The 113768-nt window shown below is 71.8% G+C and carries 106 protein-coding genes, 1 tRNA gene and 1 pseudogene; 38 read left to right on the top strand and 70 right to left on the bottom strand.

Features of this window, described 5'->3' with window-relative positions; translation table 11 throughout:
- Positions 1–7: 7 nt before the first annotated feature.
- The 3 genes from OG259_RS22940 to ssd are packed head-to-tail and all read right to left on the bottom strand — an operon-like array spanning position 8 to position 3260.
- Positions 8–898, bottom strand: coding sequence for a type II secretion system F family protein (locus tag OG259_RS22940; protein ID WP_328943968.1), 891 nt, complete (start codon positions 896–898; stop codon positions 8–10).
- Positions 895–2064: a TadA family conjugal transfer-associated ATPase gene (locus OG259_RS22935; protein WP_328943967.1), complete on the bottom strand. Its 1170-nt coding sequence runs from the start codon at positions 2062–2064 to the stop codon at positions 895–897. Before OG259_RS22935 ends, OG259_RS22940 begins: the two co-directional genes overlap by 4 nt.
- A complete protein-coding gene (gene ssd / locus OG259_RS22930; protein ID WP_328943966.1) occupies positions 2061–3260 on the bottom strand; it encodes a septum site-determining protein Ssd in 1200 nt (399 codons plus the stop codon). The genes OG259_RS22935 and ssd overlap by 4 nt, the downstream gene beginning before the upstream one ends.
- Before the next feature lie 451 nt (positions 3261–3711).
- On the opposite strand from ssd, the gene OG259_RS22925 reads away from it, so the two are divergent.
- On the top strand, positions 3712–4578 hold the full coding sequence (locus tag OG259_RS22925) for an HAD family hydrolase (RefSeq protein ID WP_328943965.1): 867 nt from the start codon (positions 3712–3714) through the stop codon (positions 4576–4578).
- Positions 4579–5036: 458 nt separating this feature from the next.
- Here OG259_RS22925 and OG259_RS22920 read toward each other — a convergent pair whose 3' ends face one another.
- Positions 5037–5855 (bottom strand): oxidoreductase, encoded by an 819-nt coding sequence (locus tag OG259_RS22920; RefSeq protein ID WP_328943964.1) that lies wholly within the window; start codon positions 5853–5855, stop codon positions 5037–5039.
- A 102-nt stretch (positions 5856–5957) separates the two neighbouring features.
- On the opposite strand from OG259_RS22920, the gene OG259_RS22915 reads away from it, so the two are divergent.
- On the top strand, positions 5958–6941 hold the full coding sequence (locus OG259_RS22915) for an ATP-binding protein (RefSeq protein ID WP_328943963.1): 984 nt from the start codon (positions 5958–5960) through the stop codon (positions 6939–6941).
- A gap of 79 nt (positions 6942–7020) precedes the next feature.
- On the opposite strand, the gene OG259_RS22910 is transcribed toward OG259_RS22915, so the two are convergent.
- Positions 7021–8355, bottom strand: a complete 1335-nt coding sequence (locus OG259_RS22910) for a hypothetical protein (RefSeq protein WP_328943962.1) — start codon at positions 8353–8355, stop codon at positions 7021–7023.
- Positions 8356–8656: 301 nt separating this feature from the next.
- Here OG259_RS22910 and OG259_RS22905 point away from each other — a divergent pair, with 301 nt between their 5' ends.
- The 6 genes from OG259_RS22905 to OG259_RS22880 all read left to right on the top strand — a co-directional run bounded on the left by OG259_RS22905 (position 8657) and on the right by OG259_RS22880 (position 16792).
- Complete coding sequence (locus OG259_RS22905; protein ID WP_328943961.1) at positions 8657–11020, top strand: SulP family inorganic anion transporter; 2364 nt, start codon at positions 8657–8659, stop codon at positions 11018–11020.
- A gap of 299 nt (positions 11021–11319) precedes the next feature.
- Complete coding sequence (gene acs, locus OG259_RS22900) at positions 11320–13275, top strand: acetate--CoA ligase (RefSeq protein ID WP_328943960.1); 1956 nt, start codon at positions 11320–11322, stop codon at positions 13273–13275.
- Positions 13276–13514: 239 nt separating this feature from the next.
- Entirely contained in the window at positions 13515–14912 is a 1398-nt protein-coding gene (gene nhaA / locus OG259_RS22895; RefSeq protein ID WP_443052001.1) for a Na+/H+ antiporter NhaA, read from the top strand.
- A gap of 36 nt (positions 14913–14948) precedes the next feature.
- Positions 14949–15446, top strand: a complete 498-nt coding sequence (locus tag OG259_RS22890; RefSeq protein WP_328943959.1) for a phage holin family protein — start codon at positions 14949–14951, stop codon at positions 15444–15446.
- Positions 15443–16381 carry an alpha/beta fold hydrolase gene (locus OG259_RS22885; protein ID WP_328943958.1) on the top strand — a complete coding sequence of 313 codons (939 nt, stop codon included), beginning with the start codon at positions 15443–15445 and terminating at the stop codon, positions 16379–16381. The genes OG259_RS22890 and OG259_RS22885 overlap by 4 nt, the downstream gene beginning before the upstream one ends.
- A 213-nt stretch (positions 16382–16594) precedes the next feature.
- Positions 16595–16792, top strand: coding sequence for a hypothetical protein (locus tag OG259_RS22880; protein ID WP_328943957.1), 198 nt, complete (start codon positions 16595–16597; stop codon positions 16790–16792).
- A 46-nt stretch (positions 16793–16838) separates the two neighbouring features.
- Here the strand turns inward: OG259_RS22880 and OG259_RS22875 are convergent, their stop codons facing one another.
- The 3 genes from OG259_RS22875 to nth all read right to left on the bottom strand — a co-directional run bounded on the left by OG259_RS22875 (position 16839) and on the right by nth (position 19806).
- Positions 16839–18038 (bottom strand): MarP family serine protease, encoded by a 1200-nt coding sequence (locus OG259_RS22875; RefSeq protein ID WP_328943956.1) that lies wholly within the window; start codon positions 18036–18038, stop codon positions 16839–16841.
- Between the two features lie 84 nt (positions 18039–18122).
- Positions 18123–18827 (bottom strand): NUDIX hydrolase, encoded by a 705-nt coding sequence (locus OG259_RS22870; RefSeq protein WP_328943955.1) that lies wholly within the window; start codon positions 18825–18827, stop codon positions 18123–18125.
- A 73-nt stretch (positions 18828–18900) separates the two neighbouring features.
- Positions 18901–19806 carry an endonuclease III gene (gene nth / locus OG259_RS22865; RefSeq protein ID WP_443052000.1) on the bottom strand — a complete coding sequence of 302 codons (906 nt, stop codon included), beginning with the start codon at positions 19804–19806 and terminating at the stop codon, positions 18901–18903.
- A 254-nt stretch (positions 19807–20060) separates the two neighbouring features.
- Here nth and OG259_RS22860 point away from each other — a divergent pair, with 254 nt between their 5' ends.
- A complete protein-coding gene (locus tag OG259_RS22860; protein ID WP_015034542.1) occupies positions 20061–20735 on the top strand; it encodes a Crp/Fnr family transcriptional regulator in 675 nt (224 codons plus the stop codon).
- Between the two features lie 89 nt (positions 20736–20824).
- Here OG259_RS22860 and OG259_RS22855 read toward each other — a convergent pair whose 3' ends face one another.
- The 5 genes from OG259_RS22855 to OG259_RS22835 form a co-directional block, all read right to left on the bottom strand.
- On the bottom strand, positions 20825–21709 hold the full coding sequence (locus OG259_RS22855; protein WP_328943953.1) for a prohibitin family protein: 885 nt from the start codon (positions 21707–21709) through the stop codon (positions 20825–20827).
- Between the two features lie 278 nt (positions 21710–21987).
- Positions 21988–22818, bottom strand: coding sequence for an MBL fold metallo-hydrolase (locus tag OG259_RS22850; protein ID WP_328943952.1), 831 nt, complete (start codon positions 22816–22818; stop codon positions 21988–21990).
- Complete coding sequence (locus OG259_RS22845) at positions 22815–23681, bottom strand: NUDIX hydrolase (protein ID WP_328943951.1); 867 nt, start codon at positions 23679–23681, stop codon at positions 22815–22817. Before OG259_RS22845 ends, OG259_RS22850 begins: the two co-directional genes overlap by 4 nt.
- A 113-nt stretch (positions 23682–23794) precedes the next feature.
- Positions 23795–24265, bottom strand: coding sequence for a RidA family protein (locus tag OG259_RS22840; protein WP_328943950.1), 471 nt, complete (start codon positions 24263–24265; stop codon positions 23795–23797).
- Positions 24262–24420 carry a DUF4177 domain-containing protein gene (locus tag OG259_RS22835; RefSeq protein WP_015034547.1) on the bottom strand — a complete coding sequence of 53 codons (159 nt, stop codon included), beginning with the start codon at positions 24418–24420 and terminating at the stop codon, positions 24262–24264. The genes OG259_RS22840 and OG259_RS22835 overlap by 4 nt, the downstream gene beginning before the upstream one ends.
- Positions 24421–24542: 122 nt before the next feature.
- Here OG259_RS22835 and OG259_RS22830 point away from each other — a divergent pair, with 122 nt between their 5' ends.
- A complete protein-coding gene (locus OG259_RS22830) occupies positions 24543–25505 on the top strand; it encodes an ArsA family ATPase (protein WP_266893480.1) in 963 nt (320 codons plus the stop codon).
- Between the two features lie 80 nt (positions 25506–25585).
- Positions 25586–26956 carry an ArsA family ATPase gene (locus OG259_RS22825; RefSeq protein ID WP_443052139.1) on the top strand — a complete coding sequence of 457 codons (1371 nt, stop codon included), beginning with the start codon at positions 25586–25588 and terminating at the stop codon, positions 26954–26956.
- A gap of 27 nt (positions 26957–26983) precedes the next feature.
- Here OG259_RS22825 and OG259_RS22820 read toward each other — a convergent pair whose 3' ends face one another.
- On the bottom strand, positions 26984–27328 hold the full coding sequence (locus OG259_RS22820; protein ID WP_015034550.1) for a WhiB family transcriptional regulator: 345 nt from the start codon (positions 27326–27328) through the stop codon (positions 26984–26986).
- A 552-nt stretch (positions 27329–27880) separates the two neighbouring features.
- On the opposite strand from OG259_RS22820, the gene OG259_RS22815 reads away from it, so the two are divergent.
- Positions 27881–30124 (top strand): transglycosylase domain-containing protein, encoded by a 2244-nt coding sequence (locus OG259_RS22815; RefSeq protein ID WP_328943949.1) that lies wholly within the window; start codon positions 27881–27883, stop codon positions 30122–30124.
- A gap of 76 nt (positions 30125–30200) precedes the next feature.
- On the opposite strand, the gene OG259_RS22810 is transcribed toward OG259_RS22815, so the two are convergent.
- Positions 30201–30665, bottom strand: a complete 465-nt coding sequence (locus tag OG259_RS22810; RefSeq protein ID WP_328943948.1) for a GatB/YqeY domain-containing protein — start codon at positions 30663–30665, stop codon at positions 30201–30203.
- A gap of 74 nt (positions 30666–30739) precedes the next feature.
- Between OG259_RS22810 and OG259_RS22805 the strand changes: the two genes are divergently transcribed.
- The 4 genes and pseudogenes from OG259_RS22805 to OG259_RS22790 all read left to right on the top strand — a co-directional run.
- Complete coding sequence (locus OG259_RS22805) at positions 30740–31678, top strand: metallophosphoesterase (protein WP_328943947.1); 939 nt, start codon at positions 30740–30742, stop codon at positions 31676–31678.
- Between the two features lie 43 nt (positions 31679–31721).
- Positions 31722–31970 carry a hypothetical protein gene (locus OG259_RS22800; protein ID WP_328943946.1) on the top strand — a complete coding sequence of 83 codons (249 nt, stop codon included), beginning with the start codon at positions 31722–31724 and terminating at the stop codon, positions 31968–31970.
- A 38-nt stretch (positions 31971–32008) separates the two neighbouring features.
- Positions 32009–32082 (top strand) — tRNA-Pro (locus OG259_RS22795).
- A gap of 87 nt (positions 32083–32169) precedes the next feature.
- A pseudogene (locus OG259_RS22790) lies at positions 32170–32475 on the top strand (SpoIIE family protein phosphatase); the annotation flags it as partial.
- 72 nt (positions 32476–32547) lie between these two features.
- On the opposite strand, the gene OG259_RS22785 reads toward OG259_RS22790, so the two are convergent.
- The 4 genes from OG259_RS22785 to OG259_RS22770 form a co-directional block, all read right to left on the bottom strand.
- Positions 32548–32718: a hypothetical protein gene (locus OG259_RS22785; protein ID WP_328943945.1), complete on the bottom strand. Its 171-nt coding sequence runs from the start codon at positions 32716–32718 to the stop codon at positions 32548–32550.
- A gap of 30 nt (positions 32719–32748) precedes the next feature.
- A complete protein-coding gene (locus OG259_RS22780) occupies positions 32749–33105 on the bottom strand; it encodes a PRC-barrel domain-containing protein (protein ID WP_328943944.1) in 357 nt (118 codons plus the stop codon).
- Positions 33106–33847: 742 nt separating this feature from the next.
- Positions 33848–36079 carry a VCBS repeat-containing protein gene (locus tag OG259_RS22775; protein WP_328943943.1) on the bottom strand — a complete coding sequence of 744 codons (2232 nt, stop codon included), beginning with the start codon at positions 36077–36079 and terminating at the stop codon, positions 33848–33850.
- Positions 36080–36187: 108 nt separating this feature from the next.
- The gene (locus OG259_RS22770) at positions 36188–37066 is read right to left on the bottom strand and encodes a glycosyltransferase family 2 protein (protein WP_328943942.1); all 879 of its coding nucleotides are present in this window, start codon (positions 37064–37066) and stop codon (positions 36188–36190) included.
- 202 nt (positions 37067–37268) lie between these two features.
- Between OG259_RS22770 and OG259_RS22765 the strand changes: the two genes are divergently transcribed.
- Entirely contained in the window at positions 37269–38432 is a 1164-nt protein-coding gene (locus OG259_RS22765) for a serine/threonine-protein kinase (protein ID WP_328943941.1), read from the top strand.
- Between the two features lie 36 nt (positions 38433–38468).
- Here the strand turns inward: OG259_RS22765 and OG259_RS22760 are convergent, their stop codons facing one another.
- The 3 genes from OG259_RS22760 to OG259_RS22750 all read right to left on the bottom strand — a co-directional run bounded on the left by OG259_RS22760 (position 38469) and on the right by OG259_RS22750 (position 41416).
- Complete coding sequence (locus tag OG259_RS22760) at positions 38469–38750, bottom strand: hypothetical protein (RefSeq protein ID WP_328943940.1); 282 nt, start codon at positions 38748–38750, stop codon at positions 38469–38471.
- A gap of 282 nt (positions 38751–39032) precedes the next feature.
- Entirely contained in the window at positions 39033–40052 is a 1020-nt protein-coding gene (locus OG259_RS22755; protein ID WP_328943939.1) for a YdcF family protein, read from the bottom strand.
- Between the two features lie 20 nt (positions 40053–40072).
- Positions 40073–41416, bottom strand: coding sequence for a tetratricopeptide repeat protein (locus OG259_RS22750; protein ID WP_328943938.1), 1344 nt, complete (start codon positions 41414–41416; stop codon positions 40073–40075).
- Positions 41417–41777: 361 nt separating this feature from the next.
- Between OG259_RS22750 and OG259_RS22745 the strand changes: the two genes are divergently transcribed.
- Complete coding sequence (locus tag OG259_RS22745; RefSeq protein ID WP_328943937.1) at positions 41778–42812, top strand: Lrp/AsnC family transcriptional regulator; 1035 nt, start codon at positions 41778–41780, stop codon at positions 42810–42812.
- Between the two features lie 20 nt (positions 42813–42832).
- On the top strand, positions 42833–43117 hold the full coding sequence (locus OG259_RS22740; RefSeq protein WP_328943936.1) for a DUF6191 domain-containing protein: 285 nt from the start codon (positions 42833–42835) through the stop codon (positions 43115–43117).
- Positions 43118–43169: 52 nt separating this feature from the next.
- Here the strand turns inward: OG259_RS22740 and OG259_RS22735 are convergent, their stop codons facing one another.
- Entirely contained in the window at positions 43170–44000 is an 831-nt protein-coding gene (locus OG259_RS22735) for a class I SAM-dependent methyltransferase (protein ID WP_328943935.1), read from the bottom strand.
- 62 nt (positions 44001–44062) lie between these two features.
- On the opposite strand from OG259_RS22735, the gene OG259_RS22730 reads away from it, so the two are divergent.
- The gene (locus OG259_RS22730) at positions 44063–45907 is read left to right on the top strand and encodes a prolyl oligopeptidase family serine peptidase (RefSeq protein WP_443051999.1); all 1845 of its coding nucleotides are present in this window, start codon (positions 44063–44065) and stop codon (positions 45905–45907) included.
- A gap of 56 nt (positions 45908–45963) precedes the next feature.
- On the top strand, positions 45964–46704 hold the full coding sequence (locus OG259_RS22725) for an SURF1 family protein (RefSeq protein ID WP_328943933.1): 741 nt from the start codon (positions 45964–45966) through the stop codon (positions 46702–46704).
- 96 nt (positions 46705–46800) lie between these two features.
- Here OG259_RS22725 and OG259_RS22720 read toward each other — a convergent pair whose 3' ends face one another.
- The 10 genes from OG259_RS22720 to OG259_RS22675 all read right to left on the bottom strand — a co-directional run bounded on the left by OG259_RS22720 (position 46801) and on the right by OG259_RS22675 (position 57910).
- On the bottom strand, positions 46801–48141 hold the full coding sequence (locus OG259_RS22720; RefSeq protein ID WP_328943932.1) for a hypothetical protein: 1341 nt from the start codon (positions 48139–48141) through the stop codon (positions 46801–46803).
- On the bottom strand, positions 48138–48866 hold the full coding sequence (locus tag OG259_RS22715; RefSeq protein WP_328943931.1) for a SigE family RNA polymerase sigma factor: 729 nt from the start codon (positions 48864–48866) through the stop codon (positions 48138–48140). Before OG259_RS22715 ends, OG259_RS22720 begins: the two co-directional genes overlap by 4 nt.
- Before the next feature lie 262 nt (positions 48867–49128).
- Positions 49129–50187: an aspartate-semialdehyde dehydrogenase gene (locus OG259_RS22710; RefSeq protein ID WP_328943930.1), complete on the bottom strand. Its 1059-nt coding sequence runs from the start codon at positions 50185–50187 to the stop codon at positions 49129–49131.
- A complete protein-coding gene (locus tag OG259_RS22705) occupies positions 50184–51455 on the bottom strand; it encodes an aspartate kinase (RefSeq protein WP_189832074.1) in 1272 nt (423 codons plus the stop codon). The genes OG259_RS22710 and OG259_RS22705 overlap by 4 nt, the downstream gene beginning before the upstream one ends.
- 115 nt (positions 51456–51570) lie before the next feature.
- Positions 51571–53544 (bottom strand): tetratricopeptide repeat protein, encoded by a 1974-nt coding sequence (locus tag OG259_RS22700; RefSeq protein ID WP_328943929.1) that lies wholly within the window; start codon positions 53542–53544, stop codon positions 51571–51573.
- 19 nt (positions 53545–53563) lie between these two features.
- The gene (locus tag OG259_RS22695; RefSeq protein ID WP_328943928.1) at positions 53564–54046 is read right to left on the bottom strand and encodes a hypothetical protein; all 483 of its coding nucleotides are present in this window, start codon (positions 54044–54046) and stop codon (positions 53564–53566) included.
- Positions 54047–54114: 68 nt separating this feature from the next.
- Positions 54115–56139, bottom strand: a complete 2025-nt coding sequence (locus OG259_RS22690) for a tetratricopeptide repeat protein (protein WP_328943927.1) — start codon at positions 56137–56139, stop codon at positions 54115–54117.
- Between the two features lie 36 nt (positions 56140–56175).
- Positions 56176–56835, bottom strand: coding sequence for a DUF5063 domain-containing protein (locus OG259_RS22685; RefSeq protein WP_328943926.1), 660 nt, complete (start codon positions 56833–56835; stop codon positions 56176–56178).
- A gap of 35 nt (positions 56836–56870) precedes the next feature.
- Positions 56871–57470, bottom strand: a complete 600-nt coding sequence (gene recR / locus OG259_RS22680; RefSeq protein WP_328943925.1) for a recombination mediator RecR — start codon at positions 57468–57470, stop codon at positions 56871–56873.
- Between the two features lie 104 nt (positions 57471–57574).
- Entirely contained in the window at positions 57575–57910 is a 336-nt protein-coding gene (locus OG259_RS22675; RefSeq protein ID WP_015034576.1) for a YbaB/EbfC family nucleoid-associated protein, read from the bottom strand.
- Positions 57911–58178: 268 nt separating this feature from the next.
- Between OG259_RS22675 and OG259_RS22670 the strand changes: the two genes are divergently transcribed.
- The gene (locus OG259_RS22670) at positions 58179–58883 is read left to right on the top strand and encodes an SLATT domain-containing protein (RefSeq protein WP_266900822.1); all 705 of its coding nucleotides are present in this window, start codon (positions 58179–58181) and stop codon (positions 58881–58883) included.
- Positions 58884–58950: 67 nt separating this feature from the next.
- Here OG259_RS22670 and OG259_RS22665 read toward each other — a convergent pair whose 3' ends face one another.
- From OG259_RS22665 to OG259_RS22655, 3 genes are all read right to left on the bottom strand, one after another.
- A complete protein-coding gene (locus OG259_RS22665) occupies positions 58951–59601 on the bottom strand; it encodes a hypothetical protein (RefSeq protein WP_328943924.1) in 651 nt (216 codons plus the stop codon).
- A gap of 175 nt (positions 59602–59776) precedes the next feature.
- A complete protein-coding gene (locus OG259_RS22660) occupies positions 59777–60484 on the bottom strand; it encodes a GntR family transcriptional regulator (RefSeq protein WP_328943923.1) in 708 nt (235 codons plus the stop codon).
- A 79-nt stretch (positions 60485–60563) separates the two neighbouring features.
- Positions 60564–61928: an aspartate aminotransferase family protein gene (locus OG259_RS22655; RefSeq protein ID WP_328943922.1), complete on the bottom strand. Its 1365-nt coding sequence runs from the start codon at positions 61926–61928 to the stop codon at positions 60564–60566.
- Positions 61929–62094: 166 nt separating this feature from the next.
- Here OG259_RS22655 and OG259_RS22650 point away from each other — a divergent pair, with 166 nt between their 5' ends.
- Positions 62095–62706, top strand: a complete 612-nt coding sequence (locus tag OG259_RS22650; protein WP_328943921.1) for a DJ-1/PfpI family protein — start codon at positions 62095–62097, stop codon at positions 62704–62706.
- Positions 62703–63158 (top strand): MarR family winged helix-turn-helix transcriptional regulator, encoded by a 456-nt coding sequence (locus OG259_RS22645; RefSeq protein WP_328943920.1) that lies wholly within the window; start codon positions 62703–62705, stop codon positions 63156–63158. Before OG259_RS22650 ends, OG259_RS22645 begins: the two co-directional genes overlap by 4 nt.
- Positions 63159–63301: 143 nt before the next feature.
- On the opposite strand, the gene OG259_RS22640 is transcribed toward OG259_RS22645, so the two are convergent.
- The 3 genes from OG259_RS22640 to OG259_RS22630 form a co-directional block, all read right to left on the bottom strand.
- Entirely contained in the window at positions 63302–64222 is a 921-nt protein-coding gene (locus OG259_RS22640) for a glycoside hydrolase family 19 protein (RefSeq protein WP_328943919.1), read from the bottom strand.
- A 198-nt stretch (positions 64223–64420) separates the two neighbouring features.
- Positions 64421–65281, bottom strand: coding sequence for an FG-GAP repeat domain-containing protein (locus tag OG259_RS22635; protein ID WP_328943918.1), 861 nt, complete (start codon positions 65279–65281; stop codon positions 64421–64423).
- A gap of 202 nt (positions 65282–65483) precedes the next feature.
- A complete protein-coding gene (locus OG259_RS22630; RefSeq protein ID WP_328943917.1) occupies positions 65484–66425 on the bottom strand; it encodes an NADP-dependent oxidoreductase in 942 nt (313 codons plus the stop codon).
- 158 nt (positions 66426–66583) lie between these two features.
- Here OG259_RS22630 and OG259_RS22625 point away from each other — a divergent pair, with 158 nt between their 5' ends.
- A complete protein-coding gene (locus OG259_RS22625; protein ID WP_328943916.1) occupies positions 66584–68140 on the top strand; it encodes a substrate-binding domain-containing protein in 1557 nt (518 codons plus the stop codon).
- Between the two features lie 26 nt (positions 68141–68166).
- Positions 68167–70074, top strand: a complete 1908-nt coding sequence (locus OG259_RS22620) for a serine/threonine-protein kinase (RefSeq protein WP_328943915.1) — start codon at positions 68167–68169, stop codon at positions 70072–70074.
- 9 nt (positions 70075–70083) lie between these two features.
- On the opposite strand, the gene OG259_RS22615 is transcribed toward OG259_RS22620, so the two are convergent.
- Positions 70084–70992, bottom strand: coding sequence for a LysR family transcriptional regulator (locus OG259_RS22615; protein ID WP_328943914.1), 909 nt, complete (start codon positions 70990–70992; stop codon positions 70084–70086).
- Between the two features lie 95 nt (positions 70993–71087).
- Between OG259_RS22615 and OG259_RS22610 the strand changes: the two genes are divergently transcribed.
- Complete coding sequence (locus tag OG259_RS22610; RefSeq protein WP_328943913.1) at positions 71088–71918, top strand: oxidoreductase; 831 nt, start codon at positions 71088–71090, stop codon at positions 71916–71918.
- 54 nt (positions 71919–71972) lie between these two features.
- On the opposite strand, the gene OG259_RS22605 is transcribed toward OG259_RS22610, so the two are convergent.
- Positions 71973–73256 carry an adenylosuccinate synthase gene (locus tag OG259_RS22605; protein ID WP_024760101.1) on the bottom strand — a complete coding sequence of 428 codons (1284 nt, stop codon included), beginning with the start codon at positions 73254–73256 and terminating at the stop codon, positions 71973–71975.
- A 142-nt stretch (positions 73257–73398) separates the two neighbouring features.
- On the opposite strand from OG259_RS22605, the gene OG259_RS22600 reads away from it, so the two are divergent.
- On the top strand, positions 73399–74214 hold the full coding sequence (locus OG259_RS22600) for a diacylglycerol kinase (protein WP_328943912.1): 816 nt from the start codon (positions 73399–73401) through the stop codon (positions 74212–74214).
- Between the two features lie 156 nt (positions 74215–74370).
- Positions 74371–75759 carry a hypothetical protein gene (locus OG259_RS22595; RefSeq protein WP_328943911.1) on the top strand — a complete coding sequence of 463 codons (1389 nt, stop codon included), beginning with the start codon at positions 74371–74373 and terminating at the stop codon, positions 75757–75759.
- On the opposite strand, the gene OG259_RS22590 is transcribed toward OG259_RS22595, so the two are convergent.
- Positions 75723–76238: a GbsR/MarR family transcriptional regulator gene (locus OG259_RS22590; RefSeq protein WP_328943910.1), complete on the bottom strand. Its 516-nt coding sequence runs from the start codon at positions 76236–76238 to the stop codon at positions 75723–75725. The genes OG259_RS22595 and OG259_RS22590 overlap by 37 nt on opposite strands.
- Before the next feature lie 84 nt (positions 76239–76322).
- Here OG259_RS22590 and OG259_RS22585 point away from each other — a divergent pair, with 84 nt between their 5' ends.
- Both OG259_RS22585 and OG259_RS22580 read left to right on the top strand, forming a co-directional pair.
- On the top strand, positions 76323–77228 hold the full coding sequence (locus OG259_RS22585) for an ABC transporter ATP-binding protein (protein ID WP_328943909.1): 906 nt from the start codon (positions 76323–76325) through the stop codon (positions 77226–77228).
- Positions 77225–78799, top strand: coding sequence for an ABC transporter permease (locus OG259_RS22580; RefSeq protein ID WP_328943908.1), 1575 nt, complete (start codon positions 77225–77227; stop codon positions 78797–78799). Before OG259_RS22585 ends, OG259_RS22580 begins: the two co-directional genes overlap by 4 nt.
- A gap of 15 nt (positions 78800–78814) precedes the next feature.
- Here the strand turns inward: OG259_RS22580 and OG259_RS22575 are convergent, their stop codons facing one another.
- Positions 78815–79267 (bottom strand): MarR family winged helix-turn-helix transcriptional regulator, encoded by a 453-nt coding sequence (locus tag OG259_RS22575; protein WP_328943907.1) that lies wholly within the window; start codon positions 79265–79267, stop codon positions 78815–78817.
- A 139-nt stretch (positions 79268–79406) separates the two neighbouring features.
- Between OG259_RS22575 and OG259_RS22570 the strand changes: the two genes are divergently transcribed.
- Entirely contained in the window at positions 79407–80240 is an 834-nt protein-coding gene (locus OG259_RS22570; RefSeq protein ID WP_328943906.1) for an alpha/beta fold hydrolase, read from the top strand.
- Between the two features lie 109 nt (positions 80241–80349).
- Here OG259_RS22570 and OG259_RS22565 read toward each other — a convergent pair whose 3' ends face one another.
- From OG259_RS22565 to OG259_RS22475, 19 genes are all read right to left on the bottom strand, one after another.
- Positions 80350–81546 carry a cytochrome P450 gene (locus OG259_RS22565; protein WP_328943905.1) on the bottom strand — a complete coding sequence of 399 codons (1197 nt, stop codon included), beginning with the start codon at positions 81544–81546 and terminating at the stop codon, positions 80350–80352.
- 143 nt (positions 81547–81689) lie between these two features.
- Positions 81690–82352 (bottom strand): response regulator transcription factor, encoded by a 663-nt coding sequence (locus OG259_RS22560; protein WP_328943904.1) that lies wholly within the window; start codon positions 82350–82352, stop codon positions 81690–81692.
- Complete coding sequence (locus tag OG259_RS22555) at positions 82349–83719, bottom strand: sensor histidine kinase (RefSeq protein ID WP_328943903.1); 1371 nt, start codon at positions 83717–83719, stop codon at positions 82349–82351. The genes OG259_RS22560 and OG259_RS22555 overlap by 4 nt, the downstream gene beginning before the upstream one ends.
- Positions 83720–83796: 77 nt before the next feature.
- Positions 83797–86022 carry an FG-GAP-like repeat-containing protein gene (locus OG259_RS22550; protein ID WP_328943902.1) on the bottom strand — a complete coding sequence of 742 codons (2226 nt, stop codon included), beginning with the start codon at positions 86020–86022 and terminating at the stop codon, positions 83797–83799.
- A gap of 111 nt (positions 86023–86133) precedes the next feature.
- Positions 86134–87003, bottom strand: a complete 870-nt coding sequence (locus OG259_RS22545) for an alpha/beta hydrolase (protein WP_328943901.1) — start codon at positions 87001–87003, stop codon at positions 86134–86136.
- Positions 87004–87105: 102 nt separating this feature from the next.
- Positions 87106–88305, bottom strand: coding sequence for a kynureninase (gene kynU / locus OG259_RS22540; RefSeq protein ID WP_328947152.1), 1200 nt, complete (start codon positions 88303–88305; stop codon positions 87106–87108).
- 10 nt (positions 88306–88315) lie between these two features.
- Complete coding sequence (locus tag OG259_RS22535; protein ID WP_328943900.1) at positions 88316–89173, bottom strand: tryptophan 2,3-dioxygenase family protein; 858 nt, start codon at positions 89171–89173, stop codon at positions 88316–88318.
- A gap of 124 nt (positions 89174–89297) precedes the next feature.
- Positions 89298–90134, bottom strand: a complete 837-nt coding sequence (locus OG259_RS22530) for a DUF3152 domain-containing protein (protein ID WP_328943899.1) — start codon at positions 90132–90134, stop codon at positions 89298–89300.
- Positions 90135–90461: 327 nt separating this feature from the next.
- Positions 90462–90875: a DUF3151 domain-containing protein gene (locus OG259_RS22525; RefSeq protein ID WP_266893592.1), complete on the bottom strand. Its 414-nt coding sequence runs from the start codon at positions 90873–90875 to the stop codon at positions 90462–90464.
- Between the two features lie 171 nt (positions 90876–91046).
- Entirely contained in the window at positions 91047–92501 is a 1455-nt protein-coding gene (locus OG259_RS22520) for an MFS transporter (protein ID WP_328943898.1), read from the bottom strand.
- A 50-nt stretch (positions 92502–92551) separates the two neighbouring features.
- Positions 92552–93724, bottom strand: coding sequence for a MalY/PatB family protein (locus OG259_RS22515; protein ID WP_328943897.1), 1173 nt, complete (start codon positions 93722–93724; stop codon positions 92552–92554).
- Positions 93725–93807: 83 nt separating this feature from the next.
- Positions 93808–94830 carry a class II fructose-bisphosphate aldolase gene (fbaA, locus tag OG259_RS22510; RefSeq protein ID WP_328943896.1) on the bottom strand — a complete coding sequence of 341 codons (1023 nt, stop codon included), beginning with the start codon at positions 94828–94830 and terminating at the stop codon, positions 93808–93810.
- Positions 94831–95053: 223 nt separating this feature from the next.
- On the bottom strand, positions 95054–95593 hold the full coding sequence (gene pyrE, locus OG259_RS22505; RefSeq protein WP_328943895.1) for an orotate phosphoribosyltransferase: 540 nt from the start codon (positions 95591–95593) through the stop codon (positions 95054–95056).
- 35 nt (positions 95594–95628) lie between these two features.
- On the bottom strand, positions 95629–96414 hold the full coding sequence (locus OG259_RS22500) for an aldose epimerase family protein (RefSeq protein ID WP_328947151.1): 786 nt from the start codon (positions 96412–96414) through the stop codon (positions 95629–95631).
- 62 nt (positions 96415–96476) lie between these two features.
- Entirely contained in the window at positions 96477–97319 is an 843-nt protein-coding gene (locus OG259_RS22495; protein ID WP_328943894.1) for an SRPBCC family protein, read from the bottom strand.
- 75 nt (positions 97320–97394) lie between these two features.
- On the bottom strand, positions 97395–99107 hold the full coding sequence (locus OG259_RS22490) for a spermidine synthase (RefSeq protein ID WP_443051998.1): 1713 nt from the start codon (positions 99105–99107) through the stop codon (positions 97395–97397).
- A gap of 75 nt (positions 99108–99182) precedes the next feature.
- Complete coding sequence (locus tag OG259_RS22485) at positions 99183–99701, bottom strand: DUF2617 family protein (protein ID WP_328943893.1); 519 nt, start codon at positions 99699–99701, stop codon at positions 99183–99185.
- Between the two features lie 298 nt (positions 99702–99999).
- Complete coding sequence (locus OG259_RS22480) at positions 100000–100236, bottom strand: hypothetical protein (protein ID WP_328943892.1); 237 nt, start codon at positions 100234–100236, stop codon at positions 100000–100002.
- A 52-nt stretch (positions 100237–100288) separates the two neighbouring features.
- Complete coding sequence (locus OG259_RS22475) at positions 100289–100510, bottom strand: hypothetical protein (RefSeq protein WP_328943891.1); 222 nt, start codon at positions 100508–100510, stop codon at positions 100289–100291.
- 181 nt (positions 100511–100691) lie between these two features.
- On the opposite strand from OG259_RS22475, the gene OG259_RS22470 reads away from it, so the two are divergent.
- Complete coding sequence (locus OG259_RS22470; RefSeq protein ID WP_443051997.1) at positions 100692–101870, top strand: pyridoxal phosphate-dependent aminotransferase; 1179 nt, start codon at positions 100692–100694, stop codon at positions 101868–101870.
- A 102-nt stretch (positions 101871–101972) separates the two neighbouring features.
- Here OG259_RS22470 and OG259_RS22465 read toward each other — a convergent pair whose 3' ends face one another.
- A complete protein-coding gene (locus OG259_RS22465; RefSeq protein WP_266893614.1) occupies positions 101973–102509 on the bottom strand; it encodes a YbjN domain-containing protein in 537 nt (178 codons plus the stop codon).
- A gap of 149 nt (positions 102510–102658) precedes the next feature.
- Between OG259_RS22465 and OG259_RS22460 the strand changes: the two genes are divergently transcribed.
- A complete protein-coding gene (locus OG259_RS22460) occupies positions 102659–103078 on the top strand; it encodes a hypothetical protein (protein ID WP_328943889.1) in 420 nt (139 codons plus the stop codon).
- A gap of 98 nt (positions 103079–103176) precedes the next feature.
- Here OG259_RS22460 and clpB read toward each other — a convergent pair whose 3' ends face one another.
- Positions 103177–105771: an ATP-dependent chaperone ClpB gene (gene clpB / locus OG259_RS22455; RefSeq protein ID WP_328943888.1), complete on the bottom strand. Its 2595-nt coding sequence runs from the start codon at positions 105769–105771 to the stop codon at positions 103177–103179.
- A 122-nt stretch (positions 105772–105893) separates the two neighbouring features.
- Between clpB and OG259_RS22450 the strand changes: the two genes are divergently transcribed.
- Positions 105894–106298 (top strand): pyridoxamine 5'-phosphate oxidase family protein, encoded by a 405-nt coding sequence (locus OG259_RS22450; protein ID WP_328943887.1) that lies wholly within the window; start codon positions 105894–105896, stop codon positions 106296–106298.
- 148 nt (positions 106299–106446) lie between these two features.
- Here OG259_RS22450 and OG259_RS22445 read toward each other — a convergent pair whose 3' ends face one another.
- Together OG259_RS22445 and OG259_RS22440 are read right to left on the bottom strand one after the other, a co-directional pair.
- The gene (locus tag OG259_RS22445; RefSeq protein WP_030323603.1) at positions 106447–106767 is read right to left on the bottom strand and encodes a hypothetical protein; all 321 of its coding nucleotides are present in this window, start codon (positions 106765–106767) and stop codon (positions 106447–106449) included.
- Positions 106764–107027, bottom strand: a complete 264-nt coding sequence (locus OG259_RS22440; RefSeq protein ID WP_266893624.1) for a hypothetical protein — start codon at positions 107025–107027, stop codon at positions 106764–106766. The genes OG259_RS22445 and OG259_RS22440 overlap by 4 nt, the downstream gene beginning before the upstream one ends.
- A 107-nt stretch (positions 107028–107134) precedes the next feature.
- Between OG259_RS22440 and OG259_RS22435 the strand changes: the two genes are divergently transcribed.
- Both OG259_RS22435 and OG259_RS22430 read left to right on the top strand, forming a co-directional pair.
- Entirely contained in the window at positions 107135–108139 is a 1005-nt protein-coding gene (locus tag OG259_RS22435) for a helix-turn-helix transcriptional regulator (protein WP_328943886.1), read from the top strand.
- A gap of 44 nt (positions 108140–108183) precedes the next feature.
- Positions 108184–108657: a hypothetical protein gene (locus OG259_RS22430; RefSeq protein ID WP_328943885.1), complete on the top strand. Its 474-nt coding sequence runs from the start codon at positions 108184–108186 to the stop codon at positions 108655–108657.
- A gap of 78 nt (positions 108658–108735) precedes the next feature.
- Here the strand turns inward: OG259_RS22430 and OG259_RS22425 are convergent, their stop codons facing one another.
- From OG259_RS22425 to dnaK, 4 genes are all read right to left on the bottom strand, one after another.
- Entirely contained in the window at positions 108736–109182 is a 447-nt protein-coding gene (locus tag OG259_RS22425) for a heat shock protein transcriptional repressor HspR (RefSeq protein ID WP_266893630.1), read from the bottom strand.
- Between the two features lie 4 nt (positions 109183–109186).
- A complete protein-coding gene (gene dnaJ / locus OG259_RS22420) occupies positions 109187–110371 on the bottom strand; it encodes a molecular chaperone DnaJ (protein WP_328943884.1) in 1185 nt (394 codons plus the stop codon).
- Positions 110372–110443: 72 nt separating this feature from the next.
- Positions 110444–111088: a nucleotide exchange factor GrpE gene (gene grpE / locus OG259_RS22415; RefSeq protein WP_328943883.1), complete on the bottom strand. Its 645-nt coding sequence runs from the start codon at positions 111086–111088 to the stop codon at positions 110444–110446.
- Complete coding sequence (gene dnaK / locus OG259_RS22410) at positions 111088–112929, bottom strand: molecular chaperone DnaK (RefSeq protein WP_266893635.1); 1842 nt, start codon at positions 112927–112929, stop codon at positions 111088–111090. Before dnaK ends, grpE begins: the two co-directional genes overlap by 1 nt.
- Positions 112930–113184: 255 nt before the next feature.
- On the opposite strand from dnaK, the gene OG259_RS22405 reads away from it, so the two are divergent.
- Complete coding sequence (locus OG259_RS22405; protein ID WP_328943882.1) at positions 113185–113673, top strand: sugar transferase; 489 nt, start codon at positions 113185–113187, stop codon at positions 113671–113673.
- Positions 113674–113768: the final 95 nt, after the last annotated feature.

Genomic DNA, 113768 nt, shown 5'->3' with positions numbered 1-113768 from the left:
TCCCCCATCACGCCCGCTCCCCTCCTCGTACGATCCGTGCGGCCCACCACAGCCCGGCCCCCTCCAAGGCCCCGCCCACGACGAGGCAGCCCAGGCCGGCCGGTGTGTGCAGCAGCACCCGCAACGGGTCCGCCCCGAGGGCCGCGCCGAGCGCGACACCGGCCAGCGGCAGCACCGCGAGGACCGCCACCGTCGCCCAGGCCCCGGCCAGTTCGGCGCGCAACAGCTCCCGCTGCTCGCGGTGGTCCCGCAGGGCCGCTTCGAGCCGGTCGAGTCCGGCGGCCAGGCCCGCGCCACCGTCCACGGCCACCTGCCAGCAGGCCGCCATGCCCGCGAGCCCGTCGGCTCCGTCCTGTGCGGCCGCTCTCCGCAGGGCCTCCGGCACGTCCCCGCCGAACCGGGCCGCCGCGAGCACCGCCGCCTCCTCCCCGCCCAGCGCGCCCGTCCCGCAGGCCGCGTAGGACAGGGCCTGCGCGGGCTGCCACCCGGCTCTCAGCTCCCCGACGACGGCCCCGCACAGGGCCACCACCCGCTCGGCCCGCGCCTCGCGTTCCTTGCGGCGCTCGGCCTCCCGCAGCCGCCGTCCGACCACCGGCACCGCGACCGCCCCGGCCACCAGAGGCAGCGGCGACTCCCCGAGCACCGCGAGAACTCCCGCCACCGGCAGGCACAACCACGCCCGCCGCCCCCGCGCGACGGCCCACCAGCGCGCGGCCACCTCCCGCCACACCACACGGCCGCCGGGGGTCCCGGGGAGACCGGAAGCCCCACCGCCGAGCACCGTCCGGGCCCTGCTCGCGACGCGCCGCCGCTCGACCACCTCCCGCACCGCCAGAACCGCGCAGACCGCCGACGCCGCGTGGGCCACGTCCCGTGCGGACAGCACCGTTGTGATCACGGTCCCCCTCCGATCAGCGAGCTCAGCCGCTCCCAGCCCCGCTCCCGCACGAACCCGGACGCGCCCCACCGGAGCGCGGGAACCGTCCGCACCAGGCCGTCCCGGTCCCGCTCAAGGACGTGCACCTCGGCGATCCGCCGCCGCCCCTCCCGGTCCCGCGCCAGGTGCAGTACGACCGACAGTCCGGCCCCCAACTGGCTGTGCAGGGCCGCCCGGTCGAGCCCCGCGGCCGTCCCCAGGGCTTCGAGCCGCGCCGGTACGTCCGCCGCGGTGTTGGCGTGGACCGTGCCCGAGCCGCCTTCATGGCCGGTGTTGAGAGCGGCGAGCAGATCGACCGCCTCGCCTCCCCGGACCTCGCCGACCACCAGTCGGTCCGGCCGCATCCGCAGCGCCTGCCTGACCAGGTCCCGCAGGGTCACGAGCCCGGCGCCCTCCTGGTTCGCGGGCCTCGCCTCCAAGCGCACCACGTGCGGGTGGTCGGGGCGCAGCTCCGCCGAGTCCTCGGCGAGGACGATCCGCTCCCGCTCCCCCACCAGACCGAGCAGCGAGGCGAGCAGCGTGGTCTTCCCCGTCCCCGTCCCGCCACTGACCAGGTACGACACCCGGGCGTCGATCAGCGCGCGCAGGATCGGGGCGCCGCCCGGCGGCACCGTCCCCGCCGCCGCAAGCTCCTCCAGGGTGAAGGCGCGCGGTCGGACCACCCGGAGCGACAGACAGGTCGAGCCGACCGCCACCGGCGGCAGCACCGCGTGCATCCGGGTGCCGTCGGGCAGTCGCGCGTCCACCCAGGGCCGGGCGTCGTCGAGCCTGCGTCCGGCCACCGCCGCGAGCCGCTGGGCGAGCCTGCGGACGGCGACGGCGTCGGCGAAGGCCACCGGGGCCCGTTCGAGACCGGCGCCCCGGTCCACCCACACCCGGTCCGGTGCCGAGACCAGGACGTCGGTGACAGCAGGGTCGGCAAGTAGCGGTTCGAGCGGTCCGGTGCCGATCAGCTCGCACCTCAACTCCTCGGCCGCACCCAGCACTTCCGCATCGCCGAGCAGCCGCCCCTGAGCCCGCAGCGCCGCCGCGACCCGCGCCGGGGTCGGTTCGGACCCGCTCGCCGCGAGCCGCTGCCGCACGGCGTCGAGCAGCCCCGCGCCGCCGCCACCCACGCCCCCGGTCATGCCTCACCACCAAGGGCGAGTGCATGCGCCCAGAAGGCGTCGCAGAACCGGCCGAGCGGACCACGGGGCTCGGCGCCCGGCGGCATCCCGGCGTCCTGGTCCGCCACGATCCCCGGGTCGTAAGGGAGTTCACCGGCCAGCGGCAGCCGCAGCGCGTCGGCGACCCATCGCTCGTCGAGCCCCGCCGCGTACGGCCCGCGGACCACGGCCCGCAGGTCGCGCACACCCATGGCCAGGGTGGAGGCCACCCGGTGGGCCGCCGCGACGGCCCTCAACTCCCCGGGCACGACGAGCAGTCCGAGGTCCAGCTGCGCCAGCGCTTCGGCCGCCGCCGGGTCGGCCCCGCGCGGCAGGTCGACCACGACGACTCCGCCACGGCGGCGGGCGGCACCGAGCACGGACCGGACGGCCTCGGGCGGCACCGGCGCCGCCGGCTCCCTGCCCCAGCTGAGCACCCGGACTCCCCGCACGGACGGCAGTGACTCCTCCAGGGCGCCGCCGGCCAGACGGCCTTTCGAGGCGGCGAAGTCGGGCCAGCGTCTGCCCTCCTCGCGCTCGCCGCCGAGCAACACGTCGAGTCCCCCGCCCAGCGGGTCGCCGTCGACGAGCAGGGTGCGCCGCCCGGCCCGCGCGGCGGCCAGCGCGAGACCACAGGCCAGGGTGGAGGCGCCGGCGCCCCCTCGGCCGCCGACGACCCCGACGGACAGCGCCTGCCGGCCGACGCCCTCGGCCGCGTCGGCGATGCGGTCGACGAGGAGGCCCTCGGCGTCCGGCAGCCGCAGCACGCACTCGGCGCCGATCTCGACGGCCAGCCGCCACACCCCCGGATCGTCCCGGTCGCGGCCGACGAGGACGGTCCCCGGGCGGCGGGCCGCACCCCGGCAGCGGGCGGCGACGTCGTCGCCGACCAGGACGAGCGGTGGGTCGGTCCAGCTCGCCCGCCGCTCCGGCACCCGGTGGTGCACCTCGGGCTCGACGCCGGCCGCGGCGCAGAGCCGCAGGAGGTCGTCGAGCAGCCCGAGGTCCTCGGTGACGATCAACGGCCCCGCCCGCCGCGGCTCTTCGGCGCCGTGCGGCTCCCGGCCGCCGGGCACCGAAACCCGCGCCGGCCCACTCGGCACCGACGCGGGGCCCGCACCCCTCGGCACCGCGGCCCATGCCGTACCCCTGGCCCCGGAAGTCCTGAACGCCTCCATGGCGCACACCCCTCTCGTGATTCCTGCCGTTCGCGAAGTTCGCGACAGGAATCACCGTGGGGCCGAACCGAAAATCCTGGGGATGTCGCCGAAAAACTGTGGATATCCGAAGCCCTGTGAATATCTTCGTCACCCTTCGGGGGACTGCCCGGAACGCAGCCTGCCGGTTACTGTGAGTGATGAATCGAGGGCCCGGCAGAGCGTCGGCCGATGTGTGGCCGACGGCCGGAAGGAAGGGAGCGGACGATGTCTCACAGCGCCGAAAACGGCTCCGGACATGCGACGACCCCCGCCGGGGGGGAGAGCGGGGGTCGTCTTTCCGGCCGACTCGGGGGGGGAGGAGCCGGACCGGGTTAGCACGGTCGCGAACGATCCGTGACTTCCATGGTGTACCCGAGAGCCTTCTCAGGCAAACCCACGCGCCCCAGCGTACGCCGAATGGCGGGCACCTATGCTCAGGCTTGTGGAAAACCACTCCTTGCCGCGCACAGCCGCCTTCTTTGACCTGGACAAGACGGTCATTGCGAAGTCTTCGACGCTGACCTTCAGCAAGTCCTTCTACCGGGGCGGACTGATCAGCCGCCGCGCCGCCCTGCGGACGGCGTACATCCAGTTCGTCTTCCTGGCAGGTGGGGCCGATCACGACCAGATGGAGCGGATGCGCGAATATCTTTCCGCGCTCTGCAAAGGCTGGAACGTGGCCCAGGTGAAGGAGCTCGTCGCCGAGACCCTTCACGACCTGATCGACCCGATCATCTACGACGAGGCCGCCTCCCTGATCGAGAAGCACCACGCCGCCGGCCGGGACGTCGTGATCGTCTCGACCTCCGGCGCCGAGGTCGTCGAGCCGATCGGCGAGATGCTCGGCGCCGACCGGGTCGTCGCCACCCGGATGGTGGTCGGCGAGGACGGCTGCTTCACCGGTGAGGTGGAGTACTACGCCTACGGGCCGACGAAGGCCGAGGCCGTCCGGGAGCTCGCGAAGTCGGAGGGCTACGACCTCGCCCGCTGCTACGCGTACAGCGATTCGGCGACCGACATCCCCATGCTGGAGGCCGTCGGTCACCCGTACGCGGTCAACCCGGACCGGGCGCTGCGCCGGGAGGCGGTGGCGCGGGAATGGCCGGTTCTCGCCTTCGAGAAGCCCGTTCGGCTCAAGCAGCGGCTGCCCGAATTCCGGATGCCGCCCCGCCCCACGCTCGTCGCCGCGGCGGCGGTGGGTGCGGCGGCCGTCGGGGCCGGACTCGTCTGGTACGCCGCCCGGCGGCGGCAGGCCGCACTCGCCCATCGGCTCGCGGATGACTTTGCCCGAATTTGAGCAATGAGCAGAGAAGTGGAGCCAGCACTTTCGCTTCTACCCCGACAGGAGTAGAAAGGAATCAGGCCCGCGAGACCGAGGACATCCGAGAGGATCACCTGTTGAGCATGAAGGCCCCACGGACCTAGCACAGAAACCGAGCACCCACGCGACGTCGACCCGTCGATTACGGGCCAGCCGCACCAGGCCACGGGCAAAGTTCCCGGCCTGATGGGCACATATTCGAGGACGCATGGTAACTGGGTAGACGTGCCAGCGGCGGTACCAGAACTGGTGCCGCCGCAACCCGTTCCGGGCCCCGCGAGGGGCCCGGATTCGTTTGCCCCCGGCCGCGATTCAGACCGCGCCACAACCGATTCAGACCGCGCCACAACCGATTCGGACCGCGCCGCGCTTGTTCGTACCGAGTCGCGCCGATTCAGTCCGGGTCGCGCTTGTTCGTACCGAGTCGCGCCGATTCAGGCCGCGCCGCGCTGCAGCGCCTCGCAGACAGCCGTCGACTCCCGGACGCCCAGCTCGACCGAGCGCCCGCAGTGCGCGATCCAGCCGCCCACGCCCTCCGGGGTCCCCGACAGGTACCCCTCGAACGCGGCGAGGTACGCGGCCCGTCCCTGCTCCGCGTGCCCCACCTCCGCCGGGCAGATCGCCTTGGGGTCGAGACCGCTGCCGATCAGCGCGATCCGCTCCGCCGCCCGCGCGACCAGGCCGTTGTACGAGGTGAAGGGGCGCAGCGCGAGCAGCTCTCCGTGGACCACGGAGGCCGTCACGAGCGCGGGGGCCTCGCCGCCGGCGACGATCAGTTCCGCCAGGCCGTCGAGGCGGCCCGCGACCTCGGCGGGCGACGGCACCGGAGCCGTGACCAGTGGTTCGTCGACCGTCTCGCCGTCCAGCCGGGGCCGCCCCACCGACTCGCCCGGGTCGCCCGCGGCGACCAGGTGGAGCCGGGCGAGCACCCGCAGCGGCGACTGGCGCCAGATGGAGAGCAGCTGCCCGGCCTCGGCGCCGAGCCGCAGGGCGGCACCGACCGTGCGGGCCTCGGGGTCGGCGCTGAAGTCGCTGCGTCGGCGGACCTCTTCGAGGGCCCAGTCGGCCCCGGACAGGGCGGCCGAGCCGCGCGCGCCGCGCAGGGCCGCCTCGGAGGAGATCTCGTTGCTGCGGCGACGCATCACACGGTGGCCGTAGACCCGGTCGACGGCCTTGCGTACGGAGTCCACCGCGTCGGCGACGCCCGGCAGGGAGCCGAGTGCGGCCAAGGGGTCAGAGGCGTGCGTACTCATAAGTAGGGAGGCTACGCGCCCCGGGGGCCCGCCCCACGTTGGAGTGGTCTTCTTCACGCATCCCGACCACGTGCCGCGTTCATGCCACTACCCTAGGTGAACATGAAGATCGCTTTCGTGGGGAAGGGCGGCAGCGGCAAGACCACGCTGTCCTCGCTCTTCATCCGCCACCTCGCCGCCAACGAAGCCCCGGTCGTAGCCGTCGACGCCGACATCAACCAGCACCTCGGCGCCGCGCTCGGCCTGCCGGACGCGGAGGCCGCCGCGCTGCCCGCGATGGGCGCGCACCTGCCGCTCATCAAGGAGTACCTGCGGGGCAGCAACCCGCGGATCGTCTCCGCCGACACGATGATCAAGACGACACCGCCCGGGGAGGGGTCGCGGCTGCTGAGGGTCCGCGAGGAGAACCCGGTCTACGAGGCCTGCGCGCGGACGGTCCCGCTCGACGACGGCGACATCCGCCTGATGGCGACCGGCCCCTTCACGGAGTCGGACCTCGGGGTCTCCTGCTACCACTCCAAGGTCGGAGCGGTGGAGCTCTGCCTGAACCACCTGGTCGACGGCGCCGACGAGTACGTGGTCGTCGACATGACCGCCGGTTCGGACTCCTTCGCCTCGGGCCTCTTCACCCGCTTCGACATGACCTTCCTGGTCGCCGAGCCGACCCGCAAGGGCGTCTCGGTCTACCGCCAGTACAAGGAGTACGCGCGGGACTTCGGCGTCGCGCTCAAGGTCGTCGGCAACAAGGTGCAGGGCCAGGACGACCTCGACTTCCTGCGCTCGGAGGTCGGCGACGACCTGCTCGTGACGGTCGGCCACTCGGACTGGGTCCGCGCGATGGAGAAGGGCCGCCCGCCCCGCTTCGAGCTCCTGGAGGCGGAGAACCGGATGTCGCTCCAGGCCCTCCAGAACGCGGCGGACGACTCGTACGCCGACCGCGACTGGGACCGCTACACCCGCCAGATGGTCCACTTCCACCTCCGCAACGCGGAGAGCTGGGGCAACGCCAAAACGGGGGCCGACCTGGCTGCCCAGGTCGACCCCGATTTCGTTCTCGGCGAGCCGATGGCCGTACGGCTCGGCTGACGGCCCGGCCGACAGCTCGGCCGACAGCCCGACTGACCGCCCGGCCGACAGCCCGACTGACCGGCGGCCGGCCGAAGGCTCAGTGCCGTTCGGCCTGCTTGGCGCCTGCTGCCGGGGCCGGGGCGCCTGCCGCCGGGGCGCCGGCGGGGGCGGCCGGGGCCGCCGGCTGGGGGGCGAGGAAGGTCTTCCAGCCGGCCGCCGGGGTCTCGCCGACCTTCAGGGTGCGCATCTTGGCGATGACGTCGGGGTCCTGGGCGTCGAGCCAGTCGGCGAGCTGCCGGAAGGAGATGCACTTGACGTCCTTCTGCACGCAGACCGTGGCGATGGTCTCCTCGACGGCCCGCATGTACGTGCCACCGTTCCAGGACTCGAAGTGGTTGCCGATGATGAGCGGCGCGCGGTTGCCCCGGTAGGAGCGCTCGAAGGCCTGCACCAGGCCGTCCCGCATCTGGTTGCCCCAGTACTCGCGCTGGGACGGCGCGCCCTGGGTCGTGCCCGGCGACTGGTTGACCAGGAAGTTGTAGTCCATGGACAGCGTCTGGAAGGCGCGGCCCGGCATCGGCACGAGCTGGAGCGACAGGTCCCACAGGCCCAGGTCCTTCTTGGGCCAGATCTGGTCGTTGACGCCGCTGGTGTCGTAGCGGAAGCCCAGCTCCGCCGCCGCCTGGACGAAGTTCTTCCGGCCTTCGAGGCAGGGGGTGCGGGCGCCGACGAGTTCCTTGTCGTAATCGAAGGGCAGCGGCTGCTCCGCACGCAGGCCCGAGTTGGTCTTCCAGTTCTTGACGAAGGACTTCGCCTGCTTGATCTCGCTCTTCCACTCCTCGACGGACCAGGTCCCGACGCCGCCGTCGGCCCCGCAGAAGTGCCCGTTGAAGTGGGTGCCGATCTCGTTGCCCTCCTGCCACGCCCCGCGCAGTTCGCGGACGGTGGCACGGATGCCCTCGGTGTCGTTGAAGCCGATGTCGGAGCGCCCGGCGCTGTGCTGCGGCGGGTCGTAGAGCTCCCGCTTCTCCTCGGGCAGCAGGTACACGCCACTGAGGAAGTACGTCATCGTGGCGTCGTACTTCTTGCCCACCGTGCGGAAGTGGGAGAAGAGCTTCTGGCTGTCCTCGCCGGCGCCGTCCCACGAGAAGACGACGAACTGCGGCGGGGTCTCGCCCGGCTTGAGTCGCTGCCAGACGGGCTGGTGGGGCTGGGCTCCGGTGAAGGCCGTGGAGCCGTCGCCGATCAGGCGGACCGTGTTCGGCGGGGCGGCCGCCGGTCCCTTCTTGGTGCCCGCACCGCCCTGCGCGCCCTTCGTGGCGTCGCCGTCGGAGCCCGAGCAGCCGGCGAGGCCGGTGATCAGGGCGACGACGAGGGCGCCGGCGGCGAGCGCTTTCGTCTGGGCAGTGGTCCTTCTCCCGGCGGCTGTCATCCGCCCACCTCTCCTCGGTTCCGTACGAGCGGCGTCAACGTCGCACCGCGACGACCGTGGTGATGAAACGACAAGCGGCAATCCGTTCACCCTTCACCGGAACCGGTGAATCTTTGCCCCGTTTGCCCCGAAAATAATGCCGGAGACTTTACTCTCCATTACGATCCATTTACCGAGCGTTGATCCTCGCCCCGCGGGATCCCGCCGGGAATCCCGCCGCTGCACGCCGTGACCCACGGCCGCGAGCCCCCCACGTTCGTTCCGCACGAACCGCGACCGCGCTGCCCCGGAGGAGACGGGAATGACCCTCTGCACCCCTGCCCGCACAACCAACCGACCCCGAGTCCAGCGGCCCCACAGCCCGCCGGAGCCGCCGCGCCGCTTCCGCGTCCCCGGCGCCGACCTGTCCGCCTCCGTCGCCGTCTTCCTGATCGCGCTGCCGCTCTCGCTCGGCATCGCGCTCGCCACCGGGGCCCCGCTCCAGTCGGGCCTGGTCGCCGCCGCCGTCGGCGGTCTGGTGGCCGGCCGGTTCGGCGGCTCCCCGCTCCAGGTGAGCGGCCCCGCCGCCGGTCTCACCGTGGTGACCGCCGAGCTCATCCAGCTGTACGGCTGGCGCACCACCTGCGCCATCACCGTGCTCGCCGGGCTCGTCCAACTCGGCCTGTCCGCCCTCCGGGTGGCCCGCTCGGCACTCGCCGTCTCACCCGCGATCGTGCACGGCATGCTGGCCGGCATCGGCGTCACCATCGCCCTCGCCCAGCTCCACATCGTGCTCGGCGGCACCCCGCAGAGCTCCGCCGTCGACAACGTCCTGGGCCTGCCCGCCCAGTTGGCGCACACCCACCCGGCGGCGCTCGGCATCAGCGCCCTCACCGTGGCCGTACTCCTGTGCTGGCCCCGGCTGCCCGGCCGGGCCGGGAAGCTCGTACGCAAGGTCCCGGCCGCACTGGTCGCGGTGACCGGGGCGACGGCGGTGGCCGCGGTCGCCGGGCTGACCGTCCCGCGCGTCGACCTGCCCTCCTGGAGCAGCCACGCCCTGCCCGGCCTGCCCGAGGGCCCGGTGCTCGGCATCGCGGCCGGGGTGCTGACGATCACCCTGGTCACCAGCGTGCAGTCACTGCTGTCCGCCGTCGCGGTCGACAAGCTGATCGCTGCCCGCCCGGACGGCGGCCGGGGCGTCCCACGCTCCGGACTCGACCGCGAACTCGCAGGTCAGGGCGCCGCCAACGTGGTCTCCGGGGCCCTCGGCGGGCTGCCGGTCGCCGGAGTCGCGGTCCGCAGCGTCGCCAATGTGTCGGCGGGCGCGGTGAGCCGCGCCTCCACGATGCTGCACGGCCTGTGGATCGTGCTCGCGGCCCTGCTCCTGGTGCCCGTGCTCGACCTGATCCCGCTGCCCGCACTCGCCGCCCTGGTCATGGTGGTCGGCATCCAGATGGTCAGCATCACCCACATCCGTACCGTCACCCGGCACCGCGAGGTCGTCGTCTACGCGGTGACGCTGTCCGGCGTCGTCCTCGTCGGCATCCTGGAGGGCGTCGCCCTCGGCATCGCCGTGGCCATCGCGGTCGCCCTGCACCGGCTCGCCCGCACCCGGATCACCCGCGAGGAGCGGGACGGGCGCCACCTGTTGCACGTCCGGGGCCAGTTGACCTTCCTCGCCGTCCCCCGGCTGAGCCGCGCCCTGCACCAACTGCCGCACGGCTCCGATGTGGTGGTCGAGCTGGACGGCTCCTTCATGGACCACGCCGCCTACGAGACGCTGAGCGACTGGACCGCCGGGCACCTCGCCCACGGCGGCACGGTCGAGACGACCGGGCCCTCCGGTGCCCGTATCGCCGAGCCCGCCCCCGCGACCGCCTCGGCCGCCGCCGCGCACGCCTGCTGCCGCCCCTGGACCCCGTGGCACAACCACCAGTGCGGCGAGCAGCCGGCCGACCGGCCCGAGGAGGCCGTGGACACCCCTCGTACGACGGGTCTGAAGCTGGCCAGCGGCATCGGCAAGTTCCAGCGGAACACGGCCCCGCTCGTCCGGGACGAACTGGCGCGGCTCGCGAGGGAGGGCCAGACACCCTCCCAGCTCTTCCTGACCTGCGCCGACTCCCGGCTGGTCACGAGCATGATCACGTCGAGCGGCCCCGGCGACCTCTTCACCGTGCGCAACGTCGGCAACCTCGTCCCCCTCCCCGGCGAGGAGAGCGGCGACGATTCGGTGGCGGCGGCGATCGAGTACGCCGTGGAGGTGCTGCGGGTCGAGTCGATCACCGTCTGCGGCCACTCCGGCTGCGGCGCGATGCAGGCCCTTCTGAACGCCGGACCCGACGACCCGCCGACCCCGCTCCGGCGCTGGCTGCGCCACGGCCGGCCCAGCCTGGAGCGGATGGCCAGCCGGAGACACGCCTGGGCCCGGATCTCCGGGCGGCTTCCGGCCGACGCGGTCGAGCAGCTCTGTCTGACCAACGTGGTCCAGCAGCTGGAGCACCTGCGGGCGTACGAGCCGGTGGCCCGGCGGCTCGCCGAGGGCACGCTCACACTGCACGGCGTGTACTTCCACGTGGGCGAGGCGCAGGCGTATCTGCTCTCCGGGACGGACGAGGTGCACAGCTTCGACGACGTCTTCACCCAGGTCATGCCGACGGAGCCGTTGGAAGCGGCGCGCGCGTCCTGAACACGAGGCCGCCGAGACGGGACCGCGCGTCCTGAACACGAGGCCGCCGGGACAGGACCGTTGCGTCCTGAAACCGGCGCCGCCGAGACAGGGCCGCGCGTCCTGAACCTTCCGTTCCCCCCGTCCGTGAGACTGTGTGGCCCCTTCTCCCACCGCTCGGGAAGAAGGGGCCCCCGCACGTCGGACGGCTCACAGGTCTAAACCAATTGCCTGGAGGCTCTTGTCACCCGGGCCTCCGACTGATGAGCTATGACGCGGGACACATACGCACAGAGGACGCCCTGGGAAAGGGAGATGTCGTGAGCAACGAAAGCCTGGCCAATCTGCTTCGGGAAGAGCGTCGATTTTCGCCGCCCGCCGAGCTGGCCGCGCACGCCAACGTGACGGCGGAGGCGTACGAGCAGGCCAAGGCGGACAGGCTGGGCTTCTGGGCCGAGCAGGCCAAGCGCCTGACCTGGGCCACCGAGCCGACCGAGACCCTCGACTGGTCGAACCCGCCGTTCGCCAAGTGGTTCGCGGACGGCGAGCTGAACGTCGCGTACAACTGCGTCGACCGGCACGTCGAGGCCGGGAACGGCGACCGGGTCGCCATCCACTTCGAGGGCGAGCCCGGCGACAGCCGCTCGATCACCTACGCCGAGCTCAAGGACGAGGTCTCCAAGGCGGCCAACGCCCTGACCGAGCTGGGCGTCCGGAAGGGCGACCGCGTCGCCGTCTACCTGCCGATGATCCCCGAGGCGGCCATCACGATGCTGGCCTGCGCCCGCGTCGGCGCCGCCCACTCGGTGGTCTTCGGCGGCTTCTCGGCCGACGCCGTCGCCTCCCGCATCCAGGACGCCGACGCCAAGCTGGTCGTCACCGCCGACGGCGGCTACCGCCGTGGCAAGCCGAGCGCCCTCAAGCCGGCCATCGACGAGGCCGTCGCCAAGTGCCCGCAGGTCGAGCACGTCCTCGTGGTCCGCCGTACGGGCCAGGAGACCGCCTTCACCGAGGGCCGCGACGTGTGGTGGGACGACATCGTCGCCCGCCAGTCCGCCGAGCACACCCCGGAGGCCTTCGAGGCGGAGCACCCGCTCTTCATCCTCTACACCTCCGGCACCACCGGGAAGCCGAAGGGCATCCTGCACACCTCCGGCGGCTACCTCACCCAGGCCGCGTACACCCACCACGCCGTCTTCGACCTCAAGCCGGAGTCCGACGTCTACTGGTGCACCGCCGACATCGGCTGGGTCACCGGGCACTCGTACATCGTCTACGGCCCGCTGGCCAACGGCGCGACGCAGGTCATGTACGAGGGCACCCCGGACACCCCGCACCAGGGGCGGTTCTGGGAGATCGTGCAGAAGTACGGCGTCACGATCCTCTACACGGCGCCGACCGCGATCCGCACGTTCATGAAGTGGGGCGACGACATCCCCGCGAAGTTCGACCTGTCCAGCCTCCGCGTCCTCGGCTCGGTCGGCGAGCCGATCAACCCCGAGGCCTGGGTCTGGTACCGCGAGCACATCGGCGCGAACAAGACCCCGATCGTGGACACCTGGTGGCAGACCGAGACCGGCGCGATGATGATCTCGCCGCTGCCGGGCGTCACCGAGACCAAGCCGGGCTCCGCCCAGCGCCCGCTGCCGGGCATCTCCGCCACCGTCGTCGACGACGAGGCCAACGAGGTGCCGAACGGCGGCGGTGGCTACCTGGTCCTCACCGAGCCGTGGCCGTCGATGCTCCGCACCATCTGGGGCGACGACCAGCGCTACATCGACACGTACTGGTCCCGCTTCGAGGGCAAGTACTTCGCCGGTGACGGGGCCAAGAAGGACGAGGACGGCGACATCTGGCTGCTCGGCCGGGTCGACGACGTCATGCTCGTCTCCGGCCACAACATCTCGACCACCGAGGTCGAGTCGGCCCTCGTCTCGCACCCGGCCGTCGCCGAGGCGGCCGTCGTCGGCGCCGCGGACGAGACGACCGGCCAGGCGATCGTCGCCTTCGTCATCCTGCGCGGCACGGCCAGCGAGGACGAGAACCTCGTCGCCGAGCTCCGCAACCACGTCGGCGCGACCCTCGGCCCGATCGCCAAGCCGAAGCGGGTCCTGCCGGTGGCCGAGCTGCCGAAGACCCGCTCGGGCAAGATCATGCGCCGTCTGCTGCGCGACGTGGCGGAGAACCGCGAGCTGGGCGACGTCACGACCCTGACCGACTCGTCGGTCATGTCGCTCATCCAGACCCAGCTGCCGGCCGCCTCCAGCGAGGACTGAGCCCGGCCCGTACGACGCGGAACGCCCGCCCCGATCCACTCGGGGCGGGCGTTCCGTTTGCCCTCCCCGGAAGGGACGAAAGGCGCAAACATCCCTAAAGTGAATCTCGCCGGACACACCCCACGCTCGTTAGGTAAAGTAAGGACCGCGTCAACGACGCGACAAGAAAACCTAGGTGCGCCGGGAAGTCTGGTCGGCATGTGCTCAGTCCTGCCCACCCGACCGGAGGTTTTCCCCACGTGGCCGCGCCCGCACCCACCAACCGCAAGTTCCTCGGCCGTCTCTCGCTGCCCGAGCGGCAGTACATCGCCGACGCCCTGCGCACCGAGACCGTCGGCGGCATCCTGCTGCTCGTCGCCGCCGTCGCCGCCCTCGTGTGGGCCAACACCCCGCTGAGCGACAGCTACGAATCCGTCAGCGACTTCCACATAGGACCCGCCGCCCTCGGCCTCGACCTGTCGATCCAGCACTGGGCCGCCGACGGCCTCCTCGCGGTCTTCTTCTTCGTCGCCGGCATCGAGCTCAAGCGCGAGCTCGTCGCGGGCGAACTGCGCGACCCCAAGGCCGCCGCACTCCCCGTCATCGCCGCCCTCTGCGGCATGGCCGCGCCCGCCCTCGTCTACGTCCTGGTCAACGCCGTCGGCAACGGCTCCATGGACGGCTGGGCCGTCCCCACCGCGACCGACATCGCCTTCGCGCTCGCCGTCCTCGCCGTCATCGGCACCTCCCTGCCCTCCGCGCTGCGCGCCTTCCTGCTCACCCTCGCCGTCGTCGACGACCTCTTCGCGATCCTGATCATCGCGATCTTCTTCACCAGCGACCTGAACTTCGCCGCGCTCGGCGGCGCCGTCGCCGGACTCGTCGTCTTCTGGGTGCTCCTCCGCAAGGAGGTCCGCGGCTGGTACGTGTACGTCCCGCTGGCCCTGGTCATCTGGGGCCTGATGTACAACAGCGGCGTCCACGCCACCATCGCCGGTGTCGCCATGGGCCTGATGCTGCGCTGCACCACCCGGGAAGGCGAGAAGCACTCCCCCGGCGAGCACATCGAGCACCTCGTCCGCCCGATCTCGGCCGGCCTCGCCGTGCCCCTGTTCGCGCTCTTCTCCGCCGGGGTGAGCATCTCCGGCGGAGCGATCCACGACGTGTTCACCCAGCCCGTCACCCTCGGCGTCGTCCTCGGGCTCGTCGTCGGCAAGGCGATCGGCATCTTCGGCGGCACCTGGCTCGCCGCCCGCTTCACCAAGGCGGAACTCAACCCCGACCTGGCCTGGCCGGACGTCTTCGCCGTCGCCACCCTCGCCGGCATCGGCTTCACCGTCTCGCTGCTCATCGGGGAGCTCGCCTTCGCCGGGGACGAGGTCCTCACCGACGAGGTGAAGGCCGCGGTCCTCATCGGCTCGCTCATCGCGGCCGTCCTCGCCTCCGTCCTGCTGAAGCTGCGGGTACGGAGGTACCAGGCCCTCGTCTCCGACGAGGAGCGCGACGACGACCACGACGGCATCCCCGACATCTACGAGCAGGACAACCCGGCGTACCACCTCCGGATGGCCGAGATCTACGAGAAGAAGGCCGCCGAGCACCGCGAGCGCGCCCAACTGGCGGGGGCACCGCGCGACGGGGCCGACCGTCCGGCATGATCTGAGTCGGACTGTAGAAGAGGAGAGGGAGCAGCGATGAGCGACCCGTACGACGGAGCCGAGCGCAGCCTCGGCCAGCTGGTCGCCTCGGCGACCGCCGAGATGTCCGCGCTGGTGCACGACGAGCTCGCCCTGGCCAAGGCCGAGATCCGACAGGACGTCAAGCGCGGTGCGATCGGAAGTGCGGCCGGCATCGCGGCCGCGGTCGTGCTGCTGTTCTCGCTGCCGATGCTGAGCTTCGCGCTCGCGTACGCCATCAACACCTGGACCGGCGGGCACAACGGGAACGGGGGCTGGAACCTCGTCTGGTGCTTCCTGCTGTCCTTCGCCTTCAACGTGCTGGTCGCGGGGCTGCTCGGGCTCCTCGCGTACGCCAAGTTCAAGAAGGTCAAGCCGCCGGAGAGGTCCATCGCCTCGGCCAAGCAGACGGCCGCCGTGCTCTCCACGGTCAAGCCGCACCCGCGTCCGGAGGCGGCCAAGGCACTGGACAAGGCGCTGGACAAGTCCTCCGCTGTGGCACGCTCGTCCGTATGACCCTCCCCGAGAGCAGCAACGGCGGGCCCGTCCGACTCGACGGGCCGTGGACCCATCGCGACGTGGCCGCCAACGGCGCCCGTTTCCACATCGCCGAGATGGGCGACGGCCCGCTGGTGCTGCTCCTGCACGGTTTCCCGCAGTTCTGGTGGACCTGGCGCCATCAGCTGCCCGTCCTCGCCGAGGCCGGTTTCCGGGCCGTCGCGATGGACCTGCGCGGGGTCGGCGGCAGCGACCGCACCCCCCGGGGTTACGACCCCGCCAACCTGGCCCTCGACGTCACCGGTGTGATCCGCTCCCTGGGCGAGCCGGACGCGGCGCTCGTCGGGCACGACCTGGGCGGCTATCTCGCCTGGACGGCGGCCGTGATGCGGCCCAAGCTGGTGCGCCGGCTCGTGGTCTCCTCGATGCCGCACCCGCGCCGCTGGCGTTCGGCGATGCTCTCCGACTTCGCCCAGTCGCGGGCCGGTTCGCACATCTGGGGCTTCCAGCGGCCGTGGCTGCCGGAGCGTCAGCTCGTCGCGGACGACGCGGGGCTCGTGGGCGAGCTGATCCGGGACTGGTCGGGGCCGCAGCCCGTCCGGCCCTCGGAGGAGGCGGCGATCGAGGTGTACCGGCGGGCGATGCTGATCCCGTCGACGGCGCACTGCTCGATCGAGCCGTACCGCTGGATGGTCCGCTCCCTGGCCCGTCCGGACGGAATCCAGTTCAACCGGCGCATGAAGCGGCCGGTGCGGGTGCCGACGCTGCACCTGCACGGCTCTCTCGACCCGGTGATGCGGACCCGGAGCGCGGCGGGCTCGGGCGAGTACGTGGAGGCGCCGTACCGCTGGCGGCTCTTCGACGGCCTCGGTCACTTCCCGCACGAGGAGGACCCGGTGGCCTTCTCGACGGAGCTCGTCAACTGGCTGAAGGACCCCGAGCCCGACCGCTGAGCGACCCGGGCCCGAGCGCCGAGCGACCGCGGGGCCGAGCACTGAGCGACCCGGGCCCCGAGCGTCGAGCGACCGCGAGGCCGACGGCTGACGGTCCCTCTGCCCCCTGCGGGACGTACAGACTTCCTTCGAACGGCCATGTGCCCCGCGCATACTCCAATTGGCGGGCCCCCGGGCGGTTACCGACCTTGGGCCACGGGCAGACGTCGAGGTATGGGCTGGACGCACGACTACGGTGACACGACAGCACGCAACCGCCGCTCGGCCGCAGGGCCGGGCTCCCGCGAGGGGTCCGGACCGCCGGACCCGGGCGGAGCGCACGACGCGCAGGGGGTGGGGATCTCGCGCATCCTCCGCCGCCGGGCCCGCTGGGTCTCGGCCCGGCTCCGGCACCCCCGCGACACCCCCTAGGGGTGTCCGACCCTGATCTGCCGGACGGGCCCTGACGGGCCCGCGCCTACAGGGCGCAGGCCTGGGTGTCGACCTGCTGGTCGGCGGTCATGCCGAGCTCGATGTCCTCACGGATCTCGTCGACCGTGAGGGCGTAGCCGGTGTTCGGGTCGTCGAGGGAGCGGGCGAAGATCACGCCGTACACGTCGCCCTCCGCGGTGAGGAGCGGGCCGCCGGAGTTGCCCTGGCGGACCGTCGTGTACAGCGAGTACACGTCCCTGCGCACATCGCCCCGGCGGTAGATGTCGGGCCCGTCCGCGTTGATGCGGCCGCGCACGCGCGCCGAGCGGACGTCGTACGAGCCGTTCTCCGGGAACCCGGCGACGATCGCGCCGTCGCCGCTGTGGGCGTCCTCTTCGGTGAAGGTCAGCGGGGTGGCCTTGAGGTCCGGCACGTCCAGGACGGCGATGTCGCGCTGCCAGTCGTAGAGGACGACCTTGGCGTCGTAGAGCTTGCCCTCGCCGCCTATCTGGACGGTCGGCTCGTCGACGCCTCCGACGACGTGGGCGTTGGTCATGATCCGGCGGTCGGCGAAGACGAATCCGGTGCCTTCGAGGACCTTTCCGCAGCTCTGCGCGGTGCCGACGACCTTCACGATCGAGCGCTGGGCGCGGGCCGCGACCGGGCTCTCGGCGAGCGCCGGGTCGGGCGGGGTGACCGGGGTGATCGGTTCGTTGGCGAAGGGGCTGAAGACGGGCGGGAAGCCGCTGCGGGCCAGGGTGGACGTGAAGTCGTCGAACCAGCCCGACGCCTGATCCGGCATCACTTGCTCGACCCCGAGCAGGACCTTCGAGTTTCGCACCTCCTTGCCCAGGGTGGGCATGGTGGTACGGGCGAGCCCGGAGCCGATGAGCCAGGCCACGAGCAGCATCGCGACGACGTTGACCAGGGCGCCGCCGGTGGCGTCGAGGGCGCGGGCGGGTGACCAGGTGATGTGCCGGCGCAGTTTGTTGCCGAGGTGGGTGGTGAGGGCCTGGCCGACGGAGGCGCAGACGATCACCACCATCACGAAGACGACCGTGGCCGTGGTCGAGACCTCGCTGTTGTCGGTCAGCTGGTCCCAGAGGATCGGCAGCAGCAGAACGGCGACGAGACCGCCGCCGAGGAAGCCGATCACCGACAGGATGCCGACCACGAAGCCCTGGCGGTAACCGATGATCGCGAACCACACGGCGGCGAGCAGCAACAAGATGTCCAGCACGTTCACCGTCAATTGCCTCGCAGATTCGTTTCCGGTCGCCGGGGATCAGCCGGTCCGCCGGGGTTCAGCCATTCCACCGGGTTCAGCCTGTCATGAGCGCCAGTCGAGCGGGACCTGCTTGGACCGGTCCCAGGGGCGCTCCCAGCCGGAGAAGTGCAGGAGCCGGTCGATCACCCCGGCCGTAAAACCCCAGACCACAGCGGAGGCGACCAGGAACGCGGGGCCCAGGTGGCCGCTCGGGTGGACCGTGGTCACCCGGTTCGCGGGGTCCGTGAGATCCGCCACGGGCACGGTGAAGACCCGGGCGGTCTCGCCGGGGTCGACGACTCCGACGGGGCTGGGCGTACGCCACCAGCCCAGGACCGGGGTGACGACGAAGCCGCTGACCGGGATGTAGAGCTGCGGAAGGACGCCGAAGAGCTGGACGCCCGCCGGGTCGAGTCCGGTCTCCTCCCGGGCCTCGCGCAGGGCGGCGCGCAGCAGCCCGCCGTCCTCGGGGTCGCCGTCCTCGGGGTCGAGGGCACCGCCGGGGAAGGAGGGCTGCCCGGCGTGCGAGCGGAGGCTGCCGGCCCGCTCCATGAGCAGCAGCTCGGGGCCGCGCTCTCCCTCGCCGAAGAGGACGAGGACGGCGGACTGGCGCCCGGCGCCGCTCTCGGGCGGCAGGAAGCGGCTCAGCTGCTCGGGCTCGACCGTGCGGGCGGCCCGGTCGACGGGCCCGAGCCAGTCGGGCAGCCCGTCCCTGCTGAGCAGCCCGCCGGTGCCGGGCCCGTGGATCTCTTCGTCAGTGCGCGTCATAGGCACCCCCGAGTTTCACAACGCGATCGATGTACGGGTTCGTTCCCTGTGGGTCCACGCTCACGGACCGTACTCAGCCTCCGGCGCCCAGCGGCGGCGCCGGGCGACCCGGGTAGCCGGGCGGCGGGTCGAGCCGCTGGCCCGGGAAGCCGCCCATCTCGTACTTGAGCAGCTTCTTCGCCTTCTCGGGGTCGGTCTCGCCCTCGCCGTACGAGGGGCAGAGGTGGGTGATCGGGCAGGCGCCGCAGGCGGGCTTGCGGGCGTGGCAGATCCGGCGGCCGTGGAAGATCACCCGGTGCGAGAGCATCGTCCACTCGCTCTTCGGGAAGATCTCGGCGATCTCCGCCTCGATCTTCACCGGGTCCTCCTGCTCGGTCCACTTCCAGCGCCGGACGAGCCGCATGAAGTGGGTGTCGACGGTGATACCGGGGACCCCGAAGGCGTTGCCGAGGACGACGAAGGCGGTCTTGCGGCCGACGCCGGGAAGTTTGACGAGGTCGTCGAGGCGGCCGGGGACCTCGCCTGCGAAGTCGTCCCTGAGGGCGGCGGCGAGCCCCATGATCGACTTGGTCTTGGCGCGGAAGAAGCCCGTGGGGCGGATGAGCTCCTCGACCTCCTCGGGCACGGCGGCGGCGAGGTCCTCGGGCGTGGGGTACTTCGCGAAGAGGGCCGGGGTGGTCTGGTTGACCCGCAGGTCGGTGGTCTGCGCCGAGAGGACCGTGGCGACGAGCAGCTCGAAGGGGTTGCGGAAGTCGAGCTCCGGATGGGCGTACGGGAAGACCTCGGCCAGCTCACGGTTGATCTTGCGGGCCCTGCGGACCATCGCGAGCCGCGACTCGGGCTTCGCGGGCTTGGCGGGCTTCGCGGGCTTGGCCGCCTCGGCGGGCTTGGCGGGCTTGGCGGGCTTGGCGCGCTTCGCCGGCTCGACCGGCTTCCGATTTGTGGCTTTCGCCCGTTTCGACACGCCGCGTTCGCCCACAGCGGAATTACCTTCGGCCGACACTCTTTCAGCCCCCTTGGCCTGCGCTCTCACCGGCGAGTTGGACACCCGGCCAGCCTAGGGGCCACCGCCGACATCCGCCCCGGGCGTGGCCGATCAGAGCCCAATCGGGCCCTGACGTACGGACCGGCGGCTCGGTACGTCAAACTTGTTGTGATTGATCGCACTGTTTTGTACGTCCGGCATCATGGGACGCAGGTCCCCTGAGCAGGTCGACAGTATGGAGAGAACTCGTGGACGACGTTCTGCGGCGCGCCCCGCTCTTCGCGGCGCTCGATGACGAGCAGGCTGCCGAGCTGCGCGCCTCGATGAGTGAGGCGACGCTCGCCCGTGGCGACGCGCTCTTCCACGAGGGCGACCCCGGCGACCGCCTGTACGTGGTCACCGAGGGCAAGGTGAAGCTGCACCGCACCTCCCCCGACGGCCGGGAGAACATGCTGGCCGTGCTCGGCCCCGGCGAGCTCATCGGTGAGCTGTCGCTCTTCGACCCGGGCCCGCGCACCGCGACCGCGACGGCGCTGACCGAGGTCAAGCTGCTCGGCCTGGGCCACGGCGACCTCCAGCCCTGGCTGAACGCCCGCCCCGAGGTGGCCACCGCGCTGCTGCGCGCCGTCGCCCGCCGACTGCGCAAGACCAACGACCAGATGTCCGACCTGGTCTTCTCCGACGTCCCGGGCCGTGTCGCCCGCGCGCTCCTCGACCTGTCGCGCCGCTTCGGCGTGCAGTCGGAGGAGGGCATCCACGTCGTCCACGACCTCACCCAGGAAGAGCTGGCCCAGCTGGTCGGCGCCTCCCGCGAGACGGTCAACAAGGCGCTCGCCGACTTCGCCCAGCGCGGCTGGCTGCGCCTGGAGGCCCGCGCCGTGATCCTGCTGGACGTGGAGCGCCTCGCGAAGCGCTCGCGGTAGCCACCCGCGCGTGCATACGCGCGTACGTACGTGAAAAGGCCGCCCCGGCCGATACGGACCGGGGCGGCCTTTTCGCGTGTCTCGGCAGATCAGCGCTTGGAGCCGTCCACGATCACCGGGGCGGAGGAACCGTTCGCGCAGGGCACGGTGTAGATCGGGTTCTTCGCCGCGGCCTCCTTGAACGCGTCGATGCACTGGTTCATCAGGACCCGGTCCGTCAGCGAGTCGTTGAGGATCTTGTTGGCGCGGGCGATGCCCTCCGCCTCGATCCGGCGCCGGTCGGACTCGGCCTTGGCGGTACGGGCGGCCTCGGTGGCCCGCTCGGTGGCCTGCTGCTGCTGGATCTTGCGGTCGATCTGGCTCTGGAGCGAGTCCGAGGGCTTCACGTTGCGCAGGTTGACCGTGGTCACGTCGATGCCGCGCGGGGCCAGTCGCTCCTTGATCAGGGAGCCGATCTCGGCGTTGATCTTCTCGCGGTCGGAGGCGTACCCCTGCTCGCTGGTGTAGCGGGCGAAGACGTTACGGACGATCTCCCGGCTGTCCGGGTAGACCAGCCGCTGCTGGATGGCGTCCTCGCTGCCGGCGAGCTTGTACAGCTCCACGGACTTGCCCGGGACGACGGCCCACTTCACCGTCACCTCGGCGTACATGACGCCGCCCTGCGAGGAGCGGACCTCGACCACGTCCTTGTCGGAGAGGTTGAGGTCGACCGGGCGGGTCGAGAAGGTCGTGACGTCGGTGAAGGGCGACTTCACGTGCATGCCCGAGGTCATCGGCGAGCCGACCTTGCCGAAGGCGACCGGCACACCGACCTCGTACGCGCTGATCACGTACGTCATGCTCACGATCAGCGAGAACAGGCCGGCCAGGACCGCGCCGAGAGCGCCGAACTTCAGCCCCTTGGAGTCGTTGGCGCGGCCGACGAAAAAGAGCACCACTGCGGCTATGACCAGCAGGATGGCGATGACGAACACGGGCTTCCCCCCGAGAGCTACGGCCAGATATAAGCGGAGCGTAAGACACGAGGGAAGGCCCGGGGGTTCCCGGGGTCCGTCAGCGGGCGTCCGCGGGCTTGCGAGCGGGCCCCGCCCGAGCCCGCGACCGGTCCAAGCCCAGGACCGCCCAGGACCGCCCAGCCCGGCCCGGCCCGGTCCAGCCCAGCCCAGGACCCCGCAGCCCGACCCAGGCCTCGCCCAAGCCCCGCCTGAACCAGACGGCGCCTGAACCAGGCCGCGCCTGGGCCAGACCGCGCCTAGACCAGACCGCGCTCCCTCAGGTACTCCAGCTGCGCCCGTACGGACAGCTCGGCCGCCGGCCACAGCGAGCGGTCCACGTCCGCGTACACATGGGCGACGACCTCCGCCGCCGTCCGGTGGCCGCTCTCGACCGCCGTCTCGACCTGGGCGAGCCTGTTCGCCCGGTGCGCGAGATAGAACTCCACGGCCCCCTGGGCGTCCTCCAGGACCGGCCCGTGGCCCGGCAGGACCGTGTGCACGCCGTCGTCGACGGTGAGCGAGCGCAGCCGCCGCAGCGAGTCCAGGTAGTCGCCGAGGCGCCCGTCCGGATGGGCCACCATCGTCGTCCCGCGCCCCAGGATCGTGTCGCCGGTCAGCACCGCCCGGTCGGCGGGCAGGTGGAAGGAGAGCGAGTCGGAGGTGTGGCCGGGCGTCGGGACGACCCGCAGCTCCAGGCCGCCGACGGTCACCACGTCCCCCGCGGCGAGCCCCTCGTCGCCGAGCCGCAGCGCCGGGTCCAGGGCCCGTACGGCCGTCCCGGTCAGCTCGGCGAAGAGCCCGGCGCCCTCCGCGTGGTCCGGGTGGCCGTGGGTCAGCAGGGTGAGCGCGACCCGCTTGCCGAGCTTGTCCGCCGTGTCGATCACATGGCGCAGATGGGACTCGTCGAGCGGGCCCGGGTCGACGACGACGGCGAGGTCGGAGCCGGGCTCCGAGAGGAGCCAGGTGTTGGTGCCGTCGAGGGTCATCGCGGACGGGTTCGGCGCGAGGACGTTCACGGCGCGGTCGGTCGCGGGCCCGGAGACCACCAGTCCGCGCGGCTGGCCGGGCAGGGCCGCGGCGGCGCTCACCGCGCGTCTCCCATCGGGATGATCTTGGTGAACTCCTCGTGCCCCGGCCAGCTCAGGACCAGCTCGTCGCCGTCCAGACGCGCCTGCGCGAGCACGGGGGCCATGTCCTGCTCCCGGGCCCCCGCGAGGGCCTCGGCGGCCGTTCCGTACGGCTCCAGGGTGCGCAGGGTCGAGATCGTCGGCGGCATCATCGTCAGCTCGCCCCGGTCGTAACCGGCGGCGGCCTCCGCCGGGCGGATCCAGACGGTCCGGTCGGCCTCCGTGGAGGCGTTCCGGGTGCGCTGCCCGGCCGGCAGCGCGGCCACGAAGAACCAGGTGTCATACCGGCGCTGCTCGAACTCCGGCGTGATCCAGCGGGCCCAGGCGCCGAGCAGGTCGGAGCGCACGACGAGGCCGCGCCGGTCCAGGAAGTCGGCGAAGGACAGCTCCCGGGCGACGAGAGCCTCCCGGTCCCGCTCCCACTCCTCGCCGGTCGTGTCGCCCACGACCGCGTCCTCGGTCTCCCCGGCGAGCAGGACGCCCGCCTCCTCGTACGTCTCGCGTACGGCGGCGCAGACCACCGCCTGGGCCTGCGCGGGGTCCTGGAGGCCGAGCCGGGCCGCCCAGGCCTCCAGGGAGGGCCCCGCCCAGCGCACCGGGTGCTCGTCGCGCGGGTCGACGCCACCGCCGGGGTAGGCGTACGCGCCGCCCGCGAAGGCCATCGAGGCCCGGCGGCGGAGCATGTGGACATCGGGACCGGCGTCACCGTCCCGCAGGAGCAGGACGGTGGCGGCGCGCCGGGGGGTCACCGGGGTGAGTTCACCGGCGGCGAGGGCGCGGATGCGGTCGGGCCACTCGGGCGGGTACCACTGACCATTCGACATGGCCGGATGCTATGCGCAAGTACATGAATGCACGAGAGCCGGTTCTTCTGTCCGAGAAGAACCGGCTCTCGTCACGTACGTGCGTACGCGCCCGCGTGTGCGGTGGTGGAGGCTCAGGCCTCGACCAGCTCCACCTGGACCTCGACCTCGACCGGGGCGTCGAGCGGCAGCACGGTCACGCCGACGGCGCTGCGCGCGTGGACGCCCTTGTCGCCGAGGACCGCGCCGAGCAGCTCGCTGGCGCCGTTGATGACGCCCGGCTGGCCGGTGAAGTCGGGCGCGGAGGCGACGAAGCCGACGACCTTCACGACCCGCTTGATCCGGTCCAGGTCACCGGCGACCGACTTCACGGCCGCGAGGGCGTTCAGCGCGCAGGTGGCCGCGAGCTGCTTGGCCTCGTCGGCGGTGACCTCGCCGCCGACCTTGCCGGTCAGCTGGAGCTTGCCGTCCACCATCGGGAGCTGGCCCGAGGTGTAGACGTACACGCCCGACTGCACGGCCGGCTGGTAGGCGGCCAGCGGCGGCACGACGGCCGGCAGGGTCAGGCCGAGCTCGGCGAGCTTCGCCTCGACGGCCCCGCTCACGACTTGGCCCGCTTCAGGTAGGCCACGAGCTGCTCGGGGTTGTTCGGCCCGGGCACGACCTGGACGAGCTCCCAGCCGTCCTCGCCCCAGGTGTCCAGAATCTGCTTGGTCGCGTGCACCAGAAGCGGCACCGTGACGTACTCCCACTTGGTCATGGGCCCGACTGTATCCGCTGCCGCGGGGCGGTTCCCCGAAGCGGCCCTGAAGCTGCCCCTAGGGAGCTTCTCCGGGGCGGCCTCCTGATTGGGCGCCGCCGCCAGTGGTTAGGCTCGACAGCGTGAGCAGGCTCCAGGTCGTCAGCGGCAAGGGCGGTACCGGTAAGACGACGGTCGCCGCCGCCCTCGCGCTCGCCCTCGCGACGGAGGGCAAGCGCACCCTCCTCGTCGAGGTCGAAGGCAGACAGGGCATCGCACAGCTCTTCGAGACGGAGTCCCTTCCGTACGAGGAGCGCAAGATCGCCGTCGCCCCGGGCGGCGGGGAGGTGTACGCGCTGGCGATCGACGCCGAGCGCGCGCTCCTCGACTACCTCCAGATGTTCTACAAACTGGGCACCGCGGGGCGGGCCCTGAAGAAGCTCGGCGCGATCGACTTCGCGACGACGATAGCGCCGGGCGTACGGGACGTCCTGCTGACCGGCAAGGCGTGCGAGGCGGTCCGCCGGCGCGAGAAGCACGGCGGCCACACCTACGACCACGTGGTGATGGACGCGCCGCCCACCGGCCGCATCACCCGCTTCCTCAACGTCAACGACGAGGTGGCCGGCCTGGCGAGGATCGGCCCGATACACAATCAGGCGCAGGCCGTCATGCGGGTCCTCAAGTCCCCCGAGACCGCCGTGCACTTGGTGACCCTCCTGGAGGAGATGCCGGTCCAGGAGACCGCGGACGGCATCGCGGAGCTCCGCGCGGCCGAGCTCCCGGTGGGGCGGGTCGTGGTGAACATGGTCCGGCCGCACGTCCTGGACGAGGCGGCGGTACGGGCCGCCTCCGGCGACCATCGGGAGGCGATCGCCAGGACGCTGGCCTCCGTGGGCGTCGCGGGCGGTACGACGCTGGTCGAGCCGCTCCTCGACCAGGCGTCCGAGCACGCCCGGCGGGTGGAGCTGGAACGGACGCAGCGCGCGGTCCTGGACGACATCGGCGTCCCCTCGTACGAGCTCCCCTTCCTGGGGGACGGGGCGGACATCGCGGGGCTCTACCGGCTGGCGAAGGAACTGCGGAAGCAAGGGGTGGGCGCGTGACGGAGAAGTCCCCCGACGGTCGCGGCACGACCCCGGCCCCGGCCGCCGGCCGTCGCGGCACGACCCCGGCCGATCGCGACGTGGCCCCGGGCTCCGACGGTCGCGGCACGGCCGCCGAGACGCACGGGCTCGACGCCGTTCCCGTCCTGGATCTCGACCCGCTGATCGACGACCTCGGCACCCGCATCATCGTCTGCTGCGGCGCGGGCGGGGTCGGCAAGACGACCACGGCGGCGGCGCTCGGCGTACGGGCGGCGGAGCGCGGGCGCCGGGTCGTCGTCCTCACCATCGACCCGGCCCGCCGCCTCGCCCAGTCGATGGGCATCGACTCCCTCGACAACACCCCGCGCAAGGTCGACGGAATCAAGGGCTCCGACGGCGGCGAACTCCACGCGATGATGCTGGACATGAAGCGGACCTTCGACGAGATCGTCGAGTCGCACGCGGAGCCCGACCGGGCCCGGGCGATCCTGGAGAACCCCTTCTACCAGTCCCTGTCGGCCGGATTCGCCGGTACGCAGGAGTACATGGCGATGGAGAAGCTGGGCCAGCTCCGGGCGCGTGACGAGTGGGACCTGATCGTCGTGGACACCCCGCCGTCCCGGTCCGCGCTGGACTTCCTGGACGCGCCGAAGCGGCTCGGGTCGTTCCTGGACGGGAAGTTCATCAAGCTGCTGATGGCGCCGGCGAAGGTGGGCGGCCGGGCCGGGATGAAGTTCCTGAACGTCGGCATGTCGATGATGACGGGGACCCTCGGAAAGCTGCTGGGGGGTCAGTTCCTCAAGGACGTCCAGACGTTCGTCGCGGCGATGGACACGATGTTCGGCGGCTTCCGGACCCGCGCCGACGCCACGTACAAGCTGCTCCAGGCCCCGGGCACGGCCTTCCTCGTGGTGGCCACGCCGGAGCGGGACGCGCTGCGCGAGGCCGCGTACTTCGTGGAGCGGCTGGCCGCGGAGGGGATGCCGCTGGCCGGTCTCGTCCTCAATCGCGTCCACGGCAGTGGCGCCGCCCGGCTTTCGGCCGAGCGGGCGCGGGCCGCGGCGGAAAATCTTGACGAGGGGCGGATTGTGGATCAGGGGGGCGGGAAGACTGACCGGAGTGGCTCCCCGGCCACCGCACACGAGCAGTCCGATCTCGCCACCGCCGCCGCACATCCCGTACCCGAGGCTGCCCCCACAGCCGAACCGGCACAGGAAACAGACGTAAGCGACGTAGACGACGTAGAAGCAGACGACGTGGACGACGCCGACGTACGACATCTCACCGCGGGACTTCTGCGCCTGCATGCCGAGCGCATGCGGGTGCTCGCGCGTGAGCAGCGCACGCGTGACCGCTTCACCGCGCTTCACCCCGAGGTGGCGGTGACCGAAGTGGCGGCCCTGCCCGGCGATGTGCACGACCTCGCCGGGCTGCGGGCCATCGGCGACCGGCTCACGGCCGGTCGATAGGCCTCGGCTACCCCAGGTAGCCCTCGGCTACCCGACCGCGGCGTACGCCTCGTACGTCGCGTCGTCCTCGATCGCCACGGGCAGCAGGCCCGCTCCCCGCTCGTACTCCGTGCGCGCGGTCTCAAGGAGCCGGCGCCACGAGGTGACGGTCGGCCTGCGGCGCAGCAGGGCGCGGCGCTCGCGCTCCGTCATGCCGCCCCACACGCCGAACTCCACGCGGTTGTCGAGGGCGTCGGCCAGGCACTCGGTCCGCACCGGGCATCCGGTGCACACCGCCTTTGCCCTGTTCTGTGCCGCTCCCTGTACGAAAAGTTCATCCGGATCGGTAGTGCGGCAGGCCGCCTGCGCACTCCAGTCAGCTACCCAGCCCATACCGGCGCCGTCCTCTCCCGAATCGAGGCTCCCCCACGGCGGCAGCGGCATATTCACCGCTGCCAGTTGGGACGTTACGGAAGGTGGGCACAGCGCAACACCCCCTTCGGGCCCAATCTTCGATGGCCCGAACGGACTATGCGTGCGCGTCAGATCACCCAGGGGAGTGATCGAAGGACATGCGTGTGATAGCGGACATATCGCCTGGATACGCCCTTCCTTGACGGTGTCACTTCGGACACCGCGTGACGCATGAGCCGGAATCGGACACGAGCTCCCCATGCTTCGGGGTCATGGGAATTCATGCCGGAGTCACACCCGGGTCTTGATGCCAGACCACACTGCTGTGACAGTTGGGAGCAGCTTAGGCCAAGGCATATACGCGTGTCCGGCGAATGAGAACGTCGCCGGCTCACGCAGCCGGCGCACGCAGCCGCCCCACCGAGCCGGGTCCCGCGGCGGGCTGCCCGGATGTCACGGTCTGGTACTCGAACGCTCCGAGAGGCCCCCGCTCCTACGGAACGCTCATCACTACGGATTAGGCTGCCCCCCATGGCAAAGAAGCGCTCCGGCGGTGGTCTGACCGGGACCCAGCAGGCCGCCAAGTTCCTCGGTGTCAGTGTGCTCGCGGGAGCCGTGCTGGCGGGCATCGCCCTGCCCGCGGCCGGCGCACTCGGTCTGGCCGCGAAGGGCACTGTCGAGGGGTTCGACGAGATCCCCTCCAACCTGAAGACCCCACCGCTGAGTCAGCGCACCACGATCCTCGACTCCGAGGGTGGCCTCCTCGCCACCGTGTACTCGCGGGACCGGAAGGTCGTCCCGCTGGACAAGATCTCCCCCTACATGCAGAAGGCGATCGTCGCGATCGAGGACGGCCGCTTCTACGAGCACGGGGCGATCGACCTCAAGGGTGTGCTGCGCGCGATCAACCGCAACGCGCAGTCGGGCGGGGTCGCGCAGGGCGCGTCCACCCTCACCCAGCAGTACGTGAAGAACGTCTTCGTCGAGGAGGCCGGTGACGACCCCGAGAAGGTCGCGCAGGCCACCCAGCAGACCATCGGCCGCAAGGTCCGCGAACTGAAGTACGCGATCCAGGTCGAGGAGGAGCTGGGCAAGAAGAAGATCCTGGAGAACTACCTCAACATCACGTTCTTCGGGCAGCAGGCGTACGGCATCGAGGCCGCCTCCCAGCGGTACTTCTCCAAGCACGCCGCCGACCTGACCCTCGGCGAGGCGGCGATGATGGCCGGCCTCGTCCAGTCGCCGAGCCGCTACGACCCGATCAACGACCTCCAGGAAGCCACCAAGCGCCGCAACGTGGTCCTCCAGCGGATGGCCGACGTCAAGGACATCAGCCAGGCCGAGGCCGACAAGGCGAAGGCCGCCCCGCTCAAGCTGAAGGTCAAGACCCCGAGGAACGGCTGCATCACCGCCGTCGACGGAGCCGGCTTCTTCTGCGACTACGTCCGCAAGACGATCCTCATGGACCCGGTCTTCGGCAAGACGGCGGAGGAACGCCAGAAGCTGTGGAACCTGGGCGGTCTCACCATCAAGACCACCCTGGACCCGCGCGCGCAGGCCGCCGCCAACGAGGCCGCGATCGCGAAGGTCAACAAGGACGACCCGGTCGCCACCTCGGTCGTGCAGGTCCAGCCCGGCACCGGCAAGATCCTCTCGATGGGCCAGTCCCGCCCGTACGGCCTGGACCAGAAGAAGCACGAGACGACGCTCAACCTCGCCGTGAGCAACCGGATGGGCGGCAGCACCTACGGCTTCCAGGTCGGCTCGACCTTCAAGCCCTTCACCGCCGCCGCCGCGCTGGAGAAGGGCATCAGCCCCGCGCAGTCCTACGACACGCCGTGGAAGATGAAGGTGAACGAGAGCGGCTTCCGCGACTGCAAGGGCGCCCCCGGCGCCAACAGGGAGTGGGAGCTGCAGAACGAGCTGGAGTCCGAGGCCGGCTCCTGGGACATGACGGGTGCGCTCGGCAAGTCCATCAACACCTACTTCGTGCTTCTGGAGCAGCAGGCCGGACTCTGCGAGACCGCCCAGATGGCGCAGAAGCTGGGATACGCCCGCGGTGACGGCAAGCCGCTCGAAGTGACGCCGGCGCTCACCCTCGGCAGCCAGGTCAGCACCCCGCTGGCGATGGCCTCCGCCTACGCCGCCTTCGCCAACCGGGGTCTGCACTGCACTCCGGTCGCCATCGAGTCGGTCAAGGCCGCCAACGGCGACAAGCTCAACGTCCCGGACACCACGTGCACACGGGCGATGAGCGAGCGCACCGCCGACCTGATCAACCAGATGCTGAAGGGCGTCGTCGAGGACGGCACCGGTACGAAGGCCGGTCTGAGCGACCGCGACAACGCGGGCAAGACCGGTACGACCAACGACCGCAAGGACGCCTGGTTCGTCGGCTACACCCCGAACCTGTCCACCGCGGTCTGGGTCGGCGACGACGTCGGCGAGCAGAAGCCGATGTACCAGATCACCATCGGCGGGGAGTACTACGCCAAGGTCTGTGGTGGCTGCCTCCCCGGCCCCATCTGGAAGATCGCGATGACGGGCGCCCTCGACGCCTCCGAGACGCCGGGCTTCGCCCCCATCTCCGTACCTCGGGCCGAGAAGCCCAAGGACAAGGAAGACGGCGACGAGGGTCCGAACAAGCCGAAGAAGCCCCGTAAGCCGGGCGACAACAAGCCGGGCGACACCAAGCCCCCGACCAACCCGTTCCCCGGCATCACCATCCCGCCGGACATGCTGGGCGGCGGAAACGGCCGCGGCGGAAACCGCTGACGGTCCCCTTACCCCGTACACACCGAGAGGGCGCCCCGCATCCGCGGGGCGCCCTCTCGGCTGTGGTCCGCCCGAATCAGCCCGCGAGGAGCTTCTTCACGGAGGCGGCGACCCGGCCGCCGTCGGCCTGGCCGGCCACCTTCGGGTTCACGATCTTCATGACGGCGCCCATGGCACGCGGGCCCTCGGCGCCGGCGGCCTTGGCCTCCGCGACGGCCGCCGCGACGATCCCGTCGATCTCCTCGTCGCTGAGCTGCTTCGGCAGGTACGCGTCGAGGAGGACGCCCTCCGCCTTCTCCCGCTCGGCGGACTCGGTGCGACCGCCCTGGGCGAAGGCGTCCGCGGCCTCGCGGCGCTTCTTCGCCTCCTTGGCGATCACCTTCTGCACCTCGTCGTCGGAGAGTTCGCGCTTGGTCTTGCCCGCGACCTCCTCCTTGGTGATCGCGGTGATGGTCAGCCGCAGGGTCGAGGAGCGCAGTTCGTCGCGCTCCCGGATCGCGGCGTTGAGGTCGGCCTGGAGCTTCGCCTTGAGCGTGGTCATGAGGCCAAGTGTGGCAGGTGTGCCGCCCCACCCGCCCGCGCATTTACGCCTCCGGGGTCTGCGACGATGGGGGAATGCGCGCACGGTACGGGCTCCCCCTGAAGATCACGGCAGGCCTCACGGCGACGGCCGCCGCCGGAATCGTCTACGCGGCCGGCTTCGAGGCCCGCTCTTTCCGGCTCCGCCGTGTGACGGTCCCGGTGCTCCCGCCAGGCATGGACGACCTGCGGGTCCTGCAGGTCTCCGACATCCACATGGTGAGCGGCCAGGGCAAGAAGCGGGCCTGGCTCCAGTCCCTCGCCGGGCTCCGCCCGGACTTCGTCGTCAACACCGGCGACAACCTCTCCGACCCGAAAGCGGTACCGGAGGTCCTCGACGCGCTCGGCCCGCTGATGGAGTTCCCGGGCGTGTACGTCTTCGGCTCCAACGACTACTACGGGCCCACGCCCCGCAACCCCGGCCGCTATCTGATGGAGAAGGTCCAGGGCCGGCACGGCCTCAACGGCAACAAGCCGGTCGTCGGCGCCGTCCACAACCCCTGGGAGGGGATGCGGGACGCGTTCGACGCGGCGGGCTGGGTGGACCTCACCAACACCCGCGGCCGGCTCAAGCTGCCGCAGGCGGAGCTCGCGTTCACCGGCCTCGACGACCCGCACATCAAGCGCGACCGGTACGAGCGGGTGGCCGGCGGCCCCGACACCGGGGCCGACTTCACGGTGGGCGTGGTCCATGCCCCGTACCTGCGCTCGCTGGACGCGTTCACGGCCGACGGGTACGAGCTGATCCTCGCCGGGCACACCCACGGCGGGCAGCTGTGCATCCCCTTCTACGGGGCGCTCGTCACCAACTGCGACCTGGACACCGACCGGGTGAAGGGGCTCTCCACGCACACGGTCGCCGACCGGACGTCGTACCTCCACGTCTCGGCGGGCTGCGGCACCAACCGCTTCACCCCGGTCCGTTTCGCCTGCCCGCCCGAGGTCACGCTGCTGACCCTGACGGCGCGCGGGTAGCCGCCGCTGCGCGCCGGATCCCCCTCCTCCTACGGCAGGGGGCATGCTCACGCCGAACCGCGCCTCCGCAGTCCCGGCCGCCGCCGCGCTCCCCACCGTCCGCAGGCCCTACGCCGCCGCCTTCCGCAGCGTGGTCGCCCTGTCCGCCGCGACGGGCCTGGTCATCGAGTGCGTCCTCGGCGCGGCCTTCTACGCCCTCGGCCTCGCGATCGTCGGCCTGGACCGCATCCGACCTGCGCCGCGACCCCGCGAAAACCGGATTTCGTCTCAGCGCGCGCGTGGGCTAAAGTAATCGATGTCGCCGCGACGTGAAGAACAGAGCAGCGACATCGGGGTGTAGCGCAGCTTGGCAGCGCGCTTCGTTCGGGACGAAGAGGTCGTGGGTTCAAATCCCGCCACCCCGACAGCCGCAAGACCAGGTCAGGGGCCTGATCCGAGAAATCGGATCAGGCCCCTGAGTGGTTTCCGGGGCCGTCTTGGGAGCCGTTTGGCCGGTCGGCTTCGGTGGTGAGGAGCCGGTGGTCAGCGAGCGGATGCTGCAGCCCGGGGACCGGCTGCTGTGTTTCACCGACGGCATGATCGAAGAGCATCGACCCGGCGGGGAACAGTTCGGCGAGGAGCGGCTCATCGAGTGCACCAACCGAGCCGTCCGTGACCACACGGCGGTGCGGTCGGTGGTGCGCACGCTCTCCCACTCCCTGAAACAGGAACGAGGCGGCGTCACCGGCGACGACGCGACCATCTTCCTCATCGAGTGGCGCGGTGGCGACGCCGACCATCTCGCCGCCCTCGGTTGAGCCCATGTGCGCCCTCACACGCAGTGGACAGGGTCCGTCGCTGTCCAGACCGGTTCGCCCGGCGCGTCGGGGTCACCTGACAGGGCGGCGATGGGCGGAGCGGCGCATGCGCATGGTGATGTAGATGAGGTCCGCCACCAGCAGCACGATGCCGATGATGAGCAGGAAGAGCAGTCCGTCGGCGGTGACACCGATGATGCCCAGCACGATCGCGATGATGATCACGGCCAGGAAGAGCGTCATGAGGGCGGCCCCCTCGGTCGGTTGGGGAGCTCAGCGGCGGGCCAGCTGGCGTTCGCCGTTCGCCCCGGGCTGGTAGGGGAGGTCGTAGTGCCGGAAGACCGCCTCCTCGTCCTCGGCGGGAAGTACGTCGTCGCTGCCGATCGAAGGGCACTGCTTCACCAGCGCCTTGTCATGGGCGACCCTCACGTAGCCCGGCCCCACCGTCGCACCGTCCAGGGGGACGAACACCAGACGGTGTCGGGTGGGCAGGCCGACGCGGACCGTGGCCATGGCCGGCTCGTCGGTACTGGTGTCGACGTAGACCGCCTCCAGCTCACCGATCCTGTGGCCCCGCGTGTCCACCACGTCGTGGGTTCGCCACTCGCGGATGTCCGCCATCTGGATCATGCCGACTCCTGGTGGTGTGTCGCTGGTTCGGTGGGCGTGGCGACGAGGATCTCGGCGGCCTGGGTGAGGTTGCCGGCGTCGACCGCACGGGCCATGGCGTCACGTGCCGCGTCGGGCCCTGCCGGGATGCACCGCTCGGTGGATCTCGTCCGGAAGGAGCTGGGGAGGGGTGGGCGTGTCGGATTCGGCCATGGTGGTCCGCCTGCCTGCGCGGGGCCGCCGACACATGATGGCCGACGAGATACCGCCGTGGTCTCACGGTACTCCGCGTTCCTGCGGTCATGCCCGCGGACATCGGCCGGGCGGTGAAACCCGCTCTCCCTCTCGGCCTGTCCGGCCCGCAGTCGTAGAATTGAACGTGGATCGAGCACGCTCACGTGTGGCGATCCGGAAGGGCGGCCTCGGCGGAGTGAATGCGCTGGGGCCGTTGTGACGGCCGCCGCCACGGGGCCCGCGCGGGCGCCAGTCGTGGAACCCTCCGGCACCCGGGAGGACCCGACCAGGCACTCGGCATCAGCCAGGTGGCGGCGGGTGCCCTCTCGTAAGCCCAGGGCACGAGTTCGCTCCCGATAGGCACCGTAGGTGTGTCCCTCCCGGGAGCCGTCTGGGAGCCGACTTGCTCCCCAAGCCTCCGCGACACCGCCCGAGCCCACTGCACACCAACGCTGTGACCAGGCGAAACGGCGAACCCAGCCGGTGGCCGTCCGGGGAGCCGGATTCGGAGTCCGGCTCCCCTTCGGGGTCAGTAGAGGTCGTTCAGCCAGTCGTAGCCCACCTCTGCCAGCAGGTGCGGGGAGAACGGCTTCGCCCACTGGCCGGTGCCGCCGTAGAGCAGCAGGCCCGGGTTGGTGCCGCCGCCCGCCCCGAAGGCCGCCAGGTCGTTCCGGCCGTCGCCGTCGGCGTCCCCGACCCCTACGAGGTCGTCGAACAGGCCCCAGCCGCCGCCGATCCTCGTCCGGGCCGCGAAGGTGCCGTCGCCCTTGCCGAGGTACAGCCAGAGGACTCCGGCCCGGTCGCGGGCGACGAGGTCCCCGGCGCCCGCGCCCGCGAGGTTGCCGGTGGCGGAGAGGAGGTTGTAGCCGCCCCAGCCGCCACCGATCTTCTTGCGGGGCGCGAAGGTGCCGTCGCCCTTACCGGGGTGGAGCCACAGGACGCCCGTCTTGTCGGCGGCGAGGAGATCGACGCGGCCGTCACCGGTGACGTCGGAGCCGCCGGTGAGCTTGTCGTAGGTGTTCCACCCGCCGCCGATCCGCTTCCGGGGCGCGAAGTTCTTGCCCTTGCCCTCGTAGAACCAGAGGACGCCGGTCCTGTCGCGGGCGACGAGGTCGGCGGCGGGGGTACCGCCGAGGTTGCCGGTGGCGGTCATCCGGTCGTACGCGTTCCACCCGCTGCCGATCCGGTTGGCGTCCATCGCCGCGCCCGGCTCACGCCGCAGGAGCTGCCCGAGGTCGTACGAGGAGAGGGTGCCGCTCGCGGAGCGGTTGAGCACGTCCGCCGAGCCGTTGTCGTCGACGTCGTGCAGCCGGGCCGCGCGAGTGAGGGTGAACGAGCCGCTGCGCTCGACGGCCGGGCCGATGCCGTTGGCGGGTGCGGCGGTCATCGTCCAGGTGTAGGCGCCGTTGTACGCCGGGAACTTGGCGGCGAAGAGGCCGTCCCACACCAGCGGGAAGTCGGTCGTCGCCGGAACGGTGTAGGGAGGGACGACGGTGACGGAACGGCCCGTGGCGACATGGACCAGCTTCAGCGTGACGCGCGCGTTCTTCCGGTTGAGCGTCCAGCCGGCGGTCAGCTTCCCGCCCGCGCGGTCGAGGTCGAAGGTGCCGGTCGGGGGCAGGGTCTCCTTCGCCACGGTGAGCTCGGTGGCGACGCCGGTGGTCGCCAGGAGGGAGACGGTGGGGTGGGCGCCGTTCTCACCGGGTGCGATCCGGTACACGCCCTCGCCCTGGTCGAGCGTGCCGCCGGAGGTGATCAGGCTGCCGTCGGGTGACTCGACGAGGCGGGAGGCGTGCGCGAGGAGGGGGACGGTCTCGCCCGTCGTCAGCGAACGGGCCGTCACCTGGTGCAGGGGGTCGGTGACCGTGGCCGCACCGCCGCCCTGCAGGGTGTGGACGGCCCAGTCGCCGATGATCTGCACGGACAGGAAGGAGCTCGACGCGAAGCCGCTCAACGGCCGGGTGCGGGTGACCTCCGTGCCGTCCCGTCGGGCCACGGCCAGGACGGGATTGTTGTAGTTCGACCATTCGAACCAGGCCACCCGGGTCTCCGACGCGCCCATGGAGAGCAGGTCGCTCGTACCGAGGGTGTCGTACGTCGCCACCACCTTGGCGGAGGGGACGTCCACGACCGCCAGATCCTGCTGCGGCACTCCGCCCGTGGAATGGTCGTACCGGTAGAGGAGGGTGTCCGGGCCGTCGCTCTCCGTCTTCTTCTGCGTGGCGAACAGGGGCATGCCCGACACCTTGCGGTCCACGGTCCTGCCCTCGGCGTCCTTGCTGATCACGTGCAGTTCCTGGCCGCTGGAACCGCTCACGTACTTCCGGGTGACGAGGGACGTGCCCTGGTAGCGGACGACCGTGTGCGTACCGCCGAGTTGCGCCGTGTCGTAGGAGACCACTTCCTTGCCCGTGGTCATGTCGACGTAGGTGTGCTTGGTGCCCTCCCTGCGTACGGCGATGTCCGTGCCCTCGCTCCCGGCCCACTGTCCGGACAGCCGGGTCGGGGTGCCGTCGTTCCGCACCCACACGTAGGCGAGGGCCGTGCCCTCCTCGCGGAACGTCAGGAAGCCGGACGGGCCGCTGGAGAGGACCGTCGTGCCGGCCGGTACGGAGAAGGCCGGCTGCTCGTCGGCGGCCGGGGAGGTCACCGGCGCCGGGGCGGCGGCCAGGGCCGGGGCGGTCAGACCGCCGGCCGTCACCGCGAGGGCGACGGCGACTGCGGCGGTGAGGCGCCGGCCGGCGGAGGCGGGGTGCTTCAAGGGGATTCCTCCCGGGAGCTGTGGTCGTGGCGTCCAGGCGCCACGACCACAGGACTCACGAAGGCCGTTCAAGGTTGTACGGCCGTTCGGAAACCGGAAGGCCGTTCGTCAGATCACCGGCGGGCGGCCCAGGCGGGTCATGCGGCGGACCGTGGACCAGCTCATGGGATGGCGGGGGCCGCAGGAGTGACGGACACCTTCCGCGAAGCCCGCGAACCAGGACGCCAGGCCCGGGAGGGAACGGGTGCGGGCCAGGGTCAGAAGGGTCCAGACGCCCAGGTAGACGGGGACGAGCAGGGCCGGCAGGTTGCGCTTGGCCAGCCAGACGCGGTTGCGGGCGGTCATCCGGTAGTAGACGGCGTGCCGGGCGGGGCTGGTCTTCGGGTGCTGGAGGAGGAGTTTCGGCTCGTAGACGACCTTCCAGCCCGCGTCGAGGGCCCGCCAGGCCATGTCGGTCTCCTCGTGGGTGAAGAAGAAGTCCTCCGGCCAGCCGCCGATCTCGTCGAGCATCACCATCGACAGGCCGTGGCCGCCGCCGAGGAAGGTCGTGACCTCACCGCCGCGCATCGGGTCCTTCGCCCCGAGGCGCGGGACGTGGCGGCGCTGCGTCTCGCCCGTCTCGTCGGCGATGCGGAACGACACCACGCCCAGGAACGGGTCGGCCTCGTACATGTCGGCGAGGCGACGGAAGACGTCGGTGTCGACGAGCAGGCCGTCGTCGTCGAGGTCCACCACCACGTCCACGTCGCCGAACGCGCGCAGCGTGTCGATCGCGACGTTCCGGCCCCCGGACACGCCCCGGTTCTCGGGCAGTTCCACGCCGGTCACGCCCTCGGGAAGGTCCGGGAGGGTCCCGGTGCCGTTGCCGACGACCACGATCCGGGCGGCGGGTTCGTCCTGCCCTGCCACGGCGTCGAGCAGCGCCCCCAGCTCGGCCGGGCGTGTGCCCATCGTCAGTACCGCCACACCCACACGCGGTCGCGCCACGGGCCACTCCGTTCCCTGTTCACCGGAACTCGCTCCGGGCCGCGATGCTAACGCCCCACGACACCTTCCGTTCATCCGCACCACGGGTGTGATGCACCGGGCGGGCCCCGGGAAGGGGGAGCGCGGCGAAGCGCGTGGTCCGGCGGCTCTACGCTGGTTCCCTTCCGTCAAGTTGATCGATCGTCGAAAGGGTGGTCTCCAGGTGCTGGTCGCGGACCGATATCGGCTTCATGTGTGTATCGGTCGGGGCGGTATGGGCGAGGTGTGGCAGGCCACCGACGAGGTGCTCGGCCGTGACGTCGCCGTGAAGCTGATGCTCGCGCACGGAACCGACCCCTCCGCCGCCGACCGGTTCCGGCTGGAGGCGCAGACCGCCGCCCGGCTGAGCCACCCGCACGTGGTGGGCGTCTTCGACTTCGGCACCTGGGACGGAAAACTGTTCCTCGTCATGGAGTTGGTCGAGGGCGACAGCCTCGCCGGAAGTCCCTCCGATCCGCTGATCCTGCCCGCCGAGCGGGTCGCCGTGGTCGCCGCGCACGCCGCCGCCGGGCTCGCCGCCGCGCACCGGCAGGGCGTCGTGCACCGGGACATCAAGCCGGGGAACCTCCTGGTCGACGCCGACGGCACCGTGAAACTGGCCGACTTCGGCATCGCCCGCTTCGTCGACGACCCCTCGGCGGCACTCACCACCACCGGCCAGATCGTCGGCACCGGGCTCTACCTCGCCCCCGAGCGGGCCCTCGGACAACCCGCCTCGCCCGCATCCGACGTGTACTCGCTCGGCTGCGTGCTCTACCAACTCCTCACCGGCCGCCCGCCGTTCCGCGCGGACACCGCCACGGCCCTGCTCTACCAGCACATCGACACCGCCCCCGTACCGCCCGGCCGGCTCGGGGTCGCGCTGCCGCCCGAGTTCGAGACGTATCTGCTGAGCCTGCTGGCCAAGCAGCCGGAGCAGCGGCCCTCGGCACAGACCATCGCGGACTGGTTCTCCTCCGGCGCCTGGCGCGCCTACTCCCAGCCGGCCCCGGTGCCGCCCCGGCCGCACGCCCCGCACCACACCGCGGGCCCGCCCACGGGCGCCGCCACCCGCTCCTCGCCGATGCCCGGGGCCGCGCCCATGCCCGGGGCCGCGCCCATGCCCGTAGCGACTCCGCCGCCCGGTCAGGCGCACAGACCCGCGCCCCCGCAGGCGCACAGACCCCCGTCCGCCGGGGCGCCCTCCTCCCGGCGGCGTGAGCGGCCCGGCAGCTCCGGCGGCGGGCTCGCGGAACTCTCCCGGCGTCGCCCCCGCAAGACGGCCGCCGTGGCCGGGGCCATCGCCTTCGTGGTCTTCCTGATCATCGGGATGGCCTGGCTCTCCTGATCATCGGGATGGCCTGGCGCTCCTGGACCGGGGACCTCAGTACAGCCGCGGCGCCATCACCTGTGGTTCCCCGTCCGCCGTCGCGAGCAGCAGGCAGCGCGGTACGCCGGGGCCCGGGGTGGCCCGTACGGTCACCGTCGTCGGCGGGTCGGTCGGCAGCTCGATCGGGACGGCGACCGGCCGGTCGTCCTTGGTCGTGGCATGGCCCGTCTCCTTGCCGTCGACGAGGATCTCGACGACGGGCATGTGGCCGGTCTGGACGGTCGCGGAGACCGAGTGCCCGAGATAGTCGATGTGGAAGTGGTGCCGTCGCTTCATGGGTCACCTCCGTACCTCCAGAGTAGGTACGGAGCTCGGGTCCCGCCGCTCCCACGGATCCCGGCGCGGATCCCGGCGCGGAGTGCGGCCTGAGTGCGGCCTGAGTGCGGCGCGGATCCCGGCCGGAGTGCGGCCGTACCGGCCCGGTGTTCAGATGGACCGGTACGGCGATCAGCGCCCCCGCGGAACGGAGCACCCGGTCCATGAGCCAGCCCCCGCCCTCCTTCGAGGACACCACCGATCGTCACCCCGTGAGACGGCCCCGATGAGCCGGCACCGGCCTCAGCGACTCGCCCAGGCCAGCACCCCGAGCAGGATCAGGGTCAGGCAGATCCCGAGGTTGACCACCTTGTACTGGAGGAAGACCGCGACGAACTCGCGGATGGTCGCCGACGGCCAGAAGTAGGCGGCCGTCGGCGAGCCCACCACCTGGCCGTTCACGCCCGCGCGGCGGGCCGTGATGGCGGCCCGGAAGGCGTGGAAGTTGTTGGTGACGATCACGCACGAGGAGCCCGGCCGGTCCCGCTCCATCAGCTCCTTGCTGAAGAGCATGTTCTCCTCGGTGGTGCGCGAACGGTCCTCGCGCACCACCGCGCCCGGCGGGAAGCCGCGCTCGACGAGGTAGTCGGCCATCGCGTGGGACTCGGGAAGCGCCTCGTCGGGGCCCTGGCCGCCCGAGACGACGAGGACGGGGGCGTCGCCCTCCCGCCGCTCGTACGCGGCCAGCCGCTCGTACACCGCGCGTCCCCGGTCCAGGCGGCTCGCGAGGAGCGGGGGCACCCGGCGGCCGCCGATCAGGCCGGAGCCCAGCACGACCACGTAGTCGGCGTCGCGGCGGATCCGCATCCGGCCGTACAGGAACGCGTAGCCCACGAAACAGACGAAGAGGAAGGAGACGTAGCCGAGGAGGAGAACGAGGGTGAGGACGAACATGTGCAGCGCCCATGAATCGGTGGTGGCGGCGACCACCGCCAGGACCATCACCCCGAACATGCCGAGCCCGGCGAGGAGCGAGAGCAGATTGGCCGGGCGCCTGCCCTCCTTGCGGACCATCTTCACGCCGTTCGCGGTGAGCAGCCCCGCGAGGACGACCGGGCCGAGGCCCAGGACGAGCAGCCCGCAGATCATCACCGTCTCGGCGACGCCGGGCGGGGCGTCCTCGATCCCGGCGAGCAGCGCGATCCCGACGAAGGTGACGGCGAGTCCGAGGTACACGGCGTTGCCGAAGCGGCGCCTGTCCCGCCGCACACCGACCCCGAAGAACAGCAGGAAGACCGCGGCCACGGCGAAGGCGAAGGACATGACGGCATCGTAGGCGGACGCTAGACCTCGGCCACCAGTGCGAACAGGCCGCGTCTCGCGCCCTCTTCGTAGGCGTCTCGCAATTCGGGGTCGTCGAGCAGCGTCCGGAGCACCGTCTCGCTCCGGGCCCGGGTCACCGCGCAGTACTCCGCCGGCCGGTACGAGGTGTCGAAGACCGAGGTCCGCAACAGGTCCACCGCGCCCAGCAGATGGGCCGCCGCGTCGCGCCGTCCCGCCGACATCCGCATCTGGGCCAGGAGTTCCGCCGCGCAGGCCGCGCCCGCCGCCGAACCGATGCGCAGATGCTCGCGCAGCGCCCACCGGGCGTACTCGGCGGCCCGGTCCTGCTCGCCGTCCCACGCGGCGAGCTCGGCCCGGGCATGGTTCGCCCAGGCGTCGGCGCACAGATCACGGCCCACCCGCGGCCACCGGCTCTCGTGCTCCAGGTCCCCCTGGTCCAGCGCCTCCTGCGCCGCCTCCGGGTCCGTACGGCACAGGGCGAGCGCGAGGCCCACCCAGCAGGAGTGCCGGGTCGGTCCGAACTCCGGGCACTCCGCCATCAGCCCGAGGGCCTCCCGGAACGCGTCCTCCGCCGCGCGGGTACGCCCCTGGTACAGGGCCGTCGCGCCCCGCAGATGGGCGAGCATCCCCAGGGCGCCCTCGTCCCCGTCCCGTACGGCCGCCGCCCAGGCCCGCACGAGGAGCGGATCGGCGTCCTCCGGGCGGCCCGACTCCAGCTCCAGGAAGGCGGCGAGCCACAGGGCGCGGGCCGACGGCTCCCCGTCGAGCAGGGCGAGGGCGTGCCGCAGCCGGGTACGGCCCTCGGCGGCCCGCCCGCAGGCCACCCACAGGAACCAGAGCAGGACGGCGATCTCGACGGCCGTGTCGGCCTCGGCGCTCGCCGAGAGCGGCGCGGTCGTCGGATCCATGGCGACGGCCAGGTCCGGGAGTTCACGCAGGGCGAGGTCGCGGGCGTCGACCTGACGGCCGCTCTGCCACCAGTCGGCGGCCCGCCGGGCGAGCTTCACGCACCACCGCCGGTGCCGCAGCACCACGGCCCAGCGCTCACCGCGTTCGGTGAGCCGGCGGGCGCCCACGGCCCGCATCGGGTGCGGCATCCAGTAGCGGGGGAAGTCGTTCTCGCCGTCGAACAGGTCGTCGACGGGGAGGAGCGCGAGGGGCGCGAGCCGGGCGAGGACCATGCGGATCTCGGCCGGGGGCAGCGCCCCCGACGCGCACACCTCGCGGACGGCGTCCCGGCCGAAGGCCCCCTCGAAGACGGACAGCCGCTCCCACAGGAGGCGTTCGGCGGGCCCGCAGCGGGCGTATCCGCGCTCGGCGGCGGCGAGCTGGTCGAGGCTCACCTCCTCGCCCCACAGAACGGTCGGTTCGCTTGATTCACTTGGTTCGCTTGATTCACTTGGTTCGCAATGCTCGCGCTGTTCGCGCGCTTCGCGCTGCTTACCCTGCTCGCGCTGTTTACCTTGCTCGCTCTGTTCGCTCTGTTCGCTCCAGAGAGCCGCCGTCTCGGGCGGCTCCCTGGTCCCCTCCCGATCCTCGCTCATGTCCATGCGGCTCATCCCCCGTCTCTCCCCGTCTGTGAGTTATGCCTGACTCAATGGCGCACAAGAGCCATCACGGCTTGAATGCATATGCCTCGGTCCACATCTTGGGGCGCCCTGGAACCCACACCCACGGATTACCGGGGATCGACCAGGGAGGGAAATGACTACCGGGGAATCCGTCCTGGGAGAAGCGGATCTGTCGCTGATCCACGCACTGCAGATGGCCCCGCGCGCCAGCTGGACCCAGCTCTCGGCCGTTCTGGGGACGAGCCCGGACACCCTCGCCCGGCGCTGGGAGCACCTCACGGCCGGGGGATACGCCTGGAGTTCGCTGCTCGCCGCCCGCCACGGCACGGACGAGATGCTCTACGCCTGGGTCGAGCTGGAATGCGCCGCGGGCACCTCCGAAGCCACCGCGACCGAGGTCTCGGGCGATCCGTACACCCTCGGCGTCCACCAGGTGACCGGCGACGCCGACCTCGTCCTGCTCGTGGTCTGCCCCGACCTGTACGCCCTCGACGCCTACCTCGCCGGACACGTGCGGCGGCTGCCCGGAGTCCTCCGGTGCCGCACCCAGGTCGTCACCCGCATGCACAACCGCCCGTACCGGTCCCGGATCGAGCAGCTCACCCCGGGCCAGGTCCAGCTCCTCACGGAACTCACCGGCGGTGACCGGCGGCCGCGCACGCGCGCGCGTACCTTTCCGAACCTCACGGAGCTCGACCACCGTCTCGTCGCGGAACTGGCGGGCGACGCCCGCCGCAGCGCGGCCGAACTGGCCCGGCAGTGCGGTACGAGCGAGTCGACGGTACGGCGGAGGCTGGACGTCCTCTCGGCGGGCGGCGCCCTCCACCACCACTGCCTGCCGGCCCCCAGGTTCTCCGGGCGCCCGATGTGGGCCATGGTCACCACCGACGTACCGCCCCTGGAAGTGCCGGCGACGGTGGCGGCGCTCGCCCGGCTGCGCCAGACCCGGCTGGTGACGTCGGTCACCGGCCCGCACAACCTGGCCGTCGCGATGTGGCTCCGCACGGTCGACGAACTGCACGAGGTCACGGCGGCGTTCGTACGGGCCGCCCCGGCGCTCCGGATCGCGGGCACCGCGCTCGCACTGCGCACCCACAAGATCGGGGCCCAGGTCCTTGGTCCGGACGGGCGAAAGACCCACCACATCCGTCCTGACACGCCGCAGTGAGACGTGCTCTGATGGAGGGCATGGAATTCGCCGTGTTCGTGACGCTGCCGGGTCTGGTCATCCTGCTGACCGTGATCGCGTTCGCCGATCAGATCCTGCGCATGAGCGGCCGCGGAAAGCGCAGCGGCCAGATCTCGTCGACCGGCTTCGAGCAGCTGCACGCCACCTTCTCGCAGGGCAAGCAGAACGAGCTGAAGGAACGGCAGAGCGCCCTCGTGCTGCGCGACGACGAGGAGGACGGCGCCCCGCCGCACCGCTCTACGGTGGACCTCAAGGGCGGGCGCGCCGTCATCAGGCTCCCGTAGTTCCTGTAGCTCCCGTGGCTCCCGTGGCTCTCCTTGTCCCCGTGGACCGGGCTCAGGCCGGTCGGGACGCCTTGATCGAGTACATCATCGGGATGCGGGGGCGGTCCGCCGGAAAGCGGTAGTAGCCGTCGTCGTGCCGCTGGAGCGCGCCGTAGCGCGGATACAGCGAGGCGTCGTGCTCGTGGAGGAACTCGATCCGCAGGCCGGCCCTGGCGAGCGCGGTGACGACCTCGCCGACCGGGTGCACCCACTCCACACTGCGGTTGTGGACGGTGGCGGCGTCGAGTTCGGCGTACGTGCCCGGGCTGGTGTCCACCCAGGGGTCGCGGACGAAGTAGTCGTGCACGACCCGGCTGCCCGTCTCGTCGTCGAGCGAGTCGGTGATCGGATGGAACTCGGCCACATACAGGAAGCCGCCGGGGGCGACGAGCGAGGCGGCGGTCTCCGCCCAGCGCTCGATGTCGGGGAGCCAGTTCAGCGCCCCGCAGCCGGTGTAGACGATGTCGTACGCGCTGTCCGGGACGGCCTCCGCGGCGTCGTACACATCGGCCGCGACGAAGGCCGCCCGGTCCTGCGTGAGGCCCAGGTCCGCGGCGAGCGAGCGCGCGGTCTCGACGGCCGGCTCGGAGAAGTCCAGGCCGACGACGCGCGAGGCGCCATGGCGGGCCCAGGAGAGGGTGTCGAGGCCGATGTGGCACTGGAGGTGCAGCAGAGAGCGCCCGGTGACATCACCGACCTCCGCGAGCTCGAAGTCCCGCAGGGCGTCCTTGCCCGCGCGGAAGGTGTCGAGGTCGTAGAAGGCACTCGCGGCGTGGATCGGGACACGCTCGTCCCAGCGGGCGCGGTTGGCCTCGCGCCAGTCCTCGGGGGTCGGGGAGTACATGTCGGCGAGGTTATCCACAGGTTGAGAGGGACGCGACCCGATTGTCCGCCGCGCGGAGCATCATGGGTGCCATGACTGAGAGCAACAACGCCGGGCTCGACGCCGGGCTCACCGACCCGACCCCCGCCTGGGAGCAGCGCTTCCGCGCACCGCGCGTCTCGCTGCCCGAGTGGGCGGAGGAGGCCCCGGACCGCTCGCTCTTCGTGTCGAACGCGACGGGGACGTACGAGCTGTACGCCTGGGACCGGGCGAGCGGCGAGCAGCGGCAGGTCACGGACCGGCCGAACGGCACGACGGACGGCACGCTGTCGCCGGACGGCGCCTGGATCTGGTGGTTCGCGGACACCGACGGGGACGAGTTCGGCGTGTGGATGCGCCAGCCGTTCGGCGGCGGCGCGGACGAGCCGGCCGTGCCCGGCCTCGACGCCTCCTACCCGGCAGGGCTCGGCATCGGCCGGGACGGCACGCTCCTGGTGGGCCGCTCCACGGACGAGGACGGCTCGACGGTCCATCTCGTACGCCCCGGGGCCGGCGCCCCCGTCGAGATCTACCGGCACCGGGAGTCGGCCGGCGTCGGCGACCTGTCGTACGACGGCGATCTGATCGCCATCGAGCACACCGAGCACGGGGACGCGATGCACTCGGCGCTGCGGGTGCTGCGCGCCTCGGACGCGAGCGTGCTCGCCGAGCTCGACGACACCAAGGGCGGCACGGAGGAGCTGGGGCTCGCCGTCCTGGGCTTCGCACCGGTGACCGGGGACACCCGGCTGCTCGTCGGGCACCAGCGGCGCGGCCGCTGGGAGCCGATGCTCTGGGACGTGGCGACCGGCACCGAGACCGATCTCCGGCTCGACCTGCCGGGGGACGTGTCGGCCGAGTGGTACCCGGACGGCTCCGGACTGCTCGTCGTGCACAGCTTCGAGGCCCGCAGCGAGCTGTGGCGGTACGAGATCGCCACCGGCGCCCTGGTCCGGGTGGAGACCCCGGCCGGTTCGGTGTCGAGCGCGACGGCCCGGCCGGACGGCAGCGTGGAGTACCTGTGGTCCTCGGCGGCCGAGCCGCCGGTGGTGCGCTCCACGGACGGCGGCGTCGTCCTCGACCCGCCCGGCCCGAAGGCACCGCCGTCGGTGCCGGTGGAGGACGTGTGGGTGGAGGGCCCCGGGGGCAGAGTCCACGCGCTCGTGCAGCGCCCGGCGGGCGCGGGCCCGTTCCCGACGGTCTTCGAGGTGCACGGCGGCCCCACCTGGCACGACAGCGACGCCTTCGCGTCGGGTCCGGCGGCCTGGGTGGACCACGGGTACGCGGTGGTGCGGGTCAACTACCGGGGCTCGACCGGGTACGGGCGGGAGTGGACGGACGCGCTCAAGCACCGGGTCGGTCTGATCGAGCTGGAGGACATCGACGCGGTCCGCGCGTGGGCGGTGACGAGCGGTCTCGCCGACCCGTCCCGGCTCGTGCTGTCCGGCGGCTCCTGGGGCGGCTACCTCACACTGCTCGGCCTCGGTACGCAGCCGGACGCGTGGGCGGTCGGTCTCGCGGCGGTCCCGGTCGCGGACTACGTCACGGCGTACGAGGACGAGATGGAGGCCCTCAAGGCGCTGGACCGGACGCTGCTCGGCGGCTCCCCGGAGGAGGTGCCCGAGCGGTACGCGGCCTCGTCGCCGCTGACGTACGTGGACGCGGTCAGGGCGCCGGTCCACATCTCGGCCGGAGTCAACGACCCGCGCTGCCCGATCCGGCAGATCGACAACTACGTCGACCGGCTCAAGGCCCGGGGCGCCGTCCACGACGTCTACCGCTACGACGCGGGCCACGGCTCGCTCGTGGTCGAGGAGCGGATCAAGCAGGTCGGCCTGGACCTGGCGTTCGCCGCGAAGCACCTGGGGACCCGGGGGGTGGAGAGCTGAGGCGGCCGGGGACCCGGCCGACGGAGGACTGAGGCCGCTTGCGTACCGTTGGGGGCGTGTACCGGTTCCTGAGAACGCCCCGCTGGTGGGGGATCAACGTCTTCGTCCTGCTGGCGATCCCGTTCTGCGTGTTCATGGGGACCTGGCAGCTGGGCAAGTTCGAGGATCGCGTCGAATCCCACGAGGCGGCCGAGAAGCGGCCCGCCGTGAGCACGCTGAAGGCCGAACCGCTGGCCTCCCTGCTCCCGGTGGACAAGGAGACCTCGGGCCGGTCGGCCGAGGCGAGCGGCCGGTTCGGGGAGCAGTTCCTCGTCCCGGACCGTGAGCTGGACGGCCGGACCGGCAGCTACGTCCTGACGATGCTGCGGACCGACGGCGGCCGGTCGCTGCCGGTGGTCCGGGGCTGGCTCCCCACCGGCGCCAAGGCGCCCGCACCGCCGTCCGGCGAGGTCACCGTGGTGGGCGCGCTCCAGGCCTCGGAGAACGGCGGCACGAAGGGCGTCCGCGCGGCCGGCGGGCTGCCCGAAGGGCAGCTGGGGATGATCAGCGCGGCATCCCTGGTGAACGTGGTCACGGACGAGGTCTACGACGCCTGGATCACCCTCGCGGACTCCCCCGCCGGTCTCACGCCGGTCCCGGCGGCCGCTGCGGCGGGCACGAGCCTGGACGCGAAGGCCTTCCAGAACCTCGGCTACACCGCGGAGTGGTTCGTCTTCGCGGGCTTCGTCCTCTTCATGTGGTTCCGCCTGGTGCGCCGCGAGGCGGAGGCGTCCCGGGACGAGGCGCTGGGACTGTAGGGGCGGGGAGGGGAGGGGCGGGGGGGGAAGCCCCCCTCGCGGCCTCCGTGACTCCCGTGGCCCTCGTGCCCTCGTGTCCTTCGTGGCCCCGGCCGCTCAGGAGGCGTCCAGGACCCCGGTCCGGTAGATGGTGCCCGCGCAGGCGTTGGGGATGGTCGCCGACGCCGAGGGGCCGCCCGGCTCCGCGACATGGCTGACCAGGACGCTGCCGTCCGCCGGGGCGCCGTCCTCGTGGACCAGCTGGGGTGCCGCGCCGGAGCCCGCTTCCGCGCCGGTGCCCGGATCGGTACCGCTGCCTCCGGAGCCCGTGCCCTCGCTGGGATCGGGGTTGTTGGTGCCGCCGGTCGGGGTGTCCGTCGTCGGCGGCGTGGTCGGCGGCTCGGTCGAAGGGGTCACCGTGGGCGTCGGGGTGGTGGCGGTCCTCGGACAGGTCTCGCTCGGCACCCAGACGAACTTCACCTCGTAGGAGTCGCTCGGCTTCAGGACGAGCAAGGACGACTCCTGGGAGGGGTCGGGGAGCCCGCTCCCCCCGTCGCCCGAGGTGTGCCGGATCACCGCGATCCGCGCCGGGTCGGCCGCGCCGCGGGCCTCGAAGCCGACGACTCCGCTGCCGTTCACGACACACGCCTGGGCGGAGACGTTGGCGATGCGGAAGGCGCCGTGCACCTTGCCGTCGCCGTCGGGTCCGCCGGCCCCCGCCGAGCTGACGCCGAGCTGTTCGGCCCCGCACATCGGCAGGGATCCGGGGGCGGCGTTCTCCGCCTCCTGCGGACCGGTGCCTGACACTCCGGGGCCGGGCCGCTGCGGCTTGCCCGAGGGGCCGTCGGCCGCGCCCTGGCTCGGGGACACGGTGCCGGCGGGGGGCTTGGCGCTCTGGCCGCCCTCGATGCCGGTCTCCGTGCCGGTCTCGGTGCCGGTGCCGCCCTGGGCCTCCTCGCCGTGGCCGGCGTTCACCGGGTTGGCGGCGGAGACGCCGCCCGAGGCGGCGACGTGCACGAAGGCGGGTACGGCCGTCCCGATGAGGACCGCGGCGGCGGCGGCGCCCACGACGGCCTGCCGCTTACGGGCGCGGCGCGCGGGCACGGCGCGGCGCAGGTGTTCGAGGGAGCCGAGGGAGGGTTCCAGGCCGGACACGGCGCTCTGGAACAGCCGCCGCAGCGCGAGTTCGTCGTCGCCGTCGCCCTCGCCGGGCTCGATGTTCACCATGCGCTGTCCACTCGGTTCGTCACGTTCATCTCGACGGGCGCCGCTCTCGACGTTCGTGGTGTTCGCGACCTTCTCGCCGCCGTCGACGCTCGCGACGCCATCGCCGTTCTCGACACCGTTCTCGACGCCGTTCTCAACGCCGTTCTCGACTCCATCGCCGGTCTCGACGCCGTCGCCGTTCTCGACGCTCTCCACGCCGTTCTCGACGTCCTTGCCAGATGCCTCGCTCACGAAGTCGCTCCCATCGCGACGCGCAGCGACGCGATGCCCCGCGAACCGTACGCCTTCACCGAGCCCAGGGATATCCCGAGCGCCTCGGCGACCTGAACCTCGGTCATGTCCGAGAAGTACCGCAGGGCCAGCACCTCACGCTGGCGCCGCTGGAGTCCGCGCATCGCCTTGATCAGGTCCTCGCGCTCCAGCTGGTCGTACGCCCCCTCCTCCGCGCTGGCCATGTCCGGCATCGGCTTGGACAGCAGCTTGAGGCCGAGGATGCGGCGGCGCAGCGCGGACCGGGAGAGGTTCACGACGGTCTGGCGCAGGTAGGCGAGCGTCTTCTCGGGCTCGCGCACCCGCTTGCGGGCCGAGTGGACGCGGATGAACGCCTCCTGGACGACGTCCTCGCAGGAGGCCGTGTCGTCGAGGAGCAGCGCGGCGAGGCCGAGGAGCGACCGGTAGTGGGCGCGGTAGGTCTCGGTCAGGTGGTCGACGGTCGTCCCGGCCGCGGAGGCGCCTTCGGCGCTCGTCCGGGGCGAGGGGATGCCGTCGACGGCGCTCGCGCGGGATCCGGTGGGCACGGGGGCGATCACCGGCATGCCGCCGAGAGAGCGCGGTCGTCGATAGGGGCTGACCGCGGAGCCGCGTACGGGGACGACGCCGACGCTCCGCACGGGGAGCACGGCTGTGCCCGCGCCGCGCAGCGGAGCGATGGTCGCGATGTCGAGTACCTCTGCCACGCCTGTTGGACACGCTTCCCCCCGGCAGGGTTGTACGCGTACGCCACCCTTTTTGACGGTGAGTTGTTTGTCCTCATGCGTAACCGTTCTCCCCCGATGCCCCGCTTCACAGCGTGTTCCGCGCCACACATGGTGAGTGCACGCAGAGACGCTCTCCACCCAACTACTGGTTGCAGTAAGGGGGAAGAGCATCGTCGACCACGGCATCACCGCAGTTCAAGAGGTATCTGACGCCTATTTGCTCACAGGTCGTTCACAGATCCTACAAATATGTGACAACAGATTCCGCGATCTGCAGGGCGTTGAGGGCCGCGCCCTTGCGCAGGTTGTCGGCGCAGACGAAGAAATCGAGCGCCCGCTCGTCGTCCATGGAGCGCCGCACCCGCCCGACCCAGGCGGGGTCGGTGCCGACGACGTCGGCGGGGGTGGGGAAGTCGCCCGCGGCGGGGTCGTCGTACAGCACGACTCCCGGTGAGGTCGCGAGGATCTCGTGCGCGCGTCCGAGGGGGACGGGGTTCTCGAAGCGGGCGTGCACGGAGACGGAGTGCCCGGTGACGACGGGCACGCGCACGCAGGTGGCGGCGACCCGCAGCGCGGGAAGCGCGAGGATCCGCCGGGTCTCGTCCCGTACGCGCTCCTCCTCGGACGAGGCCCCGTCGGCGCCCGCCGTGCCCGACCAGGGCAGGACGTTGAGCGCGAGGGGTCCGGGGAAGGGCCCGGTGTTCTCGCCGACGGCTCGTCGTACGTCACCGGGCTGGGTGCCGAGGTCGCCGTGGCCGGCCACCAGGCCGAGCTGGGCACGGAGCGCGTCGACGCCGGCCTGTCCGGCACCGGCGCCGCTGGCGGCCTGCTGGGCGGTGACGACCAGTTCGGAGAGCCCGAACTCGGCGTGCAGGGCGCCCACGGCGACGACCAGCGCGAGGGTGGTGCAGCCGGGGCTCGCGACGATGCCCCGGGGGCGTACGCGCGCCGCGTGGGCGTTGGTCTCGGGGACCACGAGGGGGACGTCGGGGTCCGCGCGGAAGGCGGCGGAGGTGTCCACGACGACGGCACCCTTGGCCGCGGCGATGGGCGCCCACTGGGCGGCCACCGCCTCGGGCACGAGGAAGAGCGCCAGGTCGACGCCGTCCAGGGCCTCCTCGCTCAGTGCGAGGATCTCGCACTCCTCCCCGCGGACGGCGGCCTTCCGGCCGGCCGAGCGCGGGGAGGCGAGGAGGCGGATGTCGCCCCAGACGTCCGCGTGGTGCGAGAGCATCTGGAGCATCACCGAGCCGACGGCTCCGGTCGCACCGACGACCGCGAGCGTCGGCTTCGGTGTCATCGGCCGGTGCCTCCGTAGACGACGGCCTCGTCGGAGTCGCTGTCCAGGCCGAAGGCGCTGTGGACGGCGCGCACGGCCTCGTTGACGTCGTCGGCGCGGGTGACGACCGAGATGCGGATCTCGGAGGTCGAGATCAGCTCGATGTTCACGCCCGCGTCGGAGAGCGCGCGGAAGAAGTCCGCGGTGACGCCGGGGTTGGTCTTCATACCGGCGCCGACCAGGGAGATCTTGCCGATCTGGTCGTCGTAGCGGAGCGAGTCGAAGCCGATCGCGCTCTTCGCCTTCTCCAGGGCGTCGATGGCCTTGCGGCCCTCGGCCTTGGGGAGGGTGAAGGAGATGTCCGTGAGGCCGGTGGAGGCCGCGGACACGTTCTGCACGATCATGTCGATGTTGATCTCGGCGTCCGCGACGGCCCGGAAGATGGCCGCGGCCTCGCCCGGCTTGTCCGGCACGCCGACGACGGTGATCTTCGCCTCGGAGGTGTCGTGGGCGACACCCGAGATGATGGCCTGCTCCACCTTCTGGTCCCCTTGCGGTTCGTTGCTGACCCAGGTGCCCTGCAGTCCCGAGAAGGACGAGCGGACGTGGATCGGAATGTTGTAGCGGCGCGCGTACTCGACGCAGCGGTGCAGCAGCACCTTGGAGCCGGAGGCGGCGAGCTCCAGCATGTCCTCGAAGGAGATCCAGTCGATCTTCTTCGCCTTCTTCACCACACGCGGGTCGGCGGTGAACACACCGTCGACGTCGGTGTAGATCTCGCAGACCTCGGCGTCGAGGGCTGCGGCCAGGGCCACGGCGGTGGTGTCGGAACCGCCACGGCCCAGCGTGGTGATGTCCTTCTTGTCCTGGGACACGCCCTGGAACCCGGCGACGATGGCGATGTTGCCCTCGTCGAGGGCGGTACGGATCCGGCCCGGCGTGACATCGATGATGCGCGCTTTGTTGTGGACCGAGTCGGTGATGACACCGGCCTGGCTGCCCGTGAACGACTGGGCCTCGTGGCCCAGGTTTTTGATCGCCATGGCCAGCAGGGCCATGGAGATCCGCTCTCCGGCGGTCAGCAGCATGTCGAACTCACGCCCGGCAGGGATCGGGGATACCTGCTCGGCGAGATCGATCAACTCGTCCGTCGTGTCGCCCATCGCGGAAACCACGACGACCACCTGGTGGCCGTTCTTCTTGGCGTCCACGATCCGCTTGGCGACGCGCTTGATGCCTTCGGCATCGGCAACGGAGGAGCCTCCGTACTTCTGCACGACAAGGCCCACGTGCGCTCCTCGCTCAGTGTGTGCCGCAGCCGGCGCTGCGATCGGCTCAGTCTAACGAGCGACCGGCGAACGCCTACGTGATATCGGATGGTGAGACACGGTGCTCACCACGTGATCATTCCGGCCCCTGCCCGGGCTTTCCGCCGTGCACCCACCACTCCACCGTGCGCTCGTTCTTCGCACCGAGCGGGTCGCCCGGCCCCTGCGCGTCGAGCGCCTCGCGCACGTGGACGGTGTACGGATGGTCCTCGCCGAGGACACGGGCGCAGACGGACAGCAGCTCCGTGTATCCGGCACGGGCCTGCTCGATCGCCCCGACGCCCACGTAGAGGCCGACCAGGTTGATCCGGGTGATCAGGGTCTCCGGGTCCTCCTCGCCGAGGAGCAGGCTCATCTCGCCCGCCGCGTACGCGTTCAGCGCGAGGGCCTCGAGGGTCCTGTCCGCGTCCCGGTAGATCCCGGCGAGCCCGGAGTAGGTCGCCAGCGTCTCCGGGTCCTTGGGGCCCAGGACCCGGATCATGTCTCCCAGCACGCTCTCCTTCAGGGCGATCGCCCGGTGGGTCAGCCCGGCCTTCGCATGGGCCGTCGCGAGGCAGGACCGCGCCTTGAGCGTCATCGGGTCGTCGGCTCCCAGCATCTCGGTCATGCCGCGCACCGTCGTGGTCGCCATCTCGATCGCCTCGTCCGCGCGGCCCGCCGAGGCGAGACTCTCGGACAGCGCGCCGCGCAGTTCCAGGAGGAGGGGACCGTCCGGGCCGAACAGCCGCTCACAGCCGGCCAGCGTCCGCTCGTACGCCTCGGCCGACTCCTCGTACAGCCTGTTCAGGCTCAGGTACGCGCCCGCGCTTGCCAGCACCGGCATCAGGCACTCGCCGTCCCCCGCGGGGTCCGTGTGCCGCAGGTACGCCTCGACGTGCGGCAGCAGCACCCGCCACACCTCCCGCTGGGCCGGTTCCCCGATGTCCGGCGGGGCGGCCTGGGCGAGCGCCGTCTCCGCGAGCGATCGCATGCGTTCGCGCATCCCCGGCCGCCCGGGCACGTCCCCGGGGGCCGGCCGGCGGGCGATGGCCTGTACGAGCCGGTGCACGGAGACCGAGCCGTCCTCGTGCAGGGTGATCATGCTGTGCGCGGCCAGCTCTCCGAGCGCCTCCCGGATGCCGGGGAACGGCGGCAGGAGCATCGCGGGAATCCGGTCGGGGGCGAACCAGCCGAGCAGCCGGAGCAGCCCGGAGGCGTACTCGACCGTGGCGGAGAGCCTGTTGAGCGTGACTCTCAGGACCCGGACGACGGCCTCCTCCGCGTTGCCGAGCCCGCGGCTCCGGGCCAGCTCCGCGTGGTAGTCGAGCGGGCTCGTGGCCGTGCGGCCGCAGTACGCGGCGGCGATCTCGACGGCGAGCGGCAGCTGTCCGAGGGTCTCGCAGAGCTGCTCGGCCCCGGTGGTGTCACGCGGGCCGACATGGGTGGCGACCCGGGTGAACAGTTCGACGGCCTCGTCGGCCGGCAGCACGGGCAGCGTGAGGACGCGCCCGATCCCGTACCAGGCGTCCGTGGTCCGGCTGGTGATGACGATCCGCCCCCGGCCGGCCCGGGCCAGGAGGTCCGCCACATCACCCGGGTCGGTGACGTTGTCGAGGACGAGCAGCCAGTCGTCGTGGGCGGACAGCCACTGCAGGGCCCGCTCGCGCAGGGCCTCCTGAGGGAGTACGTCGATCAGCGCGGGCTGCATCGCGGCGGCGAGGCCGGCGAGCCCGGCGTCCACGTCGGCGCGGCTCTCCGCGGTGATCCACCAGACGGGGTTGCGGCGTGCCGCCTGGCGGAAGGCCCAGCGGGCGGCGAGCGAGGACTTCCCCACCCCGCCGAGGCCGCAGATCACCACGGTCTCCGGCTCCTCGTCGAGCAGGGCTCCTTCCTCACCGCGCCCCACGAAGTGGGCTGCCCTGCGGGGCACGTTGACGAGTCCGGGCGGGCACACCACGGGCCCGAGGGCCTCGGGCGGCAGCGCCGTCACCCGGTCTCCGGTGTGCACCCACCCGATGTCCCCGCCGGCCGCGACGGAACGGTCCCCCGACGCGGATACGTCCCCGCTCACGCGTCGCGCGCCCCGACGCTCACGCGTCGCCCGTCGATACGGAGCCGATGTCGCCGCCCGCCGCGACGGACCGGTCACCGGAGGCGGTGACGGACCCGGGGGCAGGGGCGGGAGCGGGGGCAGGAGCCGCGGGAGCCGGGGCCGTGGGCGTCGGAGCGGGTGCTGCCGGGCTCGTACCTCCGCCCGTCGCCACGGACCCGATGTTCCCGCCGGCGGCTACGGCACCCGCACCCGAGGCGGTCACATGCGCCGCGGGCGGAGCCGGCGCCGTCGGAGCGGGCGCGGCCGGAGCGGGCGTGGTCGCCGCCCCGCCCCCGAACTGCCCCCAGAGGGTGAGCCCGAGGCCGACGGCCGCCAGGACGACGCCGACGACGCTCGCGATCTGGTCGGCCTTCCCGAGGTCGGCGACCGCGACGGCGATCAGCGCGCCGATCCCGACGACACCGACGCCGATGCCGCTCCACAGCCAGGTCTTCGACCGTCCCCGCGTCTGCGTTGCCATGCGTCCATGATGGCAGCGCGACGGGCGCGGCGGGTGGGCTTACGGCGATGGCAGCGCGGCGGGTGGGCTCACGACAGCATCCCCCGTACCAGCCGCGTCAGTTCGCCCTCCCCGATCGTCCGCAGGCAGTCCTCCAACAGCACCGTCCCCAGGGCGCGGACGCGTTCCTTCTGACCGCCCAGGTCGAGCACGTGGACCTCGATCAGGCGGGACAGGAGAATGCGTGAGTCCCCGGCGCCGTAGCGGCGGCGGCAGTCCTCGATGACCTCGGCCGAGAGGGCGAGCGCGCGCTCGGTCTCTCCGGCGGCCGCGAGCTCCAGGGTCAGGGTGCGCTTGATGGTCTCGCCCAGGAGGGGGTCCTCGGGCGACGCCCGCTCGGCGTCGCCGACGAGCTCCTCCAGGGCCGCCAGGTCGGTGTCCCTGTCGGGCCAGGAATGGAGCAGGTCGTACCGGGCCTGGATCGTCTGCGGATGCCTCGGCCCCAGGACGCGATGGGAGTGCGAGGCGTTCTCCCGGCACAACTCCTGCGCCCGCTCCGGTTCGCTCGTCCGCAGCGCTCGGGCCAGGTGCCCGCGGGCTGCCAGAGTCCGTGGATCGTCGGGCCCGAGCACGCGCGACAGGTGGGCGAAGCCTCCCGTCAGCAAGGCGGCGGCTGCCCCGGCCCCGCCGTCCGCCATGTGCACGGTCAGAGCGAGGGCCTGCGCCGCGTTCAGTGTGGTCGGGTGATCCGGGCCGTGGATCCGACGCAGGGAGTGCAGCGCCCGCTCGCACAGCGGCAGAGCCCGGCTGAGGGCCGTGTCCACACCGAAGAACACGCCGGCCAGTGTGAACAGCGCGGCGGCCTCGTCGGTGTCGTCCGCCGGATCGGTGTGTCCGGCCAGAACCTCCGCGTGCACGGCGAAGTGCCGGTCCGTGCCGGGCTCCGCCCAGGCCATGCCCCTGTACAGCAGCTCCGTGGCGATCTCCCGCGCCGTCCCCGTCGCCTCCGACGGATCCGCCCGGACCACCGCCTGCACCAGCCGGTGGACGTTCAGCGTCCCGTCCCGGAGCGTGATCATGCTGTGTGCGGCCAGGCGCCGCACGGCCTCCGTGACCTCCAGTGGCGTTCCCAGCGGCTCCAGGAGGCGCCGCGCGATCCCCTCGGGTGCCCACCAGGCGATGGTGCGGAGCACGAGGCCGGCGCGCGGGGTGTCCGTGAGCCGGTCCATGGTCACCTGCCAGACGCGGGACAGGGTGCGGGCGGCCTCGCCGCCCTCCGCCGTGGCCGCGAGCATCTCTCCGGGGTACGCGGCGAGCAGCTCCAGGTAGGCGCGGGGGGTGATCCCGGCCTCGGCGCAATAGGCGGCGGCCTGCTTCAGCGCGAGGGGCAGGTAGCCCAACTCGGCACAGAGCGGGCCGACTCCGTCGTCGGCGTCGCACACCCCGGTGAAGAGTTCGGCGGCCTCCGCCGGTTCGAGGACGTCCAGGACGACCGTCCGCGCGATGTCCTGCCAGCCGCTCGCCCGCCGCGAGGTGACGACGATCCGGCCGCTTCCCGCCCGTGCCAGCAGAGGGCGCAGGTCGGCCGGGTCGGAGACGTTGTCGAGGACGAGCAGCCAGTCGTCGTGGGTGGCCAGCCACTGCAACGCCCGTTCACGCAGGGCGTCTTCGGGCAGTACGCCCACGACGCCCGGTTGCATGGCCCGCGCCAGGTCGGCGAGTCCCGCGTCGAGTTCGGCGGGCGTCTCGGCCGTGATCCACCAGACGACCGTGTGATCGGCCACCCGGTCGGCGGCCCACCGGGCCGCCAGCGTCGACTTCCCCATGCCGCCGAGTCCGCAGATGACCTGGACGCCGACGCCCTTGTCCAGCAAGGCCAGTTCGCGGGCCCGGCCGACGAACAGCTGGGTGCGCTCGGGGAGATGGACCAGTCCGGCCGGGGAGACGGTGAGCGCTTCCGGGGGCAGCAGCGTGGCACGCGCGATCTGGGTGCCGATGTCGCCGGTGTTGACGTTCCCGATCGCCCCGCCTGCCGCGACGGCCCGTTCGCCGGACGCGTCGGTACGGCCCGCGCCCGGTACTGCTCCCGCGTCCGCGGTCGTTCCCCCGCTCATCGGCCCATGATGGCAGGGGTCTGGCCGAGCGGTCCGCTACTTCCTCGACCTGAGGCCCAGCGGTGCGCCGATCTCCTCCGCCATCACGCGGCCGGCCTCTTCCGCGAGGTCGTCCTCGGTGAGGTCCTCGTCCGTGTCGAGGCCGTCCAGCTCCGCGAGCGGCTGGTCGAGGCGGACGTGGGCGACGAGGGACTGCAGGGCGCGGAGGGTCGCCGAGGCGGTGGGGCCCCAGTTGGAGAAGTAGGAGAACTGCCACCACCACAGGGCCTCGCTGGTGCGGCCTGCGCGGTAGTGGGCGAGGCCGTGGCGGAGGTCGGTGACGATGTCGGCGAGGTTGTCGGAGATCCGGGCCGGGACGGGGGCCTTGCGGGGCTCGTACGGGTCGAAGACCTCGGAGAAGACGTCGATCGGTTCGAGGAGGACCGCGAAGCGCATGCGCAGGTCGTCGACGTCGGGCTCGGGGCCCGTGTCGGTCTCGTACCGCTCGTCCGGGACGATGTCCTCGTGCGCGCCGAGCCGGCCGCCCGCGAGGAGCAGCTGCGAGATCTCCAGGAGCAGGAAGGGCACGGCGCTGTCCGGCTCGTCGCCCTTGGCGACCTCGGTGGTCGCGACGATGAAGCTCTCGATGGAGTCGGCGATCTGGACCGCGAAGTCGTCGGGGTTCTGCGTGATCGCGTGCAGCGTGGGGTCAGACATCGAGGAGCCTCCCTGAGAGCGCACCGGCCCGGTCGTCATACATCTAGCAGCCTCCGCCCCTCGAAGGCACGGCCGAGGGTCACCTCGTCGGCGTACTCCAGGTCGCCGCCGACCGGGAGCCCGCTCGCGAGCCGGGTCACCTTGAGTCCCATGGGCTTGATCATCCGCGCCAGGTACGTCGCGGTGGCCTCGCCCTCCAGGTTCGGGTCGGTCGCGAGGATCAGCTCGGTGACCGTGCCGTCGGCGAGCCGCGTGAGCAGCTCGCGGATGCGGAGGTCGTCCGGGCCGACGCCCTCGATCGGGCTGATCGCGCCGCCGAGGACGTGGTACCGCCCCCGGAACTCGCGGGTCCGCTCGATCGCGACGACGTCCTTCGGCTCCTCGACCACACAGATGACGGTCAGGTCGCGGCGCGGGTCGCGGCAGATGTTGCACTGCTCCTGCTGTGCGACGTTTCCGCAGACCGCGCAGAACCTGACCTTCTCCTTGACCTCCAGGAGCGCGTGCGCGAGACGCCGTACGTCGGTCGGCTCGGCCTGGAGGATGTGGAAGGCGATCCGCTGCGCGCTCTTGGGACCGACGCCGGGCAGCCTGCCCAGTTCGTCGATGAGGTCCTGAACCACGCCTTCGTACACGGAACGCCCTTTCAAGGGAGTGCTTGATTCTTACGGTAGTGGCTTAAAGCGAGCCTAAGAAGCCCGCGGGAGGAGGGGCCTCGGAAGCCCCGTGGCCGGAAGCCTCAGAAGCCGAGGCCCGGCATGCCGCCCATGCCCTGTGCCAGCGGGCCGAGCTTGGCCTGCTGGAGCTGCTGAGCGTTGTCGTTGGCGGCCTGTACGGCGGCCACGATCAGGTCGGCGAGCGTCTCGGTGTCCTCGGGGTCGACCGCCTTGGGGTCGATGACCAGGCCGCGCAGCTCGCCGGAGCCGGTCACGGTCGCCTTGACCAGGCCGCCGCCCGCCTGTCCGTCGACCTCGGTCGCGGCCAGCTCCTGCTGCGCGCGGGCGAGGTCCTGCTGCATCTTCTGGGCCTGCTGGAGAAGCTGCTGCATGTTGGGCTGGCCACCACCGGGAATCACGGTCACTCCTGAGGTTCGCTCTGTCCGTATGTCGGTACGCCGAGCCTACGTGGTCCCTGCCCGCCCTGCCTCCATCACTCTTTCGAGTGAGAAACTGCGGGCTCCTCTACCTGATCAAGACCCCCTTGCGGGCGGAAATCCCGGGATTCCGGGCCCATCGCCCACCATTCGGCGGTAGGAAGGGCAGGCACCACGTGCACCGCACGTCACAGAAGGACATGAGCGCTGAGCTGAACAGAGGAGTCCCCCGGTGAGCCAGCAGCCGGAGATGCAGCCACCGGGACCCCCCGGGGGAGACGTCCACCGCGATCTGACCGGTACGCCGTTCCCCCTGGGCGACTGGGGCGAGCCCGCCGAACGGCTCGACGAGCTGTACCGCTGGGTGGAGTCCAATGCCCTGCGCACGGCCGAGTGGTATCTCTCCGACCGGGTCTGGAAGCGCCGCAGCGCCCGGATCCTGCGGATCGGGACGGCGGCCGGGGTGATCGCGGGCGCCGCGCTGCCGCTGCTCGACCTGACGGGCGTGGCGGAGGGCACGGCCGGCTGGGGTTATCTCTCGCTGCTGCTCGGCGCCGCCTGCATCGCCTGCGACCGGTACTTCGGTCTGACGTCCGGCTGGATAAGGGACGTGGCGACGGCACAGGCCGTGCAGCGGCGTCTGCAGGCCCTGCAGTTCGACTGGGCCTCGGAGAGCGTCCGGGAGGTCCTGGGCCCCACGGAGGGCACCGCCAGCGAGGCCGCCGAGCGATGTCTGGGCGTGCTGCGCCGCTTCTCGGAGGACGTGACCGAGCTCGTACGGGCGGAGACCGCGGACTGGATGGTCGAGTTCCGTTCGGGTCCGGCGCCGCTGGCGCTCCAGTCGGTGGGCGTGGTGCCCGCGCGGGCCGAGAGCCATCACCCGTCGGGCCGTTTCCCGCTGCCGCCCGGCACTCGTCCGAACATGCCGCGTCAGCGGCCCCCGGAGGCCCGCTGACGCAGGCCTCCGGGGCCCCTCGGGGCCGTGGGCGCGGATCGGCCGGCTCGGGCCGGGCGCGCGGAGCTCAGCTCAGGATGATCATCGAGCCCTGGGCCAGGCTCCGGGTCGCCGCCGCGTGCAGCCCCAGCCACACATGGCGTTCCCGGGCGAAGGGGCCGCCGTCCAGCTGGATCGGTACGGCCGGTTCCTCCAGGGTGGTCGGCCGCTCCGGCGGCACGGGCGGCGCCGGCGGGTTCGACGGGTCGATGCCGATCGAGGGGGCCACGAATTCCAGCTCCCTCAGCAGCCCGTACGAGGAGCCGAGCGGCCCGCCGCCCTCCAGGAGCTCGTCGCTGGCGAGCGGGACCGGGAAGTCGACCGGCACGTAGGCGCCCGCGTGGTCGTAGTGCCAGACCAGGTGGGACTGCTGGGCGGTCGCCTCGAACATCTCCAGGAGCTGTTCGTAGTCCCCGCCGAGCTCGCCGACCGGTTCGACCGGCAGTCCGCACATCTGGAGCAGGTAGGCGCGGCGCAGGAAGTGCAGGGCCTCGTAGTCGAAGCCGGCGATCGGGGCGACGTCACCGGAGAGTCCCGGCATGTACGCGTAGACCGGCACGGTCGGCAGCCCGGAGGCGCTGAGCACGGCGTCGTACGCGGCGATCTCTTCGGCGAAGGGATTGTCGGGGCTGTGGCACAGCACGTCGACGAGGGGGACCAGCCACAGGTCACAGGCCAAGGGAGGCTCGCTCTCCGTCAGTTGCGGGGGACGCTCGCAGGGCGTACGCCAGGCTTTTTGCAGGGACGGCCAGGTTAGTCGGCGCCCCACGGACACCGTCCACCCGCTGAGGAACTGCCCGGGGAGCCGGGCCCTCAACCCGACCGGCCCGTCCCGGTCGCCTCACGCGGCGCGCTCAGCGGGCCCGCTGCTCCAGCCGGTCCGCCCATTCCATCGAGTGGGTGTTGTACTCCCGGACGACCGCGACGGCCGCCTCGGCGTCACCGCGTGTGATCGCGTCGACCAGGTTCACGTGGTCGCTCCACAGCCAGCCCAGCATGTCGCGCTCGGAGCGCAGGTACGGCACGGAGAAGACCCAGGCCTGGACGCGGAGCTTGTGCAGGAAGTCGGCGATGTAGTCGTTGGCGGCGACCAGGCGCCCCAGCTCGCGCCAGTAGCGGATGTCGTAGCCGATGAGGATGTCGAGGTCCCCGGCGCGGGCCGCGCGGGCCGCCGCCTCGCCCCTGCGCCGTATGGAGACGAGGGCGACGCCGATGCCGAGGTCGGGTTCCGTGACGGCGGAGCGGGGCGGGACCATGGCGGCGTCGCGGCGGAAGATGCCGTCGACGACGAGCATCCGGGCCTCGATCATGCCCCGGTAGTCGTCGACCGAGTACTGGTGGACGCGGAAGCCGCGGTGCTGGTCGGAGTCGAGGAGGCCCTGCGCGCAGAGGTCGACGAGGGCTTCGCGTACGGGTGTCGCGGAGACGCCGTACTGCTCGGCGATCTGCTTGACCGTGAATTCCTCGCCGGGCTGGAGACGGCCCGCGAGCACTTCGTCACGGAGCGCGTCCGCGATCTGCTGTCGCAAGGTGTTGCGGGTGACAGCTCCGCTCGCGGGCATGGGTCGGCCCCCTCCGTCCGGCTCCGGACACCCTAGTCCAGACGGAAGGGGCCGCCTCTGTGCGGCACCGGCGGCGCGGTTACGCGGTGTGTTCGTCGGCGACCGCGAGGGCCGCGTCGAGGGCGGCGAGGCCTTCCTTGGCCTCCGCCTCGGTGACGTTGCACGCGGGGACGGCGTGGGTGCGGTTCATGTTGACGAAGGGCCACAGGCCGTTCTTCTTCGCCGCCGCGCCGAAGGCGGCCATGGGCGCGTTGGCCTCGCCGGCCGCGTTGTACGGGACGAGCGGTTCGCGCGTCTCGCGGTTCTTGACCAGGTCGAGCGCCCAGAAGACGCCCATGCCGCGGACCTCGCCGACGGACGGGTGGCGCTCGGCGAGCTCGCGCAGGCCGGGGCCGAGGACGTGCTCGCCGATGTGGGCGGCGTTCTCGACGACCTTCTCGTCCTCCATCACCTGGATGGTGGCGACGGCGGCGGCGCAGGCCAGCGGGTGACCGGAGTAGGTCAGTCCGCCGGGGTAGGGGCGCTTGTCGAAGGTGGCGGCGATCTCGGCGTTGATGGCGACGCCGCCGAGGGGCACGTAGCCGGAGTTCACGCCCTTGGCGAAGGTCATCAGGTCGGGCACGACGTCGAAGTGCTCGGCGGCGAACCACTTGCCGGTGCGGCCGAAGCCCGCCATGACCTCGTCGAGGACGAAGACGATGCCGTACTTGTCGCAGATCTCGCGGACGCCGGCGAGGTAGCCGGGCGGCGGGGTCATGATGCCGGCGGTGCCGGGCACGGTCTCCAGGATGATCGCGGCGATCGTCGCCGGACCCTCGAAGGCGATCGTGTCCTCCAGGTGCTGGAGGGCCCGTGCGCTCTCCTCCGCCTCGGTGGTGGCGTAGAAGGGCGAGCGGTAGAGGAACGGCGCCCAGAAGCGCACGACGCCCGCGGAGCCGTTGTCGGAGGCCCATCGGCGCGGGTCGCCGGTCAGGTTGATCGCGGTGGAGGTGGCGCCGTGGTACGAGCGGTAGGCGGAGAGCACCTTCGTACGGCCGGTGTGCAGCCGGGCCATGCGGACGGCGTTCTCGACGGCCTCGGCGCCGCCGTTGGTGAAGAAGATCTTGTCCAGGTCGCCCGGGGTGCGCTCGGCGATGAGGCGTGCGGCCTCGGAGCGGACGTCGATGGCGAAGGCGGGCGCGAAGGTGGTGAGCTTCGCGGCCTGCTCCTGGATGGCGGCGACCACACGGGGGTGCTGGTAGCCGATGTTCGTGTAGACGAGGCCGCTGGTGAAGTCCAGGTAGCGGTTTCCGTCGTAGTCCCAGAAGTACGAACCCTCGGCGCCGGCGACGGCGAGCGGGTCGATCAGGCCCTGGGCGGACCAGGAGTGGAACACGTGCGCGCGGTCGGCTGCCTTGACGGCGGCCCCGGCCTGGGGATCGGGTTCGATGACATGAGGGGTCATGGGTCCGAGGGTAAGGAACCGCAGGTAGGGCGGGCCATGGCCATCTTGTCCACCGAGACCGGGGCGGACGCGACACCTTGCTTCCCGAGGCCGATTACTTGACAGCATCCTGTCGAGATGACAGTCTGTTGTCATTGAAGTCCTGGGAACAGCCGAGGGAGCAGCCATGGGAACGAAGACCGTCCACCTCGCCGTCTACGACACCCTCGCCGACTGGGAGACGGGCCACGCCACCGCCTGGCTCGCCCGCGCCGGCTACACGGTCAGGACCGTCGGCCCGGTCGCCGGGGAGCCCGTCACGACGATCGCCGGAATCCGGATCGTCCCCGACCTCGCGCTCGCCGACCTCCGCCCCGAGGACAGCGCCCTGCTGATCCTTCCGGGCGCCGAGAAGTACGACGAGGGAGACGAGCTCGCCGCCTTCCCGGCCGCGGCCCGGACCTTCCTCGACGCCGGGGTGCCGGTCGCCGCGATCTGCGGCGCCACCGCCGGACTCGCCAAGGAGGGCCTGCTCGACGACCGCCCGCACACCGGCGCGGTCTCGTTCTACCTGGCCGCCACCGGCTACAAGGGCGGCGAGCACTACGTCGACGCGGACGCGGTGACCTCCGGCGGCGAGGCCGGGACCGGCGACCTGATCACGGCGGGCCCGACGGAGCCGGTCGCCTTCGCCCGCGAGGTCTTCGCCGCGCTCGGCGCGTACGAGGGCAAGCGGGACGCCTGGTACCGCCTCTTCCACGACTCGGACCCGGCGGCGTTCGTCGAGCTGAACTCATGAGCCGCGAGCCGCAGGACGCCCTCTCCCGCACGGCCCTGGGCGTCTTCCGCCTCAACGGCCAGTTCCTCGCCGTCTCCGAGAAGCTGGCCGAACCGGCCGGCCTGACCGCCGCCTGGTGGCAGGTCCTCGGAGCCGTCCTCCCGGAACCCCTCCCGGTCGCCGGGATCGCCCGGGTCATGGGCATCACCCGGCAGAGCGTCCAGCGGATCGCGGACCTGCTCGTACGGGAGGGACTCGCGGTCTACGAACCGAACCCGGCCCACCGCCGCGCCAAGCTCCTCACCCCGACCGAGGCGGGCCGGGCCGCCATCGCCCGCATCGGGCCGGGCCACGCGGAACTGGCCGCCGCGCTCCTGCGGGAACTGGGCGGCCAGGAGGCCTTCGACGAGACGGTGCGGGTGCTGGACCGGCTGTCGGCGGCGCTCGATGCCGTCGAGGCCGATCACCCGTAGGCCCCGACGACCTGCCGGAGCCGGGCGGTCGGGACACGCCGCCGAACAGCTGGGTCGCGGCGCTCCTCAAGAGCGGAGCGACGGGCCCACGTTCGCCGTGGAGCCCGTCGCCCGGAGCGTTTTCGTCGCTTGGCGGTAGCCGACTAGCAGGACAGGTTCGACCCGGCGGGGACGCCCAGGATCTGGGTGAACTGCTGGTACTTGGTGACCCGGCTCTGGACCTGGGCCGGGTTGCCGCCGTTGCATTCCAGGCTGCCGTTGATCGCCCAGATGGTCTGGCCGAAGCCGGCGCCGTTGACCATGGCGTTGTGGGCGGTCATCGTGCCGGGGCCGCTCTGGGTGTTCCAGTACCAGAGGCCGGTCATCATGGCGACGGCCGGGTCCTGCTCGACGCGCCAGGGGTTGTTCAGCAGGTCGATGCCGAGGGCGTCACCGGCGGCCTTGTAGTTGAAGTTCCAGGAGAGCTGGATGGGGCCGCGGCCGTAGTAGGCGGCCTGGCCGGCGGGGCAGCCGTAGGGCTGGCCGGCGTCGCAGTAGTGCGGGTAGTTGGCCGTGTTCTGCTCGACGATGTGGACGAGGCCGCCCGTCTCGTGGGAGACGTTCGCGAGGAAGGCCGCGGCCTCCTGCTTCTTCACCGTGTCGCTGCCGGTGTTGGCGAAGCCGGGGTACGACTTGAGGGCGGCGGTGAGGCCCGCGTACGTGTAGAAGGGGTTCCGGCTCGGGAACATCTGGTTGAACTGGGCCTCGGAGACCACGAATCCGGAGCTCGGCGGGGTGGTGGGCGGGGTCGTGGGCGGAGTCGTGGGCCCGCCGCCGCAGACGCCCTGGTCGGCCCAGACGCCCCACTCGCCGGTCGTGCCGGGAGTCTCGTTCTGGGTCCACCACTTGGCCGACCAGTTGTGGCCGTTGTGCGAGGCCGTCATGCCGCCCGTGTAGACGCTGGAGGAGTTCCATGCGGCCGCGCAGGCGGCCGCCGCGCCGGCGGAGGCGGCGGGGAGGAACAGGACGGCGAGTCCGACGACCGTACAGAGCGCGGCCAGTGAGGTGACCAACTTACGCAGCATGCGTGCTTCCTTCCGGGTGGGGCCGGGTCGGGGAAGCACAGCGAAGCGCTATTGGTCTGGACCTGTCAAGGTCTAGACCTGAAGTTGTGACAATGGGGGTTCCACTTGCCCCGGGAACGCAAGAGGCGGCCCCGGGCCCGGAGTTCCGAGGCCCGGGGCCGCCGTCATCCGGTCACCACGCGGGTGGGACGGGTACGACTAGAAGAGGTTGAACTTCTGGTATCCGCCGCCGATCCGGACCGGCGCCTTGAACGGAGCCGAGGCGTTGCCCGTGCCCGGGTACCGGAAGAGGTCGCCGTTCGACTTGCGGGCGAGCAGGTCCGCCTTGCCGTCGAGGTCGATGTCACCGGTCGAGAGCACCCGGTCGTAGGTGTTCCAGCCGGAGCCGATCTTCGTACGGCCGGTGAAGGGGGCCTTGTAGTTGCCCGTGCCCTTGTAGAGCCACAGAACACCCGTCTTGTCACGGGCGACGACGTCGGGCTTGCCGTCGCCGGTCAGGTCGCCCTGGCCCGCGATCTGGCTGTAGGTGTTCCAGCCGCCGCCGACCCGCACGCGAGGCGTGAGGGTGCCGTTCGGGTAGGCGAGGTAGCTCCACAGCACGCCGGTCTTGTCGACACCGAGCAGGTCGGCCTGCTTGGCCCCGCCGATGTTGCCGGGCGAGAGGACCGTGGCGTAGATGTTCCAGCCCCGGCCGACGACGTCCGTGTCCTCGGAGCCGCTGTCGGGCGACCAGAAGTCCAGCCGTCCGTTCTTGTAGACGGTCCACTCGGCTTCGCCGTGCCCGTCGTTGTCGTTGTCGGCGACGATGATGTCGGCGATGTCGGAGACGTTCCCCAGCGGCCCGACGGTCTCGAAGCCGCCGTTGCCGACGGGGAACCAGACCTGAAGCTCCTGCGTCTGCTTGTTGGCGCCGTACATCTCGAAGGTGGGCTGCACCGGCAGCTCCGCGGTACCGGCACCGGCGGCGGAGGCCGTACCGGCCACGGTCGCCGTCGCGACCGCGACGGCAGTGGCGACGAGCGCGCCCTTGAGCGCACGACTGCGTCGAACGATGTTCATCAAAATCCCCCCTGGGACTCTCCAGCGGCGCACTTCACACGCCGCTGATCTTGGAATCCTGCCACACAGGTTCGAAAACGAGCCGAACCGCGAAGAACGACTCCGGGGCGGCGACTTGCCGCCCCGGAGCCGTCCCGGGGGGGTGAAGGGGGGAGTGAAGGGGGGAGTGAAGAGGGGCGTGGATTCCCTCCAGGGGGCCCGGTCAGATCAGGAGCACGATCCGGCCCGGCCGGTGGCCCGCCTCCGCGCGCCGGTGTGCCTCCGCGACCTCCTCCAGCGGCATCATGTCGGCCACCCTGGTGACCAGCTCGCCGGCCGCCACCTTCTCCAGCGTCTCCTTCAGCCGGGCGGCGTCCGGCTGGGCCCGGACGGCCTCGACACGGATGTTCCGCTCGGCGGCCGGGACCCGGTCGGGAGCGATGGCGACGAAGACGCCGTCGTCCTTCAGCGCCGGGAACAGCGCCGCGCCGACGAGCGCCCCGTCGAAGATCCCGTCCACCCGCTCCGGGACGACCTCGGCCACCCGGGCGAGCACCTCCACCGGTGTGCCGCGCGGGACGGCGTGGTCCGCGCCGAGGTTCTCCAGTTCGCTCTCGTCGCCCTCGTGGGCGACAGCCACGACCCGCAGCCCCGCCGCATGCGCGTGCTGGATCACGAAGCGGCCCACCACGACGCTCCCCCCGGTCACGAGCAGGGTCGCCCCCGCCGGGAGCGCGAGCCGGTCGAGGCCCTGCTGGGCGGTGGCCGAGGCCAGCGGGACGGACGCGGCGTCGGCGAAGTCCACGCCCTCCGGGATCGGGGCGATCCACTCCGGATCGACCGATACGACCTCGGCGTACGTGCCCTCGCCGGTGAGCAGCGTGTACCAGGGGATGGTGCCGGCCACCCGGGTGCCCGCCGCCATTCCGGGCACCGGATCGAGCAGCCTTCCCGCGAAGTCCGTCCCCAGGACGAACGGCGGCTTGAGCGTGCCGACCGCGTCGGCGTAGTAGCCGGCCCGGATCCTCAGGTCCGCCTGGTTCACACCGGCGGCCTTGAGCCGCACGCGCACCCGGCCCGGGATGGCCCCGGCCTCCGGCTCGGGCCGGCGGGCCATTCTGAGGACCTCGGGTCCGCCGTAGGCGGTCACTTCGACGACACGCATGGGGTACTCCTCAGACTGAAGGCCCCCTCGTCGCCATTACACCCACGCTCCGCAGCCCCGGGCAACCTCTGGTGGCCCGGTTGACGGAAGGAGGAATTCCAGGTGGCGGGAAGCGACGTACCCCTCGTAACCGCACACACGTCCGTACCGTCGCGCGGGTGGACTGGCTTACCGCTGAGAACCTCATCGCCGTGGTCACCGCGCTCCTCGGTGTCCTCGTCTCCACCGGCGCCGTCTGGTACGAGCGGCGCGTGCCGCACCAGCGCCGGATCGGCTACCGCGTCCAGCTCGACACGGCCATCGGCACCCGGGCGGCCCACAGCGCCGTCACCGGCCCCGGCGGGACCGTCCGGCGCGGGTTCTTCAACGCCACCCCCGGCCTGTCCGACGGCACCCTCGTCCTGCTCCGGATCGAGAACGACGGCGCCCTCGCCCTCACCCGCGAGCACTACACGGACGGTGACGACCACGGGCTCACGGTGGTCTTCGGCACGGAGGAACCCAAGATCCGGCGCGTGAAGGCGATCGTCGTGACCGCCCCCGACCACCCCGGCCTGCTGACCCACTTCCCCGACAGCTGGGACGGCCCGGCCGACGGCGCCACCTCCATCGTGCTGCCCAAGGTGCCGCTCAACCGGGGCGCCCACTACAAACTGCTCGTGCTGCTCACCGGCGGCCCCATCGGCAGCCCCGTCTCGGTCCACGGCAACATCGCCGAAGGCGTCGTCCACGTGAACCACAGCACGACCCCCGACGACAAGCCGCCCGTCTTCAGCCGGGTCGCGCGGAACGTCACCGTCGTCCTCACCCTCTGCGTGGTCGCCCTCGCCGCGATCATCGTCCGGGAGCAGACCCCGCCGCCCATCGGCTGCGCCAAGGGCGAACTCACCGTCACCGGGTCGACGGCCTTCGCGCCCGTCGTACGGGAACTCGCGAAGAAGTACGAGAAGGACTGCGAGGGCGCGACCGTGCGCGTGGAGGCGCACGGGTCGACGTCCGGCATCCGGCGGCTGGCCGAGGAGGGGGCCAAGACCGCCCAGGGCTCCCCCGCCGTCATCGCCCTGTCCGACGGGCGCAAGCCGGGCGGCTTCCCGCAGCTGCGGGAGAGCATGGTCGCCGTCTCCCTCTTCACCCTCGTCCTCAACGACGGGGTGCCCGTCGACAACCTGGCCCTGGAGCAGATCCGCCGCATCTACCGGGGCGAGATCAAGAACTGGGGCGAGCTGATCACCAGCATGGACCAGCCGATCCTGCTGGTCAGCAGGGACGCGAACTCCGGCACCAGGGAGGTGTTCCAGCGCCGGGTCCTCGGGCGCAACGAACCCGCCAACTCCTCCCTGGACTGCGAGCACAGCAACGACCCCGAGTCCGAGGTCGTCCGCTGCGAACTCGACTCCACCGAACAGGTCCTGTCCACCGTGGCCAAGCTGCCCGGCGCGATCGGGTACACCGAGCTCCGTGACGGCACCGGCCTCAAGGGCCTGCACCGGGTCGCCGTCGACGGTCGCAGGCCCGTCCTGGACGAGATAGGCGAGTCGAGCTACCCGTACCGGGAGATCGAGTACGCCTACACCTGGGGCGAGCCGCCGGCCGACTCGCTGACCTCCAGCTTCCTCACCTATCTGCGGTGGGGCAGCGGCCAGGACGTCATCCGCACCCACGGGCATCTGCCCTGCTCCACCCCGAAGGGGCTGCGGATCTGTGGGGACGGCTGATCCCCGGTCTGGCATGCTCTGACGACGTGGAGCCATTGAACGCGGAAGACCCGGTCAGCATCGGCCCGTTCCGTCTGCTCGGCCGCCTCGGCGTCGGGGGGATGGGCCGGGTGTTCCTCGCGCGTTCGGCCGGCGGACGGACCGTCGCGGTGAAGGTCGTGCACGCCGAGCTGGCCGCCCAGGAGGAGTTCCGGCGCCGGTTCGCCCGCGAGGTCGCCTCCCTCGAACGGGTCGGCGGCACGGGCACCGCGCCCGTCCTCGGCTCCGACACCGACGCCGACTCGCCGTGGGTGGCGATCGGCTACGTACCGGGGCCCTCGCTGCGGGCCGTGGTCGGCGACGAGTTCGGGCCGCTGCCGCCCACGACCGTGAAGGGGCTGGCCTCCGGGCTCGCCCGCGCCCTCGTCCACATCCACGCCGCCGGGCTCGTCCACCGCGACCTCAAGCCGTCCAACGTCCTGCTCACCGTCGACGGCCCGCAGATCATCGACTTCGGCATCGCGCGTGCCGTCGACACGATCGCCGACGGCGGCGGTCTGACCACCACCGGGGCGGTCGTCGGCTCGCCCGGCTTCATGTCGCCCGAGCAGGTGCGGGGCGACCGCCTCACCCCCGCGTCGGACGTCTTCTGCCTCGGTTCGGTCCTCGCGTACGCGGCGACCGGCCGTTCCCCCTTCGGCACGGCGGACAGCGGCGTCCACGCCACCATGTTCCGCATCGCCCACGACGAGCCCGACCTGACGGATCTCGCGCCCGAGCTGTCCGGGCTGATCCGGGCCTGCCTCGCCAAGGACGCGGCCGGCCGGCCCTCGGCCGCCGAGATCGCCGAGACCCTGTCGGTCCCCGATCCGTGGCTCCCGGCGGACGTCCTCGCCCGGCTCGGGCGCCACGCGGCCCGGCTCCTGGAGGCGGAGACGGAGAGCCCGACCGGAACGGGGGCGGGCGCCCTCGCCGCCGGCGACCCGACCCCGCCCACCCCGCTGCCGTCCACGTCCCCGCCGTCCACCGCCGCCACGGCGCCCCGGCCCCCGGCCCGCCGCCCGCGCCGCACCGCCCTGGTCGCCGGCCTGGCGGCGCTCGCGGTGGTGGCCGCGGCCTCCGCCGCGTACACCTTCTGGCCCGACTGGAGGAGCGGCGACGGCGGTCAGAAGAACCGGGGCCAGGGCTCCACGCCGGGCACCACCTCCGCCGGGCCCGCCGGGATCGTCCCGGCCGCCTTCCTCGGCGCCTGGGAGGGCGTCGTCCAGGGCTCCCCCGACCACCCCAGGGAGACGGCCCGGATCGAGATCGCCCAAGGCGAGGCGGGCGCCAAGAACGCGGTGTACGTCCAGGTCGCCGAGAACCGCCTGTGCATGGGCCGCTCCCGGCTCGTCTCGGCCGACGAGGACAAGGTCGTCCTCGGCGAGTCCGACGTGACGACCAGCGTGCCCGCGCAGCGCTGCGTCCCCGCCGCCCACCAGACCCTCACCCTGCGCTCCCCCGACGTCCTGGAGTGGAGCTCGGGCACCGTGAAGACCACCCTCCGCAAGGCCCCCACCGGCACCGACGTCGTCCCCGCGCGCTTCCTCGGGAACTGGTCGCGCATCCCGGCACCGGAGATCTACGGCGAGAACGACGACCGCTTCACCTCACGGGTGACGATCACCCAGGGCCCGGTCGGCGCCCCCGTGATCAGCACCCTCGACGGCTATCCCCGCACCGTCGACGGCGTGATCATGGACGAGGACTGGTCCTGCGGCACCACGGCCGTCCTCGCGGGCGTCGGCAACCTCCTGATCGTCGGCCCCGCCACCCGGGACACCAACGCCTGGGACCGCGAATGCCAGGAAGGCCTCTCCCGCTACCTGCTCGTCGACAAGCAGAACGGCAAGGACCGGCTGCTCGTCTACCCGATGCTCGACGGCGAACCGAACGAGTACCACCGGTCGCAGTAGTCGGCTGCCTCAGGTCTCACGAAGGCCGAATTCGGCCGCCGCGCGGGCGTACGCGTCGACCAGGGGGCGGGTGTCGTCGGCGCGCCAGGCGAGGACGAAGCAGCTGGGGGCGACGCCGTCGACGGGGCGGGTGACGACACCGCCCCGGGTGAGCAGCGGCGCGTTGCCGGCCGCGACCAGGCAGATGCCGAGACCTCCGACGAGGGCCTCGTACGTCTCGTCGGCGCTGGCGATCTCCCCGCCGATGATCGGTGGGCGGCCGCCCCGGGAGTCCAGCGCCAGCCAGTGGTCGCGCAGTTCGGGGCCCGTGTCCGGGAGGGCGAGGAACGGCTCGTCGAGGAGGTCCGCGAAGTCCAGGCGTTCTCGGGCGGCCAGCGGATGGGTCTCCGGGAGGGCGACGAGCCGGGGTTCGGCGGCCACGACGACCCAGCGGAAGCGTTCCTCCCCGGCCAGTGGCAGCCAGACGAACGCCACGTCGCTCACGCCGTCGGCGAGCCCGGCCGTCGGGTCCTCCCACCCCACCTGACGCAGCCTGAGCACCGCCTCCGGGTGGACCTCGGTGAACCGGGAGCGGATCGCGGGCAGCAGCCCGCCGCGTCCGGGGCTGGTGCTCATCCCGACGACGAGGGTGCCGCTCGCCGCCTCCCGGGCCCGCCGCACCGCCTCGCGGCCCTCCTGCCAGGCGGCGAGCAGGGTTCGGGCGTGCGGCACCAGGGCCGTACCCACGGGAGTGAGGGCGACGCCCTGCCGGTCACGGTCGAAGAGGGGGCCGCCGAGCTGCCGCTCCAGGGCGCGGATCTGCTTGCTGAGCGCGGGCTGCGAGACGTACAGCCGCTCGGCGGCCCGGGTGAAGTGGAGCTCCTCCGCGACGGCGAGGAAGTACCGCAGCTCGCGCAGGTGGACGTCGGTGATCGTCATGCCCATGGGTTATCACGGAAGGTCTTGGACGGCCAAAGCCCTTATGGAACAGGCTTGTTGTGTCACCGAGAACGAATCACCAAGGGAGTACGGACATGAGCAAGGTCTGGCTGATCACGGGCGCCAACAGCGGTTTCGGGCGCGCCTTCGCCGAGGCCGCGATCGCCGCCGGCGATGTCGTGGTCGCCGCCGCCCGCCGCACCGAGACCCTGGACGACCTGGTCGCGGCCCACCCCGACCAGGTGGACCCGGTCGCCCTGGACGTCACCGACACGGCGGCGGTCGACCGGGTCGTCGCGGAGGTCGCGGAGCGGCACGGCCGCATCGACGTCCTCGTCAACAACGCGGGCCGCACACACGTCGGCTCGGTCGAGGAGACCTCCGACGCCGAACTGCGCTCCCTCTTCGACGTCCACGTCTTCGGCCCCGCCGCCCTCACCCGCGCCGTCCTGCCCCACATGCGGGCCCGCCGCTCGGGCGCGATCGTGCAGCTCAGCAGCGTCGGCGGCCAGATGTCGATGGCGGGCTTCGGCGCGTACAGCGCGACCAAGTTCGCCCTGGAGGGCATGTCGGAGGCGCTCGCCGCGGAGGTACGCCCGCTGGGCATAGACGTCCTGATCGTCGAACCGGGCGCCTTCCGCACGAGCCTCTTCGGCAACCACAGCCTGAGCGGCGACGGCATCCCCGACTACACGGGCACGGTGGGCGCGACGCGATCCTTCGTGGAGACGGGAGGCGGCACCCAGGCCGGCGACCCGGCCAAGGCGGCGGCCGCGGTGGTCAAGGCCCTCGACGCGGAGAAGACACCCCTGCGCCTCGCCCTCGGCGACGACTCGATCGACACGATCCTCGGCCACCTGGACCAGGTGCGTGACGACCTCACGACCTGGGAGAAGGTCGGGCGGGACACCAAGCTGGACGTCTGAGCAAGGCCAAGGGCCCGCACCCCGGAGTACGGGGTGCGGGCCCTTGGGGTGCCGCTACAGGAACGAGTTGATCTCGATCGTCTCGGTGCGGCCGGGGCCGACGCCGATCGCGGAGATCGGGGCGCCCGACATCTCCTCCAGGGCCTTCACGTAGGCCTGCGCGTTCTTCGGCAGGTCCGCGAAGGTCTTGGCCTTGGTGATGTCCTCGGACCAGCCCGGGAGCATCTCGTAGATCGGCTTCGCGTGGTGGAAGTCGGTCTGCGAGTAGGGCAGCTCCTCGACGCGCTTGCCGTCGATCTCGTACGCGACGCAGACCGGGATCTGCTCCCAGCCCGTCAGCACGTCGAGCTTGGTGAGGAAGAAGTCGGTCAGGCCGTTGACCCGGGTCGCGTAGCGCGCGATGACCGCGTCGAACCAGCCGCAGCGGCGGTCACGGCCGGTGGTCACGCCGCGCTCGCCGCCGATGCGGCGCAGGGCCTCGCCGTCCGCGTCGAAGAGCTCGGTCGGGAACGGGCCGGCGCCGACACGGGTCGTGTAGGCCTTGAGGATGCCGATGACCCGGCTGATCTTCGTCGGGCCCACGCCGGCGCCGGTGCAGGCGCCGCCCGCGGTCGGGTTCGAGGAGGTGACGAAGGGGTACGTGCCGTGGTCGACGTCGAGCAGCGTGCCCTGGCCGCCCTCGAACAGGACGACCTTGTCCTCGTCGAGCGCGTTGTTCAGGATCAGCGTGGTGTCCGCGACGAACGGCTTGATCTGCTCCGCGTACTGGAGCATCTCCTCGACGATCTGCGCGGCGTCGATCGCGCGGCGGTTGTACAGCTTGGCGAGCAGCTGGTTCTTGCCCTCCAGCGCCGCCTCGACCTTCTGGACGAGGATCGACTCGTCGTACAGGTCCTGGACCCGGATGCCGACGCGGTTGATCTTGTCGGCGTACGTCGGGCCGATGCCACGGCCCGTGGTGCCGATCTTGCGCTTGCCGAGGAACCGTTCCGTCACCTTGTCGAGGGTGACGTTGTACGGGGTGATCAGGTGGGCGTTACCGCTGATCAGGAGCTTCGACGTGTCGACGCCGCGCTCGTTCAGTCCGCTCAGCTCGGAGAGCAGGACCGCCGGGTCGACGACGACACCGTTTCCGATCACCGGGGTACACCCCGGCGACAGGATTCCGGAAGGGAGAAGATGCAGCGCGTACTTCTGGTCGCCGACGACGACGGTGTGGCCGGCGTTGTTGCCGCCCTGGTAACGCACTACATAGTCAACGGATCCACCGAGGAGGTCGGTGGCCTTTCCCTTGCCCTCGTCACCCCACTGAGCACCGAGCAGCACAAGTGCGGGCACAGGCGTACACCCCTTCCGGGTGGGGCATGTCCAAGGTCAGGGGCCGAGGCCGCCTCACCGGTGTGCCCCGGAATAGACGAAGCCCCTGGCGCAATAGCGCAAGGGGCTCTTGCACAAAGATGCTACCCGAGGAAGGACCGAGGTGTCGGCTCACGACCAGCTGCTGGTGGTCATCGACCCGGTCGCCCGCCGAAGTGACGGCGAGTCCGTACGGATCGCGAAAGATGTGTTGTCCGCAGGCGCGGAAGCGAAGATCTGCCTGCCGGACAGCCCGGAAGAATTCTCCCGTGCCCTGGCCCGGCGCGGCTCCCGACGCCCCGTGGTGCTCGGGGACGACCGGACCCTGCTGCGTACGGTGGCCCTCCTCCACCGCGAGCGGGAGCTCGCCGAGGGGGCCCTCTCCCTCGTCCCGATCGGCACCCCCGGCGCCCTGGAAATCGCCCACGCCCTCGGCGTGCCGCGTTCCACCCCGGCGGCCGCCCGGGCCGTCCTCGACGGGGCCGTGCGACGCCTGGACCTGCTGGTCGACGACAGCGACGGCGTCGTCCTCGGCGACCTCCGCATCCCCGGCGTACCCGCCCTCGCGTCCACGGCACCGACCGTCTGGGGCACCTGCCGCACCCTGGTCCGCACCCTGGTCCGCCCGGCGCCCACGGCCCTCGCGGTCCGCACCCACCGGCTGCGGGTGGAGGCGGACGGGGTGCTGCTCGCGGACGTGGACACGCCGGTGGAGGGCGTCTCGGTCCGCTCGGTCGGCGGTGCCGCCGAGGTGGTCGTCCTCCCCTCGTCCGCCCCGCCCCGGCACACGACCGCCCGCGTCCTCACGGTCTCGGGCCCGGACTTCCGCTACCGCGCGGACGGCCGCGTCACGGGGCCGGTCCGCCGCCGCACCTGGACGGCCAGGGCGGACGCCTGGGGGCTGACCCTGCCCCGGGACCGACCCCTGCCCCGTGGCTGACCCCTGCCCCCCGGCTGACCCTGTCCCGCGGCTGACCCTGCCCCGCGGCTGATCGTGTCGCGGAGCCAGGCCGGTGACGGCAGGACTGGTGCCGGGTAGGGCAACCGTTCTAACGTCACGCGTGGGGTGAACGGCATGCGTGACGGGGGATGTGTGATGGCACGGGCGTTGGATCTGCCGGAGACGGCGAAGGCGCTGGACCGGTACGGGCGAAGAGCGACCGGGGTGATGACGAGCGGGTGCGTCCTGTTCGTCCCCGCCGCGGGGGTCGCGCTCGTGGCACCGGGGGAGTCCTGGGCGGACGACCTGATCGGCGCGCTCGTCGCCCTGGGCGTGCTCGTGGCCGGCGCCGGCGCCGGTTCCTGGGCCCTGGCGCGCCGGATGAGGCGCGTCCTCGGCTCCGGGGCCTGGTCGGCGCACGCCGCGGTGGCCGTGCGGGACATGCGGAGCACCGAGGCCGTCGTGCTGCGCTCCCCGGCCGGGGACGGGCTGTGGCCGCTTGAGGTGGTCGCGATGCGGCAGCGGTACGAGCCGCTGCGGCCGGGCCCCGACGGAGTGATGTGGTGGTGCGGGGACCCGACCAGGGGCGGGGTGCTCGCGCCGCCCGGCGGCGGGGCGCTGATCTGGACCAGGCCGGTGAAGCATCGGCGGGCGCGACAGCGGATCGTGGAGCAGGCCGCGCGGACCGGGCTCCTTGAGCGGGCGACCCCCGTCCAGCCGCAGGTGCGGGTCCAGGTGCCCGAGGTCGCGGATCCGGTTTCGACCACCGTTCCGGCCCCCCGCGTGAGCCTGGTCAAGCGGCCCGAGTCCGACACGTCCGGCGCCCCGACGTACGAGCGGCTCGCGGCCCACGCCGGGCGGCAGGCCGTGGCACGCACCCGGACCCGGATCCGTTCCCGGCGACCGGAGGCGGACGTCCGCGAGGTGGCGTGGTGGCGCGTGCGGAGCCTGCGGCGGGCCGCCGGGGTCGGCCGGGTCCTGGTGGCGCTGGCCGTCTGCGCGGCAGCGGCCGTCGCGGCGGGCATCCGGCCGGAGGGGGGCGGCCTGATGAGGCTGTTCCTCGTGGCGATCGTGGGGCTCGCGGCACTCGCGTACTCCGGCCACCGCCTGCTGACCCGGGGGATTCCCGCGGTCCGGCTGATGGCCCGGGCCGCGCACTCGCCCGTACCGGTCCCGCGGCGGTACGTCCTGCTCCACGACCCGCAGGACGGGGTTCCCGTTCTGGTCGTCTTCCCCACCTGCGGCGGACCGCACGACGTGCCCGAGGGGCTTCTCGCACTGATGCCGCCCGGCACCGCCAAGCACCCGTGGCTCGGCTTGCCGTCGGAGCCCACCGGGACCGTCGAGCTGCGCGGCTGGCGCGACTTCTCCGCCGACGGCCTGCCGGTCGTCGTCCCGCGGTTCGAGGGGCGCGCGCTGTGGCCGGCGGGGCCGTACCGGCCGGCGGGCGGGGAGGAGGGCGCCGCGCTCCTCGCCCGGCTCGCCCCGCCCATGGGCGCTCTGGCCCGTCAGGAGGAGGGTTCGGCTCCCCGGGCCGCCTTGTAGGCGCTCCAGCGGTCCATGATCTCCAGCATCTCCCGCTGGAGGAACGCGAAGAACTCGGCCGTCTCGGCGGTGCGCGCGCCCGCCGCCGAGTCCGGTCCGAGCAGCTCGGAGCCGTCGCGGAGGACCTTCTCCCAGCGGGTGAGGACCTGGTCGCGGCGGGTGAAGGTCTCGTACCAGAGCTCGTTGTGGAGGACGTACCGCTCGCGCCGGGTGCCGGGGTCGCGCTCGCGGCTGACCATGCTGACCTGGCTGAGGTAGCGGATCGCGCCGGAGACGGCGGCGGGGCTGATCCTCAGCTGCTCGGCCAGCTCGGCCGAGGTCATGGAGGCGGTCTCCGAGGCGAGGAGCGCCGCGAAGACGCGGGAGGCCATGCGCTGCATGCCGGCCTCCGTCAGCTCGGCGGCGAACCGCTCCACGAAGCGGGACACGGCCTCGTCGTCGCCTGCCGTGCTGCCCTCGGTGGTCGTCATGCCGGTCATCGTCTCCCTCGCTCGCTCCGCCGCCCCGACTTTATACGCTTCCTTAACTTCACAACTTTGTGAAATGAGCGTACGTTCTGAAGCATGACGAAGGCAATCAGCATCGCCGGGCTGCACAAGTCCTTCGGGCGCACGCACGCGCTCGACGGCCTCGACCTCGCCGTCGAGACCGGCGAGGTCCACGGTTTCCTCGGCCCCAACGGCGCCGGAAAGTCCACGACCATCCGGATCCTCCTGGGCCTCCTGCGGCCCGACTCCGGCGCCGCCCGGCTCCTCGGCAAGGACCCCTGGCAGGACGCCGTCGCACTGCACCGCCGGATCGCGTACGTCCCCGGCGACGTCACCCTGTGGCGGAACCTCTCCGGCGGCGAGGTCATCGACCTGTACGGACGACTGCGCGGCGGCCTCGACAAGGCCAAGCGCGCCGAACTGATCGAGCGCTTCGAGCTCGACCCCACCAAGAAGGGCCGGACCTACTCCAAGGGCAACCGGCAGAAGGTCGCCCTCGTCGCCGCCTTCGCCTCCGACGTCGACCTGTACGTCCTCGACGAGCCGACCAGCGGCCTCGACCCGCTGATGGAGGAGGTCTTCCAGAGCTGCGTCGAGGAGGCCCGCGACCGCGGCCGGACCGTGCTCCTGTCCAGCCACATCCTCAGCGAGGTCGAGACCCTCTGCGACCGGGTCAGCATCGTCCGCAAGGGCCGGACCGTGGAGTCCGGTTCGCTCACGGAGCTGCGGCACCTGACCCGTACCAGCGTCACCGCCGAACTCGCCGCCGCGCCCAACGGCCTCGCCCACCTCCCCGGCGTCCACGACCTCGACGTCGTGGGCCACCGCGTGAAGCTCCAGGTCGACACCGACAAGCTCGACGCCGTCCTGCGCTCCCTGACCACCTCGGGCGTACGGAGCCTCACCAGCACCCCGCCCACCCTGGAGGAGCTGTTCCTCCGCCACTACGCCGACGACACGGACGAGGTGACCGCGCGATGAGCGCCGTCCTCACCGGCACCGGCACCCTCACCCGGCTCGCCCTGCGCCGCGACCGGCTGACGATCCCCCTCTGGGCGCTCGTCACCGGCGGCCTGGTCGCGAGCGGCGCGGGCTCGCTCGAAGGGCTCTACGGCACGGCCGCCGAACGGACCGAGGCCGCCGCCTCCATGACCGCCAACAGCTCGATGCGCGCGCTGTACGGGCCGGTGTTCGGCGACTCCCTCGGCGGGCTCGTGGCCTGGCGGTTCGGCACCTTCGCCGCCGTCCTCGCCGCCGTCGCGAGCCTGATCGTGGTCGTCCGGCACACCCGCGAGGAGGAGGAGACAGGGCGTCAGGAGATGCTCTCGGCCGGCGCGGTCGGCCGCCGGGCACCGCTCACCGCCGCCCTCCTCGCCGCGCTCGTCGTCAACGCCGCCGTCGCCCTCGTCGTCACGGCCGGGCTCGCCGGGCAGGGCGCCGCCGGGGCGCTCGCCCTCGGTCTGGCGATCGGCGGCACCGGCATGGTCTTCGCGACGACGGCCGCGCTCGCCGCCCAGCTGACGGAGAGCGCGCGGCTCGCCAAGGGACTGACGGGCGCCGTCCTCGGCCTCGCGTTCGTCCTGCGGGCGGCGGGCGACTCCGGGACCGCGGACGGCTCGTCCGTCCTGACCTGGCTGTCGCCGATCGGCTGGGCCGAGAACGTCCGCGCCTTCGCAGGCGAACGCTGGTGGGTGCTGATCCTGATCGCCGCGGCCGCCCTGGTCCAGACGGCGGTGGCGTACGCGCTGACCGGCCGTCGTGACGTCGGCGCGAGCTTCCTCGCGACCCGGCCGGGCCCGGCGGAGGGCGGGCTCGCGACGGCGGGCGCGCTCGCGTGGCGGCTCCAGCGCGGCACCCTCCTCGGCTGGTCGCTGGGCTTCCTGCTCGGCGGGCTCGTCTTCGGCGGGATGGTCGAGGGCGCGGCCGACATCGTCGGCGACAACGAGCAGGCCCGGCAGATCTTCGAGCGGATGGGCGGCCAGAGCGCCCTCACGGACGCCTTCCTCGCCACCATGGTGTCCCTCTTCGGAATGGTCGCGGCCCTGTTCGCAGTCGGCTCGGTGCTGCGGGCACACGGCGAGGAGACCTCCGGCCGCGCGGAACCGCTCCTCGCGAACGCACTCGGCCGACTCCGCTGGGCGGCCGGCCACCTGGCCGTCGCCTTCGGCGGCTCGGCCCTGATCCTGGTCCTCAGCGGGCTCGGCCTGGCGCTCTCGTACGGGCACGACCTCGGCCCGGTCCTGGGTGCCTCGCTGGTCCAGCTCCCGGCGGTGTGGACGCTGGCGGGCCTCGCGGTGCTCCTCTGGGGCGCGTTCCCGAAGGCCGCGACCGCCGCCTGGGGCGCGGCCGGGCTCTGCCTGGCCCTCGGCTGGGTCGGCCCGGCGCTCGACCTGCCGCAGGCGGCCCTCGACCTCTCCCCCTTCGGCCACCTGCCGAAGCTCCCGGGCCAGGAGGCGGCGGTCCGGACCCCGGTCGTGGCGCTCACGGCCCTGGCGGCAGCCCTGGTCGCGGCGGGTCTGGCGGGGCTGCGGCGGCGGGACATGACGAGCTGACGTCGTCCGTACGGTTCAGGTCCGGGACTGCGCCTTCGGCATCAGGGCGCGGGCCAGTACCTCCAACGCCTCGGTGACCTCCGTCAGCCGCCGCGGGTCGTCGGATCCGAGCGCGGCGGCGAGCGCGCCGTCGATCCCGGCGGCCCGCACCTCCGCCACCCGCTCGGACCGCTCCGCGACCGAGCGCACGAGCACGCGGCGCCGGTCGGCGGGGTCGGGTACGGCCCGCACCGCTCCCGCCTCCTTCAACCGGGCCACGGCGGTCGACACCTGGCTCTGCGGGAGTCCCGTCCGGGCGGCGATCTCGCCGACGGCGCTGTCGGGGTGGGAGGCGATGTCGGCGGCGACGATCAGCACCAGCCGGGCGCTGCCGGCGTACCGGCCCTCGCCGCCGGGGGGCTCGGGCAGTGCCTCCTCGCCGATCTTCATCAGGACGCGGCCCAGCAGGAACAGTTCGGCTGCATTCACCCCGCCAAGGTACATCCAACTCGATCCATCGAAACCAATGCATCTACGTTGATGCATCTAGATTGATGTATCCAATCCGATGGAATATCGTGGACGGAGGACGCGGCACGAAGCCCGTCCCACACACAGGGGGACCACCATGACCAGGACCGAAGGCACGCTCGACGTTCCCGGAGCAGTCCTGCACCACCAGGTGCGGGGCACCGGCCCGATGCTGCTGATCTCGCAGAGCGGGGAAGGCGACGCCGACCGCAGCACCGACCTCGTCGCCCGGCTCACCGACTCCTACACCGTGATCACGTACGACCGCCGCGGCCTCTCCCGCAGCCGGCTCGACGCCCCGGAGCAGGGGACGACCCTGGCCGAGCACGCCGACGACGTCCACCGCCTCCTCGCCGCCCTCACCGACGAGCCCGTCCTCATGCTCGGCTGCAGCCTGGGGGCCGTCATCGGACTGCACACCGCCGTACGTCACCCCGGGCAGATCGCCACCCTCGTCGCCCACGAACCCGTCGCCCCGCGCCTGCTCCCCGAGCGGGAGCGCACCCACCACGAGCGGGAACTGACCGCCCTTCAGGACCTGTACCGCCGAGACGGCCTCCGGGCGACGCTGCCGGAGATCGCCAGGACGCTGGGCATCGACCCCACCGGCGCCGACGCGGAACCCGATCTGACACCCCAGCCGATGAACGCCCGGCGCCTCGCCAACTTCGACCACTTCATCCGGCACGACTTCACCGCGATCGTCGACGACACGCTCGACACGGCCGCGCTGGCGAGCACCGGAACGCGGATCGTCCCCGCCGTCGGCCGCACCACCCCGCACACGGTCTTCGACCACAAGTGCGCGGTCTCCCTGGCCGAGCTCGTCGGCAGCGACCTGCTGGAGTTCCCCGGCGGCCACAACGGGAACACCAGCCACCCGGAGGCCTACGCGGCCCGCCTCCGCCAGGTCCTCGCCGACGCCCGATGAGTGCCCGGCGGGGACGACGTCCCACGCCCCGCGCCGCACGACGTCCCACGCCCCGCGCCGCACGACGTCCCACGCCCCGCGCCGCACGACGTCCCGCGTCCGGCGCGGCTCACACCTCCACCAGCAGCTCCTCGAACCCCCTGATCACGTACCCCGGCTTCCGCACGGGCTCCGCCGCGAGCCGCATGCCCGGCGCCTGCTGCAGCAACTCCCCGAAGACCGCCGTCAGTTCGAGGCGGGCGAGCGGGGCGCCGAGGCAGTAGTGGATGCCCGCACCGAAGGTGATGTGCGGGTTGTCGGCGCGGGTGAGGTCGAGGGTGTCGGCGGTGGGGCCGAAGCGGGCGGGGTCGCGGTTGGCGGAGCCGAAGAGCAGGGCGACCTCGGAGCCGCGCGGGACGGTCCGGCCGCCGATCTCGATGTCGTCGAGGACCCAGCGCTCGAACATCTGGAGCGGGGTGTCGTAGCGCAGAAGTTCTTCCACAGCTGTGGACAACTTTTCGGGATCGGGACGCACGCCCTCTCTCAGGAGCGTCCACCAGCCGTTGACCGTGGTGTTCACGGTGGCCTCGTGGCCCGCGTTCAGGAGCAGGACACAGGTGGAGATCATCTCCTGTTCGGTCAGCTCCTCCACCGCGATCAGGGACGAGATCAGGTCGTCCCCGGGTTCCTTCCGCCGCCGGGCGATCAGCTCCCGCAGATAGTCCGAGAACTCGACGGAGGCCTCGACCGCCTGCCGGGCCGTCTCCTCCGAGGGGTTCAGCTCGAACATCCCGCAGATCGCCGCCGACCAGGGCCGCAGCCGCCCCCGCTCCTCGTCGTCCTCCGGGACGCCCAACATCTCGGCGATCACCGCGACCGGCAGCGGCTCCGCGACCAGGGCCTGCAGATCACCGCCACCAGCCGCCACCAGCCCCCCGACCAGGTCGGCGGCGAGCCGCCGTACCGTCGGGGCCAGGTTCTCCACCGTCCTCGGCGTGAACGCCTTCGACACCAACCGCCGGATCCGGCTGTGGTCGGCCGCCTCCAGATCGAGCAGCCCGTGGTCGTTCAGCGTGTGGAAGGGCTCGTGCTCGGCGGCCGGAGCCTCCTGCCCGAACTCCTCGTGGGTGAACCGGTGGGTGTACGTACGGCCGAGCCGCCGGTCCCTGAGGAGCGCCGACACGTCCTCGTGGTGCGGGATCAGCCACTGGCGGGTCGGGCCGTGCCAGTGGGCACGGCCCGCCGCCCGCAGTTCCGCATAGGCGGGGTACGGATCGGCGACGAACTCCGGGGAGAAGGGGTCGTAAACAGCCTCGACAGCGTCCATGGCCGGACGCTACCCGCACGCCCTGAATCGCTCCAGCCGCCGACGCGCACCTCTGGCCGGCCGGGCCGTGATCCGCCGGCCCGACCCTGATCCGCCGACCTGACCCTGATGCGCCGGCCCGACAGTGATCCGCCGGACGCGACCTAGCCGCCGACGCGCACCAGACCCGCCTCGTAGGCGAAGACCGCCGCCTGCGTCCGGTCCCGCAGCCCCAGCTTCACCAGGATGCGGCTCACATGCGTCTTGATCGTCGACTCGGCGACGACGAGGTGCTCGGCGATCTCGGAGTTCGACAGGCCCTGCGCGATGAGCACCAGGACCTCCGTCTCGCGCTCCGTCAGCTCCCCTATCTGCGCCATCGCGGGCGGGCGCGGAGAACTTCCCGGCGCCTTCGCGAACTCGGTGATCAGCCGCTTGGTGACGGTCGGCGCGAGGAGCGCCTCGCCGGCCGCGACGACCCGCACCCCGTCGGCGAGCTGCCGGGCGGAGGCGTCCTTGAGCAGGAAGCCGGAGGCCCCGGCGCGGAGCGCCTGGTAGACGTACTCGTCGAGGTCGAAGGTGGTCAGGACGAGCACCTTGGCGTCCGCGTCGGCGGCGACGATCTCCCGGGTGGCGTCGATGCCGTTCAGCTCGGGCATCCGGATGTCCATGAGGACGACGTCGGGGTGGAGGGCGGCGACCTGCGCGACGGCCTCCCTGCCGTTGACTGCCTCCCCTACGACCTCGATGTCCGGCATCGCGCCGAGCAGCACCGAGAACCCCTCGCGGACCATGATCTGGTCGTCGACGATCAGTACGCGGATCACTGGTCACTCTCCTCACGGCTGACGGGGACGAAGGCCGTCACCTCGTAGCCACCGTCCTCGGTGGCCTCGGCCGTCATCTCCCCTCCGAGCATCGTCACACGCTCCCGCATGCCGGTGATGCCGTGGCCCGCGCCCATCGAATGGGGCGGGCGAAGCCCTCCTTGAGGGGTGGTGGCCGGGTGACGGGTGGGCTTCACGAGGCCGCGCGCCGGACCGTTCGCGATGCGCAGGCCCAGACCGCCGAGGACATAGCTGACCTCGACCTTCGCGGCGGCGCCGGGCGCGTGCCGCAGCACGTTCGACAGGGCCTCCTGCACGATCCGGTACGCGGAGAGCTCCACGCCCTGCGGCAGCTCCCGTACCGCGCCGGTCACCGTCTTCTCGACGACGAGCCCGGCCTCCTGCACGTTGCGGACGAGCGAGTCGAGGTCGGCGAGGGTCGGCTGCGGGGCGTCGGGGGCCTCGTAGTCCTCGGCGCGGACGACACCGAGGATGCGGCGCAGCTCGGTCAGCGCGGCGACCGCGTTCTCGCGGATGGTGAGGAAGGCCTGCTCCAGCTCCGGCGGCGGGTTCTCGACCCGGTACGGCGCGGCCTCGGCCTGGATCGCGACGACCGACATGTGGTGGGCGACGACGTCGTGGAGCTCGCGGGCGATGGTGGTGCGCTCCTCCAGGAGGGTCCGCTTGGAGCGCTCCTGCGCGGTGACGGTCTGCTGGGCGGTGACCTCGCGGTCGGCCTGGCGGCGGGTCTGGACGACGGTGACGGCGAGCAGGACCAGGGCCGAGACGAACATCAGCGGGATGGACTCGGAGGGGCCTCCGCTCCCGATGAACAGGTCCAGGAACATGCTGTAGGCCCCGGTCACGACCCACATCCACGCGGCCGTACGGGGCCTGGTGCGGGCGGCGACCACGCCGAGGACCACCAGGTGGGCGGCGAAGGCGGGCGCCGACCAGGGCCAGTCGCCCCCGGAGCCGCCGAGGTAGCCGATGAAGGGCGCCAGGCCGAGCGAGGCCCAGAAGGCGAGCACCGGCCGGACCATGGTGAGCAGCACGACCACGGCCGGAGCGGTGACGGTCATGAACGCCGTCGGACCGAAGCTGTAGTAGATGCGGTCGTATCCGAGGGCGAAGACGACCATGGCGCAGAACGCGATGAACGCGTGCGGCAGCAGCCCGGCGTACACGCGTATCCGTGCCGGCAGGAAGCGGGTCGGGCCGCTGCTCACGTCCATGCGCGGCAGCGGCCGGTAGGCGAACGCGTCGTGGAAGAGTTCCTGGCGCAGACCGCCGAGGGCCACCTGCGCCAGGCGGATCTCGGGGCTGCGGCTCGTCTCGGAGGCCTGTGTCTGGGTCACCCGCACCACGGTACGGGCGGCGGGGAACCCGGTCGTCCCGCTCGATGCGGATCCTTCCGGGTCCCCCTTGAGGACTAGGCGAGTCCTCAGGCCACGCTGGTGAACCTGGTGCCCTCGCCCGCGTACAGATCGGTCGTCCGACGGCTGAAGGGTGAGGTGGCGGAGCCGGTGGAGCGGTAGACGTACGTGCCGCCCGTCCCGTAGGCGATCAGGTCGGGGCGGCCGTCGTCGTCGACGTCGCCGGCGCCGACGAGCTGGGAGAAGGCGCCCCAGCCGCCGCCGACCCTCACCCGGGTGGTGAAGTTGCCGCGGCCGTCGCCCTGGTACAGCCAGAGGACGCCGGCGGTGTCGCGGGCGACCATGTCCCCCGCCGCCGTGCCGGCCATGTCGCCGACGGCGGTGAGCTGGTTGTAGACGCCCCAGCCGCCGCCGACCTTCACCCGGGTCGCGAACGGCTTCGCCACGTCGCCCGTGCCCTTGTAGAACCACAGCACGCCGGACGCGTCCGTGGCGAGCAGGTCGCTGCGGCCGTCGCCGTCGAGGTCCGAGCCGCCGGTCAGCTTGTTGTAGACGCCCCAGCCGCCGCCGACCTTCACCCGGGTCGAGAAGGTGCCGTCGCCCTTGCCGAGGTAGTGCCAGAGCACGCCGGAGCCGTCGAGGGCGATCAGGTCGGCGACCTGGTCGCCGTCGAGGTCGCCGACGGCCTCGATCTGCTTGTACGTGTTCCACCCGGAGCCGATCCGGGTGCGGCCGGCGGTCTCGACGTGGCCGTCCGCCGACCGGTCCCGCAGGTCGTCGCGCCACAGCACGCCGGAGGCGTCACGGGCGAGGACGTCGGTGGAGCCGTTGTTGGTGTAGTCGTGCGCGTTGTACGTGCGGCGGGCGGTGAACAGCCAGCCCTGGAAGGCGGGCTCGCCGACGCCGTCGAGCGGGGTCGCCTCGGCCGAGACGGCGTACCGGCCGTTCGGCGCGTCCACGCCGTCGATGCGGCCGTCCCAGGTGAAGGAGAAGCGGGTGCCGGTGGCGGGGGCCGGGACCCGCGTGTGGAACTCCTTGCCGGAGGCGATGTGGTGGAGCGAGACGTCCAGGGAGGCGTCGGAGCGGGACAGCGTCCAGCCGAGCGTCACCTCGCCGCCGGTCTGGTCGAGGTTCACGCTGTCGGGGATGTGGACCTGCTCGATCCTCAGCGCCTCGGTCATGTCCGCGACCTTGGTGACGGCCGGAGCGCCGCTCTCCGAGGCCACGATCCGGAACAGCCCGGATCCGTCGGCGGTCCGTCGGCCGCTGATCACCGCGCTGCCGTCGCCGGCCCCGGCCGAACCGGTCACCTTCTCGGCGATGTCGATCGTCTCGCCGCCGGCCAGCGGGACGGCCTTGCCCGGCCTCCAGGCGTTGCCGTACACGAGCCACCCGCCCACGAGCTGGGTGCTGTACTCGTCGTCGGCGCCCAGGACGGTCCGCTTCACCTGGCGCGTCGAGCGGTCGACGGACACGACGTACCGCCCGGTGCCGCTCTCCGACTCCTGCCAGGCCACGTGCGAACCGGAGAGCATCAGGGCGCTGGTTCCGTACCCGGACTCGGCGGAGGCGTACGTCTCGGAGACCGTCCCGGCCGTCGTGTCGATCAGCGCCCGGCCGCCGGTCCGCGCGCCCGCCGGGCCCGTCTCGTACCCGATGAGGGCGAAGCCGTCCTGGACCGCGGCGCTGGTGAAGAAGTGGTCGGCGTCCGCGGGCAGCCCCGAGATCCTGCGGCTGCTCGTCGCCGTGCCGTCCTTGGTCACGACGTGGAGTTCCGCCGTGCCGTCCTCCTTCGTCACCTGTGCGAGCACGCTCGTCGGGCTCAGCACGGTCACGTAGTTCCCGTTCAGCGCCCCCAGGTCGATCTCCACGCCCGGAGCGGTCGGGGCGGCCATGTTCCGCAGGGTGAGCGAACGCGCCCGGGCCATGAATCCGGTGTCCCCGAGGACGACCACATCGCTGCCCGACATCGCCCAGCCGCCGCCGTCGGGGCTCTGCAGCGGAGTCGGCTCGCCGCCCGCGAACGGCGTCCAGAGCAGCCCGCTGTCGGCCTCCTCGTCGCCGGAGCCGTACGTGAGGAAGCCGGTGGTGCCCGTACCCGTGACCCGGGCGGCGGCGGGAACGACGGGCAGCTCGGCGGCCTGACCGGCTTGAGCCGGGGCCTGGGCCGGGGCGGCCGCGAAGGCCGTCGGGGCGGTGGCGAGGGTGCCCGCGCCGAGCGCCGTGACGGCGAGGACGGCCGTGACGGCCGCGGCGAGACGGGTGGAACGCGTGCCGGTGGAGCGGAACTGCAAGGTGAACCCCCACGAGAAGGATCGGACACGGGAGTGCCGTGCCCGATCAGACTCACGACCGGGTCGAGTGGTTGTACGGAAAACCTCTGTTCGCCGGAAGGCGTCGTCGGCTCACCAGGCCAGCTGGGCGATCTCCTCCGCCACCACCGCGCACGCGTCCGCCGCGGGGTCGATCAGCGGGAAGTGGCCGACCTCCTCCAGGAGCGTCAGGCCGACCGCCTCGCCCGCCTTCGCGGCCGCCTCGGCGTAGGCGTCGGCGACGGTGTACGGCACGTCGAGGTCCGTACGGCCCTGGACGACGGTGGTCGCGATCCCGGTCGGCAGGAGCGCCGACGGGTCGGCGTGGGCCGCCCGCTCCTCGTACGCGGAGGGGTCGCCGAGCAGCTCGGTGACCGCGCCGCCGCACACACCCAGCTCGACCGCCCGCCCGAAGTGGGCGATCGGGGCGAGGGCGACGACCCCGCGCAGCGCGGGCGGGGCGGGCAGCCGCCAGGGGGAGCCTGCGGGCAGTACGTGGCGGGCGGCGGCCCACAGGGCGAGCTGACCGCCCGCGGAGTGGCCGGTGAGGACGATCCGCCCGGTGTCGGCCTGCGGCAGGTGCGCGGCGGCCAGTTCCGGCAGGGCGTCGAGCGCGGCGGCCACGTCGTCGAAGGTCTCGGGCCAGCGCCCGGCGACCGGGGCGGCGCCACCCTGTCGGGGGATGTCGCTGCCGCGCCGGTACTCGACGTTCGCCACGGCGAAGCCGCGGCGGGCCAGGAAGTCCACGAAAGGGGTCAGGTGCTGCCGGTCGTAGGGTGCCCGCCAGGCGCCGCCGTGCAGGGCGACGACGAGCGGGGCCCGGGTGTGGCCACCGCGCGGGGCGTAGAAGTCGATCACCTGGTCCGGGTGGTCGCCGTACGCGGCGGTGGCGTCCGGGGGGACGGCCGGGTGCGAGAAGGCGGACGCCTCTTCGGCGGCATCGCGCGCGGCGGGGTCCGGCATGCTGTTCCAACCTCTCGGGTACGGGGCCGAATTGGCCTGACCTGCGGGGACGGTACCAGGACCGGAGCCCCGCAGATCAGGCGATCATCGGACCGTCATCCCTCAGGCGGGGAGGCCGGCCAGGACCTCCGCGAGGGTCCGCGCGGCCCTCTCCGCGTCCGCGAAGCCGACGTACAGCGGGGTGAAGCCGAACCGCAGGATGTCGGGGCGGCGCAGATCGCCGACGACTCCGCGCTTGATCAGCTCGGCCATCACGGCCGGGGCGTTCTCGCAGCTCAGCGCGGCCTGACTGCCCCGCTCGCCGTGCGCCCCGGGCGTCACGGACGCGACGTGGCCCGCCGGCACGTACGCGCGCACGCACTCCAGGAAGAAGTCCGTGAGCGCCAGGGACTTGGCCCGTACGGCCTCGATCGCGACCCCGTCCCAGACGTCGAGCGCCGCTTCGAGGGCCAGCATGGAGAGGATGTCGGGCGTGCCGACCCGGCCCCGCACGGCGCCCGCGGCGGCCTCGTAGCCGGGGGTCATGGCGAAGGGGTCGGCGTGCGAGTTCCAGCCGGGCAGCGGCGAGTCGAAGGCCGCCTGGTGGCGCTCGGCGACGTACAGGTAGGCCGGCGAACCGGGCCCGCCGTTCAGGTACTTGTACGTGCAGCCGACGGCCAGGTCGACCCCGTGGACGTCCAGGCCGACGGGCAGGGCGCCCGCGCTGTGGCACAGGTCCCAGACCGCGAGCGCGCCCGCCTCGTGGAGCGCGGCGGTGATGCCGGGCAGGTCCTGCAGACGACCGGAGCGGTAGTCCACGTGGTTGACGAGGGCGGCGGCCGTGCGGTCGCTCACCGCGTCCGCCATGTCGGCCGGGTCGCACGCCACGATCTCGTGACCCGTCATCCGCGCCGCGGACTGCGCGATGTACCCGTCCGTGGGAAAGGTCGTCGCGTCGACGAGGATCTGGTCCCGGTCGTCACCGTTCAGCCGGGCCGCCGCGACGACCGCCTTGAAGACGTTCACGCTGGTCGAGTCGCCGACCACGATCTGCCCGGGGGCGGCGCCGACGATCGGGGCGATCCGGTCGCCGATCCGCTCGGGCGCGGTCCACCAGCCCGACTCGTCCCAGGAGCGGATGCGCAGCTCGCCCCACTCACGGGTGATGACGTCGGCCATCCGGGCCGGGACGTGGGCGGGCAGCGCGCCGAGCGAGTTGCCGTCGAGGTAGACGGTCCCGGCGTCGAGGGCGAACTTCTCGCGGTGCTTGCCCAGTTCGTCGGCGGCGTCGAGGGCGTGTGCCTGCTTCTGGAGGTCTGCCATGACCTCGGTCTCAGACATGGCTGCGCGCCGTCCAGAGCTCCGGGAAGACGTTCTTCTGCGCCCGCTTCTCCAGCCAGGCCACGCCCGCCGAGCCGCCGGTGCCGGTCTTCGAGCCCATCGCGCGGCGGGTCGCCACCAGGTGGTCGTTGCGCCATCGCCAGACCAGTTCGGCGACATCGCTGAGCGCCTCGCCGAGACGCACGAGCTCGGCGTTCTGGTCGGCGTCCGCGTAGATACCGGCCCAGACCGCCTCGACCTCGGTCGAGGGCTCGTAGCGCTGGGCGAGGTCGCGGCCGAGGACGGCGGCCGGGACGGGCAGGCCGCGGCGGGCGAGCAGCCCGAGGACCTCGTCGTACAGGCTCGGCTCGTGGAGCGCCTTCTCCAGCTCGGCGTGGACGCGGGGCGCGCCCCGGTGCGGGACGAGCATGGACGCGGACTTCTCGCCGAGCAGGAACTCCATCCGCCGGTACATCGCGGACTGGAATCCGGAGCCCTCGCCGAGCGCGGCGCGGTAGGCGTTGAACTGGCCGGGAGTGAGCTGGGCGAGCGGACGCCAGGAGTGGTTGAGGGCCTCCAGCTCGCGCACGGAGCGCTTGAGCGCGTCCATCGCGACGGGGACGCGGTCCTCGCGCAGGGCGCGGCTCGCGGTCTCCCACTCGTGGACGATGACCGTGAACCACAGCTCCATGACCTGGGTGGTGACCAGGAAGACCATCTCGCCGGGGTCGTCCGAGCGGAGGTGCTGGAGGTGGGTCAGGACGTCCGCCTGGACGTAGTCCTCGTACGGCGTCGTGCCGGCGAAGTCGAGGTTCGGGTCGTTGGTGACCGAACCGGCTCCGGAATCGGGAGAACCCGGGGAGAGTGACATTTCTGTCTCCTCGATACGAACTACCGGGTAGCGGTCTGCTCCACCGCGCGCACGTCGTTCCGTGCGTCACGGGAGCCCCGGTCCCCTCGGGAGGCGGGCTTCGTCGCGCGCCGTCCCAAGCGCATCATGACACGATCGGCCCGGTGATGTAGCTCCCGTCTTCGTCATACGGAAACGCGTTCGAACGGCATCCGTTCAGTCCCTTGATCTGCTGCATCATCGCGGGCGCGAGCTTGCCCGGACCCGGGCAGCCCATGTGCTCGCGGATGCCGATCTCGTGTCCGACCTCGTGGTTGATGATCAGATGCCGGTACTCGGCGGCCTCCCCCGCGAAGGTCGGCGAGCCCAGCATCCACCGCCGGAGGTTCACCACGACCCCGTCGGTGGTCTCGCAGTTCAGCTCGCCGTGGGTGTCCAGGCCCTGCTGCAGGCAGAGCGCGTCGGCGGTGTCCGGGGTGGCGATCCGGATGACGAAGTCGGCGTCCTCCGACACCAGCTGGAAGCGGCCCCGGCCGTGCGCGGCCCAGCCGCGCGGATGCGCCAGGATCTGCTGGATCTCGGCGGCCGCCCCGCGCGCCGACAGGTCGATGCCCTCCTCGACCTGGACCTGATAGCGGCGCAGCGTGCCGGTCTCGCCGACCGGCGTACCGGAGGCCTGCGCGGTGGTGAAGGTCCCGGCACCGGACTTCGGCACGGTGGGGGGCGTCTTCTTCGGGGCCTTCGAGGCCTCCGGGGTCTTCTTCGGGGTCTTCTTCGGCGTCGGTTTCGCCGTCGCCTTCGGTTTCGGCGGCGGCTTCGGTTTCGCCGTCGTGCGCCTGGGGGCGGGGACGGTCTTCTCCGGGGCCGGGCTCCCGGTCGTCGACTCGGGCGCGGGGACGACGGCCGGGGCCGCCGCCGTGTCCTCGGGCGCCCGACCCTCGAAGTGGGCCAGGGCGACACCGGTGCCGAGCGCGACCGTCATCAGGGCCAGCGCCGGGAGCGCGAGCCGGCCCGCGGGGCCGCGTCCGCCTCCACCCCGCCGCCGACCCTGCGTTTTTCGCCGTCCTGCGGATGCGGCACGCTTGCCCACGACAGACGTCTCCCCTGCGTCGGCCGGCAGTGGGGGAAGAGGAGATGGGGCCTCGGTACCGGCGGCTTCGGTCCTGCGGTCCCGGGGATCGTACCGACCCCACTCGAACACCTTCGAACGTACCAGGGGGGTGTGTCCGGATTTCCCCCGGTCCGTCGGACAGGGCGAAATCCGGACAGTGTCAGACGACTTTCAGCCGACGGACGACGACGGACGATGTCAGCCGAGCGTCTCCGCCGCGGTCTCCGAGGAGTCCCGCAGGAAGGTGGTGCAGCGCTCGTACTCGTCCTTCTCACCGATCTCGCCGGCCGCACGGGCGAGCGAGTGCAGCGCGCGCAGGAAGCCGCGGTTCGGCTCGTGCTCCCACGGCACCGGGCCGTGGCCCTTCCAGCCGTTGCGGCGCAGCGCGTCGAGGCCGCGGTGGTAGCCGGTACGGGCGTAGGCGTAGGACTCGACGACCGAGCCGCGCTCGTAGGCGTCGTCGGCGAGCTGGGCCCAGGCGAGCGAGGAGGTCGGGTACTTCGCGGCGACGTCCGCCGGCGCCGTACCGTTCGCGAGCAGCTCGCGCGGACCCGGGTCGTCGGGCAGGTGGGTGGGGGCCGGTCCCCCCAGGAGGTTCTCATGCATGGCCATGGGGCCCAGTCTGCCTCAGTCCCGGCGCCCGGAGGCCTCGTGGCCGAAGGACGTGCGTCGGAGGCCCCGCGACGGCACCACCGGTGTCGGAGACCCCGTGGCGCAGACACGGCCCGCCGAGGCACCGGCCCGCGCAGGACCGCCGGGCCCGCTCAGGACCGCCGGGCCCGCTCAGGCCGCCGCGTCCCGCTGTCCCGGATCGAGTGGCGGGGACGACACCCCGCAGTGCACCTTGCACTCCGGGTGGCAGTCCGCCCCCGCCGGGGTCCGCATCGTCGTCCAGGCGAGCACCGCGCCCACCACCAGGATCCCCGCGCACATCGGCATCGCCCGCCGGAACGTCTCCCCGAACTCCTCCGCCGAGCGGTACGCCTCCGGCCCCATCCCGGCGAGCATCGGCAGCGCGGCCACCGCGAGCAGCCCGGCCGCCCGTGCCGCCGCGTTGTTGATCCCGCTCGCGAGGCCCGCCCGGGACACGTCCACCGAGGCGAGCACGGTCGCGGTCAGCGGCGCGACCAGGGCCGTCATCCCGAGCCCGAGCACCAGCATGGCCGGCAGCACGTCCCGCACGTAGGAGGCGTCCTCGCCGACCCGCAGCATCAGGAGCATCCCCGCGGCGCACAGCAGCGGCCCCACCGTGAGCGGGATCCTGGGCCCGATGCGCTCCCCCAGCTCCCCGGACTTCGCCGAGAGCAGCAGCATCAGGACGGTCGTCGGCAGCAGGGCCGTACCGGCGCCGAGCGCCGAGTAGCCGGCCACCACCTGGAGCTGGAGGGCGGCCAGGAAGAAGAAGCCGCCGAAGGCCGCGTACACACAGAGGGTCACCAGGTTGACCGCGACGAACATCCGCGACGCGAAGATCGACGGCGGCACCATCGCCGACTCCCCGCGCCGCCGCTCCACCACCACGAACCCCGCCCCGACGAGGACCCCGGCCGCCGCGGCCCACCAGGCCGCGCCGATCAGCGCGTACGTCACGAGGGCGAGGGCCGCCGCACCCAGGGCCGCGCCGAGCACGTCGAAGCGGCCGTGCGCGGTCTCGTCCCGCGATTCCGGCACGTGGCGCAGGGCGACGGGGACGCAGAGGGCGGCGAGCGGCACGTTCAACAGGAACACCCACCGCCAGCCCGGCCCGTCCACCAGCCAGCCGCCGACGAACGGCCCGATCGCCGCCCCCACCCCGCCGAAGCCGGACCACAACCCGACCGCCCTGGCCCGGTCCTCCTCGTGGAAACTCGCCTGGATCAGGGCGAGCGATCCGGGGGTGAGGAGCGCCCCGCCCACACCCTGGAGGGCGCGGGCCCCGATCAGCACCCCGGCGTTCGGCGCGAGGCCGCACAGCAGCGAGGCCAGCGCGAACCACACCACCCCGATCACGAAGACCCGACGGCGCCCGAACCGGTCGCCCAGCGCCCCGCCGAGCAGGATCAGCCCGGCGAGGGTCAGCATGTAGGCGTTGACCGTCCACTGGAGCACGGCCATGTCGGCGCCCAGGTCCTCCCCGATGTGGGGCAGGGCGACATTGACGACGGTGGAGTCGAGCAGCGCCATCCCGGAACCGAGGACGGTGGTGAACAGGATCCACCGACCGGTCCCCGAGGCCATCCGCACGTCCCGCACGCCCATGCCAGCATGGTCCCGCGAAGCGCGCCGCCCCGCCCTCCGAAACGGTGGCCTCAGGTCGTGCGCAGTCGTCCGGCCGCCCGCACCAGGGCCTCCATGCCCCGCTCGGCCTTCTTCCGCGGACAGCCCACGTTCAGCCGGACGAAGCCGGGCGTGCCGTACACCCCGCCGGGCATGATCGCGACCTTCTCGACCGTGACCAGCTCCTCCTGGAGCCTGGCCTCCTCGATGCCGAGCGGCCTCAGGTCGATCCAGGCGAGATAGCCCGCCTGCGGGGGTGCCCAGACGAGCTCGGGAAGGCCGTTCGCGAGGTGTTCCCGGACCATGCTCATGGTGCCCGCCACGTAGGCGCGCAGCTCGTCCAGCCAGGCCGCGCCGTGCCGGTACGCGGCGATGTGAGCGGTCAGCGAGAGCACCGCCGGCGAGGCCAGTCCCTCGCCGGTCTCCATGCGCCGGACGAAGGTCTCGCGCTCGTCGGGGTCGCCGATGATCCCGTACGAGCCGGAGAGCGCGGGGAAGTTGAAGGCCTTGGTGGCGGAGGTGATCAGCGCCCAGCGGCGGCCCCGGCCCCGCTCGGCGATCCGGGTCCACGGGACGTGGCGGTGGCCCTCGGTGGTCAGGTCCGCGTGGATCTCGTCGCTGACGACGGCCACGCCGTGGCGCTCGGCGAGCGCGGCGAAGGAGGTCAGCTCCTCTTCCGTCCACACCCGTCCGGTCGGGTTGTGCGGGGAGCAGAGCAGCAGCATCGTGCTGTCCGGCCGGGCCAGCTCCCGTTCGAGCGCCTCGGTGTCTCCGACGGGGACGCCGCGCAGCTCGCGCCCGAGCCCGGCGACGGCCTTGCGGAAGCCGTCGTACGTGGGGGTGTGGACGACCACTCCGTCACCGGGTCCCGTCCACATCCGCAGCAGCTGGGAGAGCTGGTTGAGCACGGAGGGCGCGTACACCAGGGAGTCCGGGTCGATGTCGGCGTCGAACCGGCTCGCGTACCAGTGCTGGATCGCCTCCCGGAACTCGCCGAGCCGCCAGTCCGTGTAGCCGAAGACCCCGTGGTCGACGCGGTCGCGGAGGGCCGCGAGGACCTCCGGCGGGGAGGCGAAGTCCATGTCGGAGATGGTGAAGGGGAGGAGGTCGGGCACGCCGAAGCGGTCCGCGATCCCGTCCCACTGGACCGACCAGGTACCGCGCCGGTCGATCTCCCGGTCGAAGTCGTACGCCGTCACCGTCATCCTCCTCCAGACGTGCCGAGGGCCCGGTACCCCCACGCCAGGGTGGAGGTACCGGGCCGCTCGTACAACGCTTGCCTCAGCGCTTACTTCAGCTTGGTGCCGGTCGAGCGCAGCGCCGCGCACGCCTCGGTCACCCGGACGGCCATGCCGGCCTCGGCCAGCTTGCCCCAGGTGCGCGGGTCGTAGGTCGACTTGATGCCGACCTCGCCGTCGACCTTCAGGACACCGTCGTAGTTCTTGAACATGTGGTTCGCCACCGGACGCGTGAAGGCGTACTGGGTGTCGGTGTCCAGGTTCATCTTCACGACGCCGTTCTCCAGCGCGGTGGCGATCTCCTCGGCCGTGGAGCCCGAGCCGCCGTGGAAGACGAAGTCGAACGGGGAGGCCTTGCCGTACTTCTCGGCGACACCGGCCTGGAGGTCCTTGAGGAGCTCCGGGCGGAGGACGACGTTGCCCGGCTTGTAGACGCCGTGCACGTTGCCGAAGGAGGCGGCGAGCAGGTAGCGGCCCTTCTCGCCCAGGCCGAGGGCCTCGGCGGTGCGGAGCGCGTCGTCGACCGTGGTGTACAGCTCGTCGTTGATCTCGTGGCTGACGCCGTCCTCCTCGCCACCGGTCGGGGTGATCTCGACCTCAAGGATGATCTTGGCGGCGGAGGCCTGCGCGAGCAGCTCCTGGCCGATGGCCAGGTTGTCGGCGAGGGTCTCGGCGGAGCCGTCCCACATGTGCGACTGGAACAGCGGGTTCTCGCCACGGGCGACGCGCTCGGCGGAGACGTCGAGCAGCGGACGGACGTAGCCGTCCAGCTTGTCCTTCGGGCAGTGGTCGGTGTGCAGCGCGACCGTGATGTCGTACTTCGCGGCGACGATGTGCGCGAACTCGGCCAGGGCAACGGCGCCCGTGACCATGTCCTTGTTGTACTGGCCGCCCAGGAACTCGGCTCCGCCGGTCGAGATCTGGATGATGCCGTCGCTCTCGGCCTCCGCGAAGCCGCGCAGCGCGGCGTGCAGGGTCTGGGACGAAGTCACGTTGATGGCCGGGTAGGCGAACTTGCCTGCCTTCGCCCGGTCGAGCATCTCGTTGTAGACCTCGGGGGTTGCGATGGGCATTCGTCCGCTCCTTGTGATGTGCGGGAGTGTGTGCGTTGCTGTCCCTGACCTGGGGGCGACGTCATCGTCGACGCCCATCCTTCCAGACTCTTCTCCGGGCTCCCACGGGCACGGCATGCCAAGGGGCGGGGTGTTTCACGTGAAACACCCCGCCCCTTGGTAAAAATGCAGGTCAGGACCGTTCTTGCCCGGGTCCAGGACCTAAGTCACGACTTCGCGGCGGTTACGCCAGGTCAAGATCGGCCAGCTGGTAGCCCGTGAGGTAGGCCAGACCCGCCCCGGAGATGGCCTCGGCGGCGCCCCGGTCGACGATCGTGGCCACGGCGACGACCTCGCCACCGGCCTCACGGACGGCCTCGACGGCGGTCAGCGGCGATCCGCCGGTGGTCGAGGTGTCCTCGACCACGAGGCAGCGACGACCCTTGACGTCCGTGCCCTCGATACGGCGCTGCATGCCGTGCGCCTTCTGCGCCTTCCGTACGACGAAGGCGTCGAGGCGCTGTCCGCGCGCGGCGGAGGCGTGCAGCATCGAGGTCGCGACCGGGTCGGCGCCCAGGGTCAGGCCGCCGACGCAGTCGAAGTCCAGGTCGGCGGTGAGGTCGAGCATGACCTGACCCACCATCGGCGCGGCCTCGCCGTCCAGCGTGATCCGGCGCAGGTCGATGTAGTAGTCGGCTTCCAGACCCGAGGAGAGGGTCACCTTGCCGTGCACCACGGCCTTGTCCTTGATCTGCTGGAGCAGCTCAGCGCGTACGTCAGTCATGGTCAGCAGCTTAAGGGGCGCCGCGGGGACACCGCTCAGAGGCGGCGCCAGCTCCAGGTGCTCTCGACCTCCAGCGGGTCGATCGGGGTGACCAGGCGCGGATGGGTGTTGAGGCCGTTCGGCGGGCCGGACTGCGGCTCGACACAGACGGCTTCCTCGGGCTCGTCGTAGATCACGACCCATTCGGCGCGGCTGGTCACCTTCAGCTCCAGCTCCTCCGGCCAGGTGAGGGTGACGTCGACGCCTTCGGGCATGCCGAAGCAGTCGTCCCATGGGCCGGGGAGGGGGTCGATCCGGCGCCCGGTGGGCAGGTGGTTCTCCCCGCGCTCCTCCTGCCAGGCGGCGGTGAAGTCGAGGCGCACGTCCTGACCGCCCCGGCCGAGGTTGCGCAGGAACCAGGGGTGCCAGCCGGCCTGGGCGGGGAAGGAGTCGTCATAGGTCTCGACGCCGAAGCGGAGGGTCAGGGAGTCCTCGGCCAACTCGAAGACCTGGGTGACCCTGCCCTTGTACGGCCACGGGTCGCCCAGCTCGCAGGTGAAGACGGCCTCGGTCGCGGAGGTCCGGGCGGGCTTCCAGGCGAGGTCGCGGACGGTGCCGTGGATGGCGTGCGGGGGCGCGTTGACCGGCAGCTGCTGGATGGTCGCCCCGTTGCGGAAGCGGCCGTTCTCGGTCCGCCCGCACCAGGGCACCATCGGGAAGCTTCCGAACCGCTCGCCCTGGCGCAGCACCTCGGTGTCGCCGATGCGCAGGCTCTCGATCCGGCAGCCGTTCTCGGGGCTGATGGTCAACTCGGCGTCGCCCGCCGTCAGTCGCGTCTGCATGCTCACGCCCTGACCCTAATCGTGCGAGACCCCGAACGAGGCCGACCGTTTCCGGGCACGTTTCAGCGGCGTCGGCGCAGCGCCCGGCTGACGACCACGGCGGAGGCGAGCGCGAGGGCAGCGGCCGGTGCGATCCAGCGCAGGGTGGCCCCGGCGCTGGACGACTCGGGGGCGGGAACGGGTGCGTACCGGCCGCGCGGTGGGGCGTGGTCGACCTCCTCGGCGCTCCGCCCGATCATGGTCCGGCGGGCGTGCGCCGCCTCGGCGGCGGGCTGCGGGGCGGGGAACTCGATGGGGGTGTCGGCGAAGCCCTCGTCCAGGAGCGGGTCGAGGGGCGGCGGCGGGATCTGCGCGTCGAAGACGGGACTCCGCCGCGGCTCCTCGACACCGTCGTCGACACCGTCGTCGTCGGTGTCGGGCTCGGCGGCGGCCGCCTCCGGCTCCTCCACCGGCTCCGGCTTCTCCACCGGCTCCGGCTCGTCCGCCAGCGCCGCCAGCGCCTCCACGAACTTGTCGAGCAGCCGGGCGCCCGCCGTGGACCGGGCCTCGTCCGTCGCCTCGGCGAGCCTGCCGGCCGCCGTCAGGCCGCCGGTGAAGCTCAGGCTGGTGCCCTCGGCCACCGGAGTGAGGACGACGGTGAGCGACAGCTCCGCCGTGCCCTTGCCCCTGGCCTCGGTGCCCTGGCCCTCGTAGGTGATGGCACCGTCCCGCTCGACGACCTTCAGGGCGCCCCGGTAGGTGATGGTGTTGCCGCCGACCCGCACCTTGAGCCGGCCCGTGAGGGGGCCCGCCTCCGCGTCGGCGTCCCGCTGGAGGCCGGGGACGCAGCGCACCACCCGGGCCGGGTCCGTGAGCGTCGCGCGCAGAACCTCGGCCGGGACCGGGACGAACACCTCATGCTCCATGGAAGCCGAGCCTACTCAGGCAGCGGCGCGGCGTCGCCTGTTCCGCACGGGAGCCGCTCCCCTCGGCCGCCGTCCTCAGCCGCCGTACCGCGGGTGCACCAGGGTCGAGGGGGGCAGTTCGGGGCCCCGGCCGCGCTCGGCGCGGCGCGCCGCGGCCTTCAGGGTGCCTTCGCCGAGCGAGCGCAGCCGGGGTGCGTCGGGGGCGAGGCCGAGGGCGGGCGGGCGGCTGCCCGGGACGGCCAGGAGGAAGCCCCAGTCGTCGGGCCCCTGTCCCGTGCCGCTGGCGCGGTCGGCGCGGTCGGGTCCGGCGGCGAAGCCGGGGGTGCGGCCGCTCGCGCTGTAGGGGCGGGTCGCGAAGCCGGCCGCGTGCAGGGTGGCGTCCACGGTCCAGTAGGTACGGGGCCGGTCGGTGACGGATCCGGCGTGCACGGCGAACCGCCCGGAGGGGGTGAGGACCTGGGCCACCAGACCGTAGAACTCCTCCGAGTACAGCTTGGTGCTCGGGGTGATTCCGGGGTCGGGCAGATCGGAGATCACCACGTCGTACCGTTCCTGCACACGATCGGTGGCGCCCCTGAGCCAGTGGAAGGCGTCCGCGTAGACCACCCGGACGCGGCGGTCGCGGAACGCCTGCGCGTTGAGCGTGGCGAGGGCCGGGTCCGTACGGGCGAGGCGGACGACGCCCGGGTCGAGTTCGACGACGGTGACGGAGCGGACTCCGGGGTAGCGCAGGGCCTCGCGGGCGGCCATGCCGTCCCCGCCGCCGACGATCAGGACGCGGGCGTGCGCGCCGTTCATCGCCGGGTGGACGAGCGCCTCGTGGTAGCGGTACTCGTCCTGGCCGGCCACCCGGAGGCGTCCGTCGAGGAACAGGTCGGGCGGGCCCTCGCGGCCTCCGGTCACGACCACTTCCTGGAGCTCGGTGTGGACGGCGACGCGTACCTGCTCCCCGTACACCGCCCGGCGCGCGGCCTGTTCGAAGTCGTCGACGAGCACGGTCGCCGTGGCGAGGACGGCGAGCACCGACACGTTCACGGCCACGAGCAGGGCCCGGGAGCGGGTCGTCAGGTCCCGGCGGAACACCCACAGGACGAGGCCGCCGCCCGCCACCACGTTGACCGCGCCGGTGACGAGGGCGCCGGTGAGCTGGCCGAGCCAGGGCAGCAGGAGGAACGGGAAGGCGAGGCCGCCGACCAGCGCCCCGACGTAGTCGGCGGCGAAGAGGTCGGCGACCGTCCCGGCGGCGTCGTCCTGCTCCCCGAGCGAGGCCTTCCGTCCGGAACGCCCGGAGCGCCCGGAGCGGTCGGCCCGCCCCGGGGCCTCCGGCTGTCCCCCGGCCCGCTGTATCAGCGACATCAGGAGGGGGATCTCCGCGCCGATGAGCACCCCGATGGCGAGGGAGAACGCCACGAGCACGTACCGCGATTCACCGAGCCAGGCGAAGGCCGCGTAGAGCACCATCGCCGAGCAGCCGCCGACCAGCGCGAGCCCGGCCTCGACCAGGCCGAAGCCGACGGCGGCGCGGCAGCGCAGCCGCTTGGCGAGGAGCGAGCCCACGCCCATGGCGAAGACCATCACGGAGAGCACGACGGAGGCCTGGGTGACCGAGTCGCCGATCAAGTAGGAGGCGAGCGCGACCAGTTCGAGTTCGTAGACCAGACCGCAGGCTGCGCAGACGAAGACCACCGCGAGGACCGGGAACCGCACCGTCTCGCGCGGCGGCTCGGGCCGCAACGCGGGCGCCCGCCGCACCCTCTTGGGTGGCATGGTCACGGTCGGCTCGATCATGACCGTAACGCTACGTCACGACTCGGGCGCCCCTTGTCACCCACACGAGTGCATCTGAGGCTCCGGGAGGGCGTATCAGAGCGTTGCAGGCATACGTGCGCCGATACAGGTCCTGGTCACCACCAACTGCCCTTCCTGCGGGTAGGCGTGCCAGGTGCGCCAGCGCACCTGCCCCTCGTGGCGCTGCGCCAGCATCGCCGTGAAGGCGTGCGGTGAGCCGGGGAAGGTCCCCGCGAGTCCGTTGGGGTGGTCGGCGACGAGTGCGAGCAACTCCTGCGCCCGGCCCGCGAAGGAGCCGTGCGAGAGCGTCTCGACGCGGGCGGCGAATTCGTACTCCCATTCGCCGACGCGCTTGGAGACGCCGAGCGGGAGCGGGGTGCTGCTGCCCGGCATACAGGCGACGGTCTCCGAGCAACTGCGGCCCTCCTCTTCCAGGAGCACCTGGTGGGAAGCGCCGAGCAGCCTCAACTGGAGTCTGGCGCCGGAGAGTTCGAGGTCGAGCACGGCTAGGGCGGGCAGTGGCTCGCGTCCGAGGGCCCAGGCCAGATCGGCCGCGCGGGTGTCGGTGTAGGAGGTTTTCAGGGTGGTGAGCATGGGTCGGCTCCGCAAACACGGTTTGACGGGTGGGCCGGGGGCGCCCCGGAGAAGGGTTCAACGGGAGTGGGGAATCGCCGGCTCGGGTCCACACACGGTCCGAGGGCTGTCTCTGTCAGGAGCGAGAGAACCACGGACGCCGGGCGACTCGCAGCGTTTTTACCCAACTTGCTGTGTTTTCCAACCCCTTCGGGGACCCAACAGTTCAATTGTTCAATCAGAATCGATCGACAAGTCGGCGCCGATTGCCCACGTCACGTGCCAAGGGGACGTGGGCACCTCCCGCATCGGCGTCCGCTCAGCTGCCGCCGCCGCAGCCGCCGCCACCGCAGCTGGAGGACCCGCCGCAGGAGCTGGAGCCCCCGCCACAGCTGCTCCCGCCGCCGCCGTCCGCCCAGGTGACGCTGCCCCCGCTGCCGGTCGAACGCCCGCCGCGCCGCCGCGACCGCCGCGTGCCACCACCGAGGCTGCCCTTGACGGCGGAGAACACCGCCACGACGACCAGGATCCCCATGAGGCCGAAGAAGATTTCCATCAGTACTACCCCCGTTCTCTTGTGCGAGGGAGATGCCCTTCGCGGCATCCCGTCAAAGCCGACTTGAGCAACTCCAGAGCTTGGCTCCGGAGGTTCCTCGGTTCCGGAGCCTCAGCTGCACGAGGAGGAGCTGGAGCAACTCGACGAGGAGCAGGACGAGCTCGAACACGAGGAGCTGGAACAGGAGAAGGAATCCGAGGACGACGAGGACGACGAGGACGACGAGCAGGAGGAGGCGGACGACGAGGAGGTCGATCCCGTCGAGCCCGTCCACCAGCTGTCACCACCGCCCGAGCGGCGCGGGGAGTCCCTCAGCCCCGACACGAGGACGGCCACCCCGATCGCGATCACGATCACGATCCCGAAGAGGAAGAATGTGATGCTCATGCCAGGGCGATCCCCGTTCCGGCCACTCGCCAAAGCGCACTTGAGGAACTCCAGAGCTTCGCTCCAGGATGGCCGTCATGACACGACCGCTGCTCAACCGCCGCCTCGCCGAGTTCGGAACGACGATCTTCGCCGAGATGTCCGCGCTCGCCGCCAGGACCGGGTCGATCAACCTGGGCCAGGGCTTCCCCGACACCGACGGCCCCGAGGAGATCCGGGAGGCCGCGGTCCGCGCGCTGCGGGACGGCCGGGGCAATCAGTACCCGCCCGGCCCCGGCGTCCCCGAGCTGCGGTCGGCGATCGCCGACCACCAGCGGGAGCGGTACGGCCTCACGTACGACCCGGACGCGGAGGTGCTCGTCACCGCGGGCGCCACCGAGGCGATCGCGGCGGCGCTGCTCGCGCTGGTCGAACCGGGCGACGAGGTGATCGCCCTGGAGCCGTACTACGACTCGTACGCCGCCTGTGTCGCGATGGCCGGCGGGACCAGGGTCCCCGTCACCCTCCGCCCCCACGAGGGCGCCTACGTCCTCGACCTGGACGAGCTGCGGGCCGCCGTCACCGACCGGACCCGGCTGATCCTCCTCAACACCCCGCACAACCCGACCGGCACCGTCCTCACCCGGGCCGAGCTGACCGCCGTCGCCGAACTGGCGATCGAGCGGGACCTGCTCGTCGTCACCGACGAGGTGTACGAGCACCTGGTCTTCGACGATGCCGAGCACCTGCCGATCGCGAGCCTGCCCGGGATGCGGGAGCGCACGGTCACCATCGGCTCGGCCGGCAAGACGTTCTCGTTCACCGGCTGGAAGGTCGGCTGGATCACCGCGAGCCCCGAGCTGACCTCCGCGGTCCGCTCGGCCAAGCAGTTCCTCACGTACGTGTCGTCGGGCCCGTTCCAGCACGCGATCGCCGAGGCGCTCCGCCTCCCCGCCACGTACTTCGACACCCTCCGCGCGGAGCTCGCGGCCAAGCGGGACCTGCTGAGCGACGGCCTCGCGGAGGCGGGCTTCGAGGTCTACCGCCCGGCGGGCACCTACTTCGTCACCACCGACATCCGCTCCCTCGGCGCCACGGACGGCTTCGCCTTCTGCCGCTCGCTGCCGGAGCGCGCCGGTGTCGTCGCCATCCCCAACGCCGTCTTCTACGACGACCGCGAGGCCGGCGCCCCCTTCGTCCGCTTCGCCTTCTGCAAGAAGACCGAGGTCCTGGAGGAGGCCGTCTCCCGCCTCAAGCGCCTGGCCTGACCTTCCCCCGCGCACACGGCGAGAGCCCGGCTTCCCACAGGGGAAACCGGGCTCTTCCGAGTTCGGGTACCGGGTCGGGTACCGCGTCGGGTGCGGGAAGGCTCAGGCCTCCTCGTCGCCCTCGGCCTTCTCCTCGGGGGACTCCAGGCCGAACTGCTCCACGACCCACTTGTCGAACTCGATGGAGGCGCGGACCCAGCTGACCGTGGAGGACACGAAGTGCTCCAGGGCGACGCCGGTGCCGATCAGCATCTGGGCCTCACCGATGAGGCGGAGGGTGGCGGAGCCGTCCTCCTCCTCGTGCAGGTGCGTGTAGACCTTGGGCCACAGGGTGCGGCGGTTCCAGTCGTCGATCGCGTCGAGAACCTTGGCGCGGTCGTCGGCGGAGTGCGGGCGGTCGTAGAACGTCCGCACCGAGAAGACCTGCTGCTCGCCTTCGCCGCGGAACATGAAGTACGTGCGGAATTCCTCCCACGGCGCCGCGAGGTCACCCTCGTCGTCGACGACGTACTTCAGCTCCATCTGCTCGAGAAGCTGCTTGACGAGGTCCTGGTCGGGGACGACGGGGCCCGCCGGTCCTGCGGCCTGAGGCTGGGGCTGGCCCCCGAAATTCGGAATCGAGGACGGGTCGATGCTCACCGTGTATTTCCCTTCGTACGGATGCTCGCCATCCTCCCCCATCCCGGGCGGTCCGTGGCAAGCCCCACCTCCCGCGATCCGCTGCGGGCTGACAAGATCTGGTGCGCATGGGGGAAAACACAGCCTTTGACAGCGCGAAAAGGAAGCCGGTGAAACCGCGGCTCCGGACCTGGATCTGGGCGACCGTCGGTGTGACGGTCGTCTGCGGCGGGCCGCTGGCCCTGCTCTACTGGTTCGCGACCGCCTGGGACGACATCGGAAAACCGCAGCCGGCCGACTGCGCGGCGGTCATGACCTTCGCGCACGGAAGCCTTCCGGAGAGCGCCGAGGACGCCCGATGCACCGAGGCCCATTTCCAGGACACATTCGTCACGGCCGATTTCCGGATGGAACGCGCCGAGGTCGAGAGCTGGCTCTCCGCGACCTATCCGGCCGGCGAGCCGGCGCTCACCTGCGAGCAGGACCTCTGTGTGAGCGTGCCGTACGACGAGGGGGTGTACGCCGACGTGTCGGTCACGTACGAGGACGGGGTCACCGCCCTCGTACGCGTGAAGGCCTACACCACCTAGGGGGTGTCTTGTCGATCACGCCGCGAGCCCGGCCTGATCCGCAAGACACCACCTGGGGCCTGCCCGCCTCTGATCCCCGGACAGGCCCTGGCGTGCCTCTAGCCCGCGGCCGGGCCCACGATCAGACCGTCCTCGAAGCGGTCCACGCGGACCGTGTCGCCGTCCTGGACCTCTCCCGCGAGGATCTCCTTGGCGAGCCGGTCGCCGATCGCCGTCTGGATGAGGCGGCGCAGCGGCCGGGCGCCGTACGCCGGGTCGTTGCCCTCCTCGGCGAGCCACTCCAGGGCCTCCGGGGTGACGTCCAGGGTGAGCCGGCGCTCGGCGAGCCGCTTGGCGAGCCGGTCGATCTGGAGCCGGGCGATCCGGCCCAGCTCGGCCCGGTCGAGGGCGGAGAAGACCACCAGGTCGTCGAGCCGGTTGAGGAACTCCGGCTTGAAACTGGCCCTGACGACGTCCAGGACCTGCTGCTTCTTCACGTCCGCGGAGGTCAGGGGGTCGACGAGGTACTGGCTGCCCAGGTTCGACGTGAGGATCAGGATGGTGTTGCGGAAGTCCACCGTCCGCCCCTGCCCGTCGGTCAGCCGTCCGTCGTCCAGGACCTGGAGCAGGACGTCGAAGACCTCCGGGTGCGCCTTCTCCACCTCGTCGAGCAGGACCACGCTGTACGGACGGCGGCGGACCGCCTCCGTGAGCTGGCCGCCCTCCTCGTAGCCGACGTAGCCGGGAGGCGCGCCGACCAGCCGGGCGACGCTGTGCTTCTCGCCGTACTCCGACATGTCGATGCGGATCATGGCCCGCTCGTCGTCGAAGAGGAAGTCCGCGAGCGCCTTCGCCAGCTCCGTCTTGCCGACGCCCGTGGGGCCGAGGAAGAGGAAGGAACCGGTGGGGCGGTCGGGGTCGGCGATGCCCGCGCGGGTGCGGCGCACGGCGTCGGAGACGGCCTGGACGGCCTCGGACTGGCCGATCAGCCGTCGGCCGAGCTCGTCCTCCATACGGAGCAGCTTCTGCGTCTCGCCCTCCAGGAGGCGGCCGGCGGGGATGCCGGTCCAGGCGCCGACGACGTCCGCGATGTCGTCGGGGCCGACCTCCTCCTTGACCATGGTGTCCTTGCTGGACTCCTGCTGGGCCTCGGCCTCGCTCGCCTCCTCCAGCTCCCGCTCCAGGGCCGGGATCTCGCCGTAGAGCAGCTTGGAGGCGGTGTCGAAGTCGCCGTCGCGCTGGGCGCGCTCGGCGCGGCCGCGGGTCTCGTCGAGGCGCTCCTTGAGCTCGCCGACCCGGTTGAGGGACTGCTTCTCCTTCTCCCAGCGGGCGGTGAGGCCGCGCAGCTCCTCCTCGCGGTCGGCGAGGTCGCGCCGCAGCTTCTCCAGGCGCTGCCTGCTCGCCGGGTCCGTCTCGTTCTTCAGGGCCAGCTCCTCCATGCGGAGCCGGTCCACGGAGCGCTGGAGCTCGTCGATCTCGACGGGCGAGGAGTCGATCTCCATGCGGAGCCGGGAGGCGGCCTCGTCGACGAGGTCGATGGCCTTGTCGGGGAGGAAGCGGGAGGTGATGTACCGGTCGGAGAGGGTCGCGGCGGCCACCAGCGCGGAGTCGTTGATCTGCACCTTGTGGTGGGCCTCGTACCGGCCCTTGAGGCCGCGGAGGATCGCGATGGTGTCCTCGACCGTGGGCTCGGCGACCAGGACCTGCTGGAAGCGACGCTCCAGAGCGGGGTCCTTCTCGATCCGCTCGCGATACTCGTCGAGGGTGGTCGCGCCGACCATCCGCAGCTCGCCGCGGGCCAGCATGGGCTTGAGCATGTTGCCCGCGTCCATGGCGGAGTCGCCGCCGGCGCCCGCGCCGACGACCGTGTGCAGCTCGTCGATGAAGGTGATGATCTGGCCGTCGCTGGCCTTGATCTCGGAGAGGACGGTCTTGAGCCGCTCCTCGAACTCACCGCGGTACTTGGCTCCGGCGACCATCGCGCCGAGGTCGAGCGAGACCAGTCGCTTGTTCTTCAGCGACTCGGGTACGTCGCCCTTCACGATCCGCTGGGCGAGGCCCTCGACGACGGCGGTCTTGCCGACGCCGGGCTCACCGATGAGGACCGGGTTGTTCTTGGTGCGGCGGGACAGCACCTGCACGACGCGGCGGATCTCGTGGTCGCGGCCGATGACCGGGTCCAGCTTGCCCTCGCGCGCGGCGGCCGTGAAGTCCGTACCGAACTTCTCCAGCGCCTTGTACTGCCCCTCCGGGTCGGGTGTGGTCACCCGGCGTCCTCCCCTGCTCTTCTCGAAGGCGTCGAGCAGCTTCGGTGCGCTCGCGCCCTGCCGGTCGAGGATCTCACCGGCCTGGCCGCCCTTGGCCGCGATCGCGACGAGGAGGTGCTCGGTGGACAGGTAGTCGTCGCCGAGCTCCTTGGCCTGCCGGTCGGCGTCGGCGATGACCGCGAGGAACTCTCGACTGGGCTGCGGGGGCGCGACCGTGGACCCGGTGACGCTCGGCAGAGCGGCGAGCAGCCGCTCCGCGCCGGCCCGGACGACCGCCTGGTCGGCCTCGACGGCGGCGAGCAGGTCGGTGATGTTCTCGTTGTCCTGACCGGTGAGCAGGGCGAGCAGAAGATGGGCGGGGGTCAGGTCGGCGTGCCCCTCGGACACGGCGCGGCTGCTGGCCGCGTTGATCGCGTCCCGGCTCCGGTTGGTCAGTTCGGCGTCCACGTGCGGTGTTCCTCCTGGGGTTTCGCGGGTCCTCTCCCTTTATGACTCCTCCAGGGTACACAAAGTTGAGTCGGTCCCGCTCAAGGTTTCGGAGGGAGCTCCGCCCCGGGTAGTTTCCGTGCATGGCGACCGACCCGAGGAACCCCTCCGACTCGTACCTCAGCTTCTGGCGCGAGTACCACATGTGCACCCTGACCACCCCGCGCCCGGACGGCACCCCGCACGTCGTGGCGGTGGGCGTCACCTACGACCCCGAGGGCGGATACGCCCGGGTCATCACCAACAAGCACAGCCGGAAGGTCGCCAACGTCCTGGCGGCGGGCGCGGACGGCGCGCGGGTCGCGGTCTGCCAGGTCGACAAGGGGCGCTGGGCCACCCTGGAGGGCGTCGCACGCATCCGTACGGAGGCGGAGGTCGTCGCGGACGCGGTGACGCGCTACGCGGAGCGCTACGGGCGCACGCCGGCCGAGAACCCGGACCGGGTCGTCATCGAGATCACCCTGACGCGGGCGATGGGCCGCGCCTGAGGCGCGTACCCCTCCCGTACGGGAAGGCCCGGATGATCCCCGTACGGGAGAATCCGGGCAGCACAACGGCGCCATCGCGTTTCAGGTCCGCGATGGCGCCGCTGTGTGGGGGAAGTGCTTGAGCGATCTACAACGACGGGGGAATCGCTCAGGCACTGCGGGGGGTGGCGGTGATGGTCTCGGGCTCGATCAGCTGGTGGTCCCGCTGGTCGAGATTGACGAAGATCATGCCGTACCGGATGGCACAGCGGATGGGCTGTGGGGCGCCGCGGGGACGGCGGAGGCAGCGGTAGGCGCGGACGTCCTCGTCCTGCTCCCGTGCCACCACGATCGGCTCTCCGAAGAGGGTGATCTTCAGCGCGTCACCACGGTGGGGGATTGCCGTGGCGAGGTCGACGAAGTGCCACCCGGACCGGTAGGCCGAAGCCATCTCCCGGCGGAACCTGGGGTCGTCCGGCGGCACGGTCACGCGCCCGCGCCCTTGGGAGCGATTTCCCAGGAAGGCTCGGAAGGAGCGGCGACGACGACGTCCCTGGGAGCGATCTCCCACGAGGGCTCATCGGGTGCCGCCACCACGTCGTGCGCCGGAGCGATCTCCCACGAGGGCTCGCCCGGCCCCGCCACGGAATGCGCCGGGGTGCTCTCCCACGAGGGCTCGCCGACGGCGAGTGCGCCGAGAGCAGCCGCCGCAACGGCTATGGCGCTAAGTGCACGAACCATCCTGGTCATGGCCGATCTCCACCTCTTTTGATCACTACCTCCCCCCCGCGAGTAAGACGATGGCTCACTCACGACCCTTTCCACCAGCCAAGCCGGGCATCATGTTCCTGTAATTCATGACCCTGAGGGGGGTGCAAATGAGGCGAGAATGCGACGAGTCCGGTCATAAGCACAGTCACGGTGAACTATGCGACGCGGGCAAGGAGCTCTATGCAAGCGCTCTCCGCACCGGCCGAATAGCCCGCGCCGACGCCGAAGCCGCCCCCTGCCTGAGGGAACTGTCCCTCCTGCACCCGGACCCGGACGACAGCCAGTGGCTGCGTCCCGTGCCGCCCTCGATCGCCCTCAACCAGCTCGTGCACCCCATCGAGCAGGAGATACAGGCCCGCCGGCAGCACGCGATAGCCCTCGCGGACGCTTTCGAGCCGTTCATGGCCATCCACACGCAGGACCCTTCCGGCGCCCAGGCGATCACGGTCCTCGAAGGACTCAGCGTCATCAACGCCGCGCTGGACCGCGCCATCAACGAGTGCACCGAGGAACTCCTCACCATCCAGCCCGGCAGCGGCCGCCGCCCCGAGACCCTCGAAGCCGCCCTGCGCCGCATGGAACCGCTGCTCGACCGCGGCGTCCGGATGCGGACGCTCTACCAGCACACGGCACGGCACCATCCCGCCACGCTCGCCTACGTCGAACGCGTCGCCCCCTACGGGCTGGACCTGCGCACCCTCGAAGAGATCGTCGACCGACTGATCATCGTCGACCGCAAGGTCGCCTTCGTGCCCGCGCGCAGCGACCGCCAGGTCGCCCTCGAACTCCGCCACGAGGGCCTCGTCCAGTACCTCGTCGGCGTCTTCGACCAGTTCTGGCTGCACGGAGTGCCCTGGGAGGACGAGATCCCCTACAGCCCGTCCGTGGACGGCATAGGCGGCGTCCAGCGCTCCATCGCCAAGCTCCTCGTCGAGGGCCATGTCGACGAGGCCATCGCCCGCCGCCTCGGCATGAACGTGCGCACCTGCCGCGCCCACATCGCCAAACTCGCCGCCGCCCTCGGCAGCGGCAGCCGGGCCCAGCTCGGCTATCTGATCGCGCAGTCGGGCATCCTCGAGGGAGACAACTGACCACCGAGACACCTGACCAGCGTCGAACGGGACAACTGACCACCGTGTACGTACAGATCGACCTCGACGGGCCCGCCGGGACCCTCCGGGTCTCCGGGTACGGGCTGCCCACCGTGGAGCTCGTACGGGCCCCCGGGACCCGCCCCGACACCCACACGCCGATAGGCACCCGCAAGCCCGCGCTGCTGGCGCTGACGGTGGCCGGGGAACCCGCCGTCATCAAGCCGGCCCGCGCGCGGCTGCTGCGCCGCTCCTACCGGGTGGACGTCCGCGTCGACGGCATCCGCTACCGGCTCGTCCCCTCCTCGCACATGGACAGCCGGCTCACCCGGAACGGGAAGGCGCTCGGCACCCTTGAGTCCCCTGGGGACGGCACGGTCGACGCCGACTGGCACCCCGCCGCCGAACCCACCCCGCTCGACCGCGCCGTCGGCACCGCCCTCGCCGCCGCGTTCGGCACGGGCGCCGCGCCCTGGTGGGAGACCCTCGGCGACATCGTGGCCGAACTCATCCCGTAGACCGACCCCGTACACGCGTGAAGCCCCCTCCTCGGAAGCGAAGGGGGCTTCCACGGAGGGGGCTTCAGCGTGCGAGAACTACTCGCCGGTGCGCTTCGGGCGCCAGACCACCAGCGCGCTCGCCTGCTGCACGTCCTGGTACGGCACCAGATCGCGCCGGTAGGAGGCGTGCACCTGGGCCTCGCGCTGCCGCATCGCCGCCGCCGCGCCGTCGACGGCCGCCGACAGCTCCGCGATCCGGCTCTGCAACGCCGCGACCTGGTTCTCCAGTTCGATGATCCGCTTGATTCCGGCCAGGTTGATGCCCTCGTCCTGCGACAGCTGCTGCACCTGACGGAGCAGCTCGATGTCACGGGCCGAGTAGCGTCGGCCACGGCCGGCCGTACGGTCCGGGGAGACCAGACCGAGACGGTCGTACTGACGGAGGGTCTGCGGGTGCAGACCGGAGAGCTGGGCCGCCACCGAGATGACGTACACCGGCGACTCGTCGGTCAGTTCGTACGGATTGCGTCGGCGCCCGTCCACCGGGTCACGCTCCCTTCGCGGCCTGGAACAGCTCCGCCCGCGGATCCTCGGAGGCGGTCGCCTCGCGATAGGTCTCCAGGGCGTCACGTGCCTTGTCGTCCAGCTCCTTCGGCACCGCGACCTCGACCGTCACGAGAAGGTCGCCGCGCGTGCCGTCCTTGCGGACCGCGCCCTTGCCCCGGGCGCGCATGGTCCGGCCGTTCGGAGTGCCCGCGGGCAGCTTGAGGGTGACCGCGGGGCCGCCGAGGGTCGGCACCTTGATCTCGCCACCGAGCGCCGCCTCCGTGAAGGAGACCGGCACGGTGACGGTGAGGTTGTCGTCCTTGCGGCCGAAGACCGGGTGGGTGTCGACGTGCACCACGACGTACAGATCGCCGTTCTGCCCGCCGCGCTCCCCCGGCGCTCCCTTGCCCCGGAGACGGATCTTCTGGTTGTCGCTCACACCCGCCGGGATGCGGACCTGCATGGTGCGGGAGGACTTGGCCCGGCCGCTGCCCTTGCAGACCTCGCAGGGGTTCTCGGCGATGAGACCGCGGCCCTTGCAGTCCACGCAGGGGTCGGTGAGCGAGAAGCCGCCGCCGCTGCCGCGCGAGACCTGTCCGGTGCCGACGCAGGTCGGGCACACCCGGGGGGTGCCGTTCTTGTCGCCGGTGCCCGAACACGCCGTGCACGGCTGCTGGCTGGACATCCGCAGCGGTACGGTCGCGCCCTCGATGGCCTCGGTGAAGCTGAGCGTCACCTCGGACTCGATGTCCTGGCCGCGCCGCGGCTGGGTGCGGGTGCCCGCACCGGCGCCGCGGTTGAACAGGCCGCCGAAGACGTCCCCGATGCCGCCACTACCGCCACCGCCGCCGAAGCCGCCGGGGCCGCCCTGGGAGCCTCCGAAGAGGTCGCCCAGGTCGAAGTTGAACGAGCCGCCGCCGGGGCCGCCGGGCGACCGGAAGCCGCCGTTCCCGAAGAGGGCGCGGGCCTCGTCGTACTCCTTGCGCTTCTTGGGGTCGCCGAGGATGTCGTTGGCCTCGGAGATCTCCTTGAAGCGCTCCTCGGCCTTGGCGTCGTTCTTGTTGGCGTCCGGGTGGTTCTCGCGGGCGAGCTTCCGGTACGCCTTCTTGATCTCGGCCTCGGTGGCGTCCTTGGGGACGCCGAGAACCTTGTAGTAGTCCTTCTCGACGAAGTCCTTCGTGCTCATCGACGTCCCTCCTTCCGGACTGCTCCGGGGTCTGTCACCCCGGAGCGCGTCACCGCTCCGGGGTGAGTCGCGCTACCCCTCTTCGGGGGCACCGCTCTCCTCGTCAGTGGACGACTTCGCGTCGTCCTTGGCCGGGGCCGCGCCCGGCTGGGGCTCGGCGACGGCCACACGGGCGGGCCGGATGGTCCGCTCGCCGATCCGGTACCCCGGCTGCAGGATCGCCACGCACGTCGTCTCGGTGACGTCCGGCGCGTACGAGTGCATCAGGGCCTCGTGGATCGTCGGGTCGAAGGGCTCGCCCTCCTTGCCGAACTGCTGCAGACCCATCTTGGCGACGATGGTCTCCGTCGATTCGGCAACCGACTTGAACCCGCCCACGAGCTCGCCGTGGTCCCGGGCCCGGCCGATGTCGTCGAGCACGGGAAGGAGCTCGGTCAGGAGGCTCGCGACGGCGATCTCCTTGACCGTGACCCGGTCCCGCTCCACGCGGCGGCGGTAGTTCTGGTACTCGGCCTGGAGCCGCTGGAGGTCCGCCGTGCGCTCTTCGAGCGCCTTGCGTGCCTGGTCCAGCTGCGCCAGCAGGGCTACGTCCGTAGCGTCCCCGGCCGGGGCCGCCCCCTCCGCCTTGTCGGCGGAGGCAGCGGCCTCGGTCTCCTCGGGCGTGCCGTCGGCGGGGACGTCGGGCTTCTCCTCGAAGCCCGGGGTCTCCTCCGACATCAGACAGCGCCACCCTTCGGCTTGTCCTCGTCGACGATCTCGGCGTCGACGACGTCGTCGTCGGCCTGCGGCTGCTGGCCGGCGTCGCCGCCCGCGGCCTGCGCGCCCTGGGCGTCGGCGTACAGCGCCTGGCCGAGCTTCTGGGAGACGGCCGCGACCTTCTCGGTGGCGGTGCGGATCTCCGCGGTGTCCTCGCCCTTGAGCTTGTCCTTCAGCTCGACGATCGCGGCCTCGACCTCGGCCTTGACGTCACCGGGGACCTTGTCCTCGTTGTCCTTGAGGAACTTCTCCGTCTGGTAGACGAGCTGCTCGCCCTGGTTGCGGGACTCGGCGGCCTCGCGGCGACGGTGGTCCTCGTCCGCGTACTGCTCGGCCTCCTGGCGCATCCGGTCGACCTCGTCCTTCGGCAGCGAGGAGCCACCGGTGACGGTCATCTTCTGCTCCTTGCCCGTGCCGAGGTCCTTCGCGGTCACGTGCATGATGCCGTTGGCGTCGATGTCGAAGGCGACCTCGATCTGCGGGACACCACGCGGGGCCGGCGGCAGACCGGTCAGCTCGAACATGCCGAGCTTCTTGTTGTACGCCGCGATCTCGCGCTCGCCCTGGTAGACCTGGATCTGCACGGACGGCTGGTTGTCCTCGGCCGTCGTGAAGATCTCGGACCGCTTGGTCGGGATCGTGGTGTTGCGCTCGATGAGCTTGGTCATGATGCCGCCCTTGGTCTCGATACCAAGCGACAGCGGGGTCACGTCGAGGAGCAGGACGTCCTTGACCTCACCCTTGAGGACACCGGCCTGGAGCGCGGCGCCGATGGCGACGACCTCGTCCGGGTTGACGCCCTTGTTGGCGTCCTGACCGCCGGTCAGCTCCTTGACGAGCTCGGCGACGGCCGGCATACGGGTCGAACCACCGACGAGAACGACGTGGTCGATCTCGGAGAGGTTGATGCCCGCGTCCTTGATGACGTTGTGGAACGGCACCTTGCAGCGGTCGAGCAGGTCCGAGGTCAGCTGCTGGAACTGAGCGCGCGTGAGCTTCTCGTCCAGGTGCAGCGGGCCCTCGGCGGAGGCCGTGATGTACGGCAGGTTGATGGAGGTCTCGGTCGAGGACGAGAGCTCGATCTTCGCCTTCTCCGCGGCCTCGCGGAGACGCTGGAGAGCCATCTTGTCCTTGGCCAGGTCCACACCGTGGCCGTTCTGGAACTGCGTCACCAGGTAGTCGACGACGCGCTGGTCCCAGTCGTCACCACCGAGGTGGTTGTCACCGTTGGTGGCCTTCACCTCGACGACGCCGTCGCCGATCTCCAGGAGGGACACGTCGAAGGTGCCGCCACCGAGGTCGAAGACGAGGATCGTCTGGTCGTCCTTGTCGAGGCCGTACGCCAGGGCGGCGGCGGTCGGCTCGTTGACGATGCGCAGGACGTTGAGGCCCGCGATCTCACCGGCCTCCTTGGTCGCCTGACGCTCGGAGTCGTTGAAGTACGCCGGGACGGTGATGACCGCGTCGACGACCTTCTCGCCCAGGTAGGCCTCGGCGTCGCGCTTCAGCTTCTGCAGGATGAAGGCGCTCATCTGCTGCGGGTTGAAGTTCTTGCCGTCGATCTCGATCTTCCAGTCGGTGCCCATGTGGCGCTTGACCGACCGGATGGTCCTGTCGACGTTGGTGACGGCCTGACGCTTGGCCACCTCGCCGACGAGCACCTCGCCGTTCTTCGCGAAGGCGACGACGGACGGCGTGGTCCTGGCGCCCTCGGCGTTGGTGATGACGGTGGGCTCGCCGCCTTCGAGAACGCTGACGACGGAGTTAGTCGTGCCCAGGTCGATGCCGACCGCACGTGCCATTTCGATTCCTCCAGCTGACGTACTTGAGTGGAACAGGCTCAAGGATGCATGAAGCCCCGCGATGAGTCAACAGACCTGAGCGGAGGGGACTCAACTCTTCGCCCTTTATCTCGCTCATACGGAGTGGGGGCGCGCGTCGTTCCCGAATCCGGCGGGGTGTCGCGTGAGAGAGTCCGATGGCCCCATGTCGGGCAAACCAGCCATATCCCACGAATATCCCATGATTCTCGTTCGTCGCTCGGAAGGGTGTGGGGAATGACGGCCAAGCGCACGTTCGACGTGGTGGGCGGGCTCGCCCTCCTGGTCGTGCTGTCCCCTCTGCTCGCCGCCGTCGCCCTCTCGGTCGCCCTCGGCTCGACCACCCCCGGCCGGGGCGTGCTGCGCCGCCGCACGGTGGCAGGCTTGGAGGGAGAACCCTTCACGATGCTGACCTTCCGCACGAAGAGCCCGCTGGCCGCGCTGCCCCTCCTCGTGCACGTCGTCGGCGGCCGGATGTCGCTGGTCGGACCGTGTCCACTGACCCCGGGCCACCGCGAGTGCGCGGGCGAGGGACGTCGTCGGCTCTCCGTGCGCCCCGGGCTCACCGGCCCGTGGCAGATCAGCGGCCGCTCGGACCTGCCGTGGGAGGAGCGTGAGCTGCTCGACCTCCACTATGTGGACCACCACTGGCTGGGGATGGATCTGACGATCCTGGCGCGTACGCTTCCAGCAGTCCGCAGGCGTCGCGCGGCAAGGTTTGCCTGAGCGACACAGATCACCGCGAGCGCCGCTACAGCACGGGGCCCCGAACGGGTAATCTCAGCACGGACTCCATAAGTTACCGCTTAGTAGGCCCGCCC

Origin of the sequence: Streptomyces sp. NBC_00250 (genome assembly GCF_036192275.1) — a bacterium.
In the GTDB taxonomy this organism is placed as follows: domain Bacteria; phylum Actinomycetota; class Actinomycetes; order Streptomycetales; family Streptomycetaceae; genus Streptomyces.
This window is presented reverse-complemented; position numbering and strand designations above follow the sequence as displayed.

Coding starts and splice junctions, on each gene's coding strand:
- grpE (WP_328943883.1), bottom strand. CDS start 111,088: ATGTCGGAGGAGACCCCGGGCTTCGAGGAGAAGCCCGACGTCCCCGCC.
- OG259_RS22565 (WP_328943905.1), bottom strand. CDS start 81,546: ATGGACGCTGTCGAGGCTGTTTACGACCCCTTCTCCCCGGAGTTCGTC.
- OG259_RS22435 (WP_328943886.1), top strand. CDS start 107,135: ATGACCCTGAGGGGGGTGCAAATGAGGCGAGAATGCGACGAGTCCGGT.
- OG259_RS22590 (WP_328943910.1), bottom strand. CDS start 76,238: ATGACCGGCATGACGACCACCGAGGGCAGCACGGCAGGCGACGACGAG.
- OG259_RS22520 (WP_328943898.1), bottom strand. CDS start 92,501: ATGGGCGTGCGGGACGTGCGGATGGCCTCGGGGACCGGTCGGTGGATC.
- OG259_RS22755 (WP_328943939.1), bottom strand. CDS start 40,052: ATGTCCTTCGCCTTCGCCGTGGCCGCGGTCTTCCTGCTGTTCTTCGGG.
- OG259_RS22635 (WP_328943918.1), bottom strand. CDS start 65,281: ATGAACATCGTTCGACGCAGTCGTGCGCTCAAGGGCGCGCTCGTCGCC.
- OG259_RS22495 (WP_328943894.1), bottom strand. CDS start 97,319: ATGGAGCATGAGGTGTTCGTCCCGGTCCCGGCCGAGGTTCTGCGCGCG.
- OG259_RS22660 (WP_328943923.1), bottom strand. CDS start 60,484: ATGCCCGCGAGCGGAGCTGTCACCCGCAACACCTTGCGACAGCAGATC.
- OG259_RS22595 (WP_328943911.1), top strand. CDS start 74,371: ATGGCACGGGCGTTGGATCTGCCGGAGACGGCGAAGGCGCTGGACCGG.
- OG259_RS22800 (WP_328943946.1), top strand. CDS start 31,722: ATGCTCACGCCGAACCGCGCCTCCGCAGTCCCGGCCGCCGCCGCGCTC.
- OG259_RS22780 (WP_328943944.1), bottom strand. CDS start 33,105: ATGATCCAGATGGCGGACATCCGCGAGTGGCGAACCCACGACGTGGTG.
- dnaK (WP_266893635.1), bottom strand. CDS start 112,929: ATGGCACGTGCGGTCGGCATCGACCTGGGCACGACTAACTCCGTCGTC.
- OG259_RS22630 (WP_328943917.1), bottom strand. CDS start 66,425: ATGCGTGTCGTCGAAGTGACCGCCTACGGCGGACCCGAGGTCCTCAGA.
- OG259_RS22805 (WP_328943947.1), top strand. CDS start 30,740: ATGCGCGCACGGTACGGGCTCCCCCTGAAGATCACGGCAGGCCTCACG.
- OG259_RS22650 (WP_328943921.1), top strand. CDS start 62,095: ATGGGAACGAAGACCGTCCACCTCGCCGTCTACGACACCCTCGCCGAC.
- OG259_RS22515 (WP_328943897.1), bottom strand. CDS start 93,724: ATGACGGTGACGGCGTACGACTTCGACCGGGAGATCGACCGGCGCGGT.
- OG259_RS22695 (WP_328943928.1), bottom strand. CDS start 54,046: ATGGCAACGCAGACGCGGGGACGGTCGAAGACCTGGCTGTGGAGCGGC.
- OG259_RS22440 (WP_266893624.1), bottom strand. CDS start 107,027: ATGACCAGGATGGTTCGTGCACTTAGCGCCATAGCCGTTGCGGCGGCT.
- OG259_RS22405 (WP_328943882.1), top strand. CDS start 113,185: ATGACGGCCAAGCGCACGTTCGACGTGGTGGGCGGGCTCGCCCTCCTG.
- OG259_RS22915 (WP_328943963.1), top strand. CDS start 5,958: ATGAAGATCGCTTTCGTGGGGAAGGGCGGCAGCGGCAAGACCACGCTG.
- dnaJ (WP_328943884.1), bottom strand. CDS start 110,371: ATGAGCACGAAGGACTTCGTCGAGAAGGACTACTACAAGGTTCTCGGC.
- OG259_RS22470 (WP_443051997.1), top strand. CDS start 100,692: ATGGCCGTCATGACACGACCGCTGCTCAACCGCCGCCTCGCCGAGTTC.
- OG259_RS22735 (WP_328943935.1), bottom strand. CDS start 44,000: ATGTACTCCCCGACCCCCGAGGACTGGCGCGAGGCCAACCGCGCCCGC.
- OG259_RS22610 (WP_328943913.1), top strand. CDS start 71,088: ATGAGCAAGGTCTGGCTGATCACGGGCGCCAACAGCGGTTTCGGGCGC.
- OG259_RS22450 (WP_328943887.1), top strand. CDS start 105,894: ATGGCGACCGACCCGAGGAACCCCTCCGACTCGTACCTCAGCTTCTGG.
- OG259_RS22670 (WP_266900822.1), top strand. CDS start 58,179: ATGCAGCCACCGGGACCCCCCGGGGGAGACGTCCACCGCGATCTGACC.
- OG259_RS22500 (WP_328947151.1), bottom strand. CDS start 96,414: ATGCAGACGCGACTGACGGCGGGCGACGCCGAGTTGACCATCAGCCCC.
- OG259_RS22815 (WP_328943949.1), top strand. CDS start 27,881: ATGGCAAAGAAGCGCTCCGGCGGTGGTCTGACCGGGACCCAGCAGGCC.
- OG259_RS22870 (WP_328943955.1), bottom strand. CDS start 18,827: ATGACGCGCACTGACGAAGAGATCCACGGGCCCGGCACCGGCGGGCTG.
- kynU (WP_328947152.1), bottom strand. CDS start 88,305: ATGGCAGACCTCCAGAAGCAGGCACACGCCCTCGACGCCGCCGACGAA.
- OG259_RS22760 (WP_328943940.1), bottom strand. CDS start 38,750: ATGAAGCGACGGCACCACTTCCACATCGACTATCTCGGGCACTCGGTC.
- OG259_RS22530 (WP_328943899.1), bottom strand. CDS start 90,134: ATGACGGTCGCGCTCGGCACCGGTGTCGCCCTGGCCCACTTCGAGGGT.
- OG259_RS22615 (WP_328943914.1), bottom strand. CDS start 70,992: ATGACGATCACCGACGTCCACCTGCGCGAGCTGCGGTACTTCCTCGCC.
- OG259_RS22690 (WP_328943927.1), bottom strand. CDS start 56,139: ATGAGCGGGGGAACGACCGCGGACGCGGGAGCAGTACCGGGCGCGGGC.
- OG259_RS22785 (WP_328943945.1), bottom strand. CDS start 32,718: ATGACGCTCTTCCTGGCCGTGATCATCATCGCGATCGTGCTGGGCATC.
- OG259_RS22535 (WP_328943900.1), bottom strand. CDS start 89,173: ATGTCACTCTCCCCGGGTTCTCCCGATTCCGGAGCCGGTTCGGTCACC.
- ssd (WP_328943966.1), bottom strand. CDS start 3,260: ATGGAGGCGTTCAGGACTTCCGGGGCCAGGGGTACGGCATGGGCCGCG.
- OG259_RS22480 (WP_328943892.1), bottom strand. CDS start 100,236: ATGGAAATCTTCTTCGGCCTCATGGGGATCCTGGTCGTCGTGGCGGTG.
- OG259_RS22730 (WP_443051999.1), top strand. CDS start 44,063: ATGGGTGCCATGACTGAGAGCAACAACGCCGGGCTCGACGCCGGGCTC.
- OG259_RS22545 (WP_328943901.1), bottom strand. CDS start 87,003: ATGCCGGACCCCGCCGCGCGCGATGCCGCCGAAGAGGCGTCCGCCTTC.
- OG259_RS22890 (WP_328943959.1), top strand. CDS start 14,949: ATGAGCGACCCGTACGACGGAGCCGAGCGCAGCCTCGGCCAGCTGGTC.
- OG259_RS22710 (WP_328943930.1), bottom strand. CDS start 50,187: ATGACACCGAAGCCGACGCTCGCGGTCGTCGGTGCGACCGGAGCCGTC.
- OG259_RS22655 (WP_328943922.1), bottom strand. CDS start 61,928: ATGACCCCTCATGTCATCGAACCCGATCCCCAGGCCGGGGCCGCCGTC.
- OG259_RS22685 (WP_328943926.1), bottom strand. CDS start 56,835: ATGTCTGACCCCACGCTGCACGCGATCACGCAGAACCCCGACGACTTC.
- OG259_RS22935 (WP_328943967.1), bottom strand. CDS start 2,064: ATGACCGGGGGCGTGGGTGGCGGCGGCGCGGGGCTGCTCGACGCCGTG.
- OG259_RS22740 (WP_328943936.1), top strand. CDS start 42,833: ATGGAATTCGCCGTGTTCGTGACGCTGCCGGGTCTGGTCATCCTGCTG.
- OG259_RS22885 (WP_328943958.1), top strand. CDS start 15,443: ATGACCCTCCCCGAGAGCAGCAACGGCGGGCCCGTCCGACTCGACGGG.
- OG259_RS22745 (WP_328943937.1), top strand. CDS start 41,778: ATGACTACCGGGGAATCCGTCCTGGGAGAAGCGGATCTGTCGCTGATC.
- OG259_RS22585 (WP_328943909.1), top strand. CDS start 76,323: ATGACGAAGGCAATCAGCATCGCCGGGCTGCACAAGTCCTTCGGGCGC.
- OG259_RS22810 (WP_328943948.1), bottom strand. CDS start 30,665: ATGACCACGCTCAAGGCGAAGCTCCAGGCCGACCTCAACGCCGCGATC.
- fbaA (WP_328943896.1), bottom strand. CDS start 94,830: ATGCCCATCGCAACCCCCGAGGTCTACAACGAGATGCTCGACCGGGCG.
- OG259_RS22925 (WP_328943965.1), top strand. CDS start 3,712: ATGCTCAGGCTTGTGGAAAACCACTCCTTGCCGCGCACAGCCGCCTTC.
- OG259_RS22820 (WP_015034550.1), bottom strand. CDS start 27,328: ATGGGCTGGGTAGCTGACTGGAGTGCGCAGGCGGCCTGCCGCACTACC.
- pyrE (WP_328943895.1), bottom strand. CDS start 95,593: ATGACTGACGTACGCGCTGAGCTGCTCCAGCAGATCAAGGACAAGGCC.
- OG259_RS22880 (WP_328943957.1), top strand. CDS start 16,595: ATGGGCTGGACGCACGACTACGGTGACACGACAGCACGCAACCGCCGC.
- OG259_RS22910 (WP_328943962.1), bottom strand. CDS start 8,355: ATGACAGCCGCCGGGAGAAGGACCACTGCCCAGACGAAAGCGCTCGCC.
- OG259_RS22570 (WP_328943906.1), top strand. CDS start 79,407: ATGACCAGGACCGAAGGCACGCTCGACGTTCCCGGAGCAGTCCTGCAC.
- OG259_RS22845 (WP_328943951.1), bottom strand. CDS start 23,681: ATGTCGAATGGTCAGTGGTACCCGCCCGAGTGGCCCGACCGCATCCGC.
- OG259_RS22580 (WP_328943908.1), top strand. CDS start 77,225: ATGAGCGCCGTCCTCACCGGCACCGGCACCCTCACCCGGCTCGCCCTG.
- OG259_RS22920 (WP_328943964.1), bottom strand. CDS start 5,855: ATGAGTACGCACGCCTCTGACCCCTTGGCCGCACTCGGCTCCCTGCCG.
- OG259_RS22485 (WP_328943893.1), bottom strand. CDS start 99,701: ATGCTCACCACCCTGAAAACCTCCTACACCGACACCCGCGCGGCCGAT.
- OG259_RS22835 (WP_015034547.1), bottom strand. CDS start 24,420: ATGACCAAGTGGGAGTACGTCACGGTGCCGCTTCTGGTGCACGCGACC.
- OG259_RS22490 (WP_443051998.1), bottom strand. CDS start 99,107: ATGATCGAGCCGACCGTGACCATGCCACCCAAGAGGGTGCGGCGGGCG.
- OG259_RS22645 (WP_328943920.1), top strand. CDS start 62,703: ATGAGCCGCGAGCCGCAGGACGCCCTCTCCCGCACGGCCCTGGGCGTC.
- OG259_RS22905 (WP_328943961.1), top strand. CDS start 8,657: ATGACCCTCTGCACCCCTGCCCGCACAACCAACCGACCCCGAGTCCAG.
- OG259_RS22525 (WP_266893592.1), bottom strand. CDS start 90,875: ATGGCCATGCATGAGAACCTCCTGGGGGGACCGGCCCCCACCCACCTG.
- OG259_RS22640 (WP_328943919.1), bottom strand. CDS start 64,222: ATGCTGCGTAAGTTGGTCACCTCACTGGCCGCGCTCTGTACGGTCGTC.